The sequence below is a fragment of the Nocardia sp. KT25-26 genome, assembly GCF_056627695.1.
Genome location: NZ_CM152813.1, coordinates 227,135 through 342,477 on the forward strand (window position 1 = coordinate 227,135; position 115,343 = coordinate 342,477).

General features: G+C 68.2%; 102 protein-coding genes, 2 tRNA genes and 1 pseudogene (2 of these 105 running past the window's edge). 44 read left to right on the plus strand and 61 right to left on the minus strand.

Annotated elements, in window-relative coordinates; genetic code table 11:
* Positions 1-174, plus strand: the end of a protein-coding gene (locus AC1HFH_RS01095) for a PaaI family thioesterase (protein ID WP_480247998.1). 273 nt of this gene lie to the left of the window's left edge; 174 of the gene's 447 nt are visible here — the last part of the coding sequence; its start codon lies off the left edge, out of view; it ends in the stop codon at positions 172-174.
* A 78-nt stretch (positions 175-252) separates the two neighbouring features.
* On the opposite strand, the gene lon is transcribed toward AC1HFH_RS01095, so the two are convergent.
* The 4 genes from lon to AC1HFH_RS01115 form a co-directional block, all read right to left on the minus strand.
* The gene (lon, locus tag AC1HFH_RS01100) at positions 253-2,607 is read right to left on the minus strand and encodes an endopeptidase La (protein WP_480247999.1); all 2,355 of its coding nucleotides are present in this window, start codon (positions 2,605-2,607) and stop codon (positions 253-255) included.
* 165 nt (positions 2,608-2,772) lie between these two features.
* Entirely contained in the window at positions 2,773-3,432 is a 660-nt protein-coding gene (locus AC1HFH_RS01105; protein WP_480245561.1) for a hypothetical protein, read from the minus strand.
* A 316-nt stretch (positions 3,433-3,748) separates the two neighbouring features.
* Positions 3,749-4,087: a hypothetical protein gene (locus AC1HFH_RS01110; protein ID WP_480245562.1), complete on the minus strand. Its 339-nt coding sequence runs from the start codon at positions 4,085-4,087 to the stop codon at positions 3,749-3,751.
* Between the two features lie 345 nt (positions 4,088-4,432).
* Positions 4,433-5,428 carry an LLM class flavin-dependent oxidoreductase gene (locus AC1HFH_RS01115; RefSeq protein ID WP_480245563.1) on the minus strand — a complete coding sequence of 332 codons (996 nt, stop codon included), beginning with the start codon at positions 5,426-5,428 and terminating at the stop codon, positions 4,433-4,435.
* A 199-nt stretch (positions 5,429-5,627) separates the two neighbouring features.
* Here AC1HFH_RS01115 and AC1HFH_RS01120 point away from each other — a divergent pair, with 199 nt between their 5' ends.
* The 3 genes from AC1HFH_RS01120 (at position 5,628) to AC1HFH_RS01130 (ending at position 8,605) form a co-directional block, all read left to right on the plus strand.
* On the plus strand, positions 5,628-6,548 hold the full coding sequence (locus AC1HFH_RS01120; RefSeq protein ID WP_480245564.1) for an LLM class F420-dependent oxidoreductase: 921 nt from the start codon (positions 5,628-5,630) through the stop codon (positions 6,546-6,548).
* Positions 6,549-6,638: 90 nt separating this feature from the next.
* Positions 6,639-7,721 (plus strand): NAD(P)/FAD-dependent oxidoreductase, encoded by a 1,083-nt coding sequence (locus AC1HFH_RS01125; protein WP_480245565.1) that lies wholly within the window; start codon positions 6,639-6,641, stop codon positions 7,719-7,721.
* Complete coding sequence (locus AC1HFH_RS01130; protein ID WP_480245566.1) at positions 7,718-8,605, plus strand: RNA polymerase sigma-70 factor; 888 nt, start codon at positions 7,718-7,720, stop codon at positions 8,603-8,605. Before AC1HFH_RS01125 ends, AC1HFH_RS01130 begins: the two co-directional genes overlap by 4 nt.
* Positions 8,606-8,661: 56 nt before the next feature.
* Here AC1HFH_RS01130 and AC1HFH_RS01135 read toward each other — a convergent pair whose 3' ends face one another.
* Both AC1HFH_RS01135 and AC1HFH_RS01140 read right to left on the minus strand, forming a co-directional pair.
* Positions 8,662-9,564: a hypothetical protein gene (locus AC1HFH_RS01135; RefSeq protein WP_480245567.1), complete on the minus strand. Its 903-nt coding sequence runs from the start codon at positions 9,562-9,564 to the stop codon at positions 8,662-8,664.
* Between the two features lie 8 nt (positions 9,565-9,572).
* A complete protein-coding gene (locus AC1HFH_RS01140; protein WP_480245568.1) occupies positions 9,573-10,445 on the minus strand; it encodes a 3-hydroxyacyl-CoA dehydrogenase family protein in 873 nt (290 codons plus the stop codon).
* A gap of 221 nt (positions 10,446-10,666) precedes the next feature.
* Between AC1HFH_RS01140 and AC1HFH_RS01145 the strand changes: the two genes are divergently transcribed.
* The 6 genes from AC1HFH_RS01145 (at position 10,667) to AC1HFH_RS01170 (ending at position 16,679) form a co-directional block, all read left to right on the plus strand.
* A complete protein-coding gene (locus tag AC1HFH_RS01145; RefSeq protein ID WP_480245569.1) occupies positions 10,667-12,022 on the plus strand; it encodes a hypothetical protein in 1,356 nt (451 codons plus the stop codon).
* Positions 12,023-12,141: 119 nt separating this feature from the next.
* The gene (locus AC1HFH_RS01150) at positions 12,142-12,936 is read left to right on the plus strand and encodes a TIGR03084 family metal-binding protein (RefSeq protein WP_480245570.1); all 795 of its coding nucleotides are present in this window, start codon (positions 12,142-12,144) and stop codon (positions 12,934-12,936) included.
* A 639-nt stretch (positions 12,937-13,575) separates the two neighbouring features.
* Complete coding sequence (locus tag AC1HFH_RS01155) at positions 13,576-14,370, plus strand: hypothetical protein (RefSeq protein WP_480245571.1); 795 nt, start codon at positions 13,576-13,578, stop codon at positions 14,368-14,370.
* The gene (gene lhgO, locus AC1HFH_RS01160) at positions 14,367-15,566 is read left to right on the plus strand and encodes an L-2-hydroxyglutarate oxidase (RefSeq protein WP_480245572.1); all 1,200 of its coding nucleotides are present in this window, start codon (positions 14,367-14,369) and stop codon (positions 15,564-15,566) included. The genes AC1HFH_RS01155 and lhgO overlap by 4 nt, the downstream gene beginning before the upstream one ends.
* 122 nt (positions 15,567-15,688) lie before the next feature.
* Complete coding sequence (locus AC1HFH_RS01165; protein ID WP_480245573.1) at positions 15,689-16,165, plus strand: SRPBCC family protein; 477 nt, start codon at positions 15,689-15,691, stop codon at positions 16,163-16,165.
* Positions 16,166-16,175: 10 nt separating this feature from the next.
* Positions 16,176-16,679 carry a ribonuclease H family protein gene (locus tag AC1HFH_RS01170; protein WP_480245574.1) on the plus strand — a complete coding sequence of 168 codons (504 nt, stop codon included), beginning with the start codon at positions 16,176-16,178 and terminating at the stop codon, positions 16,677-16,679.
* Positions 16,680-16,762: 83 nt separating this feature from the next.
* Here the strand turns inward: AC1HFH_RS01170 and AC1HFH_RS01175 are convergent, their stop codons facing one another.
* From AC1HFH_RS01175 to AC1HFH_RS01280, 22 genes are all read right to left on the minus strand, one after another.
* Positions 16,763-19,255 (minus strand): FtsX-like permease family protein, encoded by a 2,493-nt coding sequence (locus tag AC1HFH_RS01175; RefSeq protein ID WP_480245575.1) that lies wholly within the window; start codon positions 19,253-19,255, stop codon positions 16,763-16,765.
* Positions 19,252-19,968, minus strand: a complete 717-nt coding sequence (locus AC1HFH_RS01180; protein WP_480245576.1) for an ABC transporter ATP-binding protein — start codon at positions 19,966-19,968, stop codon at positions 19,252-19,254. The genes AC1HFH_RS01175 and AC1HFH_RS01180 overlap by 4 nt, the downstream gene beginning before the upstream one ends.
* A 13-nt stretch (positions 19,969-19,981) precedes the next feature.
* Positions 19,982-21,469 carry a flavin-containing monooxygenase gene (locus AC1HFH_RS01185; RefSeq protein ID WP_480245577.1) on the minus strand — a complete coding sequence of 496 codons (1,488 nt, stop codon included), beginning with the start codon at positions 21,467-21,469 and terminating at the stop codon, positions 19,982-19,984.
* An 8-nt stretch (positions 21,470-21,477) separates the two neighbouring features.
* A complete protein-coding gene (locus tag AC1HFH_RS01190) occupies positions 21,478-22,650 on the minus strand; it encodes a hydroxymethylglutaryl-CoA synthase (protein ID WP_480245578.1) in 1,173 nt (390 codons plus the stop codon).
* On the minus strand, positions 22,647-23,705 hold the full coding sequence (locus AC1HFH_RS01195) for a hydroxymethylglutaryl-CoA reductase (protein ID WP_480245579.1): 1,059 nt from the start codon (positions 23,703-23,705) through the stop codon (positions 22,647-22,649). The genes AC1HFH_RS01190 and AC1HFH_RS01195 overlap by 4 nt, the downstream gene beginning before the upstream one ends.
* Positions 23,702-24,790, minus strand: a complete 1,089-nt coding sequence (fni, locus tag AC1HFH_RS01200) for a type 2 isopentenyl-diphosphate Delta-isomerase (RefSeq protein WP_480245580.1) — start codon at positions 24,788-24,790, stop codon at positions 23,702-23,704. The genes AC1HFH_RS01195 and fni overlap by 4 nt, the downstream gene beginning before the upstream one ends.
* Positions 24,787-25,884 carry a phosphomevalonate kinase gene (locus AC1HFH_RS01205; protein WP_480245581.1) on the minus strand — a complete coding sequence of 366 codons (1,098 nt, stop codon included), beginning with the start codon at positions 25,882-25,884 and terminating at the stop codon, positions 24,787-24,789. Before AC1HFH_RS01205 ends, fni begins: the two co-directional genes overlap by 4 nt.
* Complete coding sequence (gene mvaD, locus AC1HFH_RS01210) at positions 25,881-26,921, minus strand: diphosphomevalonate decarboxylase (RefSeq protein WP_480245582.1); 1,041 nt, start codon at positions 26,919-26,921, stop codon at positions 25,881-25,883. Before mvaD ends, AC1HFH_RS01205 begins: the two co-directional genes overlap by 4 nt.
* Positions 26,918-27,892 carry a mevalonate kinase gene (gene mvk, locus AC1HFH_RS01215; RefSeq protein WP_480245583.1) on the minus strand — a complete coding sequence of 325 codons (975 nt, stop codon included), beginning with the start codon at positions 27,890-27,892 and terminating at the stop codon, positions 26,918-26,920. The genes mvaD and mvk overlap by 4 nt, the downstream gene beginning before the upstream one ends.
* The gene (locus AC1HFH_RS01220) at positions 27,889-28,719 is read right to left on the minus strand and encodes a methyltransferase family protein (RefSeq protein ID WP_480245584.1); all 831 of its coding nucleotides are present in this window, start codon (positions 28,717-28,719) and stop codon (positions 27,889-27,891) included. The genes mvk and AC1HFH_RS01220 overlap by 4 nt, the downstream gene beginning before the upstream one ends.
* Positions 28,710-29,726, minus strand: coding sequence for a fatty acid desaturase (locus tag AC1HFH_RS01225; RefSeq protein WP_480245585.1), 1,017 nt, complete (start codon positions 29,724-29,726; stop codon positions 28,710-28,712). Before AC1HFH_RS01225 ends, AC1HFH_RS01220 begins: the two co-directional genes overlap by 10 nt.
* A 42-nt stretch (positions 29,727-29,768) precedes the next feature.
* Positions 29,769-31,037 carry a hypothetical protein gene (locus AC1HFH_RS01230; RefSeq protein ID WP_480245586.1) on the minus strand — a complete coding sequence of 423 codons (1,269 nt, stop codon included), beginning with the start codon at positions 31,035-31,037 and terminating at the stop codon, positions 29,769-29,771.
* Complete coding sequence (locus tag AC1HFH_RS01235) at positions 31,034-32,113, minus strand: polyprenyl synthetase family protein (RefSeq protein WP_480245587.1); 1,080 nt, start codon at positions 32,111-32,113, stop codon at positions 31,034-31,036. Before AC1HFH_RS01235 ends, AC1HFH_RS01230 begins: the two co-directional genes overlap by 4 nt.
* Positions 32,114-32,522: 409 nt before the next feature.
* A complete protein-coding gene (locus AC1HFH_RS01240; protein ID WP_480245588.1) occupies positions 32,523-33,395 on the minus strand; it encodes a hypothetical protein in 873 nt (290 codons plus the stop codon).
* A 16-nt stretch (positions 33,396-33,411) separates the two neighbouring features.
* Positions 33,412-34,593 (minus strand): MCE family protein, encoded by a 1,182-nt coding sequence (locus AC1HFH_RS01245; protein ID WP_480245589.1) that lies wholly within the window; start codon positions 34,591-34,593, stop codon positions 33,412-33,414.
* Between the two features lie 2 nt (positions 34,594-34,595).
* Positions 34,596-35,672 carry an MCE family protein gene (locus tag AC1HFH_RS01250; RefSeq protein WP_480245590.1) on the minus strand — a complete coding sequence of 359 codons (1,077 nt, stop codon included), beginning with the start codon at positions 35,670-35,672 and terminating at the stop codon, positions 34,596-34,598.
* Between the two features lie 8 nt (positions 35,673-35,680).
* The gene (locus AC1HFH_RS01255; protein WP_480245591.1) at positions 35,681-36,778 is read right to left on the minus strand and encodes an MCE family protein; all 1,098 of its coding nucleotides are present in this window, start codon (positions 36,776-36,778) and stop codon (positions 35,681-35,683) included.
* A gap of 29 nt (positions 36,779-36,807) precedes the next feature.
* Complete coding sequence (locus AC1HFH_RS01260; protein ID WP_480245592.1) at positions 36,808-37,803, minus strand: MCE family protein; 996 nt, start codon at positions 37,801-37,803, stop codon at positions 36,808-36,810.
* Positions 37,803-38,828: an MCE family protein gene (locus tag AC1HFH_RS01265; protein ID WP_480245593.1), complete on the minus strand. Its 1,026-nt coding sequence runs from the start codon at positions 38,826-38,828 to the stop codon at positions 37,803-37,805. The genes AC1HFH_RS01260 and AC1HFH_RS01265 overlap by 1 nt, the downstream gene beginning before the upstream one ends.
* Complete coding sequence (locus tag AC1HFH_RS01270; RefSeq protein ID WP_480245594.1) at positions 38,825-40,333, minus strand: MlaD family protein; 1,509 nt, start codon at positions 40,331-40,333, stop codon at positions 38,825-38,827. The genes AC1HFH_RS01265 and AC1HFH_RS01270 overlap by 4 nt, the downstream gene beginning before the upstream one ends.
* Before the next feature lie 39 nt (positions 40,334-40,372).
* On the minus strand, positions 40,373-41,236 hold the full coding sequence (locus tag AC1HFH_RS01275; RefSeq protein ID WP_480245595.1) for an MlaE family ABC transporter permease: 864 nt from the start codon (positions 41,234-41,236) through the stop codon (positions 40,373-40,375).
* A gap of 3 nt (positions 41,237-41,239) precedes the next feature.
* On the minus strand, positions 41,240-42,058 hold the full coding sequence (locus AC1HFH_RS01280; protein WP_480245596.1) for an MlaE family ABC transporter permease: 819 nt from the start codon (positions 42,056-42,058) through the stop codon (positions 41,240-41,242).
* A gap of 591 nt (positions 42,059-42,649) precedes the next feature.
* Here AC1HFH_RS01280 and AC1HFH_RS01285 point away from each other — a divergent pair.
* Complete coding sequence (locus AC1HFH_RS01285; RefSeq protein ID WP_480245597.1) at positions 42,650-43,318, plus strand: chymotrypsin family serine protease; 669 nt, start codon at positions 42,650-42,652, stop codon at positions 43,316-43,318.
* 2 nt (positions 43,319-43,320) lie between these two features.
* On the opposite strand, the gene lppU is transcribed toward AC1HFH_RS01285, so the two are convergent.
* On the minus strand, positions 43,321-43,947 hold the full coding sequence (gene lppU / locus AC1HFH_RS01290) for an LppU family putative lipoprotein (protein WP_480245598.1): 627 nt from the start codon (positions 43,945-43,947) through the stop codon (positions 43,321-43,323).
* 201 nt (positions 43,948-44,148) lie between these two features.
* Between lppU and AC1HFH_RS01295 the strand changes: the two genes are divergently transcribed.
* The gene (locus tag AC1HFH_RS01295; protein ID WP_480248000.1) at positions 44,149-45,342 is read left to right on the plus strand and encodes a serine hydrolase domain-containing protein; all 1,194 of its coding nucleotides are present in this window, start codon (positions 44,149-44,151) and stop codon (positions 45,340-45,342) included.
* Between the two features lie 394 nt (positions 45,343-45,736).
* The gene (locus AC1HFH_RS01300; protein WP_480245599.1) at positions 45,737-46,621 is read left to right on the plus strand and encodes a L,D-transpeptidase; all 885 of its coding nucleotides are present in this window, start codon (positions 45,737-45,739) and stop codon (positions 46,619-46,621) included.
* An 80-nt stretch (positions 46,622-46,701) separates the two neighbouring features.
* Here the strand turns inward: AC1HFH_RS01300 and AC1HFH_RS01305 are convergent, their stop codons facing one another.
* The 4 genes from AC1HFH_RS01305 to AC1HFH_RS01320 all read right to left on the minus strand — a co-directional run bounded on the left by AC1HFH_RS01305 (position 46,702) and on the right by AC1HFH_RS01320 (position 51,323).
* Positions 46,702-48,723: a M13 family metallopeptidase gene (locus AC1HFH_RS01305; protein ID WP_480248001.1), complete on the minus strand. Its 2,022-nt coding sequence runs from the start codon at positions 48,721-48,723 to the stop codon at positions 46,702-46,704.
* A gap of 104 nt (positions 48,724-48,827) precedes the next feature.
* Positions 48,828-49,958 (minus strand): alkaline phosphatase family protein, encoded by a 1,131-nt coding sequence (locus AC1HFH_RS01310; protein ID WP_480245600.1) that lies wholly within the window; start codon positions 49,956-49,958, stop codon positions 48,828-48,830.
* A gap of 125 nt (positions 49,959-50,083) precedes the next feature.
* Positions 50,084-50,461 carry a DUF397 domain-containing protein gene (locus AC1HFH_RS01315; RefSeq protein ID WP_480245601.1) on the minus strand — a complete coding sequence of 126 codons (378 nt, stop codon included), beginning with the start codon at positions 50,459-50,461 and terminating at the stop codon, positions 50,084-50,086.
* A 10-nt stretch (positions 50,462-50,471) separates the two neighbouring features.
* Entirely contained in the window at positions 50,472-51,323 is an 852-nt protein-coding gene (locus AC1HFH_RS01320; protein ID WP_480245602.1) for a helix-turn-helix domain-containing protein, read from the minus strand.
* A 279-nt stretch (positions 51,324-51,602) separates the two neighbouring features.
* Here AC1HFH_RS01320 and AC1HFH_RS01325 point away from each other — a divergent pair, with 279 nt between their 5' ends.
* Positions 51,603-52,127 (plus strand): hypothetical protein, encoded by a 525-nt coding sequence (locus tag AC1HFH_RS01325; protein WP_480245603.1) that lies wholly within the window; start codon positions 51,603-51,605, stop codon positions 52,125-52,127.
* On the opposite strand, the gene AC1HFH_RS01330 is transcribed toward AC1HFH_RS01325, so the two are convergent.
* Genes AC1HFH_RS01330 through AC1HFH_RS01340 form a run of 3 tightly spaced genes read right to left on the minus strand, consistent with a single transcriptional unit; the run spans position 52,105 to position 54,264 of the window.
* The gene (locus tag AC1HFH_RS01330) at positions 52,105-52,923 is read right to left on the minus strand and encodes a DUF4190 domain-containing protein (RefSeq protein WP_480245604.1); all 819 of its coding nucleotides are present in this window, start codon (positions 52,921-52,923) and stop codon (positions 52,105-52,107) included. The two genes, AC1HFH_RS01325 and AC1HFH_RS01330, sit on opposite strands and share 23 nt — an antisense overlap.
* A 54-nt stretch (positions 52,924-52,977) precedes the next feature.
* Positions 52,978-53,442, minus strand: coding sequence for a DUF4190 domain-containing protein (locus AC1HFH_RS01335; protein ID WP_480245605.1), 465 nt, complete (start codon positions 53,440-53,442; stop codon positions 52,978-52,980).
* Between the two features lie 51 nt (positions 53,443-53,493).
* On the minus strand, positions 53,494-54,264 hold the full coding sequence (locus AC1HFH_RS01340; protein ID WP_480245606.1) for a pirin family protein: 771 nt from the start codon (positions 54,262-54,264) through the stop codon (positions 53,494-53,496).
* 321 nt (positions 54,265-54,585) lie between these two features.
* Here AC1HFH_RS01340 and AC1HFH_RS01345 point away from each other — a divergent pair, with 321 nt between their 5' ends.
* Positions 54,586-55,848 (plus strand): MFS transporter, encoded by a 1,263-nt coding sequence (locus AC1HFH_RS01345; protein WP_480248002.1) that lies wholly within the window; start codon positions 54,586-54,588, stop codon positions 55,846-55,848.
* A gap of 10 nt (positions 55,849-55,858) precedes the next feature.
* Here AC1HFH_RS01345 and AC1HFH_RS01350 read toward each other — a convergent pair whose 3' ends face one another.
* Positions 55,859-56,143 carry a hypothetical protein gene (locus AC1HFH_RS01350; protein WP_480245607.1) on the minus strand — a complete coding sequence of 95 codons (285 nt, stop codon included), beginning with the start codon at positions 56,141-56,143 and terminating at the stop codon, positions 55,859-55,861.
* 211 nt (positions 56,144-56,354) lie between these two features.
* Between AC1HFH_RS01350 and AC1HFH_RS01355 the strand changes: the two genes are divergently transcribed.
* Entirely contained in the window at positions 56,355-57,872 is a 1,518-nt protein-coding gene (locus tag AC1HFH_RS01355; RefSeq protein WP_480248003.1) for a DUF4185 domain-containing protein, read from the plus strand.
* 37 nt (positions 57,873-57,909) lie between these two features.
* Entirely contained in the window at positions 57,910-61,518 is a 3,609-nt protein-coding gene (locus tag AC1HFH_RS01360; RefSeq protein WP_480245608.1) for a hydantoinase B/oxoprolinase family protein, read from the plus strand.
* On the opposite strand, the gene AC1HFH_RS01365 is transcribed toward AC1HFH_RS01360, so the two are convergent.
* The 6 genes and pseudogenes from AC1HFH_RS01365 to AC1HFH_RS01390 form a co-directional block, all read right to left on the minus strand.
* On the minus strand, positions 61,503-61,949 hold the full coding sequence (locus tag AC1HFH_RS01365; RefSeq protein WP_480245609.1) for a PIN domain-containing protein: 447 nt from the start codon (positions 61,947-61,949) through the stop codon (positions 61,503-61,505). The genes AC1HFH_RS01360 and AC1HFH_RS01365 overlap by 16 nt on opposite strands.
* Positions 61,946-62,176 carry a ribbon-helix-helix domain-containing protein gene (locus AC1HFH_RS01370; protein WP_480245610.1) on the minus strand — a complete coding sequence of 77 codons (231 nt, stop codon included), beginning with the start codon at positions 62,174-62,176 and terminating at the stop codon, positions 61,946-61,948. The genes AC1HFH_RS01365 and AC1HFH_RS01370 overlap by 4 nt, the downstream gene beginning before the upstream one ends.
* Positions 62,173-63,318 (minus strand): sulfate/molybdate ABC transporter ATP-binding protein, encoded by a 1,146-nt coding sequence (locus AC1HFH_RS01375; RefSeq protein ID WP_480248004.1) that lies wholly within the window; start codon positions 63,316-63,318, stop codon positions 62,173-62,175. The genes AC1HFH_RS01370 and AC1HFH_RS01375 overlap by 4 nt, the downstream gene beginning before the upstream one ends.
* A gap of 390 nt (positions 63,319-63,708) precedes the next feature.
* Positions 63,709-64,434 (minus strand): annotated as a pseudogene (locus tag AC1HFH_RS01380) (ABC transporter permease); the annotation flags it as partial.
* A gap of 17 nt (positions 64,435-64,451) precedes the next feature.
* Positions 64,452-65,195 carry a molybdate ABC transporter substrate-binding protein gene (modA, locus tag AC1HFH_RS01385; protein WP_480245611.1) on the minus strand — a complete coding sequence of 248 codons (744 nt, stop codon included), beginning with the start codon at positions 65,193-65,195 and terminating at the stop codon, positions 64,452-64,454.
* Entirely contained in the window at positions 65,192-65,599 is a 408-nt protein-coding gene (locus tag AC1HFH_RS01390; RefSeq protein WP_480245612.1) for a TOBE domain-containing protein, read from the minus strand. Before AC1HFH_RS01390 ends, modA begins: the two co-directional genes overlap by 4 nt.
* A gap of 137 nt (positions 65,600-65,736) precedes the next feature.
* Here AC1HFH_RS01390 and AC1HFH_RS01395 point away from each other — a divergent pair, with 137 nt between their 5' ends.
* The gene (locus AC1HFH_RS01395; RefSeq protein ID WP_480245613.1) at positions 65,737-66,552 is read left to right on the plus strand and encodes a hypothetical protein; all 816 of its coding nucleotides are present in this window, start codon (positions 65,737-65,739) and stop codon (positions 66,550-66,552) included.
* Here the strand turns inward: AC1HFH_RS01395 and AC1HFH_RS01400 are convergent, their stop codons facing one another.
* Positions 66,553-67,947, minus strand: coding sequence for a CCA tRNA nucleotidyltransferase (locus tag AC1HFH_RS01400; protein WP_480248005.1), 1,395 nt, complete (start codon positions 67,945-67,947; stop codon positions 66,553-66,555). It abuts the gene before it with no gap.
* A 433-nt stretch (positions 67,948-68,380) separates the two neighbouring features.
* Here AC1HFH_RS01400 and AC1HFH_RS01405 point away from each other — a divergent pair, with 433 nt between their 5' ends.
* The 8 genes from AC1HFH_RS01405 to AC1HFH_RS01440 all read left to right on the plus strand — a co-directional run bounded on the left by AC1HFH_RS01405 (position 68,381) and on the right by AC1HFH_RS01440 (position 81,527).
* Entirely contained in the window at positions 68,381-68,917 is a 537-nt protein-coding gene (locus AC1HFH_RS01405; protein WP_480245614.1) for an NUDIX hydrolase, read from the plus strand.
* Complete coding sequence (locus AC1HFH_RS01410) at positions 68,914-71,394, plus strand: DUF6049 family protein (RefSeq protein ID WP_480245615.1); 2,481 nt, start codon at positions 68,914-68,916, stop codon at positions 71,392-71,394. Before AC1HFH_RS01405 ends, AC1HFH_RS01410 begins: the two co-directional genes overlap by 4 nt.
* A gap of 1,848 nt (positions 71,395-73,242) precedes the next feature.
* A complete protein-coding gene (locus tag AC1HFH_RS01415) occupies positions 73,243-77,004 on the plus strand; it encodes a lipid II flippase MurJ (protein WP_480245616.1) in 3,762 nt (1,253 codons plus the stop codon).
* 256 nt (positions 77,005-77,260) lie between these two features.
* Complete coding sequence (sigM, locus tag AC1HFH_RS01420; RefSeq protein WP_480248006.1) at positions 77,261-77,839, plus strand: RNA polymerase sigma factor SigM; 579 nt, start codon at positions 77,261-77,263, stop codon at positions 77,837-77,839.
* Between the two features lie 91 nt (positions 77,840-77,930).
* The gene (locus tag AC1HFH_RS01425) at positions 77,931-78,692 is read left to right on the plus strand and encodes a hypothetical protein (protein WP_480245617.1); all 762 of its coding nucleotides are present in this window, start codon (positions 77,931-77,933) and stop codon (positions 78,690-78,692) included.
* An 88-nt stretch (positions 78,693-78,780) separates the two neighbouring features.
* Positions 78,781-79,761, plus strand: coding sequence for a thioredoxin-disulfide reductase (gene trxB, locus AC1HFH_RS01430; RefSeq protein ID WP_480245618.1), 981 nt, complete (start codon positions 78,781-78,783; stop codon positions 79,759-79,761).
* Between the two features lie 34 nt (positions 79,762-79,795).
* Positions 79,796-80,128, plus strand: a complete 333-nt coding sequence (gene trxA / locus AC1HFH_RS01435) for a thioredoxin (RefSeq protein ID WP_480245619.1) — start codon at positions 79,796-79,798, stop codon at positions 80,126-80,128.
* A gap of 187 nt (positions 80,129-80,315) precedes the next feature.
* Positions 80,316-81,527 carry an N-acetylmuramoyl-L-alanine amidase gene (locus AC1HFH_RS01440; RefSeq protein WP_480245620.1) on the plus strand — a complete coding sequence of 404 codons (1,212 nt, stop codon included), beginning with the start codon at positions 80,316-80,318 and terminating at the stop codon, positions 81,525-81,527.
* 64 nt (positions 81,528-81,591) lie between these two features.
* Here the strand turns inward: AC1HFH_RS01440 and AC1HFH_RS01445 are convergent, their stop codons facing one another.
* The 10 genes from AC1HFH_RS01445 to rpmH all read right to left on the minus strand — a co-directional run bounded on the left by AC1HFH_RS01445 (position 81,592) and on the right by rpmH (position 90,385).
* A complete protein-coding gene (locus AC1HFH_RS01445; protein WP_480245621.1) occupies positions 81,592-82,323 on the minus strand; it encodes a GNAT family N-acetyltransferase in 732 nt (243 codons plus the stop codon).
* A 135-nt stretch (positions 82,324-82,458) separates the two neighbouring features.
* Positions 82,459-83,484 (minus strand): ParB/RepB/Spo0J family partition protein, encoded by a 1,026-nt coding sequence (locus AC1HFH_RS01450; RefSeq protein ID WP_480245622.1) that lies wholly within the window; start codon positions 83,482-83,484, stop codon positions 82,459-82,461.
* An 82-nt stretch (positions 83,485-83,566) separates the two neighbouring features.
* Complete coding sequence (locus AC1HFH_RS01455) at positions 83,567-84,508, minus strand: ParA family protein (RefSeq protein ID WP_480245623.1); 942 nt, start codon at positions 84,506-84,508, stop codon at positions 83,567-83,569.
* A 1,267-nt stretch (positions 84,509-85,775) separates the two neighbouring features.
* The gene (locus AC1HFH_RS01460) at positions 85,776-86,039 is read right to left on the minus strand and encodes a hypothetical protein (RefSeq protein WP_480245624.1); all 264 of its coding nucleotides are present in this window, start codon (positions 86,037-86,039) and stop codon (positions 85,776-85,778) included.
* 884 nt (positions 86,040-86,923) lie between these two features.
* Positions 86,924-87,673 (minus strand): 16S rRNA (guanine(527)-N(7))-methyltransferase RsmG, encoded by a 750-nt coding sequence (rsmG, locus tag AC1HFH_RS01465; protein WP_480245625.1) that lies wholly within the window; start codon positions 87,671-87,673, stop codon positions 86,924-86,926.
* A 103-nt stretch (positions 87,674-87,776) separates the two neighbouring features.
* Positions 87,777-88,304, minus strand: a complete 528-nt coding sequence (locus AC1HFH_RS01470; RefSeq protein WP_480245626.1) for a Jag family protein — start codon at positions 88,302-88,304, stop codon at positions 87,777-87,779.
* A 92-nt stretch (positions 88,305-88,396) separates the two neighbouring features.
* Positions 88,397-89,488, minus strand: a complete 1,092-nt coding sequence (gene yidC / locus AC1HFH_RS01475; protein WP_480245627.1) for a membrane protein insertase YidC — start codon at positions 89,486-89,488, stop codon at positions 88,397-88,399.
* 4 nt (positions 89,489-89,492) lie between these two features.
* Complete coding sequence (gene yidD, locus AC1HFH_RS01480; protein ID WP_480245628.1) at positions 89,493-89,777, minus strand: membrane protein insertion efficiency factor YidD; 285 nt, start codon at positions 89,775-89,777, stop codon at positions 89,493-89,495.
* Positions 89,774-90,223 (minus strand): ribonuclease P protein component, encoded by a 450-nt coding sequence (gene rnpA, locus AC1HFH_RS01485; protein ID WP_480245629.1) that lies wholly within the window; start codon positions 90,221-90,223, stop codon positions 89,774-89,776. Before rnpA ends, yidD begins: the two co-directional genes overlap by 4 nt.
* A gap of 18 nt (positions 90,224-90,241) precedes the next feature.
* A complete protein-coding gene (gene rpmH, locus AC1HFH_RS01490) occupies positions 90,242-90,385 on the minus strand; it encodes a 50S ribosomal protein L34 (RefSeq protein WP_480245630.1) in 144 nt (47 codons plus the stop codon).
* A gap of 534 nt (positions 90,386-90,919) precedes the next feature.
* On the opposite strand from rpmH, the gene dnaA reads away from it, so the two are divergent.
* The 11 genes from dnaA to AC1HFH_RS01545 all read left to right on the plus strand — a co-directional run bounded on the left by dnaA (position 90,920) and on the right by AC1HFH_RS01545 (position 103,979).
* The gene (dnaA, locus tag AC1HFH_RS01495) at positions 90,920-92,971 is read left to right on the plus strand and encodes a chromosomal replication initiator protein DnaA (protein WP_480245631.1); all 2,052 of its coding nucleotides are present in this window, start codon (positions 90,920-90,922) and stop codon (positions 92,969-92,971) included.
* A gap of 866 nt (positions 92,972-93,837) precedes the next feature.
* Complete coding sequence (gene dnaN / locus AC1HFH_RS01500; protein ID WP_480245632.1) at positions 93,838-95,016, plus strand: DNA polymerase III subunit beta; 1,179 nt, start codon at positions 93,838-93,840, stop codon at positions 95,014-95,016.
* A 17-nt stretch (positions 95,017-95,033) separates the two neighbouring features.
* The gene (recF, locus tag AC1HFH_RS01505) at positions 95,034-96,245 is read left to right on the plus strand and encodes a DNA replication/repair protein RecF (protein WP_480245633.1); all 1,212 of its coding nucleotides are present in this window, start codon (positions 95,034-95,036) and stop codon (positions 96,243-96,245) included.
* Positions 96,246-96,290: 45 nt separating this feature from the next.
* Positions 96,291-96,854 (plus strand): DUF721 family protein, encoded by a 564-nt coding sequence (locus AC1HFH_RS01510; RefSeq protein ID WP_480248007.1) that lies wholly within the window; start codon positions 96,291-96,293, stop codon positions 96,852-96,854.
* Positions 96,855-97,204: 350 nt separating this feature from the next.
* Positions 97,205-99,235 carry a DNA topoisomerase (ATP-hydrolyzing) subunit B gene (gyrB, locus tag AC1HFH_RS01515; RefSeq protein ID WP_480245634.1) on the plus strand — a complete coding sequence of 677 codons (2,031 nt, stop codon included), beginning with the start codon at positions 97,205-97,207 and terminating at the stop codon, positions 99,233-99,235.
* A gap of 75 nt (positions 99,236-99,310) precedes the next feature.
* A complete protein-coding gene (gyrA, locus tag AC1HFH_RS01520) occupies positions 99,311-101,803 on the plus strand; it encodes a DNA gyrase subunit A (RefSeq protein ID WP_480245635.1) in 2,493 nt (830 codons plus the stop codon).
* Between the two features lie 85 nt (positions 101,804-101,888).
* Complete coding sequence (locus AC1HFH_RS01525) at positions 101,889-102,806, plus strand: DUF3566 domain-containing protein (RefSeq protein ID WP_480245636.1); 918 nt, start codon at positions 101,889-101,891, stop codon at positions 102,804-102,806.
* Between the two features lie 129 nt (positions 102,807-102,935).
* Positions 102,936-103,009, plus strand: a tRNA-Ile gene (locus AC1HFH_RS01530).
* Between the two features lie 33 nt (positions 103,010-103,042).
* Positions 103,043-103,150 (plus strand): DLW-39 family protein, encoded by a 108-nt coding sequence (locus AC1HFH_RS01535; protein WP_480245637.1) that lies wholly within the window; start codon positions 103,043-103,045, stop codon positions 103,148-103,150.
* 14 nt (positions 103,151-103,164) lie between these two features.
* Positions 103,165-103,237 (plus strand) — tRNA-Ala (locus AC1HFH_RS01540).
* A gap of 187 nt (positions 103,238-103,424) precedes the next feature.
* Positions 103,425-103,979 (plus strand): Uma2 family endonuclease, encoded by a 555-nt coding sequence (locus tag AC1HFH_RS01545; protein ID WP_480245638.1) that lies wholly within the window; start codon positions 103,425-103,427, stop codon positions 103,977-103,979.
* Positions 103,980-103,991: 12 nt separating this feature from the next.
* On the opposite strand, the gene AC1HFH_RS01550 is transcribed toward AC1HFH_RS01545, so the two are convergent.
* A complete protein-coding gene (locus AC1HFH_RS01550; protein WP_480245639.1) occupies positions 103,992-104,930 on the minus strand; it encodes a rhomboid family intramembrane serine protease in 939 nt (312 codons plus the stop codon).
* Between the two features lie 96 nt (positions 104,931-105,026).
* Here AC1HFH_RS01550 and AC1HFH_RS01555 point away from each other — a divergent pair, with 96 nt between their 5' ends.
* The 3 genes from AC1HFH_RS01555 (at position 105,027) to AC1HFH_RS01565 (ending at position 108,515) form a co-directional block, all read left to right on the plus strand.
* Positions 105,027-105,944, plus strand: coding sequence for an acyl-CoA dehydrogenase family protein (locus tag AC1HFH_RS01555; RefSeq protein WP_480245640.1), 918 nt, complete (start codon positions 105,027-105,029; stop codon positions 105,942-105,944).
* Between the two features lie 694 nt (positions 105,945-106,638).
* A complete protein-coding gene (locus AC1HFH_RS01560) occupies positions 106,639-107,667 on the plus strand; it encodes an ATP-binding cassette domain-containing protein (RefSeq protein ID WP_480245641.1) in 1,029 nt (342 codons plus the stop codon).
* A gap of 53 nt (positions 107,668-107,720) precedes the next feature.
* Entirely contained in the window at positions 107,721-108,515 is a 795-nt protein-coding gene (locus AC1HFH_RS01565; RefSeq protein ID WP_480248008.1) for an ABC transporter permease, read from the plus strand.
* On the opposite strand, the gene AC1HFH_RS01570 is transcribed toward AC1HFH_RS01565, so the two are convergent.
* The gene (locus AC1HFH_RS01570) at positions 108,505-108,657 is read right to left on the minus strand and encodes a hypothetical protein (protein ID WP_480245642.1); all 153 of its coding nucleotides are present in this window, start codon (positions 108,655-108,657) and stop codon (positions 108,505-108,507) included. The genes AC1HFH_RS01565 and AC1HFH_RS01570 overlap by 11 nt on opposite strands.
* An 81-nt stretch (positions 108,658-108,738) precedes the next feature.
* On the opposite strand from AC1HFH_RS01570, the gene AC1HFH_RS01575 reads away from it, so the two are divergent.
* Positions 108,739-109,272, plus strand: coding sequence for a peptidylprolyl isomerase (locus AC1HFH_RS01575; RefSeq protein ID WP_480245643.1), 534 nt, complete (start codon positions 108,739-108,741; stop codon positions 109,270-109,272).
* A 30-nt stretch (positions 109,273-109,302) separates the two neighbouring features.
* Here the strand turns inward: AC1HFH_RS01575 and AC1HFH_RS01580 are convergent, their stop codons facing one another.
* Both AC1HFH_RS01580 and crgA read right to left on the minus strand, forming a co-directional pair.
* Entirely contained in the window at positions 109,303-109,755 is a 453-nt protein-coding gene (locus AC1HFH_RS01580) for a PH domain-containing protein (RefSeq protein WP_480245644.1), read from the minus strand.
* Positions 109,756-109,849: 94 nt separating this feature from the next.
* Positions 109,850-110,110 carry a cell division protein CrgA gene (gene crgA / locus AC1HFH_RS01585; protein WP_480245645.1) on the minus strand — a complete coding sequence of 87 codons (261 nt, stop codon included), beginning with the start codon at positions 110,108-110,110 and terminating at the stop codon, positions 109,850-109,852.
* Between the two features lie 84 nt (positions 110,111-110,194).
* Here crgA and AC1HFH_RS01590 point away from each other — a divergent pair, with 84 nt between their 5' ends.
* The 3 genes from AC1HFH_RS01590 to AC1HFH_RS01600 all read left to right on the plus strand — a co-directional run bounded on the left by AC1HFH_RS01590 (position 110,195) and on the right by AC1HFH_RS01600 (position 112,159).
* Positions 110,195-110,869 carry an aminodeoxychorismate/anthranilate synthase component II gene (locus AC1HFH_RS01590; protein ID WP_480245646.1) on the plus strand — a complete coding sequence of 225 codons (675 nt, stop codon included), beginning with the start codon at positions 110,195-110,197 and terminating at the stop codon, positions 110,867-110,869.
* Complete coding sequence (locus AC1HFH_RS01595; RefSeq protein WP_480245647.1) at positions 110,866-111,564, plus strand: RibD family protein; 699 nt, start codon at positions 110,866-110,868, stop codon at positions 111,562-111,564. Before AC1HFH_RS01590 ends, AC1HFH_RS01595 begins: the two co-directional genes overlap by 4 nt.
* A 136-nt stretch (positions 111,565-111,700) precedes the next feature.
* A complete protein-coding gene (locus AC1HFH_RS01600) occupies positions 111,701-112,159 on the plus strand; it encodes a deaminase (RefSeq protein ID WP_480245648.1) in 459 nt (152 codons plus the stop codon).
* Between the two features lie 12 nt (positions 112,160-112,171).
* Here AC1HFH_RS01600 and AC1HFH_RS01605 read toward each other — a convergent pair whose 3' ends face one another.
* The 3 genes in view from AC1HFH_RS01605 to AC1HFH_RS01615 are tightly spaced (at most 52 nt apart) and all read right to left on the minus strand, a layout consistent with a single transcriptional unit that may run on beyond the window.
* On the minus strand, positions 112,172-112,591 hold the full coding sequence (locus AC1HFH_RS01605) for a CBS domain-containing protein (protein ID WP_480245649.1): 420 nt from the start codon (positions 112,589-112,591) through the stop codon (positions 112,172-112,174).
* 52 nt (positions 112,592-112,643) lie between these two features.
* A complete protein-coding gene (gene pknB, locus AC1HFH_RS01610) occupies positions 112,644-114,539 on the minus strand; it encodes a Stk1 family PASTA domain-containing Ser/Thr kinase (protein WP_480245650.1) in 1,896 nt (631 codons plus the stop codon).
* Positions 114,536-115,343 carry the 3' portion of a serine/threonine-protein kinase gene (locus AC1HFH_RS01615; protein WP_480245651.1) on the minus strand. 764 nt of this gene lie beyond the right edge of the window, so 808 of the gene's 1,572 nt are visible here — the last part of the coding sequence; the start codon falls outside the window, past its right edge — the gene reads right to left on this strand; its stop codon occupies positions 114,536-114,538. Before AC1HFH_RS01615 ends, pknB begins: the two co-directional genes overlap by 4 nt.

A 115,343-nucleotide genomic window follows, 5' to 3' on the forward strand; every position in this document is an offset into this window, starting at 1 on the left:
GGCGAACGGCTCCGGGCCCGCGCCACCGTCACCGGCTGGACCCGCCGCCAGGCCGTCACTTCCTGCGAGATCCATTCCGAATCCGAGGACGGTGAACCGATCCTGTGTGCCGTCGCCCAGGGCACCGTCCGCAGCATCGACCAGGGAACGCCGGCCGACAACCGCGGCAACTGATGAACGAGCGTTCCCGGACAGCGCGTTGTGGCCGGGCACCGCACGGTGCCCGGCCACAATTGCTCATTTTTCCGGCGATCAGGCCGTGGCGGCGAAGGACCGGTGCTGCGCCGCCGGTTCGCTGACCGGCTCGATGGCGTAGGCCAGGATATCGGCGACATCGGCCACGGGTCGGACGTCCAGATCCGCCAGCACCTCGGCCGGCACCTCGTCCAGGTCCGGCTCGTTGCGGGCCGGAATGAACACGGTCTTCAGTCCGGCCCGTTGCGCGGCGAGCAGCTTCTGCTTCACGCCGCCGATCGGCAGCACCCGGCCGTTCAGGGTGACTTCGCCGGTCATCCCGACATCGGCCCGCACCTGCCGGCCCAGCGCCAGCGACACCAGGGCGGTGACCATGGTGACCCCCGCCGACGGCCCGTCCTTGGGGACCGCACCGGCCGGGAAGTGGATGTGGATGTTGCGATCCAGCACAGCCGGTTCGATGCCGATCTCGGCCAGGTGGGAGCGCACGTAGGTCAGCGCGATCTGCGCGGATTCCTTCATCACGTCACCCAGCTGGCCGGTGATGGTCAGCGAACGCTCCCCGTCGGCGGTATTGGCCTCGACGTAGAGCACATCACCACCGGCACCGGTGACGGCCAGGCCGGTCGCCACGCCCGGGACCGCGGTGCGTTCCGAGGAATCCGGGGTGAACCTGGGCCGGCCGAGGAAGTCGGTCAGGTTCGCCACATCGATGGTGATCGGTGCGCCGCTCCGGTCGTAGCCGAGGCCCTTGTCGTATCCGAGGTCACTGTCGTAGCCGAGGTCCACCACATTGCCGGTATCGGATTCGGTGAGCCTGGTGGCCGCCTTGCGCAGCCCCTTGGCGATCAGCCGTTCCAGCTGCCGGACCCCGGCCTCCCGGGTGTAGTTCGCCGCGATCTCGCGCAGTGCCGGCTCGGTGATCGTGACCTCGTCCGCGTCCAGCGCATTGCGTTCCCGCTGCCGGGGCACCAGGAAGTCGCGGGCGATGGCGACCTTGTCGGCCTCGGTGTAGCCGTCGACGGTGATCAGTTCCATCCGGTCCAGCAGCGGGCCGGGAATGGTCTCGACGACATTGGCGGTCGCGATGAACAGCACATCGGACAGGTCCAGATCCAGGTCCAGGTAGTGGTCCCGGAAGGTGTGGTTCTGTGCCGGGTCCAGCACCTCCAGCAGGGCCGCCGCCGGGTCGCCCCGGAAATCGGAGCCGACCTTGTCGATCTCGTCCAGCAGCACCACCGGGTTCATCGAACCCGCCTCCTTGACCGCCCGCACGATCCGGCCGGGCAGCGCGCCGACGTAAGTGCGCCGGTGACCGCGGATCTCCGCCTCGTCGTGCACACCGCCGAGCGCGACGCGGACGAACTTGCGGCCCAGCGCCCGGGCCACCGATTCACCCAGCGACGTCTTGCCGACACCGGGCGGCCCGGCCAGCACCAGCACCGCACCCGAACCCCGGCCACCGACGACCTCCAGGCCGCGCTGCGCGCGCCGGGACCGCACCGCCAGGTACTCGACCATCCGGTCCTTGACCTCGTCCAGGCCGTGATGGTCGGCGTCGAGCACCGCGCGGGCGCCCGAAACGTCGGTGCTGTCCTCGGTCTTCACCGTCCAGGGCAGTTCGAGGACGGTGTCCAGCCAGGTCCGGATCCACCCGGACTCCGGGCTCTGATCGCTGGCCCGTTCCAGCCGACCGACCTCACGCAGCGCAGCGCTGCGCACTTCGTCGGGCAGTTCGGCTGCCTCGACCCGGGCCCGGTAGTCGTCGGCGCCCTCGGGCTCGTCCTCGCCGAGTTCCTTGCGGATGGCGTTGAGCTGCTGCCGCAGCAGGAATTCGCGCTGGCTCTTCTCCATGCCCTCGCGAACGTCTTCGCTGATCTTGTCGTTGACCTCGACCTCGGCGATATGAGCCTTGATCCATTCGGTCTGCTTGACGAGCCGCTCGGCGACATCGGGCGTCTCCAGCAGCTCCCGCTTCTGCTCGGCAGTCAGGTACGGCGCGTAGCCGGCCGTATCGGAGATCGCCTCGGCACCGTCGAGCTGATTGACGATATCGATGATCTGCCAGGCTTCGCGCCGCTGTAGCAGCGCCACCACCAGCTTCTTGTATTCGGCCGCCAGTTCGGTGGTGCGGGCATCCGGTTCGACGCTTTCCACCGGTTCGGCCTCCACCCACAGCGCAGCGCCCGGCCCGGTCACCCCGTGCCCGATCCGCGCCCGCCGCTCGGCCTTCAACACCGCGGCCGGTGCACCGCCGCGCATCCGGCCGACCTGTTCGATGGTGGCGACCACGCCGTAGGAGGCGTAGCCCTCGTCGAGTCGCGGCGCCACCAGCACCGCTCCGGTCTTCGCGGCCTGCGCCGCATCGATGGCAGCCTGCGCGGATTCGTCCAGTTCGATGGGCACGACCATGCCCGGCAGCACGATCGGATCGGTCAGGAACAGCACCGGCAGGTTCTGAGCTGTAGTCACGTTCGACCCTTTCAAAGTTGAGCTTAGTTGGCTCAACCGAAAGGTCGGGTGGATTGTTCCGCCGGTCCGTTCACCGTGAGCGAACCGCACCGCACCGTCGGTAGCTCAGCGGGCACCCAGCCTGTCCAGCCATGGCGAGTCCATCTGCTCGACCAGCCATCGGCCGTCGACCAGCGCCATGCTCAGGACGACCGGCATGAACTTCGGCGTACCTTCCGGCTCGAGGACAGTCGTCGTGACCTGAATGAACACCGCGACGATCTCGATCTCGTCGCCGTCGCCGGACTTGTACAGGCACTCCGGCAGCTTCATCTGCGATTCCGACTCGCTCTGCGTCATCGCCGCTTTCAGCGCGTCCCGCCCGTCCTCCCAGTTGCGACGCAACTCGCCGGTGGTCCGGTTCCGCACGGCATCGAGGTACCCATCGCGGTCGACCTTGTCGTATTCCGCCATCACAGCAACGAAATCGCAGGCCGCCAGGCGGGCCGCCTCCCGTGCGGCATCCCGGGCGACCGAAGGATGCTCGGGCAGCGCAACCGCCTGCTGCGGCGGTTCCGGCGGATCCTCCGCCGCCAGCACTACCCCCACAGTCACCCACCCGGCGACAGCCACAACCGCCACGATCGCCGTGATGACCGGCCATAACCAGCGCCGCGGCGGCCGCGGCCCCGGCATCGGCCCGGCCGGCGGACCGCCGGGACCGGGGTATGTGGGCGGGCCGGGCATCGGTGCGGATCCGAAATGCTGCGGCTGCTGGTAAGTCATCGAGCCCCCCTCATCGCGATCACCGTACTTTACAGCGACATCATCGACTCCCGTTCACCCTGCGAACCGCGGTCCGTGCTCTTGAAACGTTCGGCGCGAGATCGTCACGCCCTCTTACTGATACAGCCGGTGTTGGCCTGCATGCGCGTCCGGGTGAACAGGGACACCTCCAGGCCACGCTGCGCGCCGGGATCGCACCGTCACGTGATCCGGTGAGTCCGTCGTGAAGTTCTGTGGTGAAGGCCATTACCGGAACGAGACCGAGCCCCACAATCCCGCCCGGGACCATGGGGTTCGATGGATTTCGGCCGGACGGTCAGGCCCGGATGCCGGCTTCCAGCTCGGCGGCATCAGGACCGGTGACCGTGAACTCCACCCCCGCCGGGCCGGCCGGGGTGGACGACCCGCCCACGGCGCCGGGCACGATCGACCGTGCCAGCTCCCGGACCGCAGCGAGTTCGGCCTCGAGGCCACGCTGCGCTGCGTGGTAGCCCAGGACCGACTTGTCGTCATCGAGCAGCGCGACCATGACATCCTCGACGCCGAACCAGGCGCGGCCAAAGCTGTCGGCAGTTGTCGCTGCCTGCTGCAGGGCCCGGATCAGGGCCGGTGCCGCGCCGGTGAGCGTGGCGTGGGTTTCATTTGTCTCCGTCATATGCTGCTCCCCATCAGAAAAGAACTTCGAGGCCCGAGTAGAACCCGCCGATACAGGTGCGGGTGCCGTCCATTTCGTGGATCACCACCCCACCACCCTCGTGGACACATTGGGTTTCGGTGACCGCCACAGCCTGCCCCGCTGCGATTACCGTCGCAACACCTGCGACCGCTGCCGCCGCCGACACCCTGGCCAGGATCCTACGCATTTCCAACCCCCGGATTGCTCAGTCGAAGAACTGCTTGCACCATTTATGACGCAAGCAGGGCCCCACCGGGTTCCACCGAACAATCCAGCACCCTTGACACCCGCAACTCCTCAAACGGGGCTGCCCAGAAGACCCGGCTACCCCAACACCTTCTCGGTGAAGAGTTCGAAGGAGCGGACGCGGGCCTCGATGTCGTAGACCATGGTGTTGAGCATCAGCTCGTCGGGTTCGGTGCGCGCGAGCAGGTCGTCGAGTTGGGTGCGGACGGTTTCGGGGGAGCCGAGGAGTTGGCCGTGGCGGCGTTTCGCCACGAAGTCGCGGATTTCGGGGCTGTCGGGCAGAGTTGCGGCAGCTTCTGCCGGGGTCACCACGGGGCGGGGGCGGCCGGCGGCCAGGTTCAGGAAGGCCAGTTCGCGTGGGCCGGCGAGGTATTCGGCCTGTTCGTCGGTGTCGGCGACGATGGCCGCGACCGCGATCATGGCGTGCGGGCGGTCCAGGTGGGCCGAGGGCCGGAAGTGCTCCCGGTAGATCTGCAGTGCCGGTTCGGTATTGGTGGCGCTGAAGTGGTGGGCGAAGGCGAACGGCAGGCCCAGTTCTGCCGCGGCGCGGGCGCTGAATCCGCTGGAGCCCAGCAGCCAGACCTCCGGTTCGTCGCCGTGGCCGGGGGTGGCGGTGATGCCGTCGGGGCTGTCGCCGCGGAAATAGGCGAACAGGGCGGCCAGTTCCTGCGGGAACGATTCGGCGCCGAGCCCTTCGGCGGTGCGGCGCAAGGCGAGGGCGGTGCGCTGGTCGGTACCCGGCGCGCGGCCGATACCGAGGTCGATCCGGCCTGGATGCAACGCATTCAAGGTGCCGAACTGTTCGGCGACCACCAGCGGCGCATGATTGGGCAGCATCACCCCGCCGGACCCGACCCGGATCGTCGAGGTGGCCGCGGCGAGATGGGCCAGCAGCACGCTCGGCGCCGAGCTGGCGATGGCCGGCATGTTGTGATGCTCGGCCACCCAGAACCGCGCGAACCCGAGCTGTTCGGTACGCCGCGCCAGTTCGGTGGTGGCGGCGAGCGCCTCACTCGCGGTTCCACCGGCCTGCACCGGCGCCAGATCGAGCACGGACAGCGGGAGATCGGTCATACCGGGGAGAACGAACCGGAGGCAGTCGACTATTCCGGCGGCATCCGAGGGCTTTGCCACTCGTGCGTGATCTCCGCCGCGAGAAGCTGCCCGATGTCGACGTCGCCACGTTGCTCGAGGTGGCACGGCAGCGCATCGGCCAGCTGGCGAAGTGAGTGCGGCGGCTGCCGGAGCACAACTCGGGCGGCATGATGAACTCATGGACTTGCGCATCTTCACCGAACCCCAGCAGGGCGCGAGCTACGACACGCTCCTGACCGTTGCCACAACCGCGGAGGAACTCGGCTTCGACGCGTTCTTCCGCTCCGACCACTATCTGGCCATGGGGGACGCCGATGGGCTGCCCGGGCCCACCGATGCCTGGATCACGCTGGCCGGGCTGGCTCGGGAGACCAGCCGGATCCGGCTCGGCACGCTGGTCACCGCCGCCACCTTCCGGTTGCCCGGTCCGCTGGCGATCCAGGTTGCGCAGGTGGATCAGATGTCGGGCGGCCGCGTCGAGCTGGGGCTGGGCAGTGGGTGGTATGCGGCGGAGCATTCGGCCTACGGGATTCCGTTCCCGGATCACCGGTTCGACCGGCTGTCCGAGCAGCTGGAGATCGTCACCGGGCTGTGGGCCACCGAAGTGGGGGATACCTTCGACTACGACGGCAAGTATTACCAGCTCGCGGATTCCCCGGCGCTGCCGAAGCCGGTGCAGCGTCCGCTGCCGGTGCTGATCGGTGGCCTCGGCCCGAAACGGACGCCGCGGCTGGCCGCCCGGTTCGCCACGGAGTTCAACATCCCGTTCGCCTCCGTCGCAGACAGTGCCGCCCAGTTCGGCCGGGTGCGGGCGGCAGCCGAGGCACACGGGCGGCCGGCCGACGATCTCGTCTACTCGAATGCCCTGGTCGCCTGTGTCGGCCGAACCGATGCCGAGGTCGCCCGCCGGGCCGCCGCGATCGGCCGGGCGCCGGACGAGCTGAGGGAGAACGGGCTGGCCGGTTCCCCGGCAGAGGTGGTCGACAAGATCGGCCGGTACACCGAGATCGGCACCCAGCGGGTATACCTGCAGATTCTGGATCTGCAGGATCTGGATCAGCTGGCGTTGATCGCCGAGCAGGTGATGCCACACATCTGACCTCCCGTGACGGAGGTCACCGCGGCCGCCCGTCACAACATCGCGCCGGCCGCCATCTCATCTTCGTACCCGATCAACCAGGAGGCGGAGATGAGAGTCGTGGTGGCAGGAGCCGGATATGCGGGGACGAGCGCAGCCAACCGGCTGGCCCGGAAGGCGCCCGATGCACAGCTCACGGTGGTGAATCCGCGACCGGACTTCATCGAGCGGGTCCGATTGCACGAACAGCTCGCCGGGTCCGGGACGGCGGCGACACCGTTGTCGGACATGCTGCGGGCCGGTATCGAGGTGCGCACCGGCACGGTCGACAAGATCGGCGACGGCACGGTGACGCTCGGCGACGGCGAATCGCTGTCCTTCGACCACCTGCTGCTCGCGATCGGCAGCACGGCCGATCCGCTGCCCGGCACGGTGCCGGTGTGCACCTGGGAGGGTGCCCAACGGGCGCGGACCGAACTGGCCGGACTGCCGGACGGCGGCACCGTGACGGTCATCGGCGGCGGGCCGACCGGAATCGAGACGGTCACCGAGATCGCCGAGGCCCGGCCCGGCCTGCAGGTCCGGTTGGTGAGCGACGAGCTGGGGCCGGGCCTGTCGGCCGGTTCGCAGCGGCGGATCCGGGCCGCCCTGGATCGTCTGCAGGTCACCGAGGTGGCCGACCGGGTGGCGGAGGTGGCCCCGGACGGTGCGCGCGTGCGGCTGCGTTCGGGTACCGAGCTCGAATCGGATCTGACGCTGTGGGCGCTGTTCGGCCAGGTACCCGACCTGGCCGCCCACAGCGGACTTGCTGTGGCCGGCGACGGCCGGGTGGTCGTGGACGACTACCTGCGCAGCGTGACCGATCCGCGGATCTTCGCGGTCGGGGACTGTGCGGCCGTCCCCGGTGCGCGGATGGCCTGCGCCACGGCCCTGCCGCAGGGCATGCATGCGGCGAATACGGTGATCCGGGTGAACAAGGGCCGCCGGTTGGTTCCCTATTCGATGGGATACGCCGGTATCGGGCTCAGCATCGGACGACGGGATGCGGTGATGCAGGTGAACCGGCGCGACGACACGCCACGCGAGCTGGAATTCGGCGGGCGTGCTGCGACGTTGCTCAAGGAGCGGGTCTGCCGCTACGCGAAATACAGTGCCCGCACCGCGAACTACAACTGGCTGCCGGGTCCGAAGTGACCGGTACGCCCGATCGCTCGGATGCCGAGTTCACCACCCATCGGCCCCTGCTATTCTCGATCGCCTACGAGATCCTCGGCTCGGTGAGCGATACCGAGGATGTGCTGCAGGACAGCTATCTGCGCTGGCAGGCGGTCGACCGGGCGGCGATCGCCAACCCCCGGGCCTACCTCGCGCAGATCGTCACCCGGCAGGCGCTGGGTGTGCTCCGGTCGGCCGCCCGGCGCCGGGAGGAATACATCGGTCCGTGGTTGCCGGAACCGCTGGACACCGGCCCGGACGCCGCCGAACACGTGCTCACCGGAGAAGCGGTGACCACCGCCATGCTGCTGGTACTGGAATCACTGACCCCGGACCAGCGGGCCGTATTCGTGCTGCGGGAGGTGTTCGAATTCGGTTATCCGGAGATCGCGGCGGCGATCGGCAGGTCCGAGGCGGCGGTGCGGCAGCTCAACCGACGCGCCCGCCACCGGGTCCGGGCCCGGCGGGATCGGGTGCGGGAGGCGGTGCAGGAACCAGTCACCGCGCGATCGGCCGCCGAGCGGTTCGCGGTTGCCGCGGCGACCGGCGATGTCCAGGCGCTCATGGATGTGCTCGCCCCGGACGTGGTCTTCCTCGCCGACGGCGGTGGTGTGGTGAGCGCTGCCCGCAATCCGGTCATCGGGTCCGACCGGGTCGCCCGGCTGGTCGTCGGTCTCCTCGGCAAGGGCAGGTCGATGGGCGCGGTCGACGTCGGCCTGGGCGTCTACAACGGCATGCCGGCGGTGGTGGTATCGATCGACGGCGAGCTGGACCAGGTGACTGCCATCGAGGTCCGCGACGATGCGGTGACCGCCATCTACAGCGTCCGCAACCCCGAGAAGCTCACCTGGGTGCACCGGTAGGCAACCGCCCGGCTGCCGCAACGGCCCTCGGATACCGGTCGCACCCGGTGGCATCATCAGGGCAGATCGGCCAGGGCGAGTCCGGTGAGCCCGGCGCCGGGCCGGGCGACAACACTGTCCACACCACGGTCGAGATCGACCAGCCGGATCGAGCCGCCCAGGTCGCTGACGTAGAAGACCGAGGGTGACAGGGCAGCCAGGCCGATCGCCTCCCGATACCCACTGGACAGCAACTGCACGTCACCTACCTCCGGCTGCACCTGACCGCGGTTGAGCGAATTACCTCCGGCCGCCGGAGCACCGCGGTCGGTCCACACCAGGGTTCCGGTGCCGACCAGATGCAGATCGATCGGTTCGGGCAGGTCCTGCCACAGCAGCTCGACATCCGGACGCCGGTCGGCTTCCGCACCGGACGGCAGATCCAACGGTGCCCGGAAGATGCGTCCCTGCCCGCCCTCGGCCGCACCCTTCTGCGTCCAGTAGACCAGTCGGCGTTCGGTGTCCACCGCAATGCCGACACACCAGTTGGCCGGCACCACCGCATCCGCGCCGTGTCCGGTGACGACCAGTGGCCGCAGGTCGCTGCCGTCCAGACGGCAGGTCAGCACCTGCATGCCTTCCCGGTCGCACCAGTACAGCCGGCCTTCCTCGAAATCGGCGGTCAGCTGCTTACCGGTGCCGAAGACGCCGCGTGGCACGATCGTGCGGCGGTTCCCGCCGTCCAGGTCGACCCGTTCGATGGAGCCGTTGCGTTCGTAGAAGTCCGGTTCGGTACCGCGGGCCGCTCCGGGGTCGGGGCGGCCCATATTCGTCCAGTAGATGTGCCCGCGCACCTGATCGACGACGATCCCGTCCGGCGACTCGTCCAGGCCGGTGACCAGGGTGCGCACCCGCTCGCCGTCCAGGGATACGGCCAGCAGCCGGGCATCGACGAGGTTCAGGGCGAGCAGTTCGGTCATCGCGGACCTCAACCCTGTTCCGGCTGCTGGTAGTCGTAGAATCCCGCGCCCGTCTTCACCCCGAGTTTGCCCTGGTCGATATAGGTCTTCAACAGCTCGCACGGCCCCTTCGGCAGATGCGGGTACTCCTGTTCGTAGTGCTTCTCGATCTCGTAGACCACGTCGAGCCCCACGGCGTCCATCATCCGGAACGGTCCGGCCTTGGTACCGAAGTTCAGCATGAACATCTGATCGACATCGGCCGGTACCGAAACGCCCTCGTGCACCACTTCCAGGGCTTCCCGCTTGATGGCCGCCCAGATGCGGTTGAAGATGAAGCCGGTGCTCTCCTTGCGGCACAGGAACGGTCGCAGGCCGTAGGCCGGGAAGGTCTGCAGCACGAAGTCGATCACCTCGGGTGCGGTGTTCCCGTCCGACATGACATCGAGCGTGATGGACTGCGGCGGCATGTAGAAGTGCGTGTTGAGCATGCGCTCGGTGGTGGACAGGCCCTCGACGATCTCGCGGCTGGGATAGGACGAGGAGTTGGTCGCCAGAATCGCATCCGCCGGGGCCTGCTTCTCCAGTTCGGCGAACACCTTCCGCTTGAGGTCGAGCACCTCCGGTACCGCCTCCACGACCAGCCACGCCTCGGCGACCGCCTTCGGGAATTCGGGGGTGTATTCGACCCGCCCGGGCGAACCACCCTGCAGGGCGGCGGCGACCTTCGGCAGATTCTCGGTGCAGAACTGCACCGACGCGGCACCCTGCTCGGCATTCGGATCGGTGATGTGCACCGTCCCGCCGCGCAACGCGAACATCAGGGCGATCCGTCTGCCCAGCGTGCCGGCCCCCACGACCGCGACCGGACGATTGCTGTGGTTTTGCGGGATAGTGCTCACCTTGACTCCCTGAACGTCGGTGGATGAAAACAAACGCGGGAACAGCCGGGTCGATCGAGCGCGGCGAGGAGCCGATATGCCCAGGCTAACGGAGCCGGCCCGGATCGGCGGGGCCCGACGGAGGGGTGTTGCCGGATATGTCGCCGATGCACGTTGACACCCTCTCCCCGGCGGTGACAATGTGATGGTCGTTTTTCCACCGGGCACTAGGGGGCTCCTCCATGACAACGCTGGCGTCCGGACTCTTCATCGACTGGGAGGAGCTCACCGGACAGTCGAAGTTCGTTGTCGATCTGATCAGCTTCCCGATCTTCAGCGCCATCGCCGGCTGGCTGACCAACTGGACCGGCGTGCTCATGCTGTTCTGGCCGGTCTACTTCAAGGGCTTCCGGGTTCCGGGCCTGCAGATCCTGTACCCGTACCTGCCGAGGCGGGTCCAGGTGCTGCCGACCTTCTCCGGCGACGGGCGCCGGTTCGGTTTCCAGGGCTTCATACCCGCCCGCGCCGAGAAGATGGCCAGCATCTGCGTGGACAAGGCACTGATGCGGATCGGCAGCCCGCGCGATTTCATCCACGAACTGGACCTGGACGGGATCGGCGACCATCTGGCCGAGATGGCCCGCGACCAGGTGCCGCAAATCGTCGACGACATCATGTACCGGGAGAATCCGGACCTGTGGCGGTCGCTGCCGCGCGCGATGAAGCAGGCCGTCTACCAGCGCGTCGAACGGCAGCTGCCGGCATTGTGCCGGCGTGCCTTCGAGACGCTCGGTGACAATATCGACCAGATCCTCGATGTGAAGAACTTCGTGATCCGGTACCTGAAGCAGAACCCGTACATTCTCGAGGACCTGACCACCACCATCGCCGCCCCCGAACTGAAGTTCATGACCCGGGTGGGCCTGCTGGGCGCGCCGTTCGGCCTGCTGCTGGCGCTGTACCTGCACGTGCACGAGCAGATCCCGGTGTGGGGCTGGGTCCCGGCCTGGGTGATCGTGCTGCTGGCCTCGGCCGGGATCGGGGTGGTGGTCAACATCCTGGCGATCAAGATGGTGTTCGAGCCGGGCGAGCCGCAGCCGCGCTACAAGTACCTGTGGCGGCAAGCGCTGCTGGCCAAGCGGCAGCCCCAGGCCGCGACCGATCTGGCACATATCCTCGCTTACCAGGTGCTGACGGTCGAGAACCTGTCCAACGAGCTGTTGGACGGACCGAACGGTGACAAGACCCGCCAGCTGATCGAGCGGGTGGTGGCCGAGGAGATCCGCAAGCAGCTGGGCCCGACGGCCTTCATGGTGCGGGCCGCCATGGGCCGTCGGCAGTTCGAGAACCTCAGCGTCGGCGCCGCCGGTGCCGGACTGGACCTGGCGCCGACGATGCTCGAGGACGAGGAGTTCGCGAAGGAGCAGGCCCACAAGATCGAGGATTTCGCCGGCCGGAAGCTACGCAAGCTGACGCCGGGGGAGTTCATGGAGATGTTCTACGCCTCGGTCGAGCAGGACGCCTGGCTGCTGTATCTGCACGGCGGCGTGCTGGGATTGGGTGTCGGCGCGATCCACCTGATCACCTTCGGCTGGTGATCCCGGCGGTGTGGATCGTCTCCGGCGCACCCGCCGGAAAAACAAGCACGCATGCTTGCCTTTTCTTGGTGGTGCTGCGATCCTGAATGCGGACCGTCCATCCGAGGCAAGGAATACCGATGGCTGATCTCGCAGCCCTGCTCGACGACTTCGCCGCCGAATGCGCAGCGCTGGAAGACCTGGTCACCCCCCTGACTCCGGAACAATGGCAGACACCGACCCCGGCCGCCGGCTGGACCGTCGCACACCAGATCGGGCACCTGGCCTGGACGGATGAGATCGCCGCGATCGCCGCCGGGGATGCCGCCGGCTTCGCCCAGCTGGTCGCCGACGCCGGCCCCCGGGTGCTGACCTTCGTGGACGAGGGCGCCGACGAGGCCGCCGCCATCCCCCCGGCCGAACTGCTCGACCGCTGGCGGACCGGCCGCGCCGAGCTGATCGCGGCCTTGCGCGCCGTGCCCGCCGGAACCAAACTCCCCTGGTTCGGCCCGCCGATGAGCACCGCCTCGATGATCTCGGCCCGGATCATGGAGACCTGGGCACACGGTCAGGACGTCGCCGATGCCCTGGGCATCACCCGCGAACCCACCGCCCGCCTGCGCACCGTCGCCCATATCGGCGTCCGCACCCGCAACTTCGCCTACCTGGTCCGCGACGAGCCCACCCCCGAGGACGAGTTCCGGGTGGAACTGACCGCCCCCGACGGCACCGTATGGACCTGGGGCCCCGACGACGCCGCACAGCGAGTGACCGGCCCGGCCGCCGACTTCTGCCTCCTGGTCACCCAGCGCCGCCACCGCGACGATACGAACCTCCGCACCACCGGCCCGGACGCCGAACACTGGCTCACCATCGCCCAGGCCTTCGCCGGTCCCCCCGGAGCAGGCCGCAAGCCCGGCCAGTTCGCCGCCTGATCCCAGCGGCCGCAGGCAGCCGGCCCACAAGTCAGTTGCACCTTCGGACCAGGCCGAACCGACACCGCCCGACCGGACATCAGAACGCCTCCCGACGAGGAGCCGCGAACCGGCGCCGGACCCCCGGGGACCACACGGTGCTCCGAAGGCGGAAGCTCAGCGATCCCGCACCACCAGGCCCACCTCTCGGCGTACGACGAGCCCGGACATCGACACCGACGCAACCCCGCACGGAGCGAGTCTTACGAGCGACGTTCCGGCCCGGCGAAGCTCGGCAAATTGAACACAGGCAGGCGGGCGCCAGACGTCGTGGCCGAGCTGATCGACTGCCCGGACGCCGTTGGCCGGGTTTCGCCGCGGAGGGCGCCGGCCCGGCCGGCACACCAGGCCCGGCAGCCGAGAATGACACCCGCCTGCCCTTGTGGTGTACCCCACAGCAACAGCGGGAAACATTCCGGAAACATCCGGTCTCACCAGCATCGCCGGACATTGATCGACACCCGCGGGGGCATGTGTCACTGGTCACGGGCGTAGCGTCGACCGGCGGCCGACCCCCTAACCTGGACATGCGTGCGACTTCCAACGGTGCGGGTCCACGCCACCGAGCCGCCCGCAGGGGAGAGGGAGAGGAAACGCATCGTGACCGCACATCGTCCTGCACAGGCCGTGCGTCATGCCGCAACGATTCTGGCGGGCACCGCCAGCCTGTGCCTCACCGTCGCCGCAGGCGCCTATATCGTCAATCACATGCCCGAGCGGCCCGCGTTGCCGGATGTGCTGGCTGCGCCCGAGCCGCCGGTTTTCCCCGGCAATCACCACCCGGCGACCCCGGCTGCCCTGACCGGCGACGGATACCGGCTGCCGCTGCGTGGGGTCGGCTACCAGGCCGCGGTGTTGCCCGCACCGTCGGCCGACGTACCGGCCGACGAGCCGGAGCGAACCCCCGGCGTACACGGCCGGCTCCGGCTCGGCACCACCTACGTCGGCGCGCAGCTGGCCCCGACTCCGGCGGATACCGTCACCTTCACGGTGGACACCAATGTGCTGACCGCCTTGACCGAGGTCCTGCCCTCGGAACGTCTGGACGGGTACCTGGGCCGGGCCGACACGCAGAATCCGGGGGTCACCGAACTGCGTACCGAGGTGGACCCGGCGCAGCGGGCGATCACCCTGGTGATCAGCGACCCGGCCATCGGCGAACGAACCCTGCGGCTGGAGAGCCGGACGGTGCCCGGCGCCGGAGAACCCGCATCGGCCGAGCCGGGCCTGGACTCCGGCACGCCGGCCGAGACCGAAGCTCCGACGTGGTCCGGGCCGGAATCCGGTGCACCGGCCCAGTCCGGCCCGGAATCCGGCACGCCGGTCCGGTTCGGCCCGACACCCGATGCACCGGCTGAACCGAGCGGCACCCGAGGCCCGGCCGTCACCGCGTGAACACGGAGCGGTTCGACTTCTGCGTAATCGGCGCCGGGATCGTCGGCGTCGCGACGGCGTGGCAGATCCTGCACCGGCATCCGGGGGCAAGCCTGGTGCTGCTGGAGAAGGCCGGCGCCCCGGCCACCCATCAGACCGGCCACAACAGCGGTGTCATCCATTCCGGGATCTACTACCCGCCGGACAGCATGAAGGCCCGGTTGTGCCGGGCGGGCGCCCGATGGACGAAGGAATTCGCTGCGGCGCACGCTATTCCGTTCCGGGTGTGTGGAAAGCTGCTCGTCGCCACCGATTCCGACGAGTATCTACGCATGCTGGCGCTGTACGACCGCTCGGTGGCCAACGGGGTCGAGGTGGAACTTCTCGATGCGGGCGAACTGCGTCGGCGTGAACCCCGGATCGCCGGGGTGGGTGCGCTTTTCGTACCCGGAACCGGCATCGTCGACTTCCGCCGGATCACCGGAGAACTGGCCGGGCAGGTACGTGCGGCGGGCGGGCGCCTGGTCTTCGGGGCGCCGGTCACCGAGATCGTCGAGGCGGCCGACGCGGTGACTGTCTCCGGCCCGGCCGGGACCTGGACGGCCGATCACCTGGTGGTCTGTGCGGGGCTGCAGGCCGATCGGATGGCACGAATCGCCGGAATCCGCACCGGTTTCCGGATCGTACCGTTCCGCGGCGAGTACTACCGGCTCCCGACACATCGCACCGGCCTGGTACAGACCCTGATCTACCCGATCCCCGATCCGGCCCTGCCGTTCCTCGGCGTCCATCTGAGCCCGACCATCGACGGCGATCTGACCGTCGGCCCGAACGCGGTACTGGGCGGGTCCCGCGAGGGCTATCGCAAGGGCAGCGTGGACCTGCGTGATATCGGTGACATGCTGACCTTCCCGGGCCTGCACCGGGTGGCGGCAACCCATCTGCGCACCGGTGTGCGCGAGCTGCGCAACTCGTTGTTCAAGCGTGGCTACCTCGCCGAGTGCCGCCGCTACTGTCCGGAGCTGACGGCGGCCGATCTGCTGCCCCGGGAGGCGGGCATCCGGGCACAGGCCGTCCTGCGGGACGGCACGCTGGTGCACGATTTCCTGATCGAACGCACGGCCCGTTCGGTGCACGTGCTCAACGCGCCGTCGCCGGCCGCCACCTCGGCGATGCCGATCGCCGAACACATCGCCGACCAGCTCGTCGCCTCCTGAGCCGGCGCCCGTCCGCAACCTCCCGGCACCCCGCCACGCTGGTCACCAGCGAAATTCCGGACAACCCCACAATAAATAGGAGAGCTGTAGTACTTTTAAGCCGATTCGGAACAGGAGGGCCGATGGGCCACATCAGATACGCCAGTGACGTGGGAGCACCGGTAGAAGTCGCCTTCTCCTACACCGACAATATCGGCTTCCTCCCGCACTGGATGTACGGGATCACCGCGATCGAGGCCATCGGCGAACCCGCCCACGGCCCCGGTGCCCGCTATGCGGCGAAGACCCGGCTACTCGGCGTGCTGCAACCGGACCTGACGTGCGAGATCACCGAGTACCGGCACAATGTCGCGATCGGGTACGCCTTTCGGGGCCTCCTGATCGCGGGCACGGTCACCGTCCGGTTCGATCCGCTCGGCCACGGCAGCTCGGTACTGACCACCGAACTCGACTATCCCAGGACCTCCGGTCTGCTGGCCGGGCTGCGTGACCGGCTCCGGGAGGCACTGGCCCGCGCGGTGCTGCGCCGAATCCAGGCAGCGCTGCGCCGCGAGATCGAGGAGTTCCACGGCAGCGACCTTGTCAGCCGGATCGCGTAGGGTGCGGCCCATGATCATCGTCAGCACCGACGGATCCTGCCTGCGAAATCCCGGCGGCGCGATCGGCTGGGCCTGGGTCAACCACCACGGCCCGACCGACAGCGGCGGCGCGGCGAGCGGTACCAATCAGATCGCGGAACTACAGGCGGTGCTCGAGGCGATCCGGGCGCATCCGGGCGGGGAGCCGATGCTGATCGAGAGCGATTCGCGCTATGCGATCAAATGCGCCTCTGAGTGGATCACCGGCTGGCGGCGCAACGGCTGGCGCACCTCGACCGGCGGAGCGGTGAAGAACGTCGAGATCATCAAGCAGATCGACCGGGCCATCACCATGCGGACGGGCCCGGTCCGGTTCCGCTGGGTGCGCGGACATGTCGGCAACTACTACAACGAACAGGCCGACACGCTGGCCGGTGCGGCCGCCCGCGCCGCCGCCGCGGCACCGGCCGATTCCGAACCACGGACCGCGGGGAAGTCGGTCGCACCGGCCGAAGAAGCGCTCACGCTCTTCTGAGATCCGGCGCGACCGGGGTCGGTCCGTACGAAAGAACGCCTCCGGCGGTGGCATGCCACTGCCGGAGGCGTTCGCACTTACGCTCAGTCCGCCGCGAGCGCCGCGATGATCGGCATCCGGGCCGCCCGCAGTGCCGGCGGAACCGCACCGGCCAGAGCCAGGGCGGTCGCGGCGGCCGCATACCCGAGCAATACCGGACTGGGCCGGTACCCGATGTCGATCGTCATCGCATGCCCCATCGCCAGCGTGGCCAGGTACTGCACCGCCAGGCCGACCAGCAGGCCCAGTCCGGCACCCAGCGTCGCGATCCCGACGGCCTCGGCGAGCACCGACCGCAGCAGGAACTTGCGGTTCGTCCCCATCGCCCGCAACACCCCGAGTTCCCGGCGCCGCTCCAGTACCGAGAGCATCAGGGTATTGAGCAAGGCGACGGTCGCGACCAGCACCACGATCCACAGGATCGTCCGGCTCATCGCGGCGCCCTGCTCCAGGCTGGACGAAATCGCCGCGATCATGTCCGCCCCGGTATCGACGTGGATCGAGGCCGGGACCAGCTCCTGCACCGCGGCCCGGACGGCGGCCGGGTCGGCGTCGGGAGCGAACTGCACGGAGATCAGGGTCTCACCGGGCCGTTCGTACCACTCACGCATCTGGTCCAGGTTCATCATCACCACCCCGGCGATCACCGAGAAGTACGGCACCACCTGCAGGACCTGCGTCTCGCGCATCCCGGTCGGGGTGGGCAGACGCACCCGGTCGCCGACCGACAGGTCGAGGGTGCGGGCCACATCCCGGCTGATCACCACCCCTTCGCCGCGGTCCAGCCGGGCCAGGACGTCGGCGTCCACCGCCGCCAGCCGCTCCTCCCGCCGATCCGCCGAATATCCCTGCAGCAGCACCCGCCCCGACCCGAGCGCGGCGAAGGCCATCTGTCCCGGCTGCACGAGCGCCACCCCGGGCACCTCGGCGACCTGGTCGGCCAGGTCCTCCGGAAGCGCCGGGCCGGTCGGGAACTGTTCCGCGGAGACCGTGCTGAGGTACAGGTCGGGTTCGCCGAGGCCGCGGAACGAGTCCGTGGCGGAGTCGACCATGTTCGCCGACGCACCACCCACTGCCACAATTGCGGCGACACCGATCGTCACGGTCATCGTGGTGGCCCAGACCCGCCGGGGCGCCCGCTCCAGCGTGGTCGCGCCCAGCACACCGGGCGAACCCAGCAGCCGGGTGATCCGGGCCGCGGCCCGCACGATCGGCCCGGTAGCGGCGAAGCAGATCAGCAGTGCGGCTGTGAAGGCCAATGCGATGGCGCCCAGCGAGAGCCGGCCGAAGTCGTTCGCCGCGACCGCCACCGCGACCACGGCCAGCAACACACCCGCGACCAGCGACAACCGGCGCAGCAGCGGATTCGCCACCTGGATATCGGCGACATCCACCGGTGCCAGAGCTTCCACCGGTGCCACCTTGTACACCTGCCGGGCCGCCAGCCCGGCCGCACAGACGCCCGCGACCACACAACCGAGCAGCGCGGCCGGGATGGCGTACCCGGGCAGTACGAACTCGGTGCGCGATTCGATCGATTGCACCAGCGCGGCCGGCAATTGGCCGATCGCCACCCGGCCGATCAGGATGCCGATGACCGCACCGACCGCGGCACCGGCCAATGAGACCAGGGCGGCCTCGATCAGCAGCCCGCGCACCAACGGCCCGCGGCGGCCGCCCAGGGCACGCAGCAGCGACAAGGCCGGGCGGCGCTGCGTCACCGCCATGCTCATCGCGTTGTAGACCAGGAAGCCGGAAACGATCAATGCGGCGACCGAGGACATCAACGTGGAATAGCGGACGATCTGCACCGCGCCGCCGGCCCGGGCGCTGCGCAGACTGGGTTCGGCGACGACCGCCCGCCCGTCCACCACCGCGGTGAGCCGGTCGCGCAGCCGCTCCACCTCGGTACCCGGCGCCGCGGTGATCTGGACCGAATCGAGCCGGCCCGGCCGGTCGGTCAGCTGCTGCGCCAGACCCAGCGGTGCCACGACGATATGCCCGCCGTTGAGGCGGTCGGTGTCCGCGGCGGGCAGCACGCCCGCCACCGTCACCGTCCCGGAGCCGAGCGGGAACTGGGCACCCTCGCCGTATCCCATGGCGGCCCCGGTGAATACGCCGTTGCGGACGGTCAGCAGTTCGGTGGCCCGACCGGCCACCGAACCGGACAGGGCACCGCCCAGTTCACCGGCGCGGGTGTCGACACCGAGCAGCAGTGCCCGATCGGCTCCCGACCCGACGGCGGTGCGCACCATCGGGGCGGCGACTGCTACTCCGGGCGTTCCGGCGATCGCGGGCAACAGTTCGGCGTCGAAACCGGAGTCGGTGATTCCGGAAACCTCCAGCACCGCATCACCGCTGAGTCCTTCGGTGAGGCGATCCATCGAACCGGTCACCGAAGCGGACAGGCTCAGCACCGCGACCAGCAATGCCGCCGATACCGACATGACCGCCATGGACAGGAAGGTCCGGCCCGGATGCCGGATCAGCTCATCCAGGTTGAACAGCCGTAATCGACCCCAGAACGCCGCGATCATCGAACCGCCGCCGCAGGCCGGTCGTCGGCGCCGATCCGGCCGTCCCGCAGCGTCACCGTCCGGTCGCAGTGCTCGACCGCACCCATGTCATGGGTCACCATCACCACCGAGCGGCCGGCCGCCGGAATGTTCTGCAGAAGTTCCAGGATTGCGGCACCGGTCTTGGAGTCCAGGTTTCCGGTCGGCTCGTCGGCCAGGATCAGCGGCGGGTCCATGATCAATGCGCGCGCCACCGCGACCCGCTGCATCTGCCCGCCGGACAGTTCCGCGGGCCGATGTTCGGCACGGTCGGCCAGTCCCACCAGATCCAGCAGCTCCATCGCCCGGGGCCGGGCCCGGCGCAGACCGGTGCCGTCCAGCAGCTTCGGCACGGCCACGTTCTCCCAGGCCGACAGGGTGGGCATCAGATTGAAGAACTGGAAGACGAATCCGACCTGCTCCAGCCGGAAGGCCGATTGCCGTTCTTCGCCGAGCCCGCCGATCTCGCTGCCCTGGAACCGGATCGACCCGGAATCCGGCCGGTCCAGGGCACCGAGCAGATGCAGCAGCGTGCTCTTTCCCGATCCCGAGGGCCCGACGACGGCGGTGAGTTCGCCCGGTTCGATGCGCAGGCTCACCGAATCGAGCGCGCGCACCGTCTGATCGCCGATCCGGTACTCCTTGACTATATCGACGAGCTCCAGCATCGGCACCGACGCTTCGGTTTCCGGCATGTGGTCGCTCCCCTCAGCCTGCACGGACCTTGGTTTCGTAGGAATCTACGTCGAATTCCCGGAGCTGCCGCCGGAAACGGAAGCTGAAATCGGGCCAGAGGATGGTGTTGACCCCGTTGCCGTCCAGGAACCAGCTCCGGCAGCCGCCCCACACGGCGCGGGTCATCTTCTGCTGGATCGCGCGATTGTATTCGCGCGCAACGTCTTCCCGGACCTCCACCGATTGCAGCCGCTGCCGTTGCATCGTGCCGATGGCCTCGACGATGTAGCGGATCTGCGATTCGATGACGTAGATCAGCGAGGTGTAGTTCAGGCCCGAGTTCGGCCCGAGCATCACGAACAGGTTCGGAAACTCGGGCATGACCGTCCCCTTGTAGCCGAGCGCACCCTCGGCCGCCATCCCCTCGGTGGCCGTCCGGCCGCCGCGGCCGATGTAGCGGTCCCAGTTCGGCGAATCGGTCACATGGAACCCGGTGCACACGACGATGGCATCCACCGCACGCTCGGTGCCGTCCGTCGTGACGATCGAGTTCGCCCGGACCTCGGCGATCCCGTCGGTGACCAGGTCGACGTTGTCCCGGGTCAGCGCCGGGAGGTACTTGTTCGAGATCAGCATCCGCTTGCAGCCGAGGCGATAGCCGGGGGTCAGCTTCGTGCGCAGCTCCCGGTCCCGGACCTGCAGCCACAGCTGGGTGCGCGCGATGAACTCGTACACCGCTGCGAGCGCCGGGTACTTGGCCTGACTGAAGACGAAACCCTCCCGCAGGGTGTAGATGGCGCCCCGCACCAGGCGCTGCAGACCGGGCACATACTTGTAGGCGAGCCGCTCCGGCAGCAGGTACCGGCGGCCCATATGCGGCAGTACCCAGGGTGCGGTCCGCTGATACACGTCGAGCTGCGCGGTGTCCGGGGCGATCGACGGCACGATCTGGATCGCGGATGCGCCGGTCCCGATCACGGCCACCCGTTTCCCGGTCAGGTCGTAGTCGTGATCCCAGCGCGAGGAGTGGAACACCTTGCCCTCGAACTCGGCGAACCCCTTGATGTCCGGCAGGTTCGGTTCACAGAGTGGACCCGCCGCGGACACCACGGCATCGGCGGTGAACCGGCCGTGGGAGGTCCGCACATCCCAGTGGCCAGCTGAGTCGACCCATTCGGCGCTCTGCATTTCGCAGTCGAAGATGTGCCGGTCGCGAACCCCGAACCGGTCGGCGGTCCGGCAGATGTAGTCCTGGATCTCCCGCTGCGGCGGGAAGGACCGGGTCCACTCCGGGTTGAGCGCGAACGAGTACGAATACAGCTGGGACGGAACGTCGCAGGCGGCGCCGGGATAGGTGTTGTCCCGCCAGGTCCCGCCGACCTCGTTGCTGCGTTCGAGCACCAGGAAGTCGTCGTGCCCGGCACGGCTCAGCTGGATGGCCACGCCGAGCCCGGAGAGTCCGCTGCCGACGATCAGTACCCGGGTGTGCCGGACCTCGTCGGCCTCGTTCTGTCGTCCCATGGTGCGCCTCACCGGCTCTCGTAGATTCGCTTGTGGCCGGAGACCGCGGCCAGCCGGAACGGCCGCTCGGTCTCCTCGGGCAGCGGGTGGTACCGACCGTCGGTTGCCGGCTGCGCCTCGTGCAGCGCGCGATAGTGCTCGTAGTCGAGCAGCACCCGGGATTCGATGGCCGCCCGGCACTCGTCGGTGCGCAGCTGCGCCCGGTAGCCGGGTTGCACGACCCCGCTGAAGAATTCGGCGACGCTGCCGGAGCCGTAGCTGATCAGGGCCAGCGGCCTGCCGGTGAGGTCGTCGGCGTGATCGAGCAGCGAAGCCAGCCCGAGATAAAGCGAGGCGGTGTAGCTGTTGCCGACGGTGCGGTTGTAGATCGTGGTCTCCCGGATCGCCGCGTCGATCTCCTCCGCCGCCGCGGAGTGTCCCTGGCTCTCCAGCAGATGCCGGTGCGCCTTGTAGGCCATCTTGGTGAACGGCTGGTGGTAGCAGAATGCGGCGAAGTCACCGAGATCACGGCCACCGTTGCGCTGATAGTCGGTCCACGCCTCCTGGGTGGCCTTCTGATAGGCGTTCACCGAGGTCTTACCGTCCACCACGGCCTCGGACCGGTAGTTCGGCCGCCAGAAGTCCATGATGTCGGCGCTGTAGAGCCCGGAGTACGGGTCCAGTTGCAGAATCGCCGGATCGGCGCGGACCAGCATGGCGACGGCGGCCGCGCCCTGGGTCGGTTCACCGGGCGTATCCAGCTCGTACTTGGCGATATCGGTCGCGATCACCAGCACCTGCTGCGACGGATCCCGGCTGATCAGACCCGCGGCGAACTGCAGGCCCGCGGTGCCGCCGTAGCAGGCCTGTTTGAGTTCGACGATGCGGGCGGTGTTGGGCAGGCCGATCAGCGGGTGCAGATAGAGGCCGGCGGCCTTGGACTGGTCCACACTGCTCTCGGTGGCCAGCAGTACGGTGCGGATGTTCTCGGCACCGTGCCGCTGCAGAATCGGCCGCGCCGCGGCGGCCGCGATGGTGACGATGTCCTCGTCCGCGGCGGCGACGCTCATCTTCTCCTGGCCGATGCCCAGGTAGAACTTGTCCGGGTCCACGCCCAGGCGCTCGGCGAGCACCGCGTGGTCCAGGGCGTAATGCGTGGTGGCGAAGGAAAGGTCATGGATTCCGACCGGCGTTGTGGTCACTTCAGCACTCCGTTGCTTTCCGCGGTCCGTTCCAGTTGGGTGTGGGTGCGCATCAGCTCACCGCTGTTGGTCTGTGCCGCCATCAGCGACAGCTCGCCGCAGAGGACGGTGGCCGCGGCGATCACCGCGAGCCGGTCGGCGTTGGCCCCGGCGGGGCGGTCCGCCCGGCAGCCGAGCCGCCGCAGATTCGCTTCGACGAAGTCCGCGTGCTTCCCGTTGCCGACCGTGCCGACGATGATGTTGGGCAGCGTGCAGGAGAAGTACAGGTCGCCGTCCCGGTCCTCGGCGTGGGTGATGCCCTGCGAGCCCTCGACGATGTTCGCCGCGTCCTGGCCGGTGGCCAGATAGAAGGCCAGCAGCATGTTCGCGTAATGCGCGTTCGCCGACCGGATCCCGCCGGCCAGCAGGGTGCCGATCAGGTTCTTCCGGATGTTCAGCTCCACCACCCGGGCGGCAGTGGTCCGCAGCCGGTTCTCGACGATCTCGCGGGGGAGCAGGATTTCGGTGACGACGTTCTTGCCCCGGCCCAGGATCCCGTTGACTGCCGTCGCCTTCTTGTCGGTGCAGTAGTTGCCCGAGATCGAGACGTAGCGCAGCCCGGGCACGGTCGCCAGGATGTGGTCCATCAGCTTGTCGCAGGCCAGCGTGACCATGTTGTGGCCGGAGGCGTCACCGGTGGTGAACTCGAACCGCAGGAACAGCAGGTTTCCGGCGATCTGCCGATGCATGTCGATGAGCTGCGCGAACCGGCTGCTGCCCGCGGCCACCGAACGCAGTTCGTCGAATCGGCCGGCCAGCCGGGTGACCGCCTGGTGGGCCGTATGGGCGTCGTCGGCTTCCAGCAGGATCGAGCGGGTCATCCGGCTGTCGACCAGGGTGGCCACGATGCCGCGTTCGGTCAACGTGGACATCCGTGCGCCCCGCCCGACCGAGGGCCACAGCGGCGACTCGTAGGTGGCCAGCGGCACTTCGAGGGCGTCGTCGACGGTGTTTCCGGTAATACGCACCGGACCCACCCAACGCAGCGGCACTGCCGCATGGGTCATGTCGTTCATGGGCGGTTCTTTCTCTCCGATTCGTTCCACCAGAGGTTCCGATGGGCAAAGGCGGCCGCGTCGATACCGCGCAGCCGGCAGAAGTTCTCGACACTTCCGGTGATCAGCAGATCGCTGCCGGCCAGATCCGCCGGTGTCGGTGCACCCAGGACGGTCATGATCTGCCGCAGCTGGTCGAGCCAGGTGGACACCGTTTCGATCAGGGCGTCGGTGCCCCGGTCGACCAGGGTCTCCAGGAACCGGCCCGCGACACCGGTTGCGGTGGCACCCAGGGCCAGGGCCCGGGCCATGTCCAGCGGTGACCGGATGCCGCCGGAGGCGATGACGTCGATTCCGGTCAGGCCGGCGCAGTCGAGCAGGCAGGCGGGCGTGGACTGACCCCAATGCTCGAGGAAGGAGAAGTCCGCGGCCGGGCGGCGGTCGTTCTCGATCCGGGCGAAGTTGGTGCCGCCGCGCCCGCCGACATCGGCCACCGCAACACCGGCATCCCGCAGCCAGGAAACGGTGGGCCGGCTCAGCCCGAACCCGACCTCCTTGACGAACACCGGAACCGGTACGGCAGCAGTGATTTCGGCGATCCGTCCCGGCCAGGACCGGAACGACCGGTCCCCTTCGGGCATCACGATCTCCTGGACCGAGTTGAGATGGATCTGCAGGGCATCCGCCTCCAGCAGGTCGATCACCCGGCGCGCCTGATCGGGGGTGGCGGTGGCGTTGACATTGGCCAGCACGTACCCGTGCGGATTCTCCTCGCGCAGCACCCGGAACGTGCCGACCAGCGAGGGATCCCGGAGAAAGGCACTCATCGAGCCGGAGGCGATCGGGATTCCGGTCTCGCGGGCCACGATCGCCAATCCGCGGTTGATCTCGCCGGTCGCCGCGCTGCCACCGGTCATCGCATTGATGAACAGTGGAGTAGCCCAGCGTTTCCCGGCCACCTCGACATCGAGCCGGACGTCCTCCTGGTCTATCCCGGCGAGGGCATGATGCACGAAGTCGACCTCGTCGAAGGGGTTGCGGTCGATACCGGGGCGGTGCTGTTCCACTGCGTGCCGGACATGGTCGTCTTTGCGGTTGCCGGTCATCGGCGCTCCGTTTCGTTGGGGGAGACCCGCAGCGACAGCGGGCGGATCTCCGCCTCGGCCCACCGCCGCCGGAGTTCCCGGACGGCCTCGGTGCGCCGGGGGTCGAGGAAGGCGATGCCGCAGTCGCCGCCACCGGCACCCGAAGGTTTGGCCACGGCGCCTACCGCGGCACTGGACCGGCACAGCGACCGCAGGCGCGGGGTCATGATGCCGAGCCCGGCCCGGCCATCCAGTTCCTCGAGCAGGGCACCGGCCCGGGAGATCGCGGACTCGATCCCGGCCGGGTCGTCGGCCTGTACCGCCGCGGTGAGCGCTTGGACGCAATCCGCGCTCTCGGCCAGAAAGGCCGGGTCGGCGCCGGGTGCACGCGGTCCCGCGGCCAGTCCGGCGACCAGGCCCGGTGTCGATGCCGGTTGCCCGGTCCAGCCCACCTGCATCTGCAACCGCGTCGGGGACGGCAGGGCTCGCACCGCCAGCCCCGGCCAGGATTCCTGTAGCGCCGCCTCGACACCGTGGGTGGCACACAGTTCGGCCGCCCATCGGCGGTCGGGGGACCGATAAGCCAGCCAGCCACCCCAGGTGCTCGCCGCCAGATCACCCCCGGAGGCCCGAGGGGCGACGGTTCCGGTGGCCAGCAGCGCGAGCCGGTACCGGTCCATGGGACGCAGTTCGAGCCGGTGGTGGGCGTCCAGGGCAGCCACGGTCGCCGCGGTGACCGCGGCGCTCGAACCGAGCCCGAGCTTGCGGCCGTCCTCGTCGACCAGTTCGCTGCGCAACGTCAGCCGGTACGGCCGGGGCCGGATCTGCCGTTCGGCCAGCAGTCGGTCGATGATCGCGGCTGCGGCGAAGACGTAGGCGAACGAATTCGGCGGCTTGCCGTCCGGGGTCCGCGGCACCAATTCGGCGCCCACGCGGTGACAGGCCAGCCTCACCCCGCCGTCCAGGTCCGATTCGAAGGTCGTATCGCCGGTCGCGTCGGTGACCGTAGCGGTCACGTACCGGTCGACCGCCACCAGCACCGCGCCCTGCCCGGGCTCGACGACGGCGTACTCACCGGCGACGAAGAGCTTGCCCGGGGCACGGCGGCTGATCATCGGCTCGCACCGTCGACCAGCATCGCGCCCGGCCCGGGCAGCGCCGTCCGGGTGTCGACGAAATCGCCGATACCCTGCAGCGCCGCGGCGATATCCGGGGCGTCGCTGCGTTGGCACAGCACGGTGACATTCGGGCCGGCATCGATGGTCGAGTACGCGGTGATCCCGTCGGCGCGCAGCCGCTGCACCCGGTCCAGGACCGCGATCGAATGCGAGGAGAGGTAGCGGATCGCCGGGCGGGCCGCGAGCATGCTCGCATGCATGCCCAGGGCGTTGCGTTCGGCGATCTCGCCGACCAAGGGCAGATCACCGGCGGCGATGGCGGACCGCATCTCCCGCAGGTCGACCTCGGTGGACTCCGCCCAGGGCCGGTAGAACGGAGAGGTAGCCATGGTGCGGCGCATCGCTTCCCGGCTCGACACCTCCTTGGGCCCGGCATCGACCATCGCCACCACGAGGGCGGGATCCAGCGCCGCGCCGTCCACCGGCTCCGCGTAGGAACTCCGGTCGCCGTCGGCACCGGAGCCGGTACCCGCATGCCACACCGCGAACCGGCCGAAGATCGACCGGCTCGCCGATCCGGACCCGCGCCGGGCCAGCCGGGACAGCTCCCGCGGCTCGCCCGGCAGCCCGTAGGCGGCCGCCGCCGCGGTAGCCAGCGCTGCGAAACCGCTGGCCGAGGAGGCCAGGCCGGCCCCTGTCGGCCCGGCGTTCGCCGAGACCACCGACGCTCGTTCGGTGCGGCCCGCCCGCTCCCGGACCAGGTCCAGGAACCGGGTGACCCGGATGTACGCACTTCCGGTGCATTCCCGGCCATCCAGCTGCACCTGATCGGCAGGGCCGTCGATCAGGTGCACGGTGGTGGTGGTCGGATAGATGTCCAGGGTCATCGAAAGACTGCCGGCCACCGGCAGGAACATCGACTCATCGCGCTTGCCCCAGTACTTCACCAGCGCGATATTCGGGTGCGCGACCGCGGTGGCCGGCTCGTCCGCGAGCCGGACTCCGGAGGCCACCGCGGTGGTGGGCTCGGTCATGGCTGTACCTTTCGGGTCGAAACGATCCAGGTCTGTACGGCGCCGGCCCGGCGCATCTGCTGCGCCACCCGTTCCGCGGCCGGACCGGGCTCGGTGAGGGCGAGCACGCAGCCCCCGAGACCGGCACCGGTGAGCTTCGCCCCGGCGGCGCCCGCCTCGCCGGCGGCGTGCACCAATGCCTCGATGGGGGCGGTACCGACCCCGAGTTCGGTGAGGACTTCCTGGAAATCCGTCAGCGACCGGCCCAGCGGCCCCAGCGCACCGGCGGCCAGCCGGTCGGCCGCGGTATCGACGATGTCCGCGGCCCGGGCCAGCAGCCGCCGCGCCGCCCGCGGCTCCCGGGCCAGCCGCTCGCGTACCGCGGCGACCGCCTGCTTGGTGTCACCCGCGATGCCGGTATCGGCGAGCACCAGCGCCGCTTCCAGGTCCACCGGTATCGGATGCCCGGCACCGGCCGCGAACCGGATCGGCCCGGTGGCGAGCGTCCCCGCGGCATCCACCCCGCTGGCACGGCCGTGCGCGTGCTGTTCACCGCACTGCACCAGCTCGTACAGGGTGTCGAGATCGGGGTCCTGTCCGAGATAGTCGGCCACGGCACGCACCGCCGCACCTGCCACGGCCGCGCTGGAACCCAGGCCCCGAGCCTGCGGAACCGCACAGTCGACGGTCACCTCGACGGCTTCGCCCGCGGCACCCCACCGGCGCAGCGCGGCGTCCACCGCGACTCGCGGACCGGACAGCTCGGCCGGGTCGGCCGGAACCGCCCCCGCCACGAACCGGGTGACCTCGTCGGGCCGGTCGGCACCGCCCCGGAAACCGGCCGCGTGCGCGATCACCGGCAGCTCGGGAAGCGGGAAGGCGATCGCCGCGGTGCCGTGCACGACGGTGTGTTCCCCCAGCAGAATCGCCTTCCCATGAGTGCGTCCCGTGCCCACACCGGCCACCGCGGCCGGGCCACCGAGGGTGTTCACTCGCCGGCCGATCGCCGTCGCCGGGCCCCGTACAGGCGGGCCCGCAGGGAACTGCCCAACGGGGACGGAAAGAAGGCCGGGACCCGGGTGGCGTACTCCCGGTAGGCCGCCCCGAACCGGGCCCGAAGATCCTTTTCCTCCAGGACGGTGCCCAGCAGGATGTAGCCGGTCAGCCCGGCCGCGAACAACAGGTGGCCCGCGGTGAGGGTGCTCGCGCACCAGAAACTCAGCAGCAAGCCGGTCATCAGCGGATGCCGCACGAACCGGTACGGCCCGTGCACCTGCAACCGGTCGGCGGTCGGATCGGGCACCTGGATCAGGTAGTGCCGGTATGCCTGGCTCAGCCCGAGCAGGTGGAAGTGGTCCAGCAGCAGAGTCGCCGCGTACACCAGCACGAACCCGAGCCAGAATCCGGCGTCCAGGACGATGCCGGCCGTGCCGGACAGCGACCAGATCTCCTGCGGCAGCGGCTGCCAGGCCAGGCAGAGCAGCCACACCGCCAGGCTGGCCATGACCACGTACACGGTGCGCTCCAACGCCGGAGGCACCCACCGGGTGATGAAGTCCTTGAACGCCGGCCTCGACATCCCCGAATGCTGCAGCCCGAACAAGGCCATCAGCGCGATGTCGACCGCGATCGCCGGCCCGGTGGACAGCATCGGATCCGAATCGACCGTCTTCGGCAACCACCAGCCGCCGGCGAACAGCAGGAACAGCGGAACGGTCAGGCCGGTGAAGGCGTAACCGGCGAAGGCGAGCAGGAACGGGACGAGCCGGCGGCGGTCGGCCAGCACGTCCCGGGCCTGGCGCGGCGTGATCAGATCCATGCGAACCAGGGCAGCATCCGCAGCCGGGTACCGCGTCCCTCGATCCGCTTCTCCAGCTTGGCCTTCCAGCGGGTGCCGTAGGCCTCGGTGAGGAAGCCGTCCTTCTTGACCAGGCGCCAGGCCGAGTTGAAGGTCATCCAGTACGGCACGATGACGCCCGGCTCGACATCGCGCATGAAGTCGAGCTTGTCCGGGATCTGGCTCCAGTGCACACCGGGGTAGCGATGGTGCACGCTGTGGTAGCCCTGGTTGAAGATGAAGAAGTTCAGCCAGTTGCCCGCGGTGTTCAGCGAACGGCTCGGATCGTCTTCGAAGACCCGGGCCGGCGCGTGGGTCAGCCAGGCGAAGTAGCCGGAGTTCAGCTGGGTCGCCAGGAACGGGATCCCGAAGAACAGCAGCACCCGCATGCCGTCGGCGACCGCCAGCAGCCCGCCCAGCAGCACGAAGAACAATGTGAAGTCGAAGATGAACTGGTTGCGTCGCTGACGGCGCTTGTCCGAGACATCGGAAGCGAACAACTTCTGCAGAGTGAACTTCTTGACGATGGTGCCGTAGCGGATCCAGTACCAGACGGCCGGCAGCCCGCGTTCCATCCCTTCGGTGGACGTGATGTCGCCGGGGCCGTCGTTGAACCGGTGATGGTTGAGGATGTGCACCTCACGCATCTCGGCCGCGGTCAGGCTGGCGGGCATGCAGCACATCACGTCGACGAACCGGTTCATCGGCTTCGACACGAACAGCGGCCGGTGCGTGTGCATGTGCAGGACGCCGATCGTCAGCGAGAAGCTGAGCAGTGTCAGCAACACGATCAACGGCACCGCGAGGTACCAGTTGGTCGCCGCCGGGACGAACAGGCCGAAAGCCAGCACGGCGACCCAGCCGACGATGTGCAGCAGCGGCCCGATGTTGGCCGGATGCTCCAGTTTGAGCACCCGTTTGCTGAAGGGGTCGCGCTCAGCGGTGCCGCCGGGCGACCCCGGGCTCGAATGAGGTTTGACGTCGGTCATGTCTGACTCCTCGGTTGCGTGGTGACCAGGACGGCCGGGGGCTCAGGAGCGGATGGTTGCGGGTACGGGTTCGATGGCGGCCCGCTTGAACCTGGTGGCCAGGTCCTGCATCGCCGCCGCGTCGGAGAGCGAAATGCGTTCCAGGGCACCGAACGCCATATGGTCGGCGACCATCATCCGGCGCACCTGCGCCGCGGGCAGTTCACCGGTCAGCGGTTCGTCCGGCAGCGCGTGGACCAGGGAGAAGGTTGCATCGACGATCACCGGAGTCAGGGTCGGCGAATCCGCCCGGCCGTTCCCGGGGCGCAGCATCTGCGCCGTCGGATCGGCACCGGGGGCGGCGTCCCCGGCATCCAGCAGCCGGTTCATCGCGATATCCACGCTCTGCCGCACCCGGGTCAGCATCGCGGCCCACCGCGTCGGCGAACCCGCCGCGAGCAATGCCGCGCCGAGCCGGCCGCGCCGCCGGTACGGCCCCGGCGCACCCGTGGCATTGCACAGGAAGGCAGTCGTCGTGATGGTCATATAGGCCATCGCCGCCCGGGCACCACGACCGGGAGTCCGGGGGCCGAGCCGCTCGAGCAGGGCGAGCCCGCCCACCGCCGGAGCCAGCAGGCGCAGCAGGACGGCACGGGTCAGCTCCTCGCGATTGCCGGCACCGTGCAATGCCAGTTCGTTGTCCCGGAGGTCGTTCGCCAACTGTGCGGCCACGCCGACACAGCCCGCCAGCTCGGTGTAATCGTCTTCGGTACACGCAGTTTCGGCGACCAGGGAGCACGCGTGCAACACCACCCGGCCCAGCACTCCCTCACCGTAGGCACGCCGGGGCAACGGGGCCGCCAGATTGCGGGACATCACGTCGGCGATATCGGTGAGCAGCGCCGCCACCCGGCGGCGGCCCGCCGCGGGCAGCGCCTCGACCAGTGCCCGGACATCCTGGATCCGTTCGGCCAGCACCAGGTCCACGGCCTCGCTGTCCCGATCCGCGGTAGCGGTCAGCGCCGTCGGGCGTTGCACGTCACCGCCGGAAAGATATTCCGCGGCGGCGACCACCAACCGGGCCGCCTCGGACCGATCCGCGAGATCCTCGTAGGCATCGAGCACGCGGCAGCACAGCAGCGCGGCGATCGCCTCATCGCGCTGGCCGGCGGGCAGGAATCCGACCGCGATGCCGAGGTTTCGCCCGGCGGGGATCAGCGCCAGCCGGGCCAGCCGGTCCGGCGACGGCGCCGCCCGCATGGCGGCGATATCCGGTGCGCGGCGCAACGACCGCAGGCCCCGGGTCAGCAGCCCGAGCCGACCCCCGCTCATCGGGACACCACCCGGACGGTCAGCTCGTGCAGGTGCTCGCGCGCCTCACCCGCCGGGAAAATGGTCAGCTCACGGGCCGCTGTCTCGACGGCCGAAACCGCAACCTTGCGTGCCGTTTCCGTTGCTCCGGTGTGCACCAGCTGCTCCTGTAGTTCGGCGTTGGTGGTGTCTTCGGCATGCCACAGCTCACGCGCCCGGGAACTCATGGCCAGCCACTCGATCACCGGCCAGGTCGGCACCCGGCGGTCCAGGTCGCCGCAGGCTTCCTTGCCCAGCGCCGGATCGCCCTCGACGTCGCGGACGTCGTCCATGATCTGGAAGGCGAGGGCGAGCCGGTCGGCGTAGGTCATCAGCACCCGCAGCTGATCGGCGTCGAGGCCACCCGCGGTACCGCCGTACGAGCAGGCCAGCCGGAACAGCGTGCCGGTCTTCGCACCGGCCACCAGCTCGTAGTGGCGGCGCAGCGCGGCGTCCTCATCGGTCGGCGGCAGTGTCTCGATGAGCTGGCCGAACGACAGGTCGGAGAGCTGGTCGATGTAGGTGACGCCGTCCGCACCGAGGTCACCGAAGGTTTCCGGATAGTCGGCGAGGATGCCGGCCATTACCTCCATGGCCACCCCGGCCAGGTGGAAACCGGCACGGGCCGCAGTGCGTATGCCGAACCGGGCCGGTACCGACTCGGCATCACGACGCAGCAGCGAACCGTCGCAGATATCGTCGTGGATCAGCGAGGACTCGTGGAACATCTCCATGGCGCAGGCCAGGTCGACCGCATCCGATGCGGTCACCGGCGGCGCGTCGAGCAGCGCCCGGCAGGCCAGGGCCATCCCGGCCCGCACCCGCTTACCCGGCGCGGCCAGGACGTGCCGGTAGATGTCGTCGAAATCGCCCCCGGTGAGAAGGATTTCACGCATTCTGGGGTTCACCGCGGCTATCTGGTCGGTCAGACCGGCCGTAACCCGGGCGGCGCGGGCCGCCGGACGCCCGCCGGCGCCGACGGACGGACCGCTCGGCAGTTCGGGCCCGGATCCCTCCGCGGCTTCCGGTGGTGCGGTGGATAGGTCGGAATAGTCCATACTCGAGCCTCTTCGGCGTGATCGCAATGAAGTGAGGACGACGTGCCGCGCCATGCGGCAGCCCATCTACAGAGGGCCTGGTAGCAGACGGATCACTGTAACGTGTTGCACTGCATGGCTTTTGGCCGCAACAGTGCCGAATTGGCTTGTGCCACTTAATTTGTGCGCCAAGGCTATCGCGGACCACGAAGGCACACCAGGCGAGTCGACAAGTGTGCAAAAATTACCGTGTCGGCGCGTTACATCAACCAGGGTTCCGGCCGATCGGGCAAGATTTCGAATGTTGTTCTGCCACAGTGCTTTCAAACGGTACTAGTGGGTAACCTGTTGCACCAGACCACATCTCGAGCTACACATGAAAACGCCCCCGCCGGGCGAACCCAGCGGGGGCGTCGGAGACGATCGTGCGTCAGTTACCCGGTTCCGGTTCCGGGGCCGGGGCCGGCTCACCTTCCGCACCGGGCGGCGGAACCTCGCCCGCAGGCGGCGGAACCTCACCGCCGGGCACTCCGGCACCGGGCAGCGCGCTCATCCCGAGCCGGTCTAGCACCGGGGAGTCCATCATCTCGACCAGCCACCGGTCACCGGTCTTCACCATGCTGACCTCGACCGGGAAGATCATCATCCGCGGCTCGGTGTTGAACACATTGGTCTGGTACTGGATCCAGCTGGCCAGCACCTGCGCCTCGGTTTCCGAACCGGACAGGTAGGCGCAGCGCAGCTCCTCGGTCCAGGACCGCGACTGCGCCTCCTGCATACCCGCCTTCAGCGCCTCCGCACCGTCCTCGAAGTTCTTCTGCAGCTCACCGGTGGTGTTCGCGACGACCTCGGCGATGTAGCCGTCCAGATCCTCGGCCGAATCGTAGGTGGTGACCTTCTCCACGATGTCGCAGGCAGCCGCCATGGCGGCGTCCTGGGCGTCGAGCTCGGCGCCGCGCTGCGACGACTGGAGACCGAACACGACGGCCGCGGTGGCCAGAGCGACCGCAGCCACCCCGGCGACACCCGCCACGATCCAGCCGGTCGGGAGCGACTTCCCGGTCGAACCCGGCTGCGTACCGGGGGCGGGGCTCGCCGAATCGGCCGCCGACGGCTGCTCGGCACTCGCCGAGCCGGCCGACGGCTTGTCCGTACCCGGCTCGTCCGAGCTTGCTGCCTTCTCGATCCGGACCGTGTCCTCCGCACGCTCCGTGGAGTCCGAGGCGTTCTCGGTGGTGTCCGACGCCGGCTGCACCGGCTCGTTGTCGGGCTTCTTCTCGCCCCCGGTCTCTTCGGTTGCCATTCGATCCAATCCTTTGTCAGCGCTCGTAGATCCCGCCCCGCGGCGGCAGGGTCCGTTCGTTCGGATCCACCCCCGGTGGCATGTAGGCACCGTTGTCGGGAACATCCGGTCGCGGCACGTTTGCCGAACCACGTATCTGCTGCCCCGGCGGTGGGTTCACGCAGTAGTTCCACTTCGGGATGGAACCGTCCTGCACCAGCCAGTGCGGCATATACGGCGTATCGTACCTGCAGGTAGGCCGCGGCCAGAGATCGATCATCGCGTGGAACTCGTTGCCGTGTGCCGGGGCGGCGAAGGCGCTGACGCCCACGCTCAGTGACGGGAAGAGCAGCCGCAGGGCGGGCACCCGCAAAGTTCCAGCACGCGCAACCGCCTGCAGGTTCGCGGCCAGCCCGGTGATCGGATCGGAGTTCTCGTCCAGCACCGCGCCCAGGGCCTCGAACTTCGCCGGCGACTGGGCCAGCACGTTACGCAACTCCTCGTCGGCGTTGTTGAACTGGTCGAACAGCACAGCGGAGTTGCTGGTGAGCGTCTGCAGATCGGGCTGTGCCTGCGCGGTCGTCGCCGCGATCACCTGCAGGTTCTTGACCAGGTTGACCGTCTGCGGCAGCAGGTTGTCCAGACCGGCAGCCATCAGGCTGACGCCGTCCACCAGGGCCCGGAGCTGATCCGGACCGCCGCTGAGCGCGATATCCAGTTCGTTCAGGATCGTCTCGAACTGCTCCGGCTGCACCTGCGAGATCAGGTTGGTGGTGTCGTCCAGCACCGCCCAGACCGGCACCGGGGTCTGTACCCGATCCTCGTCGTCGATCCGGCTACCGTCGGCCAGATACGGTCCCTGGTCGGTTTCCGGCCGGAAATCGATGTACTGCTCACCCGCCGCCGACAGGGCCTGAACCGAAACCAGGGTGTCCTGCGGAATCCGGTACTTCGTGTCGATCCGGGCCTCGGCCGCGATCGCTTCGCCGTCGTCGACGACCTCGATCGATTCGACCTCGCCGATCCGGTAGCCACGCAGCGTTACATCGTTGCCCGGCTGCAGGCCACCGGAGCGGTCCAGGCTCACGATGACGGTGTACTCCGACCGCAGCGGGTTGATCCGCATGATGTTGACCATCAGGTAGCCGGCGCCGACGATCAGCACCAGCACCAGGCCGATGGCGGACAGGACCAGCTTGTTACCGAAGAGCTTCTTCATTCTCAGCCTCCGATCCGGCCCTGGATCACCTGCAGCACCTGCAGGAAACTACCGACCATGTCGTTCACGTCCCGCAGATCCCAGAAGTGGCTGTTCTCCGGTGAGGTGAGCAGCGGGAAGTCCAGGTTGGTGAGGGTGGCGTAGGGGTTGAGGCCCTTGCCCTTGAAGGTCTGGTCGATACCCGGCCGCAGCTCGTGCATAGCATCCAGCAGGTAGCCCAGCTTGTCCCCGGAGGAGGCCAGCGAACTCGTCAGCTGTTCCACGCTGACCAGCAGACCGTCCAGGTCGTCGCCGGTGGTGGCCGCGTAGTCACCGAGCGCGGCACTGGCCTGGGAAACGGTGTCCAGCAGTTCGGTGATCTGCGCCGTGTTCTCCGCGACCACACCGATCGCCTCCGGCAGCGTTTCGGCCACCTGACCGAGTTCACCGCTGCGCGAGTCGATGGTGCCGGCCAGGGTGTTGAACTCGGCGAGCACATCGTCGATGCGCTGGCTGTTGGCGTTCAGCTCGCCGATTACGCCGGTGAGCTGCATGGTGAGATGTCCGAGGTTCTCACCCTGACCGTCCAGGATGCTGCCGACCTCGGTACCGAACCGGGTCAGACTCGCGAGGCCGCCACCGTTGAACATCATCGACACCGAAATCAGCAACTCCTCGACGGTGGCGCCGGCGGAGGTCTGCTCGCGGCTCAGCGTGTCGCCGTCCTGGAGCATCGGCCCGGCCGGATCACCCTGTTTGCTCATCGCGATGAACACATCGCCGAGCGGAGTCGCCTGGCGCAGCTCGGCGGTGCTGCCGACCGGGAAGTTGATCTCCTCGCTGATCTCCATATCGACGAGGGCTTCGAAATTCTCGGTCCGGATCCCACTCACCACGCCGATATCGGTGCCACCGATCTTCACCTTGGCCTGGTCCGGCAGGTTCAGCGCGTTCTCGAAGGTGGCGTGCAGAGTGTAGGTCTCGCCCTCGGCCCCGGGCTTCGGCAGCGGCAGGTCCTCCACCGTGACCGAGCAGCCACTGGCGAACGCCACCGCCGACACGGCGGTAGCGGCCAGCATCAGCCGTGGTTTCCTCGTCATACGCCGACTCATTTCGTCAATCCCAGCATTGCGGCGGTGAGCCCGTAGTCCGGGCCGAAATCCTGCATGTCGCCGGTCCGGCAGCCGTCGGCGCGCATCTGGATCCGCTCGCAGAACACGCTGACGATCTCACCCGAGAGCGACTCACCGATCAGGGCGTGCAGCCGGATGTAGCCCTTCTCCCGGTCGACCGCCCGATCCAGGTTCTCCATCAGCGTCGGCGTCACGTCCACCAGCTCGGTGACGCCGCGGGCGTTGTCCCGCAGCTGCTGGGTGACCGTGGTCAGCCCGTCCAGTGTGGTGGCCAGCTCACCGCTCTTCTCACCCAGCGCGGCCGCGGTGTTGGTGAGGAAGTCGTTGAGCTGGTTCAGCGTCGCCTCCAGGCCGGGCGCCTGCTCGGCGAGCACGCCCGACATCTGGGTGACCTGATTGCTGAAGTCCCGCACCGACTGGTCGTTCTCGGCCAGCATGGTGGTGAGGTCGTTCAGCTTCACGATGATGTTGGCGACCGAATCCTTGTTCGCGACACCGACCTGCAGGGCGGCCGACAGCGCATTCAGCGTGTCCCGCATCTTCTCGCCGTTGCCGTTCAGGATCGGGTACAGCACCCGGCCGGAGAGCGGGCCGAGCCCTTCCTCGCCCTCCTCGGGCGCCAGTGCCGCTGCGAATTCATCGATGGTCTCGATCATCTCGTCCAGCTCGACCGGCGTCTTGGTCTGATCCTGGGTCAGATGCGCACCGGAGGACAGCGTCGGCTCGCCCTCGGTGTAGGCCGGGCTGAGCTCGATGTGCCGGTCGGTGACCACCGACGGTGAGATCACCGCGGCGATCACGTCGGCGGGCACCTGCACGCCCGGATCGATGGTCATATGCACCTCGGCGTACAGATCCCGGGGAATGATCTTGTCGACCTTCCCGACCCGGACCCCGAGCACCATCACATCGTTGCCCTCGTACATACCGGCGATATTGGTGAAGTCGGCGGTGATCTTCGTCGTGCGGCCGAGAGCATCGTTGACCTGAGAGGGCAGCAGCGAACAGCTGCCCAGGCTCAGGGCCACCGCGCCGGCCAGCACCGCGCGACTCAACAACGTACGGCTCGACAACTTACGGCCTCGGATGGACCAGCTCACGTTCACTCACATCCCTCGATCACATCCACGGCGCACAGCCAGTTGTCCGGGAACAGCCACGGCAGCGCCAGTTCGGCGTAGTTGCCGTTGCCGAGCGCGTTGTTGAAGTAACGCACCGAAGGCGGCGTGATCGACAACATCACATCCAGGTTTTCCTTGTTCTTCTGCAGACCCTCGGACATCGTCTGCAGCTGGTCGATGGTCGTCGACAACTGTCCGTCGTTCTCGATCCCGATCTCCTGCAGCTGCCGGGTCAGGGTCGCGATGTTGTCCAGCAGCTGCCGGATCAGGTCCTGCCGCTCCATCACCCGGCTGGCGATCGCATCGCCCTGGGTGATCACCAGCAGTACGCTGTTGCGGTTGTCGGCGAGGATCGTGGTGACCCGGTCGAGATCCTTCAGCAACTGGTCGACATCGTCGCGACGCCGTTCGATCACCTTCGCGACCGCGCCGATGCTGTCCAACGCCTGCGCCACCAGCTCCGGTGATTCCCCGATCTCGGCGTTGACGGTGTTCAGCGACGCCGCCAGGGTCTCGGTGTCGAGTGCGGCGAACTCCGGAGTACCGCGCTGCACCACATCGGCCAGGTCGTACGGGACATCGGTGTTCTCGATCCCGATGGTGTCGCCGGAGAGTTCCTCGCCGGTACCGGGATTCAGGTCGATGTAGCGGGCGCCGAGCAGCGTGGCCATCTTGATCGCAGCATGCGAATTCTCGGTGAGCCGCACGCTCCGGTCGATGTTCATCGACACCACGACGTGGTCGCCCTCGATCTTCGCCCCGGTGACCGTGCCGACCGGGACACCCGAGACCGCCACCCGGTCACCGGAATCGATACCGGCGGCCTGCACGAACTCGGCCTCGATCGACCGCTCGCCGATGCCGATCAGTTTGTACACGCTGGAAACCACCAGCAGCAGCACGATGACTGCCACGCCGACCGCACCGATCCACAGGTTGCGGTGGCTGCCCATGCTCTTGCGAAGTTTCACCATCATCAGCGGCACACCGCCGACTGCCGGTCTCCGCCGATCTGGCTGAAGATGCCGCGGGGGAACAGCACACCGTAGAGCGAGACGTCCAAGCGGCAGATGGACGAATTGGCGAAGGTGCCTTCCGACGTCGCCCGGCCGAGCCCACCGACGGTGGCGGGCAGGTCGATCGCGGCCTGGTCCAGTTTCGCGCCGTTGTCCAGCAGCAGCTGCAGCGCGGAGACCGTGGACTGCTGTGCGGTCTGCAGTTTCGGCTGGATCGCGGCGAGCATGTTCACCACGGCGGTCGTGGAATCGGCCAGTACCACGGTCGATTGCTGCAGCGACTGCCCCTGGTCGTACAGGCCGCTGATCAGTGCCCGGGTCTGGGTCACCAGGGTCTCCAATTCATCACCTCGTTTGGCCAGGCCGGCCATGACGGCCGAGAGGTTGCCGATCACATCGCTGATGATCGCGTCCCGGCGCTGGAAATCCGAGGCCAGGTCGGCGGCCTGGACGATGAAGGCAGACAGCGAGACGCCGTCGCCCTGCAACGCCAGGATCAGGCTCTCCGACATGGCATTGACCTGAGCGGGCTCCAGCGCCTGGAACATCGGCTGGAACCCGTTGAGCAGTGCCGACACATCGAACGACGGCTCGGTGCGATCGATCGGGATGGTCGAACCGCCCTTCAGCGGCTGCGAATCCGGTTCGTCGCCCGGCGCCAGGGCGACGTAGCGCTGGCCGATCAGGTTCTGGTAGCGGACCAGCGCCTTGGTGTCGGTGTAGAGCTGCTGATCGCTCTGCACGATCATCGTCACCCGGGCGTCGTTCTTCCCGTCCAGTTCGACGCTGTCGACCTTGCCGACCCGGACGCCCGCCATCCGGACGTCGTCGCCGGGCCGCAGGCCCAGTACGTCGGTGAAGATCGCGGTGTACTTCTCGGTCGAACCCTCCACGGTGCGCGACAGGGTGTTCCAAACGACCAGGGTCACCAGCAGGGACACCAGCGCGAAGATGCTGAATCCGATCAGCGGCTTGCGGATGCTCATCGGACGACCTCGTTTCCGGAAACGTGCAGGGTTCCGCCCTTGACCAGCGGACCGACCAGCAGGTACTCCGCCACGGTCGGTTGCCGGCCCAGCAGCACCGGGATGGCGTCGTCACCGTGGTACGCGATCGGTTCCACCGCCGCGCCCGGCTGCGGTGCCTCCGCCGGAGCGGGAGCCGGTGCCGGAGCGGGCTCGGGAGCCGATGCCGGTTCGGGCGCGGGAGCCGGTCCGGCCGCCGGCGCCGGACCACCGAGGATCTCCGGCAGCGAGGGCAGGGTCAGCCCGGGCAGCATGGTGGCCAGCGGGTTGTCGATCGGCGGCGGCATCGGCCCCTCGATCGGCGCCGGCTCGAAACCGGGCAGCGTCAGACCCGGGATCTCCAGGCCGGGGACCGGCAGCAGCGGCGGCAGTCCGGCCGCCGATTCGAGCGCCTTGGGCCGCAGCTTCTCCGGCATCGGGCCGATGATCGGCTCGGCCGGCGCGGTGGCACAGCTCGGGCCGGCCATCTCGCCGTACCGCGGGCAATCCGCGACCGTGTACGGGTTGTACGGCGAGAACGCCAAGCCCGCGTTCCAGACCATCTGCCGGTTCGGGCCCCAGTGGAACACCTGGTTCAACCGGGCCAGCGAGTCACCGACCACGGAGACCGCGCGGTAGAGCGCATCCGGATCGTCGGCGAGCGCGCCGAGTACCTGACCCATGTCCGCGGTCAGTGTCTTGCCGACATCGGGGTTACGGGCGAAGAGCTCGTTCACCTTCCCGGTGGTGGCATTCGCACCGGTCAGCAGGTCGACCAGGCCGTCCCGGTTCTCCACCAGCGTTGCGGAGGTCTGCACCGACTTGCCGAGCACATCGAGCAGCTCCGGTGCCGACTGGTTGAGCGCGCGGGCCGAAGCCGAGAAGTTGTCCAGGATCCCGCCCAGATTCGGACCGGCCTCCGACACCGTGGTCACCCAGCGATCCAGTCGCTCGATGGTGGAGCCGGGGACGCGACCGGAGGGATCGAGCGCCTGGGTCAGCGTGCCCAGCACCCGGCCCAGCTGGACCGGATCGATCCGGTCCAGGATGTCGCGGACCGCGGTGAGAGTGTCCTGCAGCGCCACGGTGCCCTTGCTGTGGTCTTCGGCGATGACCGAGCCCTCGTGCAGTTTCGCGGCGGCCGGGCCGTTGTAGACCAGTTCCACCGAGGTGACGGCGAACAGGTTGCTGGGCACCACGCGAGCGGTGACATTGGCGGGGATGTCGTGCGCGAACTGGGGATCGAGATCGATCTTGACGTTCTGCTCGGCACCCTCCTGGGTGATGTCCACGCCCTCGACGGCACCGACCAGCACCCCGCGGAACTTCACGTCCGCATCGGAGGGCAGGCCGTCACCGGTACTGGAGAGCTGGGCGACCACCTTCACCTTCGGTACGAAATACCCCTCGTACCGGGCCATCAGAAAGGCCAGGATCACCGCGAACACCACCAGGCCCGCAAAGCCGGCGATGTACAGCTGTTTCATCGTGGGTCCGCGCCCACTGGGATCGATGATCATGTGTGCCTACCCCGAGATCCGGATTCCGGGGTCGACGCCCCAGATAGCCAACGTCATCATGAGGTCCGCGAACACCACCAGGATGATGCACATCTTGATGGCGCGGCCCGCCGCCACGCCGACGCCCTCCGGACCACCGGAGGCGAAGAAGCCGTAGTAGCACTGGATGAAGGTGGTGATCATTACGAAGATCACCGCTTTGAGCAGTGAATACAGCACGTCGGTCGAGATCAGGAACTGGTGGAAGTAGTGGGTGTAGGTACCCGAGGCGGTACCGCCGATCATCTGCACGGTGACCGCGCAGGACAGGTAGGCCATCGCCAGGCCGATGCAGTACAGCGGCACGATGGCGATCACCGCGGCGAACATCCGGGTGCTGACCAGGTAGGGCAGCGGCCGGATCGCGATCGATTCGAGCGCGTCGATCTCCTCGGAGATCCGCATCGCACCGAGTTGGGCCGTGAAACGACAGCCCGCCTGGGCGGCGAAGGCCAGGGCCGCGAGCATCGGCCCGATCTCGCGGGTGGTGGCGAAGGCGGAGATGGCACCGGTGACCGGGCTCAGGCCCAGCAGATCCAGTGAGGTGTGGCCCTGGATGGCGACCGTCATACCACCGAAGGCACTGATGATCAGGATGACGCCGATGGTGCCGCCACCGACGACGATATTGCCGTTGCCCCAGGTGACATCGGACAGCAGCCGCCAGACTTCCTTCGGATAGTGCTTGAGCGCCAGCGGAATCGAGCCGACCGACCGGAGGAAGAAGAAGACCTGGTGTCCCAGGCGCGCGAGCAGATCGGCCGGCGCCTTCGCGCTCTTCTGTAGCTGACGGATGGGCCGCAGCAGCGGCGGTACATATGTTGTCGACACGGCTCAGATCACCTGTGGGGGGAAGACGGCAGTGTAAACCTGCGTGATGATGACGTTGACGCCCAGCAGCATGATCGCGGAGCTGACCACGGCCGAGTTGACCGCGTTCGCGACGCCGCCGGGACCGCCGCGGGCGTTGAGGCCGCAGTCGCAGGCGATGATCGAGGCCAGCAGGCCGTAGATGACCGATTTGAGCAGCGCCACCAGGAGATCGCGGGTCACCGCGAACGAGGCGAAGGTGCTGATGTAGGAACCCGGCGTACCGGCCTGCGCGAAGATGTTGAACATGTAGCCGGTGATGAAGCCGACGAACACCACGAAGCCGCAGAGCAGGAAGCTGACCAGCATCGCGGCGCCGAGCCGGGGAGCGACGAGCCGGCGCATCGGGTCGACGCCCATCACCTTCATCGCGTCGATCTCCTCGCGGATGGTGCGGGAACCGAGATCGGCGCAGACCGCCGAACCGACCGCACCGGCGATCATGATCGCGGTGACCAGCGGGGCACCCTGCTGAATGATGCCGAGGCCGTTGGCCGCACCGATGAAGGACGTGGCGCCGACCTGACCGGCGACGGCGCCGACCTGGATGGAGACGATCACCGCGATCGGGATCGCGACCAGCAGCGTCGGCGCGGCGGCGACGCTGGACATGAAGGCGCACTGCTTCACGAACTCGTTGTACGGGAACCGTCGGCGGAAGATGGACGTGACCAGTTCGACGATGGCCTCGACGCCCATGGTGATCTGCCGGCCGAAGGTCTCCAGCGACTTCTTCGGATGGTCGTCCCAGAGGCTCTTGGTCCGGTCGACAGCGTCACTCATTCGTGATCGTGTTGGTGGACTATCCGTCGACTGCACTGCATAAACCCCTCTCGACGTCGGTCGGCGGCGCCCCGACGACTAGCTTGCTTGACGCACCCTACTACGTAGTAGCGCAGAACACACCACTGACATGTGATTGCAGTCATAGATGGTGCTCACTTCTTCTTCGCAACGTGCGTCATTCGAGGTGGATCCGCGATCGACCTACTGAACGGACACTAACCGGAACCCGACGCCGGCGACCTTGTGACACGGCCCAGCACCGGCGGTTTTGCTTTCCTATTCGACGGAAAGACATCATTCAAAATGAGGATTCCCCTGCTCGGCGTTCACCCGAGAACGCTTTCCGGACAATCACGATCAGAAATCGGTCAATTGTCCATGAATCACGATTTCGATAGAGGGCCGCTATCAGAACCCATTCGGGGTCCGCATCTGGTAGGACTCACTCACCGCGGCGGCCGGGATCCGCTCCCCGCGGTGGCGGAGCCGCCCGGCAACGCCACCGGTACCGGACGCGCCCGGGTCCGAATATAGCGATGACGAGCACTTCAGGTTGATATCGTGCGGTCTTCCGACATCTGGAGGGACATGTTCAGCAAACTCGCCCGGGCGGCGCACGCCGCCTTCGCTGTCGCTCTGGGAGCGGCACTGCTCGGAACCGGCTCCGCGCAGGCCCAACCCGGCCCTCCGGTACTCGGCGGCGGCTCCGGCATCATCGTCGACAACATGTACGAATGCACGCTGACCACCGTCGGCCACGATGCCGCCGGCCGACTGGTCGGCCTGACCGCCGGTCACTGCGGCGATCCGGGCTCCTCGGTCTACGCCGAGGCCGCACCCGGCTACGGCTCGGTCGGCCGATTCGCCTACACGAACACCGATCTCGACTACGCGATGATCGAGTTCGATGCCGGCCGGATCACGCCGGTGAACCGGATCGGCAACGTCACCATCACCGGGATGGGCGAGCCGGCGCGGTTCCCGACCATCGTCTGCAAGGAAGGCCGGACCACCGGCAACACCTGTGGCGTCGCCTGGGGTGACGTCTTTGCGACGAATGTCGAGACCTGGACCCAGATGTGCGTGGTCGAGGGCGATTCCGGGGCGCCGGTGGTGGTCGGCTCCACGCTGGTCGGGATGGTGAACGCCTACCTGCTGGTGGCCTGTGCCGGACCCGAGGTCGGGACCAATATGGACGTGATCATGGCCGATGTGAACGCCCGCGGCGGTGTCGGGGCCGGCTACCACCCGATCTGAGGCTACTGACTCTGCAGGCAGACGACGAACCGGCGGACGTCGTACTCGAAACCGATGTCGGCATCGATGGGGCAGTCGTTCACATCGGACGTGCCCTGCTCGATGCCGATCACTCGGACGCCGTCGACCGCGGTCGCACCGCAGTCGATGCGCTGGGCGACGTCACCGCCGACATCCATGCACCCGCCGACCACCCAATCGATGTCCAGACACAGTGCGCCCTGTTCGATACCGTCCAGCGTCTCGAAATAGGATTGGTCCTGGTCACCGATGCACCCGGAACTGGTGGGCGCCTCGCCGACCACGATGTAGTTCGCCGCGCGGGAACCACACGCCGCACGCTCGATGGTCGCTTCTTCCTCGGAACCACCCAGCTGAACACAATCGCCCACCGCCGCCTCGAAATCCATCCCGTCCGCACCGAAGTCCGGAACGGCCGTGTTCGGTGCCGCGGTGGTCGGTGCGGCGTTCTCGGTGGTGGGCGGCGCAACGGTCTCGGTGGCCGGGACGACCTCGATGGCGGGCAGCGCATGACCTTCGACGGTCGATCCGCACCCCGCCGTGAACAGCGTGACGATAGTGGCCGCCGCGGCGGAGAACAACAGCCCGGCGGTCGCATGGCGAGACATATAGGGAACAGATACACGATCCGCCGGTCGCCCGTCGACTCGAAACCCGAAACAGCCGGGGAAACACCTGCTCAGCGGTACCCTGGAAGCCCGGCCGCCCGGCCGGCCTGCATCTGGAGGTGATCTTCGATGGTGGCGGTGACGGCAACGGGCGGCAGCGGGGCACTCCCCGGCGACGGACAGTTCCCCGCACCCCGGGAGATGCTGGTCGACCCGCGCTTCGTTCGGCTGGCCGACCACTTCTTCGGCATGTTCGACCGGCCGAATCGCGGCGGTGCGGCGCTGGCGGTCTACCTCGACGGCCGACCGGTGGTCGATGTCTGGGCGGGATGGTCGGCCGAGGACCGGCGCTGGAACGGGGAAACCGTCGCACTGGCCTTCTCCACCGGGAAGGGCGTCGCCGCCACGGTGCTACACCGGCTCGCCGAACGCGGCTCGATCGATTACGACGCCCCGGTCGCCGACTACTGGCCGGAGTTCGCGGCGTACGGCAAGGGCTCCATCACCGTCCGCGATGTGCTGAGTCACCGCGCCGGCCTGCACCGGGTCCGGGGGCTGGTCCCCGGCCGGGAGGGGATTCTCGACTATCGGGCGGTGGTGCAGGCCCTGGCAGACAGCCCACCGGATCCGCGCCGGATCCGGACCTCCGGCTATCACGCGATCACCTTCGGCTGGCTGGTGGCCGAGATCGTCGCCCGGGCCACCGGCCTGAGCTTCACCGACGCGCTGCGACGCGAGGTCGCGATACCGCTGGGACACGACGAATTCTGGTTCCGGGTGCCGGAGGCGCAGCGCCGCCGGATCGCCAAGACCTTCCCGCACCTGTCCCCGCCGGGCATCCGCTGGAATACCGCGTCCTCGGTACTGTCCTGGGTACGTCCGGCCCGCGGACTCGCCGAGGCGGGTATGCCGGAGAGCTTCGACGAGCTGGTCCGCGACCCTCGCGTGCACGATGCGGTGATGCCGGGCTGGAACGGGGTGTTCTCCGCCCGCGCACTGGCCCGGATGTACGGCGCGCTGGCGAACGACGGCGTGGTGTACCGGCCCGACGGAACACCGGTCCAATTCCTGCGGCCCGAGACGATCACCGAGATCGGCCGGGTGCAGCCCACCGACAGCCGCGACTATGTCCTCGGCCTGCCCTTGAAGTTCACGCTCGGCTACCACCGGCCGGTGCTGATGACCAAACAGCAGCCACATCACGCCTTCGGGCACTACGGACTGGGCGGCTCCGGCGCCTATGCGGACCCGGACCTCGGCATGTCGATTGCCTTCGTGACCAACCGGCTGGGCAATGCGGTCACCGCGCTCGGCGATGCCCGCTTGGCCAAACTGGCCGCGATCACCCAGGGCACCGTGCGCCGGGTGACCGAGGAGCGCAGCCCCGCCCGCTGATACCGCCGCCGGGCAGCCCTCCGGCAATCGATCGCCGGATGTTCGCCACCACCGGCATACCGGACCGAACCTCGGTGTGATTCGCCTCACTCGGGGTTTGCGCTGCCCCGTGAGGGGAGAGGTCGCCGATCACATGTGGCCGCCCCGACTCGCCGATGCGAGCACCGGTTTCGGTGAAACCCGGTCCCTGGCTTGCCGATATCACCCGTTGCCGACGGTACTGCGGCCGTGGTGAGGGCCACAGCCCGGAAGTGGCCGGGTATCGCATCCAACCGGTAGTAAGGACCGTGCGGGTCGGGGCGTCAGTTCCCGAGGTCTCCTCCGGGGCCCGGGCGAAATCACGAGAATCTCGCTCGCCATCGCGAGTCGAGAGTATGGAATGGACGAGAGATCTATGCGTGTAGCAACGATGCGGCAATCCCGCCGGCTCCGCGGCGGGCTCATGTCGACGGCCGCGATCGCGGCGGTGTTGTCGGCCGCTATCGCGGGGACGAGTGCCCTGATCGCCGCACCGGCGAGTGCCGAACCGCTCGGCAGCGGATCCAGCCAGGGCTCGATCGTGGATCCGGCGCCCCAGCCGAACTTCGCACCGCCGAACATCAACATCGCCGACGGCGAGACCGTCGGCGTGGCCCAGCCGATCATCATCACCTTCGACGAGCCGATCGCCGATCGGGCCGCCGCCGAGCGCGCCATCGACATCACCTCGACGAACTCCGCGCCCGGCCACTTCTACTGGTTCGGCGACCGGCAGGTGCGCTGGCGCCCGGATCAGTTCTGGCCGGCGAACACCGATGTGCTGGTGAAGGCGGGCGGCACCACCAGCTCGTTCCATATCGGTGATGCGGTGGTGGCCACCGCCGACGACACCACCAAGACGATCACCGTCACTGTGAACGGTGAGGTGGTCAAGACCATGCCGACCTCGATGGGCAAGCCGGGCTACGAGACCCCGAACGGCACCTACATCGTGGGCGAGCGCTTCGAGCAGATGACGATGGACTCGTCGACCTACGGTGTGCCGATCGACGACCCGGAGGGCTACAAGCTCGAGGTGGAGTACGCCACTCGGATCTCCAACAGCGGCATCTTCGTGCACGCCGCCCCGTGGTCGGTGGCACAGCAGGGCGTGTCCAATGTCAGCCACGGCTGCCTGAATGTCAGCACCGCCGACGCCAAGTGGTTCCTGGAGAACACCAAGCGCGGCGACGCGGTCGTGGTCCGCAACACTGCGGGCGGCACCCTCAGTGCCGGCGACGGGCTCGGCGACTGGAACTGACCCGTACCGGGTAGCACCCCACGAACCCTGGGTACCTCCGAATCATTCGGCGGTACCCAGGGTTTCGATTTCCGGTTCGGCTACCAGATCCGGACGCGCTCCTCCGGCGCCAGATACAGGGCATCGTCCGGGGTGACATCGAATGCCTCGTGGAAGCTGTCGATATTGCGGATCACCGCATTGCAGCGGAATTCCGGCGGTGAATGCGGATCGATCGCGAGCCGGCGGATCGCCTCCTCGGGCCGGGCCTTGGTGCGCCACACCTGCGCCCAGCCGTAGAAAACCCGCTGCAGGCCGGTGAGACCGTCGATCTCGGGCGGCTCGGCACCGTCCAGCGAGATCTTGTACGCCTCCAGCGCGATGGACAGTCCGCCCAGGTCGCCGATGTTCTCGCCGATGGTGAACTCACCGTTGACGGTGTGCTCATCGTCGAGGTCGGCGGGGGACAGGACGTTGTACTGGTCGATCAGCGCACGGGTGCGTTTCGTGAACTCGGCGCGGTCGGCATCGGTCCACCAGTCCTGCATATTGCCGTCGCCGTCGTATTTGGCGCCCTGATCGTCGAAACCGTGCCCGATCTCGTGCCCGATCACCGCGCCGATGCCGCCGTAGTTCGCGGCGTCGTCGGCATTCATATCGAAGAACGGCGGCTGCAGGATCGCGGCCGGGAAGACGATCTCGTTCATCCCCGGGTTGTAGTAGGCATTCACCGTCTGCGGCGTCATGAACCATTCGCCGCGGTCCACCGGCCCGCCGAGCTTGTTCAGGTCCCGGTCGTGATCGGCGGCGTAGCCGCGCCGGTAGTTGCCGACCAGATCGCCCGCGTCGATCTCGACCGCAGAGTAGTCCCGCCAGCGGTCCGGGTAGCCGATCTTCGGGGTGAACTTCTCCAGCTTGGCCAGGGCCGCGGCCCGGGTGTCCGGACCCATCCAGTCCAGTTCGGCGATGTTGCGCCGGTACGCCTCCTGCAGGTTCTCCACCAGCTGCACCATCCGGGCCTTCGCCTCCGGCGGGAAATGCCGTGCCACATAGAGCTTTCCGACCGCTTCGCCGAGCAGGTCCTGGACCAGCGAGACGCCGCGCTTCCAGCGTTCCCGGTTCTCCTGGGCGCCGGTCAGCGTGCGGCCGTAGAACTCGAAGTTCTGCGCGACGACCTCGTCGGTCAGCAACGGCGCACGGGTGCTGAGCACCTGCCACATGGCCCAGGCCTGCCAATCGGCGCGGGGCAGGTCGGCCCAGGCCCGCGCAAAGGTCGCCAGGTAGTCGGGCTGGCGGGCGATGAACTCGGCGAACAGCTCGGGGCCCGACCGGTCCACACCGGCCGCGAGTGCCTCGGTCCAGGCGGTCCAGTCGAACTCCGGGTGGCGTTCGGTCAGCTCGGCGAAGGTGGTCGGGTTGTAGCCGCGCTCGGCGTCGCGACGGGCCACCACATCCCAGTGACCGGCTGCCAGGGCGCGTTCAAGCTCGAACACCCGGGTACCGATACCGTCCCGTTCCGGGAGCAGTCCGGTCACCGCCGGATCGGCGGCCGCCAGCTCGAACATCCGATCGATGTGCGCGATATAGGCGTCCCGGATCTCGGCGAAGTCGTCGGAGCGGTAGTAGGACTCGTCGGGCAGGCCGATCCCGGACTGCACCGCCTGCACCAGATAGCGCGACGAGTCCTTGTCGTCGGTGTCGATGTAGTAACCCACCGCACCGCCCACCCCGGTCCGCTGCAGCCGTCCCAGCAGGGCGGCGAAATCACTCGCATCCCCCACCTCGGCGATGGCCCGCAGCTCCTCGGCGATCGGGGTCAGGCCGGCCGCAGCCACCGTCTCGGTGTCGGTGAAGCTACGGAAGAGGTCACCGATGCGCCGCGCGTCCGGATCGGCGCCGGCGTCGGCCGCGCATTCCTCGATGATCCGGCGGACATCGCGTTCCGCCTGGTCGTAGAGGGTGCGGAAGGCTCCGTCGACCGCGCGGTCGGCCGGGATCTCGTACCCGGTCAGCCACTGGCCGTTCACATGCGCGAACAGGTCGTCCTGAGCGCGCACGCCGGAGTCGAGGTAGGTCAGATCGATACCGGAAGGTCTGGTCAGCTCGGAGGTCACGCAACCCAGTATGCCGGGTACCGCGCGGCCGCCGCCGGGATCCGCCGGGACGGCTCCGTGCCGGCCGCCGAGGCCCGGCCGAACGGCCGTGGCACCCCGCCGACGAAGCCGGATCAGCGGGCGACGATCAGCGGCACGAGCTGTTCGTCGGCGGTGCGCGCACCGTGATGGCCGAGCAGGGCCGATTCGAGCGGTTCACCGACCGGCCGGACCAGCACCGTGCGGTCCTGGGCGACGGCGACCAGGTCGCCGATCCGGGCCGCGATCACCGGGTCGGGTGGGGTCGGGCCGAACCAGTGTTCGTCGAGCACCTGTTCCCGGGTCGCCACCTGTGCGTGGGTGGTCAGTTCCTCGGTCCAGGCGGCGCGGACATCGGCCAGCGCGGCGGGGGATTCCAGGTAGACGTGACGGACCCGGGCCTCGCCGCCGATCAGCCGGACACCGTGATGCAGGCCGGGCCGGGCCTCCAGATCGATGATCTCGCCCGCCCGGATCATGCCATGGTCACCGGTGACGATCAGTGTGCAGGTGTCCGGCAGGTCGGTCAGCAGATCGGCCACCCAGGTGTCGATATCGCGCAGGACGGCGAGCCACTCCGGTGTTTCGGGACCGTGCAGATGGCCGGTCGAGTCCAGATCGGGATAGTAGGCATAGGCGAACCGCCTCCCGGACCCGGAATGTTCTGCGACCGAGCGGATCCCGGTCCGCAGCTGATCGAGATCGGCCGCCGGATGCAGCGTGCCCGCGGCCCGGAAGGCGGCCCGGGTCAGTCCGGAATCACCCTGGTACCCGGGGATCACATAGTGCACATCGATGCCGTGTGCGGCCAGGTCCTGCACCCGGCTGGACCTGGGCTGCACCTCTTCGGGCGGATGGGCGTCGAGCGCATCGGCACCGGTGGCCGTGTCCAGGCGCCAGCGCAGCGAATTGAGCAGTCGCGGCCCATGCGCATCCGGCACTGCGAAGCTGTAGCCGATGATGCCGTGGGTGGCGCACGGTGCACCCATCGCCAGGCTGGTCAGACTGGCCGAGGTGGTCGCCGGGAAGCCGGCGATCAGCGTGTCCGAGACATGCGCCGCCAGGGTCGGCGCGATCTCCCGATGCCGGGCCAGCAGCTCCGAACCGAGCCCGTCGATCACCAGCACCACGACATCACGATTGGGCTCGATACCCAGCAGATCGGACCCGCTCAGGCCGAACGACGCGGCAACGGACGGAAGAACATCGGCGAGTGTGTACGGCACATGGTGAATGTTGCCGGATCCGAGCCGAATCGACAGCCCGGATCACCGAATCCGGTTGCCCCGGAACAGAACGGCAGTCGTGGCCGGCCCATCCCAGGCCACGACTGCCGGAGAGCGGATGGATATCAGAGGATGGCGGGCTCGCGGTCGAATTCGTGGTCGTGGACGCCGGCGAGGAAGGCGTCCCACTCCGCATCGGTGTAGGTGAGGGTGATACCGCCGTGCTGCAGGGTAGTGCTGCCATCGGCGGTGGTTGCGGCGCGCAACGTCGGGTGGGTGCGGTGCGCACGCAGGGCGGACAGGAATTCGGTCCAGAGGTCCGCGGTGACGGTGATCATGGGCTCGTCTACGGGTAGGTTCGCCGGGTCTCGGCGGAATTTGCTGTCACGAACGAGCACCGCGTCGCCGTCGAACCGAACCTCGACGCACTGGTTACCGTTGTTGGAGCGAGTCGATTTGAACCAGCCGGATTTCACCGGCGTGCGGCTAGCGGTGGTGGCCATGTGCTGAATCTTACACGTTGGCATATCCCCTGATCAGAGCCAGAGATTCGGTACGTGACAGCGACTGCTCCAGCGCGCGGACGTAGGCGAAGCCCAGATCGCGGACCTGTTCCGGATCGTCGACGGTGCCGCCGAACACGGCACTCTCCGCCCAGGAGTAGGTAGGTAGCTGGGCGCTTGCGAAGTCGATCAGATGGAAGCTGGAACCCCCCAGCACCGCACCTCCCGGCGCCGTGAACGGGATGACGCGCACATCCACTGTGTCCAGTTCGGTGAGCAGTTCGGCGAGGTGACGCAGCTGCCCGGCCAGCACCTGCGGCCCACCGGTCTGCTGGTGCAGCACCGCCTCCCCGATCACGGCGGTGAGTTCCACCGGGTCGGGGCCACGCAGCCGGAGCTGGCGGCGCATCCGCAGCTCGACGAGTTGTTCCACCTGGACCGGCCGGATCATCACGTCGGAGCTGATCACCGCCCGCGCATAGGCCTCGGTCTGCAGCAACCCCGGCACGATCAGGCTGTCGTAGCTGCGGATACTCTGCGCACCGTATTCCATCCCGTACAGCCGCTGCAGATCGGCACCGATCAGTGCGGAGGAACCGGCCCACCACCCCCGTTGTTTACTCGCCTCCAGCAGGGCGACGAGTTCGGCGCGTTCCTCCGGTTCCACCTCGAGCAGATCGAGAACAGGCTCGATAGTGGTCCGGGTCAGGACCCGCCGACCCTTCTCGACATGCGACCAGTTCGCCGGGGTGAACCCGACCCGGCGGGCGAATCCGGCCGAATCGAATCCGCGCTGCTCCCGGAGCTCCCGCAGGCGCAGCACCAGCTCCCACTGCGCGGCGGTCGGTGAGACGGGTGCCATGCCCGCACAGCGTACGCCCACGATCTCGCCGATTCGGCTGCGAACACGCCAGCAACTGACTATTGTCATCAGCGTTACACGCCGTTACCCTGAGAAAATCGGTGGTGTTGGCCAGATATCTTTCTGAACAATCCGCCGTTATCGAAAAGTTTCCTGCTCTACCGGTTCGAGTACCAAGCTTTCCCAGGATCTGCAGCGAATACACAGCTACATCCAGTCTTGTTCACCCTTTCGAGCGACCTGCAAGCAATCGCTACGCCGGAAAGAGACGAGGTCGTGATGAGCACGTCGCGAACGGAGGCCGGCGGGTATACCGCGGCCGAAGAGTTCACGGCCACCCAGGACGCGGTAGCCCGCTGCCGCTCGTATCGCAAGAACCACGGCCTGTACGGCGTCGTCGACCCCGCACTCGGCCGGATCATGCTCGAGATCGGCGCCGTGGGGGCGGTGGTGATGCCGGCCCGGCTGGGCGAACGGGTCCGGTCCCGGATCACCGCCGACCGGCCCGGATGCGGGCCGATCATCGCGCACCCCCGCTCGGCCCGCTGGACCTTCCTGACCGGCCCGACCGACAACTCCTATCTGGATACGGAGCTGTTCGCCGAACTCTTCCGGGTATGTGCTGCGGTCGCCCTGCCGGGCAGCCAGATCGTGCTGCCCTCACCGGCGGACGAACGCAGCGGCTACCGCAGCTGGATACACCATCCGGAAAGCGACTACCGGCCGGACTTCGCCGAGGTCGTCGCGGCCACCCGGGCCGGCGCCCGGATGAGCGCACCGGTCAGGGACCCGGCTCCGGAGTAGGGGTCAGCTCGGATTCCAGGGTGTCGGCGAATTCGTCGTTGCACCGGTCGAGCGCGTCCTGATCGCCGCCGGCATCGAGCAGGCAGCTCAGATAGTCACCGCCGCCGACCTCGGTGAACAGATTCCACATGTACAGCGAGACCACGATTCCGAGCACCCCCAGCCCGATGCCCAGCCATGCGAACACGGCGCCGTCTGCCGTCCCGGCCCGGACCTTGTAGACCGCACCGATCCCCACCAGGATCGCGGCCAGTCCGAACAGGACGCCACCGACGACGGTCAGCCCCGCCGGCACCGCCACTATGCCGAGGACCAGGGCGATGATCGCCATCCGCTTGGTGGCCGCCGACCGATACTCCACCGGCACCGGGGAGGCCGCATCGTCCGTGGCCGGTCCGGGATACCGGATCGGCGGGGGCGGCGGCAGCGAATCGCCGGCTTCGGAGGCCCCGGCACCGGAGGACCGCGGTGAAGCGGCGGCACCCGGCAGCTGGGCCCCCGACCTCGACTCGTCAGCGGTGGTGGCCGCGGACTCATCGGTCGTGGCCGCAGACCCGGACTCGGGGGCTGCACCACCGCCATCGAGATCGTCCGGCACCGATTCGGGCTCCACCTCCTCGTCCAGGGCCGAGTCGTCTCGCGCCGGCTCGGCAGGTCGCATCGCAGCCGGCGGTGGTCGGCGCCTGGTCGGCGGTGGCTCGATCTCCGCCGAGCCGGATTCGGCACGGGAGGCCTGCGGCTCGGACTGTTCGGGCTCGGGCACTCCCCGGGCGGGAGGTTCGGAACGATCCGGCATCTGCGACCCCTTTCGGTCCACGGCGCGACGACCGGTCGGTGACGGGCGGGACCGTCAGGGCGTGGGTGTCGGTGTGACACTCAACTGCGACGTGACACTGAACTGCGACTCCAGCGTCCGGTTGAACTCCGACGCGCACTGGTCGACGCCGGCCTGATCGGTCGCCTCGTTCACGCAGTCCAAGTAGTCCCGGCCGCCGACCTCCTCGAAGGCGTTCCAGACCAGCAGGCCGAACAGGATCCCGGCAGCGGCGCCGATCACGCCCAGCGCGATCCCGAATCCGGCCATCACCGGCCCGCCCGCGGTGCCGGACCTCACCTTGATCGCGGCGATCACGCCGAACACGATCGCCAGCAGGCCGAACAGGATGCCGCCGACCAGCGTCCAGAAGCTGAGCACCGCCAGGATGCCGAGCACGAGTGCGGTGATCGCCAGCCCCTTACCCGGCTGCCGCGGCGGCATCTGCCCGTACATCGGCGGATACTCCCCGTACGGCGGGTTGTTCGGTGGATACGACATCGCACTCCCTCCTCCAGCGGTCGAGCGACCGCTACGGTTGCCCGGGTTCGATCAGGCACCACCGAGCCTGGCGTGCATCTCCCACACCAGAACTTCGGCTGGGCCGGCGGCCCGTACCCGTTGTCCCCCGGACCGGGTCATCCGGACTGCATCCCCCTCGTAGAGGGTGCCGACATCTTCCATCTCGACTTCCCCGCGCGCAACGAATACGTGCAGGTACGGCGCGTCGGGCAGCTGGACGGTTTCGCCGTCCAGCCGGGCCACATGGAAAGCGGCATGGCTGGAGTTGATCGAGATGGCGCTGCGGTCCCGATACCGGGGAAGCCCGGAAGCGACGGTCACGAGGCCACCGCGGGCCAGCTCGTCGTCGATCTCGAGCTGCTGGTAGCCGGGGGTGAGGTCCGGTTCGTCGGGCACGACCCACATCTGCACGAAGTGCACCGGTTCGTCCGGTTCGGCCACCCGGTCGGCAGGCCGCCACGAGTCGTTGCGTTCGGAGTGCAGGATGCCGGTACCGGCGCTCATCCGCTGCGCCAGTCCCGGGTAGACGACGCCACTGTGGCCGAGCGAATCCTGGTGCACCAGACTGCCTTCCAGCACCCAGGTGACGATCTCCATGTCCTGGTGCGGATGGGTGTCGAAGCCCTGGCCGGGCAGCACGATGTCCTCGTTGTTCACCAGCAGCAACCCGTGATGGGTGTTGTCCGGATCGTAGTGTTCGCCGAACGAGAAGGAATGCTTGGAATCCAGCCACGAGATCCGGGTCTTCATTCGATCGCCGCCGCGGTGGACGTCGATATGAGGTGTCGTCGCTGTGGACACCGCGTCCTCCTCTCGGGCCCTCGACCGCTCGATCCTCGGCACCGCCCGCCTGTCCTCCTGCTTACCGGACGGTGCTGCATTCCGGATTTTACGCGAGCATCCGGCGCATGAACGCCAGGCAACCACACCCTGACCTGTCCGGGGCGTGTCCACCCGGCCCGGCGAGGCGTCGGTACGACCACGGCCCGGACCACTGCCGGGCGGTAGCCTCGGCACGTGTCGACTGGTCGCTCCGATGGTTCCACCCCGGCGAACGAGCGGCCGGTATCGCTGCGGCATCTGTTCCGCGACCTCCGCCTCGTGGTGCGGGAGAACGCGCAGATGCCCCGGCTGGCCGTGCTGCGCCTGACCGGGCAGTTCGGTGACGGCATGTTCCAGGCGGCACTGTCCGGCGCGATCCTGTTCAACCCGGAGCGCGAAACCGAACCGCTCGCGATTGCCGCGGGATTCGCGGTGCTACTGCTGCCGTATTCACTGATCGGGCCGTATGCCGGGGCGCTGCTGGACCGCTGGGACCGCCGCAACGTCCTGCTCGTCGCCAATATCGCCCGGGCGATTCTCATCGCCTGCGCGGCGGCGGTGCTGGCCGCCGGAATCGAGGCGACCCCGCTGCTGCTCCTGGCTCTCGCCACCGTCGGGATCAGCCGGTTCGTGCTGGCGGGCGCGTCGGCGGCGCTGCCGAAAGTGCTCGCCCAGCGCTGGCTGGTGCCGATGAACTCACTGCTGGCGACGGTGGCCTCGGCCTGTGCCGGGATCGGTGCGGCCACCGCGGTCACGGTGATCGCGGTCCTCGGTGCCGGAGACACGGCCTCGGCGATCGCGGTGGGGCTCAGCGCGATCGCTTCGATCGTGGGGGCGGTGCTGGCCGCGGGCTACCGCCCGCATGTGCTGGGGCCGGACCGCGGATCCGCCGATCGGGTCGGCACGATCCGGGCCATCGCCACCGGCCTGTACAACGGGGCCCGGGCGGTCTGGTCGTCGGTGCAGGTGACCACGGCGATGATCGGGATCGGCGCCCATCGCATCGTATTCGGCATCGACACCCTGATCATGGTGCTGGTGCTGCGGCAGCCCGAGGCCGGCACCGGATTCAGCGGCGGACTGGTCGGGTTCGGCGTGGCGATCACCGCAGTGGCGGCCGGCATGCTGCTCGCCGCGGTGTTGACCCCGCTGATCGTGCCGCGGCTGGGCCGGCCGCGAACCGTGCTGGCCGGGCTGGTCCTGGCGGTCGTGGTGCAGCTGACACTGGTCACCCCGATCGCGGTGAGCGCGGCCACCGGGCCCGGTAACCATGCGCATCGGCTGCTGCTCGCCGGTGCCTTCCTGCTCGGACTGGCCGGGCAGACGATCAAACTCACCGGTGATGCCAGCATGCAGATCGACATCGACGACGCCCGCCGGGGCCAGGTATTCGCCCTGCAGGACACGGTCTTCAATATCGCCTTCGTCGCGGCGATCGCGGCCACTGCCTTCGCGATTCCGGCCGACGGCCGTTCGCTGCTCGCGGTGCTCGCCGGCGGCGGCGTGTACCTACTGGCCATCGCCGCGGTGGCGGCGAACAGCCGGCGGCGGTCGGCGCGGTGATCCGGACCGGCTATCCACCGGCCGGGCGGCCCACCTGGTGCGCCCAGGTGCCGCGGCCGTCCGGATCGGTGAAGAAGGCATCCAGGACGCCGTCGTCGTCCAGGTCGAGCGCGGCGATATCGGCCACACCGTCACCGTCGGCATCCCACAGCGCATCGTCGATCCAGCCGTCGCCGTCGAAATCCAGGGCGACCGCGTCCGGGCCGTCGAGGCCGCCCAGATCGAGGTCGGCCGAACTCGACCACTGATGCGGAGCGCCGGTGCCGGTACCGAAGCAATACTCGATCTCGTTCATATCGATAGTCGACGCACCCCGGCGCCCAACGGTTCCGCTGCGGCAGCACGCCCGGAGCACCGATCTCGCCCGATCCGGGCGAATCTGCGCCGAAACACCCGTAATCGCACGAACCATCGCCTCCGCTGGGCGTACCTTGTGAGCCCATGCAGCGTTCGATCGACCGAGTCGCTTGTCGACCACAGTTGCGCCGTACCCCGGGGTGGTCGCGGTGACCGTCGGCATCCCGCAGCAGCGGACGTTGCTGCTCACCGCCGCACTGGCCGGCAGCCTGCTGGTGCCCACCGCGGAGGCGCGGACGGCACCGCTGCCGTGGGCGCCACCGCCGGTGAACGCCTGCGGTGAGACCGGTTTCGACCCGCGCAGCCGCGAACCGGACCCGGACGCTGGGCCAGCGCCGATTCTGCCGCCCCGGATCGACATTCCGATCCCGATCCCGAAACCCACCCCGGTCCCGGTGCCGGCTCCGCCGCACGACAACACCAGAATCGATCCGGCGCCGCTGCCACAAGACCCGTGCCGCAATCCGTGCCCGGAGGTCCGCGACGCCGAACCCGATCCGGTATCCGACACCGCCGGGGGCTCGGGCTCGGTGGCCCTGCCGCACATCGAGATCCGCCCGGAGATCGAGCCCATCCCGATCCCGGTGCCCGGTGGCCCCGGGGAACCGCCCCAGCCGGCGCCGCCGGAGGTCGTCCATCCGGCCGAACCCGGACCGGCCGGAGCTGCCCCCGCGCTCCGGGAGGTGGTCTCGGTGGAACTGGTCGAACAACTCACCGGCCCCGGTTCGGCCAACCGCACCGATATGCGCTGGCAGGTGGACGGTACCGATCTCGGGGTGATGTGGGAGACCGAGCCCGGCAAGGTCGCCGTGGTCTTCGGGGACACCTTCGGCAAGGGCTGGCAGCCCGGTGGCGCCGGTCCCGAGGACGCCGACTGGCGGTCGAACGTACTGGCGTTCAGTTCCGACCGGGACCTGGCCGACGGCTTGACCATCGACACCATGGTGCAGGACAGCCCGTGCCATGCGGCCGAACTGCTGGGCAGCCGAAAGATCAAGAACTGGGAGACCACCACCATCCCCACCTCCGGGTTCGCGATCGGTGACCGGCAGTACCTCAGCTATATGTCGGTGAACCGGTGGAGCCGGATCCCCGGCCTGTGGACCACCAACTACGGCGGGCTGGCCTGGTCCGACGACGGCGGGCAGACCTGGACCAAGGATCAGCACGCCCGCTGGGACAACCTCTTCGGCCTGGGCCGCTTCCAGGTGGCAGCGATGGTGCCGCACGGCGACTACGTGTACATGTTCGGCACCCCGAACGGGCGCATCGGCGTGATCGGCCTGGCCCGGGTACCGAAGGCAGAGGTCCGGAACAAATCCGCCTACCAGTACTGGGTGGGCGGCACCTGGGCACCCGCCGCCGAGAACCTGGCCACACCGCTGGTGCCGGGTATCGCCAGCGAACTCTCGGTGCGCTTCGACGCGGACACCGGCCAGTGGCAGATGGTGTACCTGGATTCGGCGCAGGGCGCCATCGTGCTGCGGACCGCCACCGAACCGCAGGGAATCTGGACCGATACGGTGCCGCTGGTCTCCACCGCCGACTATCCCGCCGCCTACGGTGGCTTCATCCATCCCTGGTCCACCGGCTCCGACCTGTACTTCACGCTGTCGGCATGGGAGAGCTACAACGTCTACCTGATGCGCGCCCGGCTGGGCCGGTGAAACCGCGCAGGGGCCGGGCACCGGTATTCTCACCCGCATGGCCGACCCGCATCCGCAGCCCCGATCCGGCTGGCAGTTCTGGATCGACCGGGGCGGCACCTTCACCGATGTGGTGGCCCGCCGGCCGGACGGCAGCATCGTCACGCACAAGCTGCTCTCCGAGAATCCGGAACGTTACGCCGACTCCGCGGTGGCCGGCATCCGGGAACTCCTGGCCGCCGCCGGACCCGACGAACGGACCGCGCGCATCGATGCGGTACGGATGGGCACCACGGTGGCCACGAACGCCCTGCTGGAACGCAAAGGTGAGCCGACCCTGCTGGTGATCACCCGTGGTTTCGCCGATGCGCTGCGCATCGCCTACCAGAACCGGCCGGAGATCTTCGCCCGCGAAATCGTGCTGCCGGAACTGCTGTACCAGCAGGTGGTGGAGGTGGCCGAGCGGGTCGCTGCGGACGGTACCGTGCTGGCCGAACCGGATCTGGCCGCGCTGGCACCCGAGCTGCAACGGGCCTACGACCGCGGTATCCGGGCCGTCGCGGTGGTCTGCCTGCACAGTTATCGCTTTCCCGCGCACGAACATTCGATCGGCCGGCTGGCCGCCGAGATCGGTTTTCCGCAGATCTCGCTGTCCAGCGAGGTCAGCCCGCTGATGAAACTGGTGCCGCGCGGTGACACCACGGTCGTGGACGCGTATCTGTCTCCGGTGCTGCGCCGATACGTCGACCGGGTGGCCGGGGAACTGTCCGGCGTGCCGTTGATGTTCATGCAGTCCAACGGCGGGCTGACCGACGCCGGCCGCTTCCGCGGTAAGGATGCCATCCTCTCCGGTCCGGCCGGGGGCATCGTCGGGATGGCGCGGATGTCGGCGGCCGCCGGATTCGATCGGATAATCGGCTTCGATATGGGCGGCACCTCCACCGACGTCTCGCATTTCGCGGGCGAGTACGAGCGGGTGTTCACCACGCAGATCGCCGGGGTGCGGCTGCGCGCACCGATGCTCGACATCCACACCGTCGCGGCCGGTGGCGGTTCGATCCTGCACTTCGACGGCAGCCGGTACCGGGTCGGCCCCGATTCGGCGGGTGCGGTCCCCGGTCCGGCCTGCTATCGCCGGGGCGGCCCGCTGACCGTCACCGATGCCAACCTGATGCTCGGGCGCATCCAGCCCGGCCATTTCCCCCGCGTCTTCGGCCCGTCCGGGGATCAGCCGCTCGACCACGACCTGGTCCGGCACCGGTTCGCCGCACTGGCCGGCGAAATCCGGTCGGCGACCGGCGACGAACGCAGCCCCGAGCAGGTCGCCGCGGGATACCTGCAGATCGCCGTCACCAATATCGCGGGCGCGATCAAGCGGATCTCGGTACAGCAGGGCCACGATGTCACCCGGTATGCGCTGACCACCTTCGGCGGTGCCGGTGGCCAGCTGGCCTGCCGGGTCGCCGACTCCCTCGGCATCCACACGGTGTTGGTCCCGCCGATGGCCGGAGTGCTGTCCGCTCTCGGGATCGGGCTCGCCGATGTCACCGCCATGCGGGAACAGTCGGTGGAGCTGCCGTTGCATGCCGATTCGATGCCGCGCATCACCGCGGTCGCGGACGAGCTGGCCGATATCACCCGTGCCGAACTACTCGGCGAGGACGTCCCGGCCGAGCGGATCCGGGTGGTCCCGCGTGCCCAGCTGCGCTACGACGGCACCGATACCGCGCTGACCGTACCGCTCACCGAACCGGACGCCATGGCAGCGGCATTCGCCGAACTGCACCGGGCGACCTACTCGTTCATCTTGGACCGGCCGATCGTGGTCGAGGCGATCGCCATGGAGGCGGTCGGTGTCACCGACCCACCGGCAATCGCCGCGGCGCCCGGCGGCGCCGACCGGCCCAGCGCCACCGTCCGGGTGCCGATGTACGCCGGCGATGCCTGGACCGAGGTTCCGCTGCACCGGCACGCCGATCTGGCTCCCGGCGCCACGGTCACCGGACCGGCCGTGATCATCGACGACAACTCGACCACCGTCGTCGACGACGGCTGGCGGGGCACGGTGCACGACCTCGGGCATCTGATCCTGGAACGCGTGGTCGCGGTACACACCCCGGCGGCGGATACGGCCGCCGATCCGGTGCTGCTGGAAGTGTTCAACAACCTGTTCATGTCGATCGCCGAGCAGATGGGCGCCCGGCTGGAATCGACCTCGCAATCGGTGAACATCAAAGAGCGGCTGGACTTCTCGTGTGCCCTGTTCGATCCGGAGGGCAATCTGGTCGCGAACGCACCGCATATCCCGGTGCATCTCGGGTCGATGGGCACCAGTGTCAAGGAGGTCATCCGGCGCCGCCGCACCGGGTCGATGCGCCCCGGCGACAGCTACGCCGTGAACGATCCGTACCACGGCGGCACCCACCTGCCCGACGTCACGGTGATCACGCCGGTCTTCGACGCAGGCGGCACGGAGATCCTGTTCTATGTGGCCTCCCGCGGCCATCATGCCGAGATCGGCGGTATCGCACCGGGATCCATGCCGGCCAACAGCCGGACCATCGAGGAGGAGGGTGTCGTCTTCGACGACTGGCTGCTCGTCGAGGACGGCCGATTCCGGGAGGAACAGACGTTCCGGCTGCTCACCGAGGCCCGCTATCCGTCCCGGAACCCGGCCACCAACCTGGCCGATCTGCGTGCCCAGGTCGCCGCGAATGCCAAGGGCGTCGAAGAAGTTCGCAAGATGATCGAGCACTTCGGCCTGGATGTGGTCGAAGCCTATATGCGACACGTCCAGGACAACGCCGAAGAGGCGGTGCGCCGCGTCGTCGACGCCCTGGCGGACGGTGAATACCACTACGAAACCGATCTGGGCGCGAAGATCGCGGTACGGATCACCGTGGATCGGGAGAATCGCAGCGCCCATATCGATTTCACCGGCACCTCGGCGCAACTGCCGGTGAATTTCAATGCGCCCTACGCCGTCGCGAATGCCGCGGTGTTGTATGTCTTCCGCACCCTGGTCTCCGACGACATCCCGCTCAACGACGGCTGTCTGCGACCGCTGCGAATCACCGTCCCGGCCGCCTCGATGCTGGCACCGGAGCCACCTGCCGCGGTGGTGGCGGGCAATGTCGAGACCTCCCAGGCGATCACCGGAGCCCTGTACGCGGCACTCGGTGTGCAGGCCGAAGGTTCGGGCACGATGAACAACGTCACCTTCGGCAACGACCGCTGCCAGTACTACGAGACGATCGGCTCCGGCTCGGGCGCCGGCGACGGTTTCGACGGCGCGCCCGTGGTGCAGACCCATATGACCAACTCCCGGCTCACCGACCCCGAAGTGCTGGAATGGCGGTTGCCCGTCCGGCTGGAGGAGTTCGCCATCCGCACCGGAAGCGGCGGCAGCGGCCGCTGGCGCGGCGGTGACGGCGCGATCCGGCGCATCCGGTTCACCGAACCGGTCACCGTCTCCACCCTGTCCGGCCATCGCCGCATCCCGCCCTACGGGATGGCCGGCGGGGACCCGGGCGCCCTGGGCCGCAACCGGATCGAACGGGCCGACGGATCCGTGGAATCCCTGGCCGGCGCCGATACCGCCCGGCTCGAACCCGGTGACGTACTCGTAGTCGAGACCCCGGGCGGCGGCGGCTACGGACCGTCCTGAATCAACAGCCGGAAGGATTCGAAGGCGGGGGTGAGCGGCGTGATCGCCCGGAAGTCCCGTTCGTCCAGGGTCAGGATCGCATCCGTCAGATATCGCTCGGCGAGAACGACATTGACCGCATCGGTGAGATCGAGCCGTAGTCCGCCGAACTGCCCGATGAGGCGTTGCGCAACGCGTAGGTCGTGGTGGTCGAGCGGTGGAACGAGAACCGCGCCCTCTTCGGCGGAGGTCAACAAGTCCTTCAGCACGAGATCCGCGATTCGCCGATCCTTACCGAACCGGGCGATGAGCAGATGGTCGACTTCATCCAGCACCAACGGAGAGACCACCGCCACCGATGTTCCGAGTAGGCCGCGGACCGTGGCCCCCGCCGGCGCCGCGCGGTCGTACGCAGCGATGAGCGCCGACGTATCCGCAATGAAGAAGCTCACCGTCCGTAGGCGTCGCCGAGATGCGCGTCGGCATCAGCGGCGAATTCCGGATCACCGGAATCGAATGAAGGCCAAGGCCTGTTCCGTGGCTCACGCGGCGCACGCAGCAGCACCAAGTCGATACCTTCACGAATGAGATCGGCTTCCGACCGACCGGCCGACTCCGCGGCCTGCTTCAGGCGCGACGTCTGCTCTCGATCGAGATATACGCTCGTCTTCACCTTCATGCACGTAGGGTATCATGTAGGGTAGATCGGTGCTGGATCGCGTAGATCTGCACCTCGGTCGCCTTGACGGTGAACCAGACCGGGTCGCCGATGGTGAGTGCGAGGCGGGCTGCGGCCGCCGGGCTGATTTCGGCGGTCGGGCCCGGGATCCCGGACTGCGGGTCGGTTGCGCGAACTCGGATGACTCCGCCACGATCGGTGATCTCGACGATGTGTCCACGGAACACATTGCGCGGGCTGCCGTCCGGGCGTTCCCGGAAGATCGACACCGCTGCCGGTGGGTAGACCGCGGCCGCCGGCGCCCCGGGCTCGAGGCCGCCGGTCGCCCGACCGGCGACGACCGCACCCGCTGCGTCGATGGCGGCGAACGCATTCCCGGTGCCGTCCGGAAGCTCGTCGGCCGGGTCCGCAACCGTGGTGCCGAACAGCAGGTTCAGACCGGCGATATCGGCGGCGAAGCGGCTGCGCGGGCGGCTGAGCACCTCGGCGACCGGCCCCGATTCGGCGATGCGGCCGTTCTCCACCACGACCACCCGGTCGGCGAGGGTCAGCGCGTCGATCATGTCGTGGGTGACCAGGACCGTGCAGACCGGACCGAACCGGCTCCGAAGGGTATGCCGGAGCAGGGTGCGCATGGCCGGTGCGGCCGTGACGTCCAGCGCCGCCATCGGCTCGTCCAGCAGCAGCAGTTCGGGGCGCCCGGCCAGTGCCCGAGCCAGGGCCACCCGCTGGGCCTGCCCACCGGACAGCCGGGCAGGGAGCCGATCGGCCAGGTCGGCGGCATCGACCGCGGCCAGCCAGTCGGCGGCCCGCTTCCGAGCCTGCCGCGCCGGGCTGCCGGTACTACCCGGCCCGAAAGCCACGTTCGCCAGTGCGGTCCGGTGCGGAAACAGCAGCGGCTGCTGGGCGAGCAGCCCGATCCGCCGCTGGTCGGGCGGCAGCGAAATACCCCGTGAGGTGTCGATGAGCACCCGGCCGCCCAGTTCCACCCGCCCCGAGTCCGGTTCCAGCAGCCCGGCCAACACCTGCACCAGGCTCGACTTCCCGGCCCCGTTCGGCCCGAGCACCGCCAGCACCTCACCCGCCCCGACATCGATCCGCAACCGCAGGTCACGGTCGTTCACCGTCAACTCGGCCCGCAGGCCATCGGCGGAATATGGGCCACGGGTCCGTTCGCTGCCTCCGACGGCCCGACCTCGGCCGGTCGCGACGACGGTGGACCGCGCCGCACCGACACCGGACCCCACCGATGCTGCCGAACCGGCCGCGGTCGGACCCGGACTCCGTCCGCCCGCCCCGGCCCGACCGGCACGACCTCCGATGCTGTCGGATACGTCTCGCCGCGTAGTCGGCACCCACCCGCCCGGCAGCGCACCCAGGGGTCCCGAGGCAACCGGCCGGTTGTCATCCGGTGCAGATCGGGTGGCAGCCGATTCGGCGCCGGGATCGGGCGGCAGCAGGTGGGCAGCATCTCCGGACGGGAGCCGAGAGCCACTTCGCCGGATCACCGGGTCGGTACCGCGGTAGGCCACCAGCACGATCACCACCGCGACGGCGATGAGCAGCATCGACAGGGCGACGGCGGCGTCGGGGTCGGCCTCCCGCTGCAGGTAGATCTCCAGCGGGAGGGTGCGGGTACGGCCCTGCAGGCTGCCGGCGAAGGTTAGGGTGGCCCCGAACTCACCCAGGGCACGGGCGAAACACAGCACCGTCGCCGAGATGAGCGCGGGCCGCAGCAGCGGGAGAGTCACGCGCCACCACACCCGGCCGGGACGGGCGCCGAGCGTCGCCGCGATCGATTCGTAACCGGTTCCGGCGGTGCGCAACCCGCTTTCCAGCGTCAATACCAGGAACGGCAGGGCGACGAAGGTCTGGGCGAGCACGACGGCGGTGGTGCTGAAGGCGATCTGCACCCCCAGCGCCGTCAACTGCTCGCCGAGCAGACCGCGCCGGCCGAAGGCCGCCAGTAGCGCGATACCTCCGACCACCGGGGGCAGCACCAGCGGCAGCAACACCAGGGTGCGCAGTACCGGCAGAAGGCGCCACCGGGCCCGGGCCAGCACCGCCGCCATCGGCACCCCGAAAACCAGGCACAGCACCGTACTCGCCATCGCCGTGCGCAGACTCAGCCACAACGCGTCCATCGCGGCCGGGGTCGACACCAGTTCGGGGAATCGCTGCCACGGCACGCCGATGGCCAGGGCCGCCAACGGCACCGCGATCAGCGCGAAACCCACTGCCGCCGGGAGCAGCAGCATCCGGGGCACGAACGTTCTCACGGCTCGCCGAATCCGGCCGCCGTCAATACCTTCCGGCCGGGTTCGCCGAGAATCCAGGACCGGAAGTCGCGGGCCGCTGCGGCACTGTCGGCATCGTCGAGGACCGCGATCGGATAGACGTTGACCGCGGCCTCGGCCTCCGGGATCGGCACGCCGCTCAGTTCGGCACCGGCGCGGGCGATATCGGTCACGTAGCCGATTCCGGCGTCGGCCTGCCCGGAGACCACCTTGGTCAGCACATCGGTCACCGATGCCTCCTCGCTGACCGGCTGCAACCGCACCCCGGCAGCCGCGACGACCCGCTCGGTGGCCGCACCGCAAGGCACCTGCGGTGCACACACCACCGTGGTCACCCGGTTCAGATCGGCCAGGCCGGTGATGCCGTGCGGATTGCCGGGAGCGGTGAGCACGGTGAGCACATTGGTGGCGAAAGGTTCCGGCGCCGTGGTGATCCGGCCGGAATCGACGACTCGCTGCATGGTGGCCGGGTCCGCTGCGGCGAAGAGGTCGGCGGGCGCACCCTCGCGCAGTTGTTCGGCCAGGGCCGACGACCCGGCGAACGAGAACTCCACCTGGATACCGGGATTCGCAGCCTCGAAGGACGATCCGAGTTCGGTGAACACATCCTGCAGGGATGCCGCGGCGAAGACGGTGATCCGGTCCGCACCGGTCCCGGTGCCGCAGGCGGTCACGGCGGTAGCCGCGATCAGGACCGACGCGACGGCAAGCCGGCGGATCAACGGTCCGGCTCCGCGGCCTGCTCGACCACGATCGTGGTGGCCTTCACGCTGGCCGTCGCCACGCTACCCGGCTCCAGCCCGAGTTCGGCGACCGATTCGGCACTCATCAGCGACACCACAGTGAACGGTCCGCACTGCATCTCCACCTGTGCCATCACCTTGTCGGTCACCACCCGCGTGACCAGACCGGGGAAACGGTTGCGGGCGGAGCTGCGGCTACCCATCCGGGCCCGCGGCGGCCGGGCCTGTTCGACCGCCAGCCGGGCCAGCTCCCGGCCGGCCACCACGGACCGGCCGGAACCGTCCTTGGTCGCCGTCAACGCTCCGCCGTCGATCCAGCGCCGCACCGTGTCGTCACTCACGCCGAGCAGCTCCGCGGCCTCCCGAATGCGGATCCCAGTCATGCGGTGAGCATATATCCGCAACTGCGGTAGTTCCACCTATTTTACACCGCAAATGCGGATACACGGCCGAATGTGGGTGGATATGTGCGCAACGACCATGGCCGAACCGGAGGGCGCCCAGTACGCTCGGAGCAATCATGGCCACGTATTTCGACCCGAAGTCCTGGTCACTGTCCGGCGCACTCGACCTCGGCAAGCGCCTGCTGGATCCCGGCTGGTTCGATCAGTGGCTGGCCTTCACCACTTCCTGGGTGGATCCGGTGGCAGAGATGGGTTCGGGCACCGTCACCGCACTCATGCCGGACGTGCTGATGACCGCGCTCAGCGAGGGCATCCTCAGCCGTTTCGGTGGCCAGGAGGTCACGGCCACCCTGCTCGGCCACGACCTCACGGCCACCCTCGACGTCCTCAAGGTGCGCCGCCGAGGCGCCCATTTCCAGACCAAGACCGTGCTGTCCGGTATCGACTGGGACGGGCATCCGATCGACCGGGTGACCGTGATCGCCAACGGCCTGCGCCTCGTTCCCGGCGTCCCGACCAAGGTCCGGACCCAGGTACTCGATATCGAGGGCGCCCTCACCATGGCGGCCCTGGTGGATTGGCTCAACGTGCAGAACCTGGACTGGCGACTCGCCCTGGACGAACGGGAGCGGATCGTGGCCCGGCACCGGCGCCGGAAGTTCACCGCGATCCTGGACGCCCGGGTGCGCGACAACCTGCTCACCGTCGACATCCTGCGCGCCAACTGGCGTGGGATCCGGCTGCCGCGGCGGGCGGTCGAATCACCCAGTCTGCTGTTGCAGGGCCTGCCCAACCGTGCGTCGGTGACCTATGCCGTCCGCGAAGGCGACCGGGTACGGTTCCGGATCACCCTGCCCGAGATGTCCGGCTCGTTCGACCTCGCGCAGATCCGCTCCGCCATCGTCACCGGCACCACCCTGATCGTCTTCTGATCAGGACTGTTCCCGCCACCATTCCAGCAGCGCAGCCTCGGCCTGCTCCCGGTCCATCGGCCCGCGGTCCAGCCGAAGCTCCTTCAGATACTTCCAGGCCCTGCCCACCTGCGGGCCCGGCGGCAGGCCCAGCAGTTCCATGATCGCATTGCCGTCCAGGTCGGGCCGCACCTTCGCCAGATCCTCCGCCTGGCGCAGTCGCTCGATCCGGGCCTCCAGATCGTCGTAGGTGGCCCGCAATGCCGCGGCGCGGCGCTTGTTGCGGGTGGTGCAGTCCGCGCGGACCAGTTTGTGCAGCCGGGGCAGCAGGTCACCGGCGTCGGTGACGTAGCGGCGCACCGCCGAATCGGTCCACTGGCCTTTCCCGTACCCGTGGAAACGCAGATGCAGGAAGACCAGCTTCGCGACGTCCTCGGTGAACTGCTTCGGATACTTCAGCGCCCGCATCCGCTTGCGCACCATCTTCGCGCCCACCACCTCGTGATGGTGGAAGCTCACGCCGCCGCCCGGTTCGTTGCGTTTGGTGTCGGGTTTGCCGATATCGTGCAGCAGCGCCGCCCAGCGCAGCACCAGGTCCGGATCGCCGTCTTCCTGGTCGATCGCCTGCGCCAGCACCGTCAATGAATGCTGGTAGACGTCCTTGTGCTGGTGGTGTTCGTCGATCTCCAGCTGCATCGCCGGCACCTCCGGCAGCACCCGCTGGGCCAGGCCGGTCTCACACATCATGTTGATACCGTCCAGCGGATGCTCGGCGCCGATCAGCTTGTCCAGTTCGGCGCGCACCCGCTCCGCGGTGATCCGGTCGAGCTCGGATGCCATCTCGGCGATCGCGGTACGCACCCGCGGGGCGAGGTCGAAACCCAGCTGGGCGACGAAGCGGGCCGCCCGCAACATCCGCAGCGGATCGTCGTGGAAGGAGTCCTGCGGCGCCGCCGGTGTGTCCAGCTGCCCGGCGAGCAGGGCGTCCATCCCGTTCAACGGATCGACGAAGGTCAGCGAACCGTCACCGGCGATCTGCACCGCCATCGCATTGACCGTGAAATCGCGGCGCACCAGATCACCCTCGAGCGTGTCGCCGAAGGTGACCTCCGGGTTGCGCGAGACCCGGTCGTAGCTGTCGCTGCGGAACGTGGTGATCTCCAGCTGCTGGTCCGCCTTCGCCGCACTGACCGTGCCGAACGCCAGGCCGCCGGTATCCCAGAGATGATCGGCCCAGCCTCGCAGCAACTGCTGCACCTGCTCCGGCCGGGCATCGGTGGTGAAATCCAGATCGGTGCCCAACCGCCCCAGCACCGCATCCCGCACACTGCCCCCCACCAGGTACAGCGAATGCCCCCGCTCCGCGAACCGCGCCCCCAACGGCGTCAGCACATCGCCCAGCTGCCGCAGCGACATCTCCGCCCCCGCCAGCAACCGGGCCCGCCGATCCGGCACACCCGCATCATCGGAAGGACTGCTGACCGGAACCGAGTTGGGCGAAACCACGGCTAGCAAGCTTAATAGCCACCCTTCCCACCCCCACCATCTCCCCCTCGAGGGAGCTGCCGTGGCGGCACCGCCCGAGTAGCCACCGCCACCACAACTCCTTCACCGGCAAAGCGGGACGACTCGATCCGGGAACATGCGCTGCGAAAACGTACGAGCGGCCTTACGCAACCACGCACGGAGCGACCTCGAGGAGCGAGGAGTTCGCGGCCCGCCTCGCATCCGAGTACTCGAAAGCGCATGAGCCGAAGGCTCGAGACTCGAGTGCTCGGATGCGAGGCCCGATAGGGCCGCGAACACGGAGCGGCGAAGCCGCGACCATCCAACACAGTAAGCTTGCTGAGTGTCTCCGGCCGATCGTGCGAACAATCGACGCCGCCAGCCGCGGCGCCGCGGTTCGGCGGCCAAGAGTGGTCGGCCACGGATGCGGACGGTCCGGGAGACGTCGGCGGGTGGTCTGGTGGTGGCGGGACTGGATGGTCCGGCGGAGCATCGGACGGCGGCGCTGATCGGCCGGACGGATCGCCGGGGCCGGCTGTTGTGGTCGCTGCCGAAGGGGCATATCGAGGAGGGGGAGACCTCCGAGCAGACGGCGGTCCGGGAGGTCGCCGAGGAGACCGGTATCGACGGTGTGGTGGTCGCCGAGCTGGGCAGCATCGATTATTGGTTCGTCACGGAGGGCCGCCGGGTACACAAGACTGTGCATCACTTCTTGTTGCGTGCGGTGGGTGGTGAGTTGTCGGACGCCGATGTGGAGGTGACCCAGGTTGCATGGGTCCCGCTGAGCGAGTTGGATTCCCGGCTGGCCTACGCCGACGAGCGGCGGCTGGCCGAGGTGGCGAACCGAATGATCGACCGGACGGAGACCGGCAAGCGATGAGGGTGGGACTGTTCCGGGTCATCGTGGCGGTCCTGGCTCTGCTCGGTGCGATGGCCGCAGCACCGGCCGCTGCGCAGGCGCAGTCGGGCGGGGTCGAGATGTCGGCGCCCCGGTTCCTGAAGCTTTCGCTGGATTCGGTGACACCGAGTTCGGTGACGATCCTGAGCGACCCGGTGCTGACGGTTTCCGGAACGATCACCAATATCGGCGACCGGGTCGTCGACGACATCAGCGTCCGATTCCAGCGCGCCGACCGGGTGCTCGACCCCAGCGGGTTGCGGACGTCGTTGCGCCAGGACGAGGCGACCTACGGATTGGTCGGGCCGTTCCATCCGATATCGGACCGGTTGTCGCCGGGGCAGCGGCAGCAGTTCACCCTGCGGATCGGGCTGCGCACGGCCACTCCCGAGATCGCGTCGTCGCTGCTGTTGACCGAACCCGGTGTCTATCCGCTGCTGCTGAACGTGAACGGCGAACCCGCCTACGGCACGCAGGCGAAACTGGACGAGGCCCGGTTCCTGCTGCCGGTACTCGGGCTGCCACCCGCCGGCCCGGATGCGGGCGAGGGTCCCGAGCTGCCGCCGGTACAGGCACAGGCTCCGCCGGTGGCAACGACATTTCTCTGGCCGTTGGCGGATCGGCCGCGGATGGTGGCGGGCCGGCCGGGCACCCAGGACGGCCGGATCGAACTCGTCGACGACGAGCTGGCGCGGTCGCTGAGTACCGGGGGGCGGCTGGACCGGTTGCTGGCCGCAGTCGAATCGGTGGTCGCGGATCCGGCCGATACCGTCGGCGACGGGGTGTGCCTGGCCATCGACCCGGATCTGCTGGTCACGGTGCAGGCGATGACCCGCGGATATCGGGTGCTGGCGAGCCCGTCGGATCCGGGCGGACCGACCCGGGACGGCACCGGGGTGGACGCCGCCGCCGCGTGGCTGGACCGGCTGCGCACCCTGGCCGGGTCGACCTGCACGGTCGCGTTGCCGTTCGCGCAGGTCGATGTGGTGGCGCTGGCCGCGGTGAACGATCCCGCGCTGTCGGCACGGGCGCTGTCGGAACCCGCGGATGTGGTGGACGCGGTGCTCGGTACCCGTTCCGTGCGCGGGGTGAGCCTGCCGGACTCCGGCAGCATCGATGCGGCGGCCGGGGGGCTGCTGCAGCAGCACGGCTTCGGCACCGCGGTGCTGGCGAGTTCGGCAGTCGGCGTGGAACCGGCGGCGGGACCGGATCTGCTGCAGTCGGAGACCGGGGCCGACGGTCCGGCAGTGGCGCCGGCCGGTGACCCGTTCGCGGCCGCACCGGATGTGGTGCGGGTCCCGAGCGTGAGCGCGACCATCGGCCCGCCCGCGCCGGGCGAACCGCCGGTGGATCCGGCGCTGCGGGTGGCGACCTTCGACGTGTGGTCGGCGACGGCGCTGGCCGCGGTCGGGTCCAACCCGCCGACCCCGTCGTTCACTCCGGAACTCGCCCGCTACGACCTGACCAACGATTCGCGCACCGCCCGGTTGCAGGATGCGCTCGGCGCGCTGAGCTGGACCGCGCTGAATCCGCGGCCGGACCGGCCGCGCTCGCTGTTGCTGATGCCGCCGCAGCAGTGGGATGCCAATGCGCAGGAAGCCGACGCCCTGCTCCAGCAGGTGGAGTTGCTGATCCGAAACGGGCTGGCGTCGGTGCGCAGCTTCCCCGATCTGCTGGCCCAGCCACCCGATCCGCGGCCGTTCGAGCTGGCATATCTACCGCAGGCCGGTGCCGACGCGGTTCCGGACCGCTTCGTCCTGCCGGTCCGGGAACAGGGACGCCGGATCACCGAACTGCAGCAGGCGATGGTCGAGCCGACCGATACCGGGCTGACGCCCCGGGCATTCCTGACGCCGTTGCGGGACGATCTGGTGCGCACCCTGTCGCTGTCGGACCGCCGGGCCGACGATCCGGCACGCCCGGATATCTTCGCCGAACGCCGCCTCGAACCGGTCACCGAGGAGGTCGGGCGAATGTACCGGTCGGTGACGGTGCTGCCGCCGGGCGGCGTGTACACGTTGGCGTCGGAACAGAGCCCGTTGTTGCTGGTCGCCCGCAACGAACTGCCGGTCGCGATCCGGGTCGTCTTCCGGATCGAGGCTCCGGCGGAGACGAAGATCACCGATATCGGTGAACAGCTGCTGCCCGCGTTCGGCAGCCGGTCGTTCCAGATCCCGACCGAGGTGAGCGACAGTCGCAACCTGGTTATTCCGATCTCTCTTACCACACCGCAGGGGGTAGCGCTGGGCGAGCAGACCTCGGTTTCGGTCCGTTCGAACGCCTACGGCCAAGCCTTGGCCATAATTACTGCATGCGCCGGATTACTGCTGTTCCTGTTGGCCGGACGGCGCCTGTGGCATCGCTTCCGCGGGCGGCCGGATCCGGCCGACGAACGGCACGGTATCGCCGGGCCTCGATCGGCGGGGGAGCAGGTGGTCAGTGAGCAGGAGGCACGATGAGGGGGGATCGCGCAGCGCTCGCCACACCGATCCGATACCGCTGTCCCGGACTGTGCAGGAGGCATGATGGGCGACGATGAACGCGCTCATCAGCAGGGCCCCCGCAACGATGAGATGCGCCCCACCGAGGAAGGTGGTGCGGCTGCCGCTCCGCGGGCGCCGTGGGAGCGCGCCATGAACAACCGCGATCCACAACCCGGCCGACGGCGACCGCAGCCCGGCGACCCCGCCCGTGGCCCCCGCCGGCCCGGCCCGGATGAGCAGACCCGCCGCCTTCCCGGCCCCGGGCCACACCCGGCTGCCCCCGATCGTCCGGCACCACCCGCCGGCCACCGCGGTACCCCCGGTCCCGACCCGACCCGGACACCGGCCGGCCGCCCACCCCACACTCCCGACCCGGGCCGCCCACCGGCACCGGGCACCGGCCGCCCACCCGCTGGGCCGGACCACCGGCCCCCCGGCTCGTCCCGACCCGGTATCCCCGGCCGCCCCGCTGCCCCGACCACCGGCGGCCGCCCGGCAGTACCTCCTCAACCAGGTCGCCCCAGCCCGGCCGGAGACCCGGCCGTACCCCCACGCCCCGGACCGGGTGGTCGCCCGACACCTCCCTCGGGCGGCCCCGACAACCCAACGCGCACCAGCCGCCCGGGCACCGGCGAACACCCGGCCGTACCCCCGCGGGCCGACCAGGCCGGCCGCCCGGTGCCGCCTGCGAGTGGGCGAGGCGAACCTCCTCGGCCCGCCCGACCGGGTGCCGGCGCGAACCCTGTCGTACCTCCGGCTCCCAGCCGACCCGGGACCGGCGAACACCCCGCCGTACCTCCACGCACCGGACGACCCGGCCCGCCGCCGGGAACCGGGCAGCAGCCCGGCGCACCAGGTCACCGACCGCCGGGTACGCCCGGACCGGCCGGTCAGCCGATCTCCGGTGCCGATGACGCAGGCCCGTTCGTGCCCGGGTACGACGCTCCCGGTTCGGCCCCACGACCCATGCCACCCGCGGCCGGAACGGGCGAGCACCCGGCCGTGCCGCCACGTCCGGCCCGCCCGGGACGGTCGGCGCCCGGGACCGGGCAGCAGCCCGCGGTGTCCGGCCGTCCTCCCGAAACACCGCCTCGGGACGACCGATCCGGCCGGACCGGGTCCGGCGCACAGCGGCCGGGTGGACCTCGCTCCGGTGAGCGCCCACCGGTGACTCGTCGTGCCGATCGACCACACGCGCCGAATGCCCGGCCGCAGCCGCCCGGTGCCGGCCATCGTTCCTCCGGTGCCGGGCAGCCGCCCCCCGGAACCGGCGAGCACCCGGCCGTGCCGCCGCCCCCGAGCCGGCGGGACGTACCCGGCGCGCCGGGCCGCAACACCGCACCACGGCACGCGGATGGTGGCACGGATTCCGCGGTCCCGCCTCGAACGTCCGCCCCGGGTCGCCCGGGCAGCGGCAGCCCCGGCACCGGCGAGTTCCCAGCTGCGCCGAACCGGGCCGGCCGACCGAGCGCGCCGCCGGCACCGGGGACCGGACAGCAGCCCGCCGTCCCGGGCCGTCGGACCGATGGTCCGCAGCAGGCCGCCGCCGATCGGCGGCGGGGACCGGGTACCGGTGAGCAAGGCGTCGTAGATCCTGCGGGAGCGGGCCCCGGTCACCGGCGACCCGCGCCGGACCGGGCCGAACTCCCGCCGACGGGCGTCCGTCGACCCGAATCTGCCACGCGCCCCGACGACGAAGCCACCGTCCGGCACCCGGTACCGGACGATGCGCACCCCGAGCGGTCCCGCGGTATCGGCGCCCGCTGGTCCGCGTCCGGCCGGCCGCAGCCCGGCCCGGCCGATGGGCCGACACAGCGGGTCCAGATGCCGGTCGACCCCGATGGTTCGGCGGGCCCGGCCACCGCCGAGCAGCCGGCCGTGCCACCGGACGAGCCCCGCAACGACAACGCGAAACTGCTCAAAGATTCCGGATCGATCGCTTTCGCGACGCTGATCAGCCGGATCACCGGGTTCGCCAAACAGCTGCTGCTGCTGACCGTGCTCGGACCGGCCGTGGCCAGTGCCTTCATCTCGGCGAACATGATCCCGAACATGATTTCCGAGCTGGTCCTCGGCGCGGTGCTGACCGCGATCGTGGTGCCGACGCTGGTCCGCGCCGAACAAGAGGACCCGGACGGCGGCCGCGCCTTCGTCCGAAGATTGGTGACGGCCTCGTTCACCGTGTTGTTCGCGGCGGCGGTGCTGGCTGCGGCCGCTACTCCGATCCTCGCGACCAGGGTGTTCGTCGATGCGGACGGCGAGGTGAACACCGAGCTGACCAAGGCGCTGACCTATCTGCTGGTCCCGGCGATCCTGTGTTACGGCATGTCGGCCCTGTTCACGGCGATTCTCAACACGCGGCAGGCGTTCAAACCGGGTGCCTGGGCGCCGGTGCTGAACAACCTGGTGGTGCTGGCGGTACTGGGTGTCTACGCGCTGACCCCGGGCGAGATCAGCCTCGATCCGGTGTCGATGGGGGATACCAAGCTGTTGGTGCTCGGCGTGGGTGTAACCCTCGGCGTCGCAACACAGGCACTGTCCCTGCTGCCCGCGATCCGCCGCCACCGGATCGACCTGCGCCCGCTGTGGGGCATCGATGCCCGGCTCAAACAGTTCGGCGCCATGGGCGCGGCGATCATCCTGTATGTGCTGATCAGCCAGATCGGCACGATCGTCGCCAACAACATCGCGTCGTCGGCATCCGATGCGGGCCCGGCCATCGTGGCCAATGCCTGGGCGATGCTGCAACTGCCCTACGGTGTCCTCGGCGTCACCCTGCTGACCGCGATCATGCCGCGGCTGAGCCGCAACGCCGCCGACGGCGACACGCCCGCGGTGGTCGACGACCTCTCGATCGCCACCCGGCTCACCATGATCGCGCTGATCCCGGTGGTCACCTTCCTCACCCTGTCCGGGCCCGCGGTCGGTGAGGCACTGTACGGCTATGCCCGGTTCGCCGGTGATGCGAAGCTGCTGGGCACGGCGATCTCCGCCTCGGCGTTCACGCTGATTCCGTACTCGCTGGTGCTGATCCACCTACGGGTGTTCTATGCCCGGGAGCAGGCCTGGACACCGACCTGGATCATCCTCGGCGTGGTGGCCGTGAAATCGGCCGTCGCGGTTTCGGCGCCGTTGTTCGCCACCGACGGCGACCAGGTGGTCATCCTGATGGGCATGGCCACCGGATTCGGCTTCACCGCCGGTGCGTTCATCGGTGGCTACCTGCTGCATCGCAGCCTGGGTGATCTCCGGATGGCCAATGTCGGCCGCACGGTCACCCGGGTACTGCTGGCTTCGGTCGCCGGCGGCGCCGTGATGCTGATCGTGGACACCGTGCTCGGGCTGGACCGGCTCGGTGGCGGTCCCGGATCGCTGGTCCGCGTCACCATCGGCGCGTTCGTGCTGTTCGGGGTGACCTTCGCCCTGATGCGCCTCGCCGGTATTCCGGAGATCATGGCCATCACGGTCGCGATCTCGCGGAAGCTGGGCCGGACCCCGCCCGCGCCGGACCTCGAGCCGGCGGTTCCGGCGGAGGACCCGTACGCGACCACGCTGCTGCGCCGCGACGCCTTCGCTTATCCGCCGACCTTCGACTCGAGCTTGGCCGAACAGACGATGGTGCTTCCTGTGATTCGTCCCGAGGCTGTTGACGTCACCGTACGGGAGCGGTTCCCGTACGCTGTGCGGCAGAAGAACACCGGTGTCGGAGCTGCCCGCACCGGCACGGACCAGGCCGAAGGAGGACCGAGGGTGAGCGACGACGCGGTGGGCCGCGCCCCGGCCGCTGATTCAGCCGCGCCTGTGGCAGGGGGAGTGTCCACCGATACGGACATAGTCGACTCGGACCGTACCGGCGTTGTCGGCGAATCCGACAACGTGCCGCCCGATTCCGACGCGGCGCGCCCGGCCGACGATCCCGGTGCACCGGGCGAGCCGCCACAGCGGGCCGATCCGGACGCGACCGTGGATGTCCGAAACGTACCGGCCGAACCCGATGCGGAGCAAGCCGGTGCTCCCCCCGCGGCTCCGCCGCCCGCCCCGCACCGGCAGGCCCGTGGACCGAAGCTGATGCCCGGTGTCTCGGTGGCCGGCGGCAGGTATCGATTACTGGCGAGCCACGGTGGCGCCCGCGGACTGAAGTTCTGGCAGGCGCTCGATATCAAGCTCGATCGCGAGGTCGCGCTGACCTTCGTCGATGCCGACCAGAAGGCCGCGGGGAATGCCGGTCACGACGGACCGCAGGCGATCCTGTCCCGCACGCTGCGGCTCGGCCGGATCAACTCGCCCGGCCTGGCCCGGGTGCTCGATGTGGTTCGCGGCAGTTCGGGCGGCATCGTGGTCGCCGAGTGGACGCCGGGCCGCTCGCTGCGCGAGATGGCGGATACCGTCCCGTCGCCGATCGGGGCCGCGCGGGCGGTCCGGGCCCTCGCTTCGGCCGCCGAGCTGGCGCACCGCGGTGGCGGCGCCCTGTCGATCGACCATCCGGATCGGGTCCGGATCAGTGCGTCCGGTGACGCCGTGCTGGCCTTCCCGGGCACGCTGGCCGATGCGGATGCACAGTCCGATGTGCGCGGCCTCGGCGCGATGCTGTACGCACTGATCACCGCTCGGTGGCCGATCCGTACCGGGGGAATGTCGGGCAGTGCGGCCACCGTCGGCGGACTGCGCCTAGCGGATTTCGGCCCCGACGGGACCCCGGTGGAGCCGCGGCAGATCCGGCCGGAGACGCCGTTCGAGATCTCGGCCGTCGCCGTCCGGTCGCTGGAGGCGAACAAGGGGGTGCGCACCGCGGCCACCGTCCAGCACGTCCTCGAGCAGGCGTCGGTGGTGGATCAGAAGACCGACTTCATCCCGGTGCTCCGGTTGGGCCAGCGGGCTTCGGCGCCGGGAGCGGACAGCCTCGCCGACCCGGAGCTGCTGGCCGCCGAGCAGGCCCGGGCCAAGCGGATGATGCTGATCATGGTCGGCCTCGGCATCCTGGCGGCCCTGGTCGTGGGCGTGCTGATCTGGTGGATGGTGAGCATCTTCGCGCCCGGCGCCAGCGACCAACCGCTCGACCAGCAGCGCAATATCGGCCTGACCTCGACCGTGATGGAGCCGGAACCTCCGGCACCGGCACCGCCGGCCGAACCTCCCGCGCCGGCCTCCGCCCCCGTCCCGATCACCGGCGCGACCGTGTTCTCCCCGCAGGGGACGCCGGACGGTGCGGCGAAGATCGATGCCGTCCACGACGGTGACCCGGCGACCGAATGGCGCACCGACCAGTACTTCCAGCAGTTCCCGGCCCTCAAGCAAGGAGTCGGGGTGCTGGCCACGCTGCCGAGCCCGGCGAAACTGGTCTCGGTGGCGGTCACCTCGCCGAGCCCCGGCACGATGGTGGAGATCCGGTCGGCGCCCACGGACAGCCCGACGCTCGATCAGACCCAGGTGATCGGTTCCGCACCGCTCGGTGAAGGGGTCACCGAAATCCCGGTGACCACCGATCAGCCTGCTCGTTTCGTATTGGTGTGGATCACCGCACTGTCCGATTCCGGGGGGCAATTCCAATCGGCGATCGGCGAGCTGCGCTTCGACGCGGCCATCTGAATGCCCAGCTCGGCCGTGGTTTACCAAACCTCGGTCCGGTTGGTGCCGAATCGTTACTGGCGATATGCTTCTTCCGCGCTCTCAGCAGAGAGCTCCCCGGGATCTGTCGGTGTCGGTCCCGGACGCTGCGATGTCATCCAGGTGAGCCCGGCGCGGCAGCCGGACGACGCTCGCCGATCGAGCGCTGGTCGAGGGGATACGGTTGTCGTCGGAAGTGAACGAGGTGGACCGCGGGGGGACAACGCGGCCGGCCGGGGTGCCCGGCCGTTCGTTCCGGCTCGACGAGGAGTCCGACGCCGCACTGCTCGCCGCTCATGTTCGCGGGGAACCGCATGCCTTCGCGGTGCTGTTGCGCCGGCATCAGGACCACCTCTGGCAGACCGCGGTACGCACCTCGTACAACCGTGAGGACGCCGCCGACGCCCTCCAGGACGCGTTGCTCTCGGCGCATCGGACGGCGGTGAAGTTCCGGGCCGAGGCATCGGTGCGCAGCTGGCTGCACACGATCGTGGTGAATGCCTGCCTCGATCGCATCCGCCGCAACAAGTCCCGGCGGACCCTCAGCTACACCACGGACACCCTGCCGGAACCGGCCGAACCCCGCAACGACTTCGCCGCGCTGGAGCTTTCGCTCGTCGTCGACAAGGCCCTGTTCGCATTGCCGCCGGACCAGCGAACCGCCATCGTCGCGGTCGAACTCGAGGGCCGCAGTATCGCCGAGGCGGCGGCGTTGCTGGGCGTTCCGGAGGGCACGATCAAGAGCCGATGTGCCCGGGCCCGGACCCGTTTGCAAGAACGTCTGCAATTTTTCCGCGATCCACGGAACCGGACGTAGCCGGGATGCGTCAATAACAGTGACGGACCTGGTGCCGATGTAAAACAGAGCACGGCGCCGACTGTGACATATGACAGAACTTGGAGGTGCGATGGCGTCCCGATCCGTACCGCAGCCTCCGTTCGATACGGACCTGCTGGCCGACCTGCATGCCGACAACCTCGATCCGGAACTGCGCGCCCAACTGTGGCCCGTGGTCCGCACCGACCCGGAGGCCATGCGCTATCTCGGCGACCTCGACGAGGTCAGCGCTGCACTCAGCACGCTCGGACGTGACGAGCGGATCATCCATCCGATGCCCGACGACGTGGCCGATCGCATGTTCCGGTTCGCCACCGAGTTGGGCGCGGATGCCACTCCTGCAGGCCAGGAGTATCCCGAACCGGCTGCTACCGACCCTCCGGCAGCTGCGCCGGTCGTTTCCCTGGCCGACCGGCGCAGGCGCCGCCGGCTGCAGGTGCTGGCCGCGGCCGCCGCAGTGGTTGCCGCAGTTGCCGGTATCGGGACGGCGGTATCCCTGTCGAACCGGTCGGAGCCGGCACCGCCGATCGCCGGACCGGCCGAGCCGGGCGGTACCGATCCCGACCGGCTGACCTCGGCGGCCGCCCTCGCGGCCTTGGGGAAACAGTCGGTCACCGGGTCGCTCGCCGATCCCGGCACCTTGCGTGCCTGTGTCCGGGCCAATGGACTGGACGGCGAGATTCTCGGCGCCACCGATATCGCCTTCGACGGCACCGATGCCGTGCTTATCCTCGTCCCCGGACCGCAGCCGCCGACGGTCACCGCTCTGGTGGTCGGCGCCGGCTGTGGTCCCGCCGACCCGCAGCAGCTCACCCGTCGCGACATCGGATAGCCCACAGCTGCGCCGCTCCGGGGAACAAACACCGTTTACGCTGTTGTTGACCGACACGTCCACAGCTTCACTTTTTCGGAAGGGCCCCATGAGCACGCCAGTTCACGACCTGATCATCGTCGGCTCAGGACCCGCCGGGTACACCGCGGCCGTCTACGCCGCCCGTGCCGAACTGGCACCGGTGGTGTTCGAAGGCACTCAGTTCGGCGGCGCCTTGATGACCACCACCGACGTGGAGAACTTCCCCGGATTCCGGGACGGAATCATGGGCCCGGACCTGATGGAGCAGATGCGTGAGCAGGCCAAACGGTTCGGTGCCGAGCTGCGCACCGAGGATGTCGACGCGCTCGACCTGAGCGGACCGGTGAAGAAGGTCACCGTCGGTTCCGAGACGTACGAGGCCTATGCGGTGATTCTGGCCATGGGTTCGGCCGCTCGCTACCTGGGCGTACCGGGCGAGCAGGAGCTGCTCGGCCGGGGGGTCAGCGCCTGCGCCACCTGCGACGGCTTCTTCTTCCGCGACCAGGAGATCGTCGTGGTCGGCGGCGGTGATTCGGCGATGGAGGAGGCTACCTTCCTCACCAAGTTCGCGTCGAAGGTCACCATCGTGCACCGCCGCGAAGAGTTCCGTGCCTCCCGGATCATGCTGGAGCGGGCCAAGGCCAACGAGAAGATCGAGTTCATCCTCAATGCCGAAGTGGTGAAGGTGAACGGCGAGTCCAGCGTCACCGGCCTGACGCTGCGGGACACCCGCACCGGCGAGGAGTCGGAGTTGGCCGCGACCGGGATGTTCGTCGCCATCGGCCACGACCCGCGCAGTGAGCTGATCCGCGGCCAGGTCGACCTGGACGGCGAAGGCTACGTCCGGGTGAACGACCCGTCCACCGCCACCGACCTGCCCGGCGTGTTCGCCGCCGGCGACCTGGTCGACCACACCTACCGGCAGGCCATCACCGCGGCCGGCACCGGCTGCCGGGCCGCCATCGACGCCGAACGCTGGCTGGCCGAGCAGGGCGATATCACCACCAACACCCTGGACCACGCCGACGCCCCCGTCGCGGTCGACTGACCGCGACCGTTCCACACCGCTAGGGAGAACACCCATGTCCGAATCCACCAACACCGTCGACGTCACCGATGCCTCGTTCGCCGATACCGTGCTCACCAGCTCGAAGCCGGTGCTCGTCGACTTCTGGGCCTCCTGGTGCGGCCCATGCAAGATGGTCGCCCCGGTGCTGGAAGAGATCGCCGGCGCGCATTCGGAGAAGCTGACCATCGCCAAGCTCGATGTCGACGCCAACCCGGAGACCGCACGTACCTACGAGGTGCTCTCCCTTCCGACGATGATGCTGTTCTCCGGTGGCAAGCCGGTGAAGCAGATCGTCGGGGCAAAGGGCAAGGCGGCGCTGCTGCGCGAGCTCGAAGGTGTGATCTGACCCTCGATTTCACGTCGTGCCCGTTCCACTCGCTCAGCAGGGCCGACGCGCCGTACGATGCCTGCACCCGGAATTCCCGAAATCCGGGCCGGGTTTGAGACAATCGACCGACGCTCCGGTCGTGCGAGGGTGTATGCCGTCGCATGAGTGGGTACCCGGGTTCGACGGAAGGAAAGGGCTCTCACGCATGCACCGACTTCGTCACGGCGATTCAGGACCGGCCGTAGCAGAGGTTCGGAGCACCCTGGCAGGTCTCGGATTCCTTTATGTGCCACCTGGTTCGGATAGCACGAACGGCGGTGAGTACTGGAAGGACACCGAGGCGAGTTTCGACCACAACCTCGATTCGGCAGTCCGCGCATTTCAGCAACAGCGCGGACTGCTGGTCGACGGTGTCGTCGGCCCCGCCACGTATCGGGCGCTCAAGGAGGCCTCGTACCGGCTGGGTGCCCGCACGCTGATCTATCAGCTCTCGGCCCCGCTGTACGGTGACGACGTGGCCACCCTGCAGCGCCGGCTGCAGGATCTGGGCTTCTACGTGCACCGGATCGACGGTTACTTCGGCCCGCACACCCACGACGGTCTGACCGCCTTCCAACGGGAGATCGGCTTGTCCGCGGACGGTATCTGCGGTCCGGATACGCTGCGGTCGCTGGAGTTGCTGGGCGCTCGGGTGACCGGCGGCAATCCACACCGGATCGCCGAGGAGGAGGTCGTGCACCGGGCCGGGCCGCAGCTGACCGGCAAGCGCATCGTCATCGATCCCGGTATGGGTGGCCCCGACAAGGGATTCGCGGTACCGACCGAATTCGGCGAGGTGTACGAGTCGGAGATCCTGTGGGATCTGGCCTCCCGGTTGGAGGGCCGGATGGCCGCGACCGGCATGGAAACCTTCCTTTCCCGGCCCTGGGGAGCCAATCCCAGCGATGTCGAGCGGGCCGAGACCTCGAATGCATTCGACGCGGATCTGATGATTTCGCTGCGGTGCGCCACCAGCAGCAGCCCGGCGGCAAAGGGTGTCGCCGGCTTCTACTTCGGCAATTCGCACGGTTCGGTATCGATGATCGGCCAGGTACTGGCCGGTTTCATCCAGCGAGAGGTCGTCGCCCGGACATCGCTGCAGGACTGCCGCACCCACCAGCGCACCTGGGATCTGCTGCGGCTCACCAAGATGCCGACGGTGCAGGTCGATCTCGGCTATCTCACCAATGAGTACGACGGATCGGTGCTGGCCAACCCGCGAATGCGCGATGTGATCGCCGAGGCCATCCTGATCTCGGTCAAGCGGCTCTACCTACTGGGCCAGGACGATCAGCCCACCGGTACCTACACTTTCGCCGAACTGCTGGCCGAAGAGCTGGCCGCCGCGGATGCGGGCGGACCGGCCGCCCGGTTCTGAGCCCGCCCGTCGGACACGATTGTGGGCCCCGCCGGATTCGGCGGGGCCCACAGTCTTTCCGGTGTCAGACCCCGATCCGGGTGGGTGCGGTCAACTCGGCAGCGGCGAGCAACTGATCGAGCGCGCGCTCGACATCTTCCTTCCAGCCGTGGTCGGAATCGAGTTCCAAGCGCAGCCGCGGAAACCGGTGATGCTCGGCGACCACCTCGAAACCCACATCGATGAGGAAGTCCGCCTCGATCATGCACGTCTCCGGAGCACACCCGGACTTCCCGCTGCCGCGGGCCGGGTCACGCAGGGGAGTGGCGATTCGCTCCATCAACCGCATCGTCGAACCTCGGCCGCGATCGGACAGGGCCGAGGGGGCGGGTCCGTTCCGGATACCGAACGCCTCCAGCGCCCGGACACCACGCCGCACCAGGTCCGCCACTACCGCCTGAATCAACCGGTCGGCGATATCCTCCCGCTGATATGGTCGCTCGGCGTACAAAGTGGTCAACAAGACCGCGTCCGGACTCACCGGCGAGGTCGGAAAGAGCCCGGCCCGCGGCACACCGCTCGGCGGGGAATAGAGGGCGCAACCGGCGGTCTTCCCATCGATCTGCGCGATCTGACCGCACGAGCCCCATTCGAGTAGCACCGTGGAGAGCCACGCCTCCTTCTCGAAAACCGGGTCGCTGAATGCCTGCGAATCGGCTGCGACAGCCGGATCGATCTCCCAGAACACGCACCGGCGGGTGTGCGCCGGCAGGAGATCGAGCCCGTCGAGAGTCAAGGCCGTGACGCTGGTCGACACCGGTCTGCTCAGCCTCCAGCTGTCGGATTCATCCACGCTCATTCAGCTCACGCCACATCACTACCAAGATGATCTCGCCTTCTTTCCGAATAGTCGACAGGGCATCTCATGTCACAGTGACGTATCTCGGGTGGGTCAGAGGTCCTTCTCCATCAAGCCCACAATGCGCTCCAAATCTTCTACCGACCCGAACTCCACAACAATTTTTCCTTTGCGCTTACCGAGACTCACGGTTACCCGGGTATCGAATGACCCCGACAGCCGCTCGGCGACCTCCTGCAACCCAGGCATATGAATGGGCTTCCGCTTCGGAGCCGGGGGAGCGGCCGGGTCCGGATTGCGGTTGGCCAGCAGCACGGCCTCCTCGGTGGCGCGCACCGAAAGCCCTTCGGCGACGATCCGCTCCGCCAGCAGATCCTGTGCATCCGCACCGGCTTCCAACCCCAGCAGCGCCCGCGCATGACCGGCGGTCAGGATTCCGGCCGCCACCCGTCGCTGCACCGTGATGGGCAGCTTGAGCAAGCGGATCATATTCGTCACCGCCGGACGCGAACGGCCTAGCCGGTCCGCCAGCTCCTCATGCGTGACATCGAACTCTTCCAGCAACTGCTGATAAGCCGCCGCTTCCTCCAGCGGGTTCAGCTGCACCCGATGGATGTTCTCCAGCAGAGCATCGCGCAGCATCGACCCGTCGGAGGTCTCGCGCACGATGGCTGGGATGGCCGCCAGGCCGGCCTCCTGGCAGGCCCGCCAGCGCCGCTCACCCATGACGATCTGATACCGATCGCCACCCGGCTCCACCCGGCGCACCACGATCGGTTGCATCAGACCGAATTCCCGAATCGAATGCACCAGCTCAGCCAGTGCCTCCTCATCGAACACCTGGCGCGGCTGCTTCGGGTTCGGCTCGATCCGGTCGGCGGCGATCTCCCGATATACCGCGTCACCGGGGGAGGCCAGCTCCGCCTCGGTGTCGGCGGGCTCCACAGCGTCCTCCGACTCCGGTGCGCGGTGCACAATCGCCTCGGCCGGCTGCGGCCCGATCGGGTTGAGGCCGATAACGCTCGCCGCCGCACTACTCAAGCCCGGAGCTTCCGCCGGGCCGGTCGGGATCAGTGCGGCCAGGCCACGTCCCAGGCCACCCTTCTTCGCCTGACTCATCGGTCTACCGATCCCTTCTGTAATCCACCACTACACCGTTGATCGATCATCGCGCACTCGGCAGGCAACGGCTCGACATCGCCTACTGCGCGTCGTTCGCCACCTGTGCACGTGCGGCGATCTCTCGCCCGGCGTCCATGTAGCTCATCGCACCACGTGAACCCGGATCGTAATCCAAGACGGTCATGCCGTAACCGGGCGCCTCGGAGACCTTCACACTGCGCGGGATCATCGACTTCAGGACCACATCGCCGAAGTGCCCCCGGACTTCCTCGGCGACCTGGTCGGCCAGCTTGGTGCGGCCGTCGTACATGGTGAGCAACACGGTCGATACGTGCAGCTGTGGATTCAGGTGCGCCTGCACCAGACCGATATTGCGCAGCAGCTGGCCGACCCCCTCCAGTGCGTAGTACTCGCACTGGATCGGGATCAGCACCTCCTTGGCCGCGACGAGCGCGTTCACGGTCAGCAGACCGAGCGATGGCGGGCAGTCGATCATGACGTAATCGATCTCGTAGCCGGCGATGTTCGCATCCTGGATCGCCGCCTTCAGACGACCTTCCCGGGCGACCATCGATACGAGTTCGATCTCGGCGCCGGCGAGGTCGATCGTGGCGGGGATGCACATCAGCCCGTCGCTGTGCGGACTCTGCTGAATCGCGTCCTGCACCGTGGTCTCGCCGATCAGCAGCTCGTAGCTCGACGGCACACCGGAATGGTGCTCGACCCCGAGGGCGGTACTGGCGTTGCCCTGCGGGTCGAGATCGATGACCAGGACCCGCATCCCCTGATGCGCTAGCGCAGCCGCGAGATTCACCGTCGTCGTCGTCTTGCCGACGCCACCCTTCTGGTTGGCGATGGTGAGGATTCGTTGCTCTCGGGGCTTCGGCACGGTCACCTTTCCTGGATGCAGAATCTGACTGGCGCGTTGAGCTTCCGCAGCGATCGGAGTCTCGTTCGCCGAAATTTGCCCGAACGGGGTGTTCCCATACGTGTCTGCGTCGAAGGTGCTGGAGTCCAGCATCCCCGGAACCCGTGACGTGGTTTCCCGTGAAACATTCGCTGGACCGCTCGACATTGACAGCTCCTAACCGAGAACTCGGACCACGTACCCCCGACGGGCGTCGGCGCCGTGAATCACAAACAGCATGTCGGACCGAACTCGATAGCCTGAGAACCTGGGGAGCGGAGTCACGGCACCCGACCAACGAGCGGAGCCTGCCGCTGCGACATCACATCCCACCGTGGCATCTACGCTCACGCCGACATGCCTAGCTTGCCAGCACCGCGCCGGATAGAAAAGCCGAACCGCTGCGTTGGGGGCACCTGAGTGTTCAATTCGGCGTGTCCGCACCCGTGTCGCGCATCGCCGACCCTCTCGGCTCGCCTATCGCGCATGTTTCACGTGAATCATCGCTGACTGATGGACCACCGAAACCGACACCGCGCAACCGCTGACATCATCCCAGCAGTGGTCCGCCCCGCCAAGACTGGAGCCTCAGTACACCTCCATGGCGACACCGCTCGTCGACCATCACCACCCGCCTGGCTCCGAACAGTGGCCGATTCCCTGAAGATTCACCGCCTCGCCGCAACCCCTCCAGCAATGCAGTTCCACTCCATGCGCCTACCCGCACAAGGTCCCCACCCCGTCCCTACTTCTCTGCTGTCCTCTGCGGGGGTCGACTGGTCTGCGGGGGTCGACTGGTCTGCGGGGGTCGACTGGCCTGCGGGGGTCGACCGGTCTGCGGGGGTCGACCGATCTGCGGGGCCTACCGGTCCGCGAGATCGACCGGTCCGCGAGATCGACCGGTCCCGGACTCCGTGGCCCACCGAGTGAGAAACCGGGCCGGGGAGCAGACTCCCGCGTGGTGCTTAACAAGTAGCGCTCCGGACCGTTTGGTGGACCCAGTAGTCAGTTACGTCGAGTGGCGAGACTGATCCCGGCGACCGACAAACCTCCAGCCGGACAGCGCACCCGAGAATCTGGTCGCCTCCGAGCACAAGCATCCGTTCCAGCAAACCGCGGGACAAAGGGATCCCAGGACGCGGCGACCGGCCGCGGCCGCGATACCTGCCGCGGGGGACCGGCCCCGCGGGACGGAGGCACCGGCATTGCGAGGCCGCGGCGGCCCCGGCCACACCCGAACTCACGGTGACACCGGGCGCGGCGACGCTATGTCACCAGACAGCACCAATCGGTGCGTTGATGCTCCACCGCCCAGTGCCGCTGCATAGGCCGACAATGTCCGATAGCACAACAGCACCTGATCGCTCGGACCGCCGACAGCTCAGCGGCGCCGGGTGGTCGGGTGGCCGGGGTGGCCGGGGTGGCCGGGTGCCGCCCGGTGGGCGGGTGCCGCCCGATGGCCGGGTGCCGCCCAGTGGCCGGGCATCGCCCAGTGGCCGGGTGCCACCACGCGGTCGAGCGCTACCCGACGGTCCGGTGCTACCCAGCAGTCCAGCACCACCCAGCAGTCCAGCACCACCCGGCCGATCGGCCACGAGTCCGGTGCACGACCGCGCTCGGCACATCGGGATCGGCATTCGTTCACCTCATTCGGCAAGTGGCCGTTTGAGGATGTGGCGCGAGGGGGGAGGAGTCAGGGAAGAACTCCGATGCGTGCACAGCTGGAGGTCGGCGGTCCATGTCGGCCGGCGCACCCACAGCGATGCGATGGCCCGCAGGGGGAGTCGGAGACCGTGGACCGCACTCCATCAGCCGGGAGGGTTCGTTTGAGGCGATGCTGCCAGAAGCTCTGGATTCACGTGAAACATCGATCTAGTGCTGTGACCGCATAGGTCCGCCGGGTTGGTCAGGCCGCGACGGGGAGGGGGCGCCCGCCCCAGTGGATGCCCTTCTCGCTGCGGATGCGGGCGCGTTCGCGGCGCTGGACAGTCAGGGTGTTCGCGGCACCCCTATTTCGGCGTTGACGCCCCAGAGTGTGTCATCGCCGATCGAGTAGCAGCCGTGGAAGTACCGGACGCTGTGGGTGCGGTGGTGGGTCGCGGGGTGTCGCTCGGAGTGACCGGCCGGAGCCGCCAGTGGGGCGGATGCCGAGCGGCCCGAACTCGTCGAACGCGAAGACGAGGCCGGGGAAGCGGTCCAGGACGTGCTCGATGCGGTCGAGCTTGGTGTCACGCTCGGGGCGGGGGACCCCTTCCAGGTCTCGGTGCGCTGGAAGGTGATGCCCGGCGGGCGAGCAGGCAACGTAACGCCTCGCGGCCGATCCGGATCACGCGGCCGTGCACTTTCCGTATGTAGGTCGCGGAGAGTTCCGTGTTCCACGGGAAACATCGATCCGCTGACGCGATTGCGGCGACGGCCGAACCCCGATCTGCGGACGGAACCGGGCGTCGTCGAACTGCTCGGCGGCCTCGACGTCGGCCTGCTACTCGACGCCATCCGGGGTCCGTAGCATCCGGCACTGACGCCGTCTCACTCTCGCCGCATACCGCGACCGCGCGCCTTCTTGCTGCGATCGGCCGGGCGGGCACCCCGGCGATGTGGACGCTCGGCACGGGGGAGGAGTTCGGCACTGATCACCAAGGTCGGCGTTTCGACCAGACCGGCTCCGCACCCGAGGACTTTCAGATCGGTCGCGCCTTCCCGAATCAGCTCGGCGCCGTCCCGCTCGAGCTCATCGGCGGCGCTGGTTCCCTTGAGCGCCAACATCCGGCCGTGGTCGCGCAACAATGGCAGCGACCACCGCGCAAGCTTCGCCAGCGGCGCCACCGCTCGCGAGGTCACCACATCGGCGCCGCCGGCTTCCTTGATCACACCGGACTGCTCGGCGCGGCCGCGGACGACGGTGACGTCCAGGCCGGACTCCTCGATGAACTCGCTCAGGAACACGGTCCGTCGCAGCAATGGTTCGACGAGCGTGATCCGGAGGTCCGGGCGTGAGATCGCCAAGGGGATACCGGGCAGGCCCGCACCACTTCCGATGTCCACGACGGCGGCGTCCGTGTCGATCAACTCGCCCACGACCGCACAGTTGAGAATGTGCCGATCCCAGAGACGGGGAACTTCCCGCGGCCCGATCAGCCCGCGCTCCAAACCGGCGGTCGCAAGCGCGGCATAGTACTGCTCGGCGATCGGCAGACGATCACCGAAGACACGCACTGCGGCTGCGGGCGGCTGCGTGGCTGCCGGCAGCACACCGGGCTCTCGTTCCACGTGAAACAACCTTCCGTTTGATCGGACGAACGATGTGCGGCGGATACGCCGAGGGCCCCCGGTCCGACGACCGGAGGCCCTCTCAACTGTCCGCGGTCACGGCGCCCTCAGCCTACTCGGGAACTACCACCACGTGACGATTCGGCTCGGCACCTTCACTCTCACTGGTGACACCGTCCATGGCGGCCACCGCATCGTGCACGATCTTCCGCTCGAACGGCGTCATCGCCGACAACGCCTCGGACTCACCGGACTTCCGGACCCGTTCGGCGGCGGCGGTACCGAGGGCGGTCAACTCGCTACGCCGCTTCGCGCGCCAGCCCGCGACATCGAGCATCAGCCGGCTACGAACACCAGTCGCCTGCTGAACGGCGAGCCGAGTCAACTCCTGGAGCGCATCGAGAACCTCGCCGTCCCGACCGACCAGCTTGGTCAGATCGCGGCCGCCATCGATACTCACGACCGCACGATCGCCTTCGACGTCCAGATCGATATCACCGTCGAAGTCCAGTACATCGAGCAACTGCTCGAGGTAGTCGCCGGCGATCTCGCCTTCCTCGATCAGCGCTTCCTCTGCCTCGCTCGCAACGTCCACGGTCGTCGACACAGTGGCGTCCCCTCCGTCGGTCTCAACAGTCATTGGATACCTCTATCTGATAGCCGCGCCGCCGGGCCGGGGAACGGTCCCGGACATCTCCGGCGGCGCGGGTCGGCTGGGATGGGGATGGGGGGTCAGCGTTTGCGCTTCTGGTTGGCGCGTCCCCGATTTCCGGGTCGCTTCTGCCCACTCGGGCGTTTACCGCCGCCCTTACCCGACTTCGGCTTCGCCGAACTCTTCGCGCCACCGGAGGTCGTGGTCGAGCCACCAGTCGTCGACGCATCCGGCGCCTCGGAGCCGCCGGACTGCTTCTTACGGGCGTCCACCGGTTTGGCTCCCGGCTTCGGCGCGTTCGCCGCCTGCGCCTCCAGCTTGGCCTGCTTCTTGGCTTCTTCTTCCTTGGCCATCCGGCCGAAGACGAAGTGCTGCTGTACGTAGGTCCAGGCGTTGTTGGCGACCCAGTAGATCAGGATTCCGATCATCAGGAAGGGGCCACCGACCAGAACGCCGAGCGGAAAGACATACAGCGCAAGCTTGTTCATCAGCGCGGCCTGCGGGTTCGCCAGTGCCTCGGGGCTCTGCCGGGCGACCGATGCCCGCGCGTTGAAGTGGGTGGCGATACCGGCGATGATCATCAGCGGAATCGCGACCATGGCGATGTTCAGTTTGGTCGGGACGCCGCCGAAGTCCTCGAAGGCCAGCAGTTCGTTCGCCGGCGCAATGATGTGCGAGGCGAGTGGGGCACCGAAGATCCGGGCGCTCAGGAAGGACTGGACGTCTTCGACACTGAACGCATAGTTGGACAGGTTCGCATTTTCTTCCGGCGTGAGACCGAGCTGCCCGAACCCGTGGCCGGTGCGGTTGAACGAGCGCAGCACGTGGAACAGACCGAGGAAGACCGGCACCTGCAGCAGCACCGGCAGGCAACCCATCAGCGGGTTGAAGCCGTGGTCCTTCTGCAGCTTCTGCATCTCCATCGCCTGTTTCTGGCGATCGTTCTTGTATTTCTTCTGCAGCTCCTTGATCCGCGGCTGCAGCTCCTGCATCTGCTTCTGGGTTCGCACCTGCTTCACGAACGGCTTGTACAGCACCAGCCGCAGTGTGAAGACCAGGAACACCACCGAGAGCGTCCAGCTCAGCCCGCTGTCCGGGCCGAACGCAAACCCGAAGACCTGGTGCCAGAATTTCAGAATCCAGGACACCGGCCAATAGATGAAGTCGAGCACGGCTCTATGTACTCCCGTCGTTCGGTTTACAAGCTGGGCGCCACCCGCGCTCGGGCACGGGATCCCAACCACCAGGGTGCCAGGGCGCGCATTTGGCCAGGCGCACGACCGTCAGTACCAGGCCGACGATCAGGCCACGGCTGCGCAGAGCCGTCACCGCATACTCACTACAGGTGGGGGTGAACCGGCAGACCGGCAGGCGGGTGGGGGAGACGTAGGTCCGGTACAACTCGATCAGGAAGATCAGTGTATTCGCAGGTAACCGGACGGCGGTGGTCCGGATACTCATCCCGGATCACCGGTGCTGCGACCGACCGGAGGCACCGGCGGCGTCCGCACGCCGAGCTTGCGCAGACCGGCGCGCATCTGACGCAGCAGCTGCTCGGAATCTGCCGTGGCGGCTCCGGGCAGCGCCCGGATCACGATGTCGGTGTCCGCAGCGGTTTCGGGAAGTATCCGGGCGCAGATATGACGCAGGCGGCGGGCCACCCGGTGGCGAACCACCGCGTTACCCACCGCCTTGCTCACTATCAACCCGAACCGCGGCCCGCCGGCTCGCGCCAGTTCCGCGGTCGGGATCACTCGCCCGGTGGACGGATCGGCAGCATCGCCGGACTCGACGAACTCGTGCGTGTACGCGTGAACGACCAGGTCTCGTCTCCCGATTCGCTGGCCGCGGCGCACCGTGCGGGAGAAGTCGGCACGATGATGCAACCGATACGGCTCAGGCAACACCCGAGCGTCCGTACCGGATCAGGCAGTCAGTGCAGCGCGGCCCTTGCGGCGACGCCCCGACACGATCGCGCGGCCCGCACGGGTCCGCATCCGGAGGCGGAAGCCGTGCACCCGCGCCCGACGACGGTTGTTCGGCTGGAACGTCCGCTTGCCCTTGGCCACGGTCAACACTCCTCGAGTAGGTGGGCACCGGCCGGTGCCCGAAGCTTTGTTCGGTGATTCGGATGTCTGCGGGCCGGATGTGCAGGGAACATCCGCGCAGCAGCCCGGGCGATCGATGCGCCGTCCGTGTGCACAGAGCAGCACGCCACCGCACCAGGGGTGACTGTACGAGAGTACTTACCCCGCTGGACCGGGTCAAACTCGCCCCCCGCCGGGCCGCGGCCGAGCGGGCATGGCACGATGTCGGTACTGCTGCCCGGCAGATGCGCCAGGCATGCCGCCGAGAAACCGCAGGTCCAGGCGTTTTCCCAGGTCACGCGCCGACACGAGCGGGCTATCCCCAGGTTTTTCCACATCTGTGGATAATTGTGTGGAAAGAATGCTGGAGTGGCATATTCATGGGGCCGACGGTGCCCGCGTAGCTGTCCGGACTCCGGGATCGGGCGGCGCTCGACCGGTTTCGGGCGCTGCGTTCCGTTGGGGCGCCCACACCCCGCGTTCCAACCGAGGTGATGATTCCGGGGAGGAAGCTGCATGGACGACGAGCAGAACGTGCTGGCCACAGTATGGCCGGAGGTGGTCGCAGAGCTGACCGCCGGCTCGCCCGACGGCGCGATTCCCGCCGTGACCCGGGCGCAGCAGGCGTGGTTGAACCTGGTGAAACCGCTCACGGTGGTCCAGGGATTCGCCCTGCTCTCGGTGCCCTCCTCGCTTGCCCAGGAGGCGATCGAGCGCGATCTGCGAGAACCGATCCTGTATTCACTCGGGCGCCGGCTCGGTCCGCAGGTGGAGGGCCTGGGCGTGCGTGTCGCCGCGCCCAACACTCCCGGCGGTGAGCGCACCGCGGCGGCGCCCCGGCACGCCCGGATGACCAGCCGCCCGGAACGCCCGCAACCGGCGCGGCCGCCGGCCGCGCCGCCCGGCACCGACCCCGCCGACCCGCAGTTCCGTACCCCGGCGGAGTTCGCACGGCCTCGATTCGACTCGAACCCGAACGACCTTCCGGCCTACGCCCCCGCCCCGGCACCTACCGACTACGAACCGGACGGATTCCGGGGCCGGCCGAACCGGCCCGAAACCGACGACTACGCCGGCCGCCGCGATCCGGAGCCGGCGGGCAATCCCACATCGGACGCCCCGGGCTATCGCGGTGACGATCGCGACACAGCGGAGTTCCCCGGAGTCGACACCGAACCCACCGCGGTCTATCCGATCCCGGACTTCACCAATGGTGCGTTCCCGCCGCCGGTCGCACCCGAGGAATCGGCGCCGATGTCGCGCCCCGCACCCCGCCGTGAGTCCGGCCGCCGCGATCACACCCCGCCGGGGCAGGAATCGCTGTTCGCCCCGGAACAACCGGCGGACCGGCCGCTCACCGAGGCCGACCGAGGTCCTGCCGGGCCGGGCGAGCAGCGCAGGTTCGACGAGCAGCGACCGGCGCGGGAGCCCGCACCGAACGGCCCGGGACCGGTCGATGAACCGGTCGTCGATGTGCGGAACAACTGGCCGACTTATTTCGCCGGTAAGTCGGAGGACAAACCGGCGCCGGCGCAGTCCTCGGCGAGCCTGAACGCGAAGTACACGTTCGAGACGTTCGTCATCGGAGCATCCAACCGCTTCGCGCACGCGGCGGCCGTCGCCATCGCCGAGGCCCCGGCGCGGGCCTACAATCCGCTGTTCGTCTGGGGCGCTTCCGGACTGGGCAAGACACATCTGCTGCATGCCGCCGGCCACTATGCGCAGCGACTCTTCCCGGGAATGCGGGTGAAGTACGTCTCCACCGAGGAGTTCACCAACGACTTCATCAACAGCCTGCGCGACGACCGCAAGGTTGCGTTCAAGCGCCGCTACCGCGAAACCGACATCCTGCTGGTCGACGACATCCAGTTCATCGAGGGCAAGGAAGGCATCCAGGAGGAGTTCTTCCACACCTTCAACACGCTGCACAACGCCAACAAGCAGATCGTGGTGTCCTCGGACCGGCCACCCAAACAGCTCGCCACCCTCGAGGAGCGGCTGCGCACCCGGTTCGAATGGGGACTGATCACCGATGTGCAGCCACCGGAACTGGAGACCCGAATCGCGATCCTGCGTAAGAAGGCGCGGATGGATCGGCTCGATGTGCCGCACGACGTGCTGGAGCTGATCGCCAGCCGGGTGGAGCGCAACATCCGGGAGCTCGAGGGCGCCCTGATCCGGGTCACCGCGTTCGCCTCGCTGAACGGTCAGCCGCTGGACCTGTCCCTGGCCGAGGTGGTGTTACGCGACCTGATGCCCGATACGGCGACGGTCGAGATCAACGCGGCCACGATCATGGCGGTCACCGCGGAGTACTTCAACACCACGCTCGACGAGCTGACCGGCCCGGGCAAAGCGCGGCCGCTCGCCCAGGCGAGGCAGATCGCCATGTATCTGTGCCGGGAGCTGACCGATCTTTCCCTGCCGAAGATCGGCCAGGCGTTCGGCCGCGACCACACCACCGTGATGTACGCGGAGAAGAAGGTTCGCAAGGAGATGACCGAGCGGCGCCGCGTCTACGACCAGGTTCAGGAACTCACCGCACGGATCAAACAGCGGTCCCGCTGAGCCGACGCGGCGCTCCGCGCCGGCTCATCCCCAGCCCGTTCCGGGCAGTCATCCACAATCAGTCCATCCCCACCCTGTGCACCGCCCTGACCTGGGGCGGTGCATTTTTTGTCCTGTGGATTCCTCGAGGAATCCCTGTGGACTCCTCGAGGAATCCCGAGGTTGTCCACCAGTTTGTGCACAGCAGTTGGGGATCAACCTGGGGGTCTTCGCTAACAGGCAGTTGTCCACACCATCCACAGCTCAGCTACCCACAGCCTGTGGACAGCAACTGACCAGCGACGATGCCGCAACCGCCCTGTGGATTCCTCGAGGACTTCTTGTGGACTCCTCGAGGAATCCACTGGTCTACCCCCAACCGGGGGCACTGTGTGTACAACCCGGCGGATTCGGTGGAACAACCGGTGGACTACTCGAGGATGAACTTGGGACAGTCCGGGGGCGTCCACAGCCGCTCACAATTCATCCTCGAGCCACCCCCACGTCATCCCCACGCCAACATGCCCACTGACCTGCGGATACCGCTGGATTCCACAGATTCCACAGGGCCTATTACTACTTCAGTTATTTCTCTTGAAGATCTCTCTTTGAAACAGGGGGTGTGGAAAGTTGCTCGGCAACGTCGCGTAGCGCCCGGGGCCGGTCCACAAGACGCCGGGAGGAGAGGGATGGCCGGTGCTGTGCCCGGCCACCGGATCCCGACACGTCCCCGTCGGGTACCCCGGATGAGCCGATTCAGGGCAGAATGACAACCGGTCCCCGCCGGACCGAGGTATCCAGCCCGGGCTGGGGCCGGACCGGATCCGCGGGGTAGGTTCGGGGTACACAGCGATCCGGATACGACTTTGGAGAGGACAGATCGGGCGATGGAGCTTGCGAGCATGAAGTTTCGGGTCGCCCGGGAGGATTTCGCCGAGTCCGTGGCCTGGGTGGCGCGCAGCCTCCCGTCCCGCCCGCCGGTGCCGGTACTCGGCGGCGTTCTCCTGGTCGCCGATGAATCCGGCCTGACTGTCTCGGGCTTCGACTACGAGGTATCGGCGCAGATGCGGGTCGCCGCGGAGGTGGCCGGCCCCGGACAGGTGCTGGTCTCCGGCAAGCTCCTCGCCGATATCACCAAGGCGCTCTCGAACAAGCCGGTCGATGTGGCGGTGGACGGCAGCCGGGTCCTGATCACCTGCGGCAGCGCCAAGTTCTCGCTGCCCACCATGCCGGTCGAGGACTATCCCCAGCTGCCGGAGGTGCCGCAGCAGTCCGGTGAACTCGGTGTCGATGTGTTCGCCGAGGCGGTCGCCCAGGTCGCCGTGGCCGCGGGCCGGGACGACACCCTTCCGATGCTCACCGGCATCCGCGTCGAGATCGAGGGACCGTCGGTCACGCTGGCCGCCACCGACCGGTTCCGGCTCGCTGTCCGCCGGATCGAATGGCAGCCCGATCGCACCGATATCGAGACCGCGGTCCTCATCCCGGCCCGTACGCTCTCCGAAGCGGCCAAGACACTCGGCCCCTCCGATGCACCGGTACAGCTGTCCCTGGGCACTGGCAGTGACGCGGACGGCCTGCTGGGCATCGTGAATGCGGGCCGCCGGACGACCACCCGGCTGCTCGATGCCGAATTCCCCAAGTTCCGGCAGCTGCTCCCCAAGGAACACACCTCGGTGGCCACCCTCGCCGTCTCGGCGCTGACCGAGGCGATCAAGCGTGTCGCGCTGGTGGCCGAGCGGGGTGCACAGGTGCGGATGGAGTTCTCCACAGAGGGCCTGTTGCTCTCCGCCGGCGGCGACGACGCGGGCCGGGCCGAGGAATGGCTGGAGGCCGACTTCCGTGGTGAGCCGCTGACCATCGCGTTCAACCCGGGCTATCTGGTGGACGGCCTGTCGGCGGTGCGTTCGGACCGGGTGACCTTCGGCTTCACCACACCGAGCCGGCCCGCCGTGCTGTTGCCCGCCGCCGAGGAGGATATGGCCGAACCGCTGGAGTCGGGCGCGTTCGCGGCGCTGGAGAGCCCGTACATCTACCTGTTGATGCCGGTCCGGCTGCCGGGCTGAGCTGCGAGGCGAGGCGAGTGTTCGTCCGTACGCTCTCGGTCTGCGACTTCCGTTCCTGGGATCGGGCCGAGGTCGAGTTGTCCCCAGGTCGCACGGTCTTCCTGGGGGCCAACGGCAACGGTAAGACGAATCTGCTCGAGGCGGTCGGTTACCTGTCCGGGCTCGGCTCGCATCGGGTCTCTGCCGATGCACCGCTGATCCGGGTGGGCACGAATCGGGCCCGGATCGGTGCGACCGTGGTGAACGCCGGCCGCGAGCTGCGGATCGATGTCGAACTGAACCAGGGCAGCTCGAATCGGGCTCAGATCAACCGGTCCCCGGTCCGCCGGCCGCGGGAGATCCTGGGAATCCTGCAGACCGTGCTGTTCGCTCCCGAGGACCTGGCGCTGGTCCGTGGCGACCCGGGAGAGCGGCGCCGGTTTCTCGATGAACTGTGCACCACCCGGCTGCCCCGGCTCGCCGGGGTGCGGGCCGATTACGACCGGGTGCTGCGGCAGCGTTCAGCTCTGCTGAAATCCGCGGGCAGGCAGGCACGTTCACGTACCGACCTGAGTACGCTGGACGTCTGGGACGGCCATCTGGCCGCCCATGCCTCGGTGCTGCTGGCGCATCGATTGCGCTTGATCCACGAGTTGTATCCCTATCTGGCCCAAGCATATCGGTCGATCGCACCGGAATCCCGCCCGGCCGCAATCGCTTACCGGAGTGCGGCCCTGCCGCCGGAGCTGCTGGATCCGGCCCGGGTGCCGTCGGACGACGATGCCGAGCAGCTGGAAGCGATCCTGCTGCGCGAACTCGCTGCGGCCCGGCCGCGCGAGCTGGAGCGCGGCGTATGCCTGGTCGGCCCGCACCGGGACGATCTCGAACTGCTGCTGGGCAGCTCCCCGGCCAAAGGATTCGCCAGCCATGGCGAGTCCTGGTCGTACGCACTGGCTCTGCGGCTCGGTGCCTTCGAATTGCTCCGGGCGACCGGGACCGAGCCGGTGCTGCTGCTCGACGATGTCTTCGCCGAGCTGGACCGGCGGCGGCGTACCGCGCTGGCCGAGGTGGCGGCGAGTGCCGAGCAGGTGCTGATCACGGCCGCGGTGGCCGAGGACGTGCCGGCCGAGCTGGCGGCCGAGCCCGTGCGGGTGACGACCACCGGTGCCCCCGATGCCCGCACGTCCCGGCTGGATCTGCCGGCCACCACCCGGCCCGGCGGCGACGAGCTGGGCGCTCCGTCCGCGTAGAATCGCGCCGATACGTCCGCTGCAGCGACCGAGGAGGGCCGAGCCATCCCAGCCGATACGCCGGCCGCCGGCCGCGGTGACGAGCCCGGCCCCGAGTTGCGCGGAATCGACCTGGCTCGCCGGGCGCTGGAGGAGGCACGGGCGGCGGCCAAGGCCAGTGGCAAGTCGGTCGGGCAGGGGCGTGCTTCCCCGGTTCGGCGGATGCGGGCCGGCGGCCGGCGGCGCAGCGGCTGGTCCGGGGCGCGTCCCGACGAGCGCGATCCACAGCCGTTGTCCCGGTTGGCCACCTCGATCGCGAAGAGCCGGGGCTGGTCCGGCAAGGTCGCCGAGGGCATGGTGTTCGGCCGGTGGGCCGGCGTCGTCGGTACCGAGATCGCGGCCCATGCCACCCCCGTCGCGCTGGAGAACGGGGTGCTGAAGATCGCGGCGGAGTCGACGGCCTGGGCCACCCAGCTGCGGATGATGCAGTCGCAGATCCTGGCGAAGATCACTGCCGCAGTCGGCCCGGGCGTGGTGACATCGCTGCGGATCTCCGGCCCGGCTGCGCCCAGCTGGCGCAAAGGTGACCGGCACATTCGGGGGCGCGGGCCACGGGACACCTACGGCTGAGGTACCCCCACCCCCTGTGTAGATGTGGATAACTCCTGTGGATAACTCTGTGGAACGCCCATTTCGGCACCCGGTTTCACGTGGAACGGCACCGGAAGCCGGTACGCGAGGCTGACGCCATCGCTGCCGCATCGGCATCCCGGGGCGGAAACCGGTACCCGTCGAAGGTCGTTCTGAAGCATTCACGGCGGCGTGAGGGGTGTCGTAGGTGCACTCGGAGTCCGGCGTACAAGTAGGATGGTTGACGTAATCAGCGGCGAACCCTCGGCGCATGATGTGTAGTCCGTGTCCGCGAGCTGCGCGGGTACCGATACGCGTGAGGGTCAGCAAGTAAGGAGAGCTACCGACCAGTGGCTGCCAACGACTCGAACGCATCGAGCAAGAAGGATTACGGTGCCTCCTCCATCACCGTTCTCGAAGGGCTCGAAGCGGTCCGCAAACGCCCCGGCATGTACATCGGCTCCACCGGTGAACGCGGCCTGCATCATCTGGTCTGGGAGGTTGTGGACAACTCCGTCGATGAAGCGATGGCCGGCTACGCCTCCCAGGTCGACGTCACGCTGCTGGCCGACGGCGGCGTAGAAGTGACCGACGATGGTCGCGGTATTCCGGTGGAAATGCATCCACAGGGCATGCCGACCGTCGAGGTGGTCATGACCCAGCTGCACGCCGGCGGCAAGTTCGACTCGGACGCCTACGCGGTGTCCGGTGGTCTGCACGGCGTCGGTATCTCCGTGGTCAACGCCCTGTCCACCCGGCTCGAGGTGGAGATCGATGTCGACGGCTACCACTGGAGCCAGACCTACAAGGAAGCGGCGCCGAGCAAACTCGTCCAGGGTGAGCCGACGAAGCGGACCGGCACCACGGTGCGGTTCTGGGCCGATCCGGAGGTCTTCGAGACCACCACCTACAACTTCGAGACGGTATCTCGCCGCCTGCAGGAGATGGCGTTCCTGAACAAGGGGCTCACCATCACCATCACCGATGAGCGCGTCACCGACGACGAGGTGACCGACGAGGTGGTCAGCGAGACCGCCGAGGCGCCCAAGCACGGTACCGACGGGCAGCAGCCGCCGGCCGAGCACAAGGTCAAGAAGCGGACCTACCACTACCCGGGTGGCCTGGAGGACTTCGTCCGGCACCTCAACCGCACCAAGCAGGCCATCCACAACTCGGTGGTCGGCTTCACCGGTAAGGGCACCGGCCACGAGCTCGAGGTGGCGATGCAGTGGAACGCGGGCTACTCGGAATCCGTCCACACCTTCGCCAACACCATCAACACCCATGAGGGCGGCACCCACGAAGAGGGTTTCCGCGCGGCACTGACCACCGTGGTGAACCGGTACGCCAAGGAGAAGAAACTCCTCAAGGAGAAGGACGGCAACCTCTCCGGCGACGACATCCGCGAGGGTCTGGCCGCGATCGTCAGCGTCAAGGTCGGTGAGCCGCAGTTCGAGGGGCAGACCAAGACCAAGCTCGGCAATACCGAAGTGAAGTCGTTCGTGCAGAAGACCTGCAACGAACACCTCACCCATTGGTTCGAGGCCAACCCGGCCGATGCCAAGACCATCGTGCAGAAAGCGGTGTCCTCGGCGCAGGCGCGGCTGGCCGCGCGCAAGGCGCGTGAGCTGGTGCGCCGCAAGTCCGCCACCGATCTGGGCGGGCTGCCGGGCAAGCTGGCCGACTGCCGGTCCAAGGATCCGAGCAAGTCCGAGATCTACATCGTCGAGGGTGATTCCGCCGGTGGCTCGGCGAAGTCCGGGCGCGATTCGATGTACCAGGCGATCCTGCCGCTGCGCGGCAAGATCATCAACGTCGAGAAGGCCCGCATCGACCGGGTGCTCAAGAACAACGAGGTGCAGGCGATCATCACCGCCTTCGGCACCGGCATCCACGACGAGTTCGACATCTCGAAACTGCGCTATCACAAGATCGTGCTGATGGCCGACGCCGACGTCGACGGCCAGCACATCTCGACGCTGCTGCTCACGCTGCTGTTCCGGTTCATGCGCCCGCTGGTCGAACAGGGGCACGTGTACCTGGCCCAGCCGCCGCTCTACAAGCTGAAGTGGCAGCGCAGCGAACCCGAGTTCGCCTACTCGGACCGGGAGCGCGATGCGCTGCTGGAGGCCGGGCTCGCCGCCGGCAAGAAGATCAACAAGGACGACGGCATCCAGCGCTACAAGGGTCTGGGCGAGATGAACCCGAAGGAACTGTGGGAGACCACCATGGATCCGACCACCCGGGTGCTTCGTCAGGTGACGCTCGACGACGCGGCCGCCGCCGACGAGCTGTTCAGCGTGCTGATGGGTGAGGACGTCGAAGCCCGCCGCAGCTTCATCACCCGCAACGCCAAGGACGTGCGCTTCCTCGATGTGTAGCCGGACCGGGGTGGCAGCAGTCATCCCGGTACGCCACGTCGAAACCGCACCGAAGGCCATGAAGGAGCCAACTCGATGACCGACATCACCCTGCCGCCGGACGGCGCAGGCGACCGGATCGAACCGGTCGACATCCAGCAGGAGATGCAGAGCAGCTATATCGATTACGCGATGAGCGTGATCGTGGGCCGCGCCCTGCCCGAGGTCCGGGACGGGCTCAAGCCCGTGCACCGCCGCATCCTGTTCGCGATGTACGACAACGGGTACCGCCCGGACCGCAGCTACGTGAAGTCCGCCCGCCCGGTGTCCGACACCATGGGTAACTACCACCCGCACGGCGACTCGGCGATCTACGACACCCTGGTCCGGATGGCCCAGCCGTGGTCGATGCGCTACCCCCTGGTGGACGGCCAGGGCAACTTCGGCAGCCGCGGCAACGACGGCGCCGCCGCGATGCGCTACACCGAGTGCCGTCTGACCCCGCTGGCCATGGAGATGCTGCGCGATATCGACAAGGAAACCGTCGATTTCGTGCCGAACTACGACGGTAAGACCCTCGAGCCGGTGGTGCTGCCCAGCCGGGTGCCGAACATGCTGATGAACGGCAGCAACGGCATCGCGGTCGGTATGGCGACCAATATTCCGCCGCACAACCTGACCGAGCTCGCCGAGGCCATCTACTGGGCGCTGGACAACCACGAGGCCGACGAGGAATCCACTCTCGCCGCCTGTATGGAGCGGATCAAGGGCCCGGACTTCCCGACCTCCGGCCTGATCGTCGGCAGCCAGGGCATCCACGACGCCTACACCACCGGTCGTGGCTCGATCAAGATGCGCGGTGTCGTCGAGATCGAGGAGGACACCAAGGGCCGCACCACGATCGTCATCACCGAGCTGCCCTACCAGGTCAACACCGACAACTTCATCAACGCGATCGCCGAGCAGGTCAAAGACGGCAAACTGGCCGGCATCTCCGATATCCACGACGAGTCCTCGGACCGGGTGGGCCTGCGCATCGTTGTCACCGTGAAGCGGGACGCGGTCGCCAAGGTGGTGTTGAACAACCTCTACAAGCACACCCAGCTGCAGACCAGCTTCGGCGCCAACATGCTGTCCATCGTGGACGGGGTGCCGCGCACGCTGCGCCTGGATCAGATGATCCGGCTCTACGTCAACCACCAGCTGGAAGTCATCGTCCGGCGAACCCGGTACCTGCTGCGCAAGGCCGAAGAACGGGCCCACATCCTGCGCGGCCTGGTCAAGGCGCTGGACATGCTCGACGAGGTCATCGCCCTGATCCGGCGGTCGGCCAACACCGAGACCGCGCGTACCGGGCTGATGCAGCTGCTGGAGATCGACGAGATCCAGGCCACCGCCATCCTGGACATGCAGCTGCGCAAGCTGTCGGCCCTGGAACGGCAGAAGATCATCGAAGAGCTGGCCGAGCTCGAAGCCGAGATCGCCGACCTCAAGGACATCCTGGACAAGCCGGAACGGCAGCGCGCGATCGTGCGCGACGAGCTGGCCGAGATCGTCACCAAGTACGGCGACGACCGCCGCACCCAGATCATCGCCGCCGACGGTGACGTCGCCGACGAGGACCTGATCGCCCGCGAAGACGTGGTCGTGACGATCACCGAGACCGGCTACGCCAAGCGCACCCGCACCGACCTGTACCGGTCGCAGAAGCGCGGCGGTAAGGGCGTGCAGGGGGCCGGCCTCAAACAGGACGACATCGTCAAGCACTTCTTCGTCTCCTCCACCCACGACTGGCTGCTGTTCTTCACCAACAAGGGCCGGGTGTACCGGGCGAAGGCCTACGAGCTGCCGGAGGCGAACCGCACCGCGCGTGGTCAGCACGTCGCGAATCTGATGGCCTTCCAGCCGGACGAGCGGATCGCCCAGATCATCCAGCTCAAGTCCTACGAGGACGCGCCGTACCTGGTGCTGGCCACCCGGAACGGCCTGGTCAAGAAGTCGCGGCTGACCGATTTCGACTCCAACCGGTCCGGCGGCATCGTCGCGGTCAACCTGCGCGGCGAGGACGAATTGGTCGGCGCGGTGCTGTGCTCCTCCGACGACGATCTGCTGCTGGTTTCCTCACAAGGCCAGTCGATCCGGTTCTCCGCGACCGACGAGGCGCTGCGGCCGATGGGCCGGGCCACCTCCGGGGTGCAGGGCATGCGGTTCAACGCCGACGATGCGCTGCTCTCCCTCAATGTGGTCCGCGCCGGCACCTATCTGCTGGTCGCCACCTCGGGTGGCTATGCGAAACGCACCGCGATCGAGGAGTACACGCCGCAGGGCCGGGGTGGAAAGGGCGTATTGACCCTCCAATACGACCCGAAGCGTGGCAACCTGGTGGGTGCGCTCATCGTCGACGACGAGGACGAGTTGTACGCCATCACTTCCTCCGGTGGGGTCATCCGGACGGCGGCCAAACAGGTGCGCCGGGCCGGACGGCAAACCAAGGGCGTGCGATTGATGAACCTCGGCGAGGGCGATACCTTGCTAGCGATCGCGCGCAATGCCGACGAGCCCGATCCCGATCAGCTCGCCGGAAATTGACGATGCGGCCGCCTCCGCGGTCGAACGTGCGTAGCAAACCGGAAAAACCAAAAGCGGCGGCAACGAAACGGATCCGAGGATTCCATTGACCACTCCGAATCAGTCGAACGACGATCGGCACCAGACCAACGGCTCGAGTGACGGCGCCGCCTCGTCTACGGTGGCACCGCATCCCGTCGGGCAATCCGGAGCGGCACCGGAGTCGCCCGGAGGTGGCGGTAAGCCGGCGCCGGGTCAGCAGTCCGGGCAGAAGTCGCCGTATCAGGACGGCTGGGCCCAGTTACCGCAGCGGGAACCGCAGTCGAACCTGAACCGGCCCGGTCAGACCCCGGTGACCGGCCGGTCCGGTTCGGTCGGGCTCAATGCGGGCAAGACCAATGCGCGGACCACCGCGGATCTGGCGGCGAAGGCGGCGCGTAAGGAAGCCGCGATGGTGAAGTCCGTCGGCATCGACGGGCCCACCCGCAGCATCGCGCGGCCGGAGTTGGTCAAGGACATGCCGGACCTGTCGGAGGTCCGGCACCCGACGCCGTATCCGGCCGAGGAGCCGCAGGCCGCCGCCCCGGCGGCGGCGCCGAGCGCGGCCGCTACTCCGACGGTATCGCCGGCCGTGCCGGTTGCGGTCGCCGCGGCTGCGGCCGGTCAGCCGTTGCGGGCGACGGTGCAGATCCGCCGGATCGATCCGTGGTCGACGCTGAAGATCACCCTGGTAATCAGCGTCGCCATGTTCTTCGTCTGGATGATCGCGGTCGGGCTGCTGTACATGGTGCTGGAAGGCATGGGTGTGTGGCAGCGCCTGGACACCTCGCTGGGGGAGATCGTCTCCACCGACGGCAGCAGCACCGAGCTGATCGGGGCCGGGACGGTCTTCGGATACGCCGGCGTGATCGGGCTGATCAACGTGGTCCTGTTCACCGCGCTCGGCACGATCGGTGTGTTCATCTACAACCAATGCTGTGATCTGGTCGGCGGTATCCAGGTGACTCTGGCCGACCCCGACTGATCGGCGCGATCCCGACGGCCGGTCCGACCCGAAAAAGGCTCGGACCGGCCGTTTTGGTTAACCAGGGGACGGTAGGGTAGTCTCAGTTCTCGTTGCAGGGCGCCGGAGAGCGGTGGCCGAGCAGTTCACGGGCCTATAGCTCAGGCGGTTAGAGCGCTTCGCTGATAACGAAGAGGTCGGAGGTTCAAGTCCTCCTAGGCCCACTCCCGAAAGCACAACACAGTAGGGTGGGAATCATGAAGTTCGTTCTCGTGATCGGTGTTGTTGCGGCGGTTCTCTTCGGTATCACCAAGCTGCGTAAGCGTGATGAAGCCGATCTCTGGCACGAGGTCACCACTCGCTGATCTCGTCCCGGCCAGGGGCCTTAGCTCAATTGGCAGAGCACTGCCTTTGCAAGGCAGGGGTTAGGGGTTCGATTCCCCTAGGCTCCACTTCGGTGGGAGGCTCATGCTCATGGAGAGCATGAGCCTTTCCTCGTTTCGCGTGTTTGTGGGGGTGCAAACCCCCACACCCCGCCCGGCGGGCTTCGCCCCCGGACCCCCGAGTTGCAGTGGTTGCTTCGGGTAAGGCTACGGGCGCTCTCGGAGCGTTGAGTCTGCGGTTTCAAGGAGGCATTGCGTGGGGGGCGAGACGGGAGATTTCCCAGCAGCCACGGCCGAGCAGTACGACTCCTGGGCCCCGGAGCGGTGCGCAGGCATCGAGGTGGCCGACGGGGTGGTCGTTCCACGTCCGAGCGCGTCCAAGCGGCACAATCGGCTGGCCCGGCTCCTCGCGAACGCCCTGGAAGAAGCTGCCGGTCCGGAGTGGAACGCCGATACGGACTTCGATGTGCGGTTGCAGGATGTTCCGCTGACCAACCGGCGTCCGGATGTGGTGGTCTACCGTGCTGACGCACTCGATATCGTGCCGACTCGTCCCGAGCATGTGCTGCTGGTCGCCGAGGTGGTCTCGCCGGGATCGGAGACCACCGATCGGATTGTGAAGGTCGATCAGTACGCGCGGGCGGGTATCGCCTTCTACTGGCGGGTCGAGCAGACGGCCACGGGTGTTCCGATCGTGTATGCGTATGTACTCGATCCGGCAGTGGGGAAGTACCGAGATGCCGGGGTGTTCACCGGGGTGGTCGAGACATCTGCGCCGTTTCCGGTGCGGATCGATCTCGGTAAGCTGTGAGGTCGGCGGGCGCTATTCGTTCGTGAGCTGGACGGTTGTTTCGGTGGGGGACGGGGCGCCGATGATGATCACCTGGGGTTGGGTGCGCAGGTACAGGGTGGCGGCGATGATGACGGCCAGGCAGGCCACGATCAGGGCGGCCACGGTCGCCCAGCCGATGGTCCGGGCGGTGTCGGGTGAATCGATGCGGAGCCAGCCGGGGGCGTAGAGGATGCCCAGGGTGCACAGGGTGCCGGCGGCCAGGCCACCCAGATGTCCCCAGAGCGACAGGCCAGGGATGGAGAAGCTGATGATGACGTTGACGGCGATGATCACCAGCATCGGGGTCGGGCTCTGCCGCAACCTGATCAGTGTCACGGTGACGGCGCCGAACAGGCCGTAGACCGCGCCGGAGGCGCCGGCGGTCGCGGTGTTCGGGGCCGAGAGCAGCATCACTGCCGCCGCGCTGCCGAGCAGCGCGGTGAAGTAGATGGCCAGATAGCGGGCCCGGCCCAGGACTCGTTCCAGATCCCGGCCGACGATGTACAGCGCGAACATGTTGACCAGCAGGTGGATCGCGCCGTAGTGCAGGAAACCGGAGCCGATCAGGCGGAACCACTCACCGTCGGCCACCACCCGGGGAACCAGGACCCAGTCGCGGAACAGTGCCGAACCGCGATAGTTGTCCATCGCGCTGCCGGCCTGGGCCGCGGTGATCGCGTACACGAGTACGTTGACGGCGATGAGGATGTAGGTCGCATACGGTACGGCGGCGGCATCGGCACGGGCGCCGGCGACGGTTCGTACCGGCCGTACATCGCGTTGCCCCTGTTTCACGCAGTCGACACAGTGCTGGCCGACGGCCGCCGAGCGCAGGCAGTCCGGGCACGCCGGACGTCCGCAACGGGTGCAGGCCAGTCCGGTGGGGCGATCGGGATGGCGGGCGCACACGGGCGTCGGCACGTTACTCACCCTGCCATCGTGCCATGGTCGATGCCCGGTTCGCCGGATCCGTCCCCGCTGCGGTGGTGGCGAAAGCCGCGGTCGTGGCCGGGATAGCGTGACGGTGTGGACAACGTGTTCGAACATCTGCTCACCGTCGATTTGACCGATCCGCCATCGGGCGACATCACCTCGGTATGGCAGCACTGCCGGGACCGCACGGCCGGGTTCGCCGATTCGGTGGACCGGGCCGCCGTCGGCGGGGTGCAGTCGGATCGGCTGGCATATGCCTTCCTGGCTGGGTACCAAGCGGCGTTGCACACGATGGTCCCGGATCTGGATCCGGCCGAGCTGGTGTCGATGTGTGCGACCGAACAGGGCGGCGGCCACCCGTCCGCGATCGAGACCACACTGACTGTGCAGGACGGCGATCACCGCGTCGACGGAACCAAGACCTTCGCCACCCTGGGCCGGCAGGCGGACCGATTCGTGGTGCTGGCGAGCGAGGGGCGCGCCGCCGACGGCCGCAGCCGGCTCCGGGCGGTGACGGTGGCCGCGGACGCCCCCGGCGTCGAGGTGGCCGACCTGCCTGCACTGCGGTTCGCGCCGGAACTGCCGCATGCGACCGTCACCTTCCGGGGCGCGCGGGCCCGGCCGCTGCCCGGCGACGGCTACTCCGGCTTCCTCCGGCCGTTCCGCACGATCGAGGATGTGCACGTGCTCGCGGCGACCGTCGGACTGCTGGTCCGGGCCGGTCGTACGGGCGCCTGGCCGGCGACCGTGCAGGAGGAACTGCTCGCGATACTGGCCGCACTCCGCGGTCCGGCCGGCGGGGACTGGTCCGCACTCGGCAACCACCTCGCCCTGGGTGGTGTTTTCACTGCGCTGACCCGGTTACTCGACACGGTGGATCCGTTGTGGATGGAAGTAGATCAGGGAATGCGGGAGCGCTGGCAGCGTGACCGGCCATTGCTGTCGGTTGCCGGGAAGGTACGGACGCAACGACTGGAATCGGCTCGGCGTGCGGTTTCGGCGATGCGATAGCACCCGCTGAACCGCCAGAAGATATAGAGCGGGCCTCGGCGAAGGGGGGGAGTTAGCCGAGGCCCGCGTGAGGTCGGCCCGGGGGGGAGGGGCCGACGAGTTCGATCCTACGCGATGAAGCCGGAATTGGTGAACGTGGGGGACACGAGTTTCCAGAAATTTTTTCCGGGTGCCGGACGGCCCGTGTGTCCGGCACCCTCCGGCCGGGGTGCACGCTCGCTGCCGGCCGCGCTCCACCGGTCCGCTGTCCGGTCGAAAGTTCTTCATCGGCAAGACTTTACGGTCTTCGGTGAGTTGCTCGAGCGGTCCGATCGACGGCGTGCCGCCCCGCAGTGTGCCGCCCGGGAGCCGGGGGAGAGCCGCCGCAAATCGGTCCGATTCGTCGCGTGTCGACGACGGTTCGGCATGTCGCAATCGAACCAATATCCGGTACCGGAGGTATCGAACGGTAGGAGTAACACCATGACCGCCGCTGAATGCGCAGGGGTAGCCGGAGCGCCCCTCGCAGCGGCGGTCGCGGCGAAAAGGAGATGAACTTGTCGGTGGGTGCGGCAATACTGGAGTTCGGCTCGTCGGCGGGCCCGGCAGTGGCTTCTCACCGGTTGCCGCTGTGCCGCTGCCGAGAACAAATGTGTTCGGAAATCTGATCGGCTGGCAGAACAGTCTTCGACAATCTCGTACGACAGGGAGAAACATGCCCGACGCAATCGTCGCCGAGGGACTGGTCAAGAAGTACGGCCAAGTGGTCGCACTCGACGGCCTGGACCTCACCGTTCCGGAGGGGACGGTGACTGCGCTACTGGGTCCGAATGGGGCCGGCAAGACCACCACGGTCCGGGTGCTCACCACCCTCCTGGCACCGGACTCCGGAACCGCGACGGTCGCCGGGGTGGACGTACTCCGCGATCCGGTTCTGCTCAAATCCAAGATCGGCACCTCCGGCCAGTACGCTGCGGTGGACGAATACCTCACCGGATTCGAGAACCTCGAAATGGTCGGGCGGCTGTACCACCTGGGTGTGCAGCGCAGCCGGAGCCGGGCGAGGGAACTCCTGGAGCGATTCCGGCTGACCGAGGCCGGTGACCGTCCGGTCAAGGGGTACTCCGGCGGTATGCGCCGGCGGCTGGACCTGGCCGGAGCCCTGGTCGCCAACCCGCCGGTGCTCTTCCTGGACGAGCCCACCACCGGGCTGGACCCGCGGGCCCGGCTGGAACTGTGGGACGTACTGGAAGAACTCGTAGCGGGCGGCACTACGTTGCTGCTCACCACCCAGTATCTGGAAGAGGCGGACCGCCTGGCCAACGACATCGCGGTCATCGACCACGGCCGGGTGATCGCACAGGGCACGGCCGACCAGCTCAAGACCATGGTCGGCGGCGACCGGATCGAGCTGACCCTCGGGCAGATCGATCAGTTGAGCATCGCGCAGGAGGTGCTCGGCGGCGTCGCCGACGGTGAATTGCGAGTGGAACCGGCGATGCGCCGAATCATTGCGCCGGTGGCCGACGGCTCCACCGACCTGGTCGATGCGATCAGCCGGCTCGGTGAGCGCCGAGTGGTGATCCACGACGTCGCACTGCGCCGACCGTCCCTGGACGACGTCTTCCTCACACTCACCGGCCACGAGGCCGAGGAACTGATCAACGGCGACAGCGCCGCCACGGAGCTCGCCGACGCCGCCACCGGCGGCCCGGCGGACGGTAAGGAAGGAAAGACCCGATGACCGCGACGGTCGTAACGGAACATCAACGGCCCGGTCTCGGTGAACGGCTCACCATGGTCGCCGCCGACAGCACCACGATCGCGAAACGCAACATCATCAAGATCAAACGGGTGCCCGACATCCTGATCTTCACGACGTTGTCGCCGATCATGTTCGTCCTGCTGTTCGCCTTCGTCTTCGGCGGTGCCATCCAGACCGACGAGGCCGCCGGCGGGTACCGGGAGTTCCTGATCGCCGGTATATTCGCGCAGACCATCGTGTTCGGTGCGTCCTGGACCGGCCTGGGCATCGCCGAGGACATGCAGAAGGGCATCATCGACCGGTTCCGGTCGTTGCCGATGGCGCCGTCCGCGGTCCTGATCGGCCGCACGCTCAGCGATGTGGTGATCAACGTGATCAGCCTGGTAGTCATGTCGCTGGCCGGCCTCGTGGTGGGCTGGCGGATCCGCGGATCGCTGCTGGATGCCGTGCTGGCCTACATACTGCTGCTGCTGTTCGCCTACGCGATCTCGTGGATCATGGCGGTGGTCGGGCTGCTGGTCCGCACGCCGGAGGTGTTCAACAACGCGAGTTTCATGGTCATCTTCCCGCTCACCTTCGTCGCGAACACCTTCGTGCCGATCGATACGCTGCCCGGACCGCTGAAGACATTCGCCGAATGGAATCCGATCTCGGCGGTCACCCAGGCGGTCCGAGTGCTCTTCGGCAACACCAATCCGAATGCCGAGGTGTCGACCGCGTGGTCGATGCAGCATCCGGTGGCCACCACCCTGATCTGGGTGGTGCTGATCCTGGCCGTGTTCGTGCCGCTGGCCCAGCGTCAGTACAAGAAGACGGTCAGCCGGTAGTGCCGTTGCGGGAGTAGCCGATCCGGGGTGGCTCGGCGGCCGGTTCGGGTGGCTGCGGGCGCTTGGACCGGGCCAGCCAGGCCGCCCCGGCGGCGGCGATCAACGCGACGACGGTGACGATGCGAACGGGTCGGGAGGTCATGGCACCACTTTGGCACAGAAACCCGGTGACGTCCGAGTGCAGGTGCCGGGTTCCCGGTCCGTCGCATGGCAGGATTGCCCGGTGACCTCACCGAACCAGACGGCCGTGGCGACACTGCACACCAACCACGGCGATATTGTGATCTCGCTCTTCGGTAACCATGCGCCCAAGACGGTGCGCAATTTCGTCGGGCTGGCAGACGGTTCTGCGTCCTACACCACGCCGAACGCTGGTGGCGGTAGTACCGGGCCGTTCTACGACGGTGCAATCTTCCACCGGGTGATGCGCGGGTTCATGATTCAGGGTGGCGACCCGACCGGGACCGGGCGTGGTGGTCCCGGATACGAGTTCGGCGACGAATTCCATCCGGAACTCCGCTTCGATCGCGGTTATCTGCTGGCGATGGCGAACGCCGGTCCGGGCACCCACACCAACGGATCCCAGTTCTTCATCACGGCCGGACCGCAGCCGCACCTGAACCGCAAGCACACCATCTTCGGTGAAGTGGCCGATGCGGCGTCGCGGAAGGTGGTCGATGAGATCGCCGCGGTGCCAACCGACCGGAACGACCGCCCCGACTCGCCGGTGATCATCGAGAAGATCACCATTTCCTGATCGTGGTGACCCCGCCATTGCCCGGCGGGGTCACCGCTCCGTGGCGAATCCCAGCTGCGTCAGCGTGTCGTGGACATCGCGCGGATCGGCGCCCAGATCCCACCGGCCGAAGATGAGCAGTCGTTCCTCCTCGCCCCGGTGTACATCGATCTCCAGCATCGCGTTGCGCCGGCCGAGCCGGCGGTAGTCGATCGTGCGGATCCGATCGATCTGTTCCGGGAAGTACTCCTCGGGGCCGCGCAGGCCCCGCACCACGAGGTGCCGCCGATCGCCGGGTACGGCGGTCAGCCGGGGGCGCTGCCGGAATCCCAGCACGGCCAGCCCGAGCAGCCCGACCGCGGCCACCCCGATCAGCAGGCGACTCGCCCCGTCCTGGGCGAATACGGCCGCCACCGCCAGCACCACACCGCCGATGGTGACCGAGATCAGTGCAGCTCTGGGGGTGGCCCAGGCGCGACTGTCCTCGGCATTCACAGCTTCCACGGTGCTGGTCCCCAATCGGTCCTCGAGTTGTGCACAGGTTTATCCACAGGATGTGTATGAATGACACCAGTGTCATTCGAGGGACGGAACGTGCCTACCGCCAGCGCATCGTCATGATCAGGCCGACCACCATCAGGCCGAACCCGATCAGGAAGTTCCACGCGTTCAGATCGGCCATCCAGCCGATCTGGTCGGCCGCCAGGTAGTAGACCAGCAGCCAGAGCAGTCCGGCGAGCATGAAGCCGAGCATCAGCGCGACGTACCACACCGGTGACGGGCCACCCTTCACCTTCACCGGAGTGCGGCTGGGCGGGGGCGTGTATGCGGTCTTCTTACGGACCTTGGACTTGGGCATGACGTCCTCGTATTCGGCGTGCAGGTCGTTACTTCTAGGCTATCCCAACAGCCCTCGCTCGCGATTGCCACGTACGCTCGGACTATGCGTGTTCTGGTCGTCGACAACTACGACAGCTTCGTATTCAACCTGGTGCAGTACCTCGGCCAGCTGGGTGTGGAAGCCGTGGTCTGGCGTAACGACGACGCACGCCTCGCCGACCTGGACCGATTGCTCACCGAGGGCGACGGGACCGGCCCGGGTGGCGGCCGCTTCGACGGCGTGTTGATCAGCCCCGGCCCCGGCACCCCGGACCGCGCCGGCGCCAGTATCCCGCTGGTGCGTGCGGCGGCCCGGCACCGGATGCCGCTGCTCGGTGTGTGCCTGGGACATCAGGCGATCGGCGAAGCGTTCGGGGCGACGGTGACCCGGGCCCCGGAGTTGCTGCACGGCAAGACCAGCGAGGTCTACCACCTCGGCTCCGGCGTGCTGGCCGGCCTGCCCGATCCGTTCACCGCCACCCGCTACCACTCGCTCACCGTCCTCGAGGACACCCTGCCCGCCGAGCTGGAGGTACTCGGCCGGACCGAGAGCGGCATCGTGATGGCCATGCGCCACCGCGAGCTGCCGATCCACGGTGTGCAGTTCCATCCCGAATCCGTGCTGACCGACGGCGGGCACCGGATGCTGGCGAACTGGCTCGAGGTGTGTGGTGAACGCCCGGCGGAGGGGCTGGTGGCCACGCTGGAGGCGGAAGTGCGCGCCCTGGTACCGCGATGACCCGGCCGTGGGTGCTGCTGTCGGTGGCGATGAGCCTGGACGGCTATATCGACGATGCGAGCGCCGAACGGCTGCTGTTGTCCAACAGCGCGGATTTCGACCGGGTGGACCGGGTACGCGCCGAATCCGATGCGATTCTGGTGGGCGCGCAGACGCTGCGCCGGGACAACCCGCGGTTGCTGGTGAACAGTGACCGGCGCCGGATCGATCGTGTCGCCGCGGGACTGCCGGAATATCCGGTGAAGGTCACCGTCACCGAGAGCGGTGAGCTGGATCCGGGATGGCAGTTCTGGCATACCGGCGGGCAGAAGTTGGTGTACACGGGAGCCGCCGGCGCCCGGCGGCTCGGTGCTCGGCTGGCCGGGCTGGCCGATGTGGTGGTCCTCGGCGAGCAGGTCGATCTGGCCGCGCTGCTCGACGACCTGGCGGCGCGCGGCATCGGGCGGCTGATGGTGGAGGGCGGTACCCGAATCCACACCGGGTTCCTGGCCGCCGGGCTGGCCGATGAACTGCAGCTGGCGGTGGCCCCGGTGCTGGTGGGCGACCCGGCCGCACCTAGATTCCTGGATCCGGCTGTCTTCCCGGGCGGTGCACAGCACCGGATGCATCTGGCAGCTGTGGAGAAAGTTGGGGATGTTGCGGTGCTCAGCTATCGGACGACGGACCCGGAGGGGGTGCCGGGCACGCTGTCATGAATCGGTGAAAAGGTCTTCTACCTGCTTATATTCTGTAATCAACAGGCATCTGGTGATTGCTCCGGACTTGTCCACATGATGTTTTCCACACCATCACCAGCCTGTGGATAACTTGTCCACGCACAGGAGGTACACCGTGCCGGCAGATCCCGACCACCAGTTCATGCTCGAAGCCATCGAACTGGCCCGGCAGTGCCCACCGAGTCCGTCCGCCTTCTCGGTAGGGGCGGTCCTGGTGGCCGACGGCGCCGTGTTCTCGACCGGCTACTCGCGGGAGACCGATCCGAAGGTACATGCCGAGGAGTCGGCACTGGACAAACTGGCCGCCGACGATCCCCGGCTGTCCCGGGCCACCGTCTACAGCACGCTGGAACCGTGTTCGACCCGGGCGAGCGCCGGGCGCTCGCCCTGTACCGACCGGATCCTGGCCGCCGGTATACCGCGGGTGGTCATCGCCTGGCGTGAGCCCGCCACCTTCGTCGACAACTGCGAAGGGGTGGCGAAGCTCCGGGCGCACGGGGTCCAGGTGGTGGAACTACCGGAACTGGCGGCGGCCGCCATGTCGATGAACCAGCACCTGGACCTCTCGCACTGACGGAACGATCCGTCACGGCCTTCCGTAGATCGCCATCACGAACTCACCGAGCTGATGGTCGTCGAGATTCCGGGCCAGATCGGCTTCGCTGATCATGCCGACCAGGCGTTTGTCCTCGATCACCGGCATCCGCTTGATCCGGTGACCTTCCATTTCGCCGAGTACTTCCTCGACCTGCGCGTCCGCGCGGATCCAGCGCGGAGTCGCCTCGCACAATTCCCCGGCCCGGGTCTCCATCGGGGACAGACCCCGGGCCAGGCATTTCACCACGATGTCGCGGTCGGTGATGATTCCGCACATCCGATCGTTCTCGTCGGACACCACCAGCGATCCGACATCCAGTTCGGCCATCACCTGGGCGGCACGGGCCACGGTGTCTTCTCGCGAGATCCACTGTGCGCCGGGTTTCATGATGTCCCTGGCAGTGGTCATCGAGCTACCTCCTCTTCAGCTGGGCTGGTCGGATGGAGCAGCTCCTATTGTGTCACCGTGGCAGCGGAGAAGCAGCCACCTGAACGGTCACCGGAGTACTGATCGTGATGGTCGAGCCGGCCGACGGGCGCTGACCCACCACCTTGCCGGCGTTGCCCGAGTCCAGCGTGATCACCGTCGAGCGGTTGAACGCCCCCGACCAGCCCTCCGCTTGCAGCGCGGCCAGCGCCTCGTCGGCGGTGAGCCCGCGCAGATCCGGCATGGTGATCCGGTCGCCCTTGGAGACCTGCACGGTGACCGTCGAACCCTGCTCGGCATTGCTGCCGCCGGCCGGTGTGGTGGCCACCACCTCCCCGACCGGGCGGGCGGAGGGTACTTCCTCGACGACCACCTCGAACTCCGCTCCGGTCAGGTTCGGCTCGGCGACCTCGATGTCCTGCCCGACCACATCGGGCACCCGTACCTCTTCGGGCCCGGTGCCCACCGTGATCACGACCGCCGAATCGACATCGACCCAGGCGCCGCCGGACGGTTCCTGGCCGATCACCTTGCCGACCTCCTGCTGGCTGGAGGACTCCTCGGTGATCTCCGGGGCCAGCTGCAACCCGATCGCGGCCAGTTTCTGCCCGGCTTCGGATTCGGTCAGCCCGTCCAGCAGCGGAACCTGGACCTGCTCGGGACCGGCGGAAACCTGCATGGTGACCGTGCTGCCCTTGTCGATCCGTGATCCGCCCAGCGGCTGGGTGGCGATGACATTGCCCACCGGTACCGTGCTGTCGGCCTTCTGCTGAATGGCCACCACGAACCCGGCGGATTCCAGCATCCGCTCGGCCTCGGCGGACGGCTGCCCGGCCAGGTCCGGAACCGCCACCTGGTCGGGGTTGGCCCCCGGTCCGAACACCATCCAGAACACGCCGAACAGGGCCGCGAGCACCACCGCCGCGCCGCCGGCCAGCAGCGCGGTGCGCCGGGAGGAGTTCGCCGGGTCGTCGTCGGGCGCCGCCAGGGCGTCGTCCGACACGGTGTGGAAATCGGTCGCGCCGGTGCCGTTCGCGGCCAGGATCGTGGTGCGGTCCTCGTCCGTCATCACCGCGGGTGCGTTCGGCTTCTGCCCGCCCAGCACCCGGATCAGGTCGGTACGCATATCCGCCGCGCTCTGGTACCGGTTCGCCGGGTTCTTCGCCATCGCCTCGAGCACGATGGAGTCCAGCTCGCGTGGGACACCCGGATGCACGGTCGACGGCGGCTGCGGGTCCTCCTTGACGTGCTGATACGCCACCGCCACCGGCGAGTCACCGGTGAACGGGGGAACCCCGGTGAGGATCTCGTAGAGCACACAGCCCAGCGAGTACACGTCCGAGCGGGCATCCACGGTCTCACCGCGGGCCTGTTCCGGGGACAGGTACTGGGCGGTGCCGACCACGGCGGCCGTCTGGGTCATCGGATTCGAGCTGTCGGCGATCGCCCGGGCGATCCCGAAGTCCATCACCTTCACCGCACCGGCCCGGTTGATCATGATGTTGGCCGGCTTCATGTCCCGGTGCACGATCCCGGCCTTGTGGCTGAAGTCCAGCGCCGCGCACACATCGGCGATGATCTCCATGGCCCGCCGCGGCGGGATCGGGCCCTTGCCGCGCACGATATCGCGCAGGGTATCGCCGTCGACGTACTCCATCACGATGTAGGGCAGCGGCCCGTCGTCCACGGTGGCCTCGCCGGTGTCGTACACAGCGACGATGGCCGGATGGTTCAGTGCGGCGGCATTCTGTGCCTCGCGCTTGAAACGCAGATAGAAAGTGGGGTCGCGGGCCAGGTCGGCCCGCAGCACCTTGATCGCCACATCCCGGCTGAGCCGGAGATCGCGGGCCTTGTGGACCTCCGACATCCCGCCGAACCCGATGACCTCGCCCAGCTCGTACCGGGCGGAGAGGTTCTTCGGGGTAGTCATCGCTGTCCTAGGACCGAAGTAGTGGGCAGGCCGGCCGAATCCTCGTCGGCACTGTACGGAAGTTCGATGTCCACACCACCCGGAAGGGCCTCGGTGGTCGAGGTGGCCGTTGCGGTGGTCGTCACCGAGGTGGTCTCCCCGGAGTCGTCATCGGCCGGGATATCGGTCGGTTCCGTGGTGGGTTCCGGGGTCGGCTCGGTGGTGGGTTCCGGAGTCGGCTCCGTCGTCGGCTCGGGTGTGGTCGGTTCCGGAGTGGTCGGCTCGGGTGTGGTCGGTTCCGGCGTCGTCGGTTCCGGCGTAGTGGTCGGCGGCGGCGGGGCCAGGGTGGTCGTCGGCTCCGGCTGCTGGGTGATCACCGGCGGCGGTGCCACGATCGAGCTGGTGGTGGTGCTGGTGGCCGGCGCCGGCAGTTGGGTGGTCGGCGAGGTGCCCGGCTCGGTGTTCGGTTCGCCCCCGAACAACACCCACAGCACCGCCGCACCGGCCACCAGCGTGGCCGCGCCCAGCCCGATGAACCACTTCTGATTGGTCTTGTCCGCGGCGCCGGTCCCCGCCGCCGCGGCGCTCATGGTCGGTGCGGCGGCCGCCGGACGGTAGGCCGGCGCGGCGCCGTCGGCGGGAGTGCGGGCGCTACCGGCTGGCAACACTGTAGTCGGACCGGGCGGCAACACCCTGGTCGCCGCCGTGGCGGCGGGTGGGACGGCCGCCGCTGCGCTGCCTTCGGGCGGGGGCGGCCGATGTCCGGCACGCACCGCGGCCACCGCATCGGCGAACTCGCCGCCGGTCCGGTATCGCTGCGCCGGT

Coding starts and splice junctions, on each gene's coding strand:
- AC1HFH_RS01165 (WP_480245573.1), top strand. CDS start 15,689: ATGGGCCACATCAGATACGCCAGTGACGTGGGAGCACCGGTAGAAGTC.
- crgA (WP_480245645.1), bottom strand. CDS start 110,110: ATGCCCAAGTCCAAGGTCCGTAAGAAGACCGCATACACGCCCCCGCCC.
- AC1HFH_RS01315 (WP_480245601.1), bottom strand. CDS start 50,461: ATGGCCACCACCGCTAGCCGCACGCCGGTGAAATCCGGCTGGTTCAAA.
- AC1HFH_RS01535 (WP_480245637.1), top strand. CDS start 103,043: ATGAAGTTCGTTCTCGTGATCGGTGTTGTTGCGGCGGTTCTCTTCGGT.
- AC1HFH_RS01240 (WP_480245588.1), bottom strand. CDS start 33,395: ATGGCAACCGAAGAGACCGGGGGCGAGAAGAAGCCCGACAACGAGCCG.
- AC1HFH_RS01265 (WP_480245593.1), bottom strand. CDS start 38,828: ATGAGCATCCGCAAGCCGCTGATCGGATTCAGCATCTTCGCGCTGGTG.
- AC1HFH_RS01450 (WP_480245622.1), bottom strand. CDS start 83,484: ATGAGTCAGGCGAAGAAGGGTGGCCTGGGACGTGGCCTGGCCGCACTG.
- AC1HFH_RS01425 (WP_480245617.1), top strand. CDS start 77,931: ATGGCGTCCCGATCCGTACCGCAGCCTCCGTTCGATACGGACCTGCTG.
- AC1HFH_RS01345 (WP_480248002.1), top strand. CDS start 54,586: ATGCCCCGGCTGGCCGTGCTGCGCCTGACCGGGCAGTTCGGTGACGGC.
- AC1HFH_RS01390 (WP_480245612.1), bottom strand. CDS start 65,599: ATGACTGGGATCCGCATTCGGGAGGCCGCGGAGCTGCTCGGCGTGAGT.
- fni (WP_480245580.1), bottom strand. CDS start 24,790: ATGACCGGCAACCGCAAAGACGACCATGTCCGGCACGCAGTGGAACAG.
- dnaN (WP_480245632.1), top strand. CDS start 93,838: ATGGAGCTTGCGAGCATGAAGTTTCGGGTCGCCCGGGAGGATTTCGCC.
- AC1HFH_RS01400 (WP_480248005.1), bottom strand. CDS start 67,947: ATGTCGCTGCGGCAGCTGGGCGATGTGCTGACGCCGTTGGGGGCGCGG.
- pknB (WP_480245650.1), bottom strand. CDS start 114,539: ATGACTACCCCGAAGAACCTCTCCGCCCGGTACGAGCTGGGCGAGGTC.
- AC1HFH_RS01410 (WP_480245615.1), top strand. CDS start 68,914: ATGAGGGTGGGACTGTTCCGGGTCATCGTGGCGGTCCTGGCTCTGCTC.
- AC1HFH_RS01230 (WP_480245586.1), bottom strand. CDS start 31,037: ATGAGCGGGGGTCGGCTCGGGCTGCTGACCCGGGGCCTGCGGTCGTTG.
- AC1HFH_RS01135 (WP_480245567.1), bottom strand. CDS start 9,564: ATGACCGAACTGCTCGCCCTGAACCTCGTCGATGCCCGGCTGCTGGCC.
- AC1HFH_RS01235 (WP_480245587.1), bottom strand. CDS start 32,113: ATGGACTATTCCGACCTATCCACCGCACCACCGGAAGCCGCGGAGGGA.
- AC1HFH_RS01260 (WP_480245592.1), bottom strand. CDS start 37,803: ATGATGGTGAAACTTCGCAAGAGCATGGGCAGCCACCGCAACCTGTGG.
- AC1HFH_RS01605 (WP_480245649.1), bottom strand. CDS start 112,591: ATGACCACTGCCAGGGACATCATGAAACCCGGCGCACAGTGGATCTCG.
- AC1HFH_RS01295 (WP_480248000.1), top strand. CDS start 44,149: ATGCTGGTCGACCCGCGCTTCGTTCGGCTGGCCGACCACTTCTTCGGC.
- AC1HFH_RS01170 (WP_480245574.1), top strand. CDS start 16,176: ATGATCATCGTCAGCACCGACGGATCCTGCCTGCGAAATCCCGGCGGC.
- trxA (WP_480245619.1), top strand. CDS start 79,796: ATGTCCGAATCCACCAACACCGTCGACGTCACCGATGCCTCGTTCGCC.
- AC1HFH_RS01195 (WP_480245579.1), bottom strand. CDS start 23,705: ATGAACGACATGACCCATGCGGCAGTGCCGCTGCGTTGGGTGGGTCCG.
- AC1HFH_RS01120 (WP_480245564.1), top strand. CDS start 5,628: ATGGACTTGCGCATCTTCACCGAACCCCAGCAGGGCGCGAGCTACGAC.
- AC1HFH_RS01150 (WP_480245570.1), top strand. CDS start 12,142: ATGGCTGATCTCGCAGCCCTGCTCGACGACTTCGCCGCCGAATGCGCA.
- AC1HFH_RS01370 (WP_480245610.1), bottom strand. CDS start 62,176: ATGAAGGTGAAGACGAGCGTATATCTCGATCGAGAGCAGACGTCGCGC.
- AC1HFH_RS01225 (WP_480245585.1), bottom strand. CDS start 29,726: ATGACCGACGTCAAACCTCATTCGAGCCCGGGGTCGCCCGGCGGCACC.
- AC1HFH_RS01180 (WP_480245576.1), bottom strand. CDS start 19,968: ATGCCGGAAACCGAAGCGTCGGTGCCGATGCTGGAGCTCGTCGATATA.
- AC1HFH_RS01330 (WP_480245604.1), bottom strand. CDS start 52,923: ATGCCGGATCGTTCCGAACCTCCCGCCCGGGGAGTGCCCGAGCCCGAA.
- AC1HFH_RS01245 (WP_480245589.1), bottom strand. CDS start 34,593: ATGAAGAAGCTCTTCGGTAACAAGCTGGTCCTGTCCGCCATCGGCCTG.
- AC1HFH_RS01470 (WP_480245626.1), bottom strand. CDS start 88,304: ATGACTGTTGAGACCGACGGAGGGGACGCCACTGTGTCGACGACCGTG.
- AC1HFH_RS01285 (WP_480245597.1), top strand. CDS start 42,650: ATGTTCAGCAAACTCGCCCGGGCGGCGCACGCCGCCTTCGCTGTCGCT.
- AC1HFH_RS01440 (WP_480245620.1), top strand. CDS start 80,316: ATGCACCGACTTCGTCACGGCGATTCAGGACCGGCCGTAGCAGAGGTT.
- yidD (WP_480245628.1), bottom strand. CDS start 89,777: ATGAGTATCCGGACCACCGCCGTCCGGTTACCTGCGAATACACTGATC.
- AC1HFH_RS01595 (WP_480245647.1), top strand. CDS start 110,866: ATGACCCGGCCGTGGGTGCTGCTGTCGGTGGCGATGAGCCTGGACGGC.
- lppU (WP_480245598.1), bottom strand. CDS start 43,947: ATGTCTCGCCATGCGACCGCCGGGCTGTTGTTCTCCGCCGCGGCGGCC.
- AC1HFH_RS01320 (WP_480245602.1), bottom strand. CDS start 51,323: ATGGCACCCGTCTCACCGACCGCCGCGCAGTGGGAGCTGGTGCTGCGC.
- AC1HFH_RS01455 (WP_480245623.1), bottom strand. CDS start 84,508: ATGCTGGACTCCAGCACCTTCGACGCAGACACGTATGGGAACACCCCG.
- mvaD (WP_480245582.1), bottom strand. CDS start 26,921: ATGACCGAGCCCACCACCGCGGTGGCCTCCGGAGTCCGGCTCGCGGAC.
- AC1HFH_RS01300 (WP_480245599.1), top strand. CDS start 45,737: ATGCGTGTAGCAACGATGCGGCAATCCCGCCGGCTCCGCGGCGGGCTC.
- AC1HFH_RS01185 (WP_480245577.1), bottom strand. CDS start 21,469: ATGGGACGACAGAACGAGGCCGACGAGGTCCGGCACACCCGGGTACTG.
- AC1HFH_RS01325 (WP_480245603.1), top strand. CDS start 51,603: ATGAGCACGTCGCGAACGGAGGCCGGCGGGTATACCGCGGCCGAAGAG.
- AC1HFH_RS01270 (WP_480245594.1), bottom strand. CDS start 40,333: ATGAAACAGCTGTACATCGCCGGCTTTGCGGGCCTGGTGGTGTTCGCG.
- AC1HFH_RS01110 (WP_480245562.1), bottom strand. CDS start 4,087: ATGACGGAGACAAATGAAACCCACGCCACGCTCACCGGCGCGGCACCG.
- AC1HFH_RS01125 (WP_480245565.1), top strand. CDS start 6,639: ATGAGAGTCGTGGTGGCAGGAGCCGGATATGCGGGGACGAGCGCAGCC.
- AC1HFH_RS01395 (WP_480245613.1), top strand. CDS start 65,737: ATGGCCACGTATTTCGACCCGAAGTCCTGGTCACTGTCCGGCGCACTC.
- AC1HFH_RS01590 (WP_480245646.1), top strand. CDS start 110,195: ATGCGTGTTCTGGTCGTCGACAACTACGACAGCTTCGTATTCAACCTG.
- AC1HFH_RS01175 (WP_480245575.1), bottom strand. CDS start 19,255: ATGATCGCGGCGTTCTGGGGTCGATTACGGCTGTTCAACCTGGATGAG.
- AC1HFH_RS01565 (WP_480248008.1), top strand. CDS start 107,721: ATGGTCGCCGCCGACAGCACCACGATCGCGAAACGCAACATCATCAAG.
- lon (WP_480247999.1), bottom strand. CDS start 2,607: ATGGTCGTGCCCATCGAACTGGACGAATCCGCGCAGGCTGCCATCGAT.
- AC1HFH_RS01220 (WP_480245584.1), bottom strand. CDS start 28,719: ATGGATCTGATCACGCCGCGCCAGGCCCGGGACGTGCTGGCCGACCGC.
- AC1HFH_RS01280 (WP_480245596.1), bottom strand. CDS start 42,058: ATGAGTGACGCTGTCGACCGGACCAAGAGCCTCTGGGACGACCATCCG.
- AC1HFH_RS01350 (WP_480245607.1), bottom strand. CDS start 56,143: ATGAACGAGATCGAGTATTGCTTCGGTACCGGCACCGGCGCTCCGCAT.
- AC1HFH_RS01560 (WP_480245641.1), top strand. CDS start 106,639: ATGCCCGACGCAATCGTCGCCGAGGGACTGGTCAAGAAGTACGGCCAA.
- AC1HFH_RS01145 (WP_480245569.1), top strand. CDS start 10,667: ATGACAACGCTGGCGTCCGGACTCTTCATCGACTGGGAGGAGCTCACC.
- gyrA (WP_480245635.1), top strand. CDS start 99,311: ATGACCGACATCACCCTGCCGCCGGACGGCGCAGGCGACCGGATCGAA.
- AC1HFH_RS01250 (WP_480245590.1), bottom strand. CDS start 35,672: ATGACGAGGAAACCACGGCTGATGCTGGCCGCTACCGCCGTGTCGGCG.
- dnaA (WP_480245631.1), top strand. CDS start 90,920: ATGGACGACGAGCAGAACGTGCTGGCCACAGTATGGCCGGAGGTGGTC.
- AC1HFH_RS01415 (WP_480245616.1), top strand. CDS start 73,243: ATGCCGGTCGACCCCGATGGTTCGGCGGGCCCGGCCACCGCCGAGCAG.
- AC1HFH_RS01360 (WP_480245608.1), top strand. CDS start 57,910: ATGGCCGACCCGCATCCGCAGCCCCGATCCGGCTGGCAGTTCTGGATC.
- AC1HFH_RS01105 (WP_480245561.1), bottom strand. CDS start 3,432: ATGACTTACCAGCAGCCGCAGCATTTCGGATCCGCACCGATGCCCGGC.
- AC1HFH_RS01205 (WP_480245581.1), bottom strand. CDS start 25,884: ATGATCAGCCGCCGTGCCCCGGGCAAGCTCTTCGTCGCCGGTGAGTAC.
- trxB (WP_480245618.1), top strand. CDS start 78,781: ATGAGCACGCCAGTTCACGACCTGATCATCGTCGGCTCAGGACCCGCC.
- AC1HFH_RS01115 (WP_480245563.1), bottom strand. CDS start 5,428: ATGACCGATCTCCCGCTGTCCGTGCTCGATCTGGCGCCGGTGCAGGCC.
- AC1HFH_RS01335 (WP_480245605.1), bottom strand. CDS start 53,442: ATGTCGTATCCACCGAACAACCCGCCGTACGGGGAGTATCCGCCGATG.
- AC1HFH_RS01570 (WP_480245642.1), bottom strand. CDS start 108,657: ATGACCTCCCGACCCGTTCGCATCGTCACCGTCGTCGCGTTGATCGCC.